Here is a 115,343-nt window from a genome sequence, read left to right as displayed (position 1 = left end):
GCGTTAAAATATGGAGGGGCTTGCGGTATTCCACATCACGAAATCCGGAAGAAACCCGTTTTTCACCTGTTGTTGCTAAACGTCGGTACTCATTAATAAGATTATGTGTGACCTTTGGATGTATGTAAGCACCGCCCTCAGCAACAACCTTTACCGCTTCAACCAATGAATCAGCATCCATCTCTTTTAAGAGATAGCCCGTTGCTCCTGATTTTAGTGAGTGGGTGACATATGTTTCATCATCATGAATAGATAGAATAATAACTTTAACATCTGGATACTGCGAAATGAGTCGGCGAGTGGCTTCAACACCGTTCAGTCCAGGCATATTGATGTCCATTAATATGACATCAGGATTTTTTTCAAGAACCACTTTTTCAACATCATTTCCATCGTCACCCTCAGCAACAATCTCAAATTCATCCTCCATCTCTAAGATCCGGCGGACACCTTCACGAAATAAGCGGTGATCATCAATTAATGCGATCTGCGTTTTTTTCCGGCGCTTATAATTCAATTATTCTTTCCCTCCCTCAGAATGGGAATTTGTATAAACAATGTCGTTCCATTCCCATTGCTAGAACGTAAGGTCATCTCTCCCTCTAAGACATCGACACGTTCCCTCATACCTAGTAATCCAAAAGTATTATCCTTTTGAACTTTGGGATCAAAGCCAGTACCATCATCTTTAATCACTAAAGTAATCTTATCTGATCGAAATTCAATAGCAACATTGACCTTTTGAGGCGATGCATGTTTACAAGCATTTTGGACCGCTTCTTGAACTAAACGAAATAAGGCGGCTTCCATTTTACCAGGTAAACGTTCCTCGGCACCAACCGATTTAAAGAGAATCTCAATCTTTGGATATTGTTCTTTTAGACGTATTAGGTATTTTTCTAACGTTGGTACTAGCCCTAAGTCATCCAGTGACATGGGCCTTAGATCATAGATAATGCGCCTTACATCAATTAAGGCATCCCGTATGGTCTTTCTAAACTTAGCAATTTCCTTTGCAGATTCTTCGGGCCCCTTACTTCGATTCACCCGTTCAACAATTTCTGAACCGATCAGGACATGCGCAAGAAGTTGGGCTGGTCCATCATGAATTTCTCTTGATAGCCGCCGGCGTTCCTCCTCTTGGGCTTCGATGATTTTTAACCCAAACGCTTGTTTTTGTTTGGCATCTTCGACAAGTTCTCCAATTTTTTTCAAATCACCGTTCAAAAAATCAAGAACCACAGAAGTTTGACCCGCAAGTTTCTCTGCCTTTTCTGCTGTGCTTTTGAGCGAACCAATGCGACGTTCAATATCATCTCGACGAGTGCGAAGCTGTTTTTCTTGTTGTTCTACAATTGAGAGTTCAACTTGAATAGCGTTCGCTTTTTCATATGCAGCCCTAATCTCACTTTCCCCGTATTTCTGAAAGTGTTTACTCACCTCGGCAAGTCGCACGCGCGCTAGCTTCGCTTGTTTTTCTAATTTATCGTAATAATCTACTGTGTCACGAGTTTCTTGCTTTATGATGGTGAGCTCACTCACCAATTGCTCGTATTCGCTTCGTGACTGCTCACCTATTTCAAAGATTTGGTCTTTACTTTTATTTACAGTTTCGACCATTTCACTTAATATCATGTCCAACCGCTTACCATCAAGCTTCGTATTGATGTGATCGGATGAGTTGCTTATAGAACGAGATGACATATGAACTCCCCCACTGTTACATTACCTGAAAGGTAAGAAATTGAATAGATTCAAATTAACCAGGACTTTACGTCTACAAATCAACATAAAAATGAAAAAGATTCCAAGTTTTTCTATAGAATCTTTTGATTTGCACATTGCTCTACCCATACTTATGATTATTATATAACATTCGCCGGAGGTTTAAAAATGCCACAAGTCTATTATACCGTAAAGACACAAGCAGAGAACGACATAATCATACAAAAATCAAGATTTATAGCCTCAGTACATAGAATTAAACATGAAGAAGAAGCGCAAAGGATTATAGAAGGAATAAACAAAGCGCATTGGAAGGCCAATCATCATTGTTATGCCTATGTTTGCGGGGAGAATAATCAAGTGCAAAAGGCAAGTGACGATGGAGAACCTAGTGGAACAGCAGGCGTGCCTATCCTTGAAGTCCTGAAGAAAAAAGATCTCCGCGATACATTAGTTGTCGTCACGCGATACTTTGGGGGCATTAAACTTGGAGCTGGAGGATTGATCCGCGCTTATTCTCAAGCGACCAGCGAGGGGATAAAGGCAGCTGGAGTCGTCGAACGCATCCCAGTAAAAATTTTCACAACAACTTTTTCCTATCCATTATTAGGTTCTGTAGAAAATGCCTTAAGACAATCTCCTTACATCATCAGAGACATGGCTTATACCGATACCGTTACAATAGAAGTGGGAGTAAGAGAAACCGATGTGGCCGGTTATTCCGAATGGATCACCAATCTTTGCAATGGACAATGTGACATCAAAGACATTGGCGATACTTTTATTGAGGTTGATGTTGACAGATAAGAAAACAGGCAGTGACGCGGTGGCTTGGTGACCGTTTTGCTTTTATATCTGAAAAACGGGCACCAGACGGGACCCTTGGTGACCGTTTTGCTTTTATATCTGAAAAACGGGCAGCAGACCGGCCCCTTGGTGTCCGTTTTCCTTTTATATCTGAAAAACGGGCACCAGACGGGACCCTTGGTGTCCGTTTTCCTTTTATATCTGAAAAACGGGCACCAGACGGACCCCTTGGTGTCCGTTTTCCTTTTATATCTGAAAAACGGGCAGCAGACGGGGCCCTTGGTGACCGTTTTGCTTTTATATCTGAAAAACGGGCACCAGACGGGCCTCTTGGTGACCGTTTTGCTTTTATATCTGAAAAACGGGCAGCAGACGGGGCCCTTGGTGACCGTTTTGCTTTTATATCTGAAAAACGGGCAGCAGACGGGCCCCTTGGTGACCGTTTTGCTTTTATATCTGAAAAACGGGCAGCAGACGGGACCCTTGGTGACCGTTTGCTTTTATATCTGAAAAACGGGCAGCAGACGGGACCCTTGGTGACCGTTTTGCTTTTATATCTGAAAAACGGGCAGCAGACGGGACCCTTGGTGACCGTTTTGCTTTTATATCTGAAAAACGGGCAGCAGTCACGATTTATGTGCACGCGCCCCTTTTGTGAGCTGGACCCTTGTTTCGTGCGCCAATTGTTAGTAGCAGCTGGCTTTTGTTAGCCCTCTTTAGTGGGGCTGCAGGCTCTTACCTTTTTATGCGCGGGCGCAACGCTCTTTGTAAGTTGCCCCCTTGTTTCGTGCGCCAATTGTTAGTAGCAGCTGGCTTATGTTACCCCTCTTTAGTGGGGCTGTGGGCTCTTACCTTTTTATGCGCGGGCGCAACGCTCTTTGTGAGTTGCACCCTTGTTTCGCGCGCCAATTGTTAGTAGCAGCTGGCTTATGTTACCCCTCTTTAGTGCGTCCCTCGGCCCCTTTTGTGAGTTAACATCTTGATGACAATTTTCAGAACGATAAGAACAAATGGGCATCTAAGCAACTTAGATGTGGTGATACTACTCATCATATCCGTAAAGTTGAAATACTCTTCCTTTTAAAAAGGGCTCGAGTGCCAGAGAAACTTATAAAGAGAAAGATCAATGTTTCTCCCTGTCCCCGAGGTCCCTTCAGATTATAATGCTTTGACTAAGCCACCATCCACAAGAAAGGCCTGCCCAGTTGTGTAGCTGTTGGCGTGTGAGCACAAAAAGACAACAACTTTAGCAAATTCTTCAGGAGTGCCATATCTCCCCAATGGAATCGCCGACTCCGCTTGCGCCTTGACCGTCTCTACAGGGACGCCGTGCTTATCCGCATTAATTTTATCGAGGTGGGCTACCCGGTCCGTAGCAATACGTCCTGGCCCTACTGTATTAATTAAAATGTTATCTCCCGCTAGCTCCTGGGAGAGTGTTTTCGCTAAACCAATAATAGCCGTTCGAAAAGTATTAGAAAGAATTAAGCCCTCAATCGGCTGCTTAAAAGAAGAAGAAGCTAAATTGACGATGCGTCCTTCCCCGGCCTTCTTCATATAAGGAAGGACTTCGCGTATCGTTCTAATAAAGCTGAGGAGATTAAGTTCAAAAGCCTGTTCCCAATCTGCATCAGTAAAATCATGAAATTCTCCAGCTGGTGGGCCACCACTATTATTCACAAGGCCATCAACGCCGCCAAAGAGGGAGACCGTTTTAGCAACCATGGCCTTGATGTCACTAGCCTTGGTCATATCACATACTGCATAATCAATGTTGGAATGACCAGTCTCTTCTTTTAACTCCATAACTCCCTTTTGTAGTAAAGACTCATCACGACTCGCGATCAGCACATTGGCGCCTTCATAAGCCAATTGTCTTGCTACCCCTTTGCCCAATCCCTTGCTCGCTGCAGTCACAATCACCGTTTTCTCCCGCAAACCTAGATCCATCTCTATCACCTCTACTTTTCTTTTTTCTTAATTTAAGGTACCATATTTTTGTACATCACATTTTAATGAAATTTTAAGATGAAACCTTTATAGTCAATGTAACGTCTATTACTATAGAAGATTCGAGTTTACATTGCTAAGAAAAGACATTAAAAGCACCTCAAGTTTCCACCAAATGGATGTTTTTTTAACAGCTATGTACATTTTGCTCGAATAGTATTATGATTGTAAAGAAAATTATTTAGAACAACAGCATAAAATTTCAACAAAAGACGAACCTTATAAAAAAGGCTTGGATTGAATTAAGAAGGTGAATGGATGTCAATTCTAAACGAATACACCTTTGCGTTTGTAATTGCCCTTGCCGTCACTGTAATTACAACGCCACTCGTAAGAAGATTGGCTCTAAAATTTAATATTGTGGATAAGCCTAATGAAAGAAAAGTCCATCAAGTGACAATGCCCTATCTTGGCGGTGTATCCATTGCATTAGGTTTTTTTGCAGGGTATATCTATTTGATTCCTCATTTTGATGCAAGGGTTTCATCTTCACTAACAGCCTTTGTTATTGGTGGGTTAATCATTTTAGTCATTGGGATAATTGATGATAAATATTCATTAGCTCCGAAATATAAACTGCTCGGACAAACCTTTGCAGCTATACTCGTAGTTATTTCAGGGTTTACCGTTCATTTTATTCAGTTTCCTTTAATAGGAAGAATTGAATTTGGATGGCTTGCGATCCCGATTACCATCATTTGGATTGTTGGAATAACTAATGCCATTAACTTTATTGATGGTTTAGACGGTTTAGCAAGTGGGGTCTCCTCCATCGCTCTGTGTAGCATGTTGATCATGAGTATCTTAAATGGTCAATTACTTGTGATTGGCTTTTCAGTCATCCTCCTTGGAGGAACGATTGGATTTCTCTTTTTCAACATACATCCAGCAAAAATTTTCATGGGCGATTCCGGCTCCATGTTTATCGGATATACAATGGCGATTATTTCGATTATGGGTCTCTTTAAAAGTATTACTATTTTCTCTTTGATCTTGCCCATTATTATCCTTGGTGTTCCAATTTTTGATACATCCTTTGCGATTATTCGCCGGATAGCAAAAGATCAAAAAATCTCAACACCCGATAAGCTTCATTTGCACCATCAATTACTAAATATGGGCTTTAGCCATCGGACAACAGTGTTTATCATTTATGTGATCAGCATGTTCTTCGGAGCTGCTGCAGTAGTATTTTCTCGTTCAGTCCTATGGGGCTCCCTTTTCATCCTATTGCTATCGGTTATTCTTATACGCTTTACAGTAGAGATGATGGATAGCTTTAACGAGAAAAGAAAGAAACCATTAATCAACGCGATAAAAAAGCTGGTCTATCAGACCTCAAAAAGTAAAGGTTAATCCCTAAGAAGCCGCTCGATATGAGCAGGCTTCTTTTTTTGGCTCTATTATATATGTTGGGGTTTGTAGACAATTTACAATGCTGTTTTGGTTAAGTGAAAAATAACTCGCTTTCCGCGAGCAATCCTCAAGCCTCCTCGGACTTATCCTTTTTGTGTCCTGCGGGGTCTTGCCTGGCTTGCTGCTCCCGCAGGAGTCTCGCCGTTTTTCACTTTGTATTATTCTTGTCCCTTTTAAAAAACGGCAAAAAAATACACGTAAGCTCCTATATCCTTTACACTTGAATTGACGAGAAACAAGAGAAAGATAGGAGTTGCGTGTATCTGCAATTAAACATGAATTGACCTGGATTAAAAGAAGTAAGGATAACGAAGATGGAGTGCAAAGGAGAGGCGTATCCTATACATATCGAGAGGCCACGAAAAGAGAATTGCTGTCCATCTTATGGTGAACGAACGGATCAAGTGCATGACTACCGTGTACAGAAGGTCAAACACCTTTAATTATTCGAATGCATCACTTATTTATTTTATCGCAAACGTCGTTATAGTTGTCGATGTGGGAAGCGATTTGCGGAAAAGAATTCATTGTGACCATTGAATGGAACCAAGCCCTGGGTTTGCAAATCATTCAAGGTAAAATTTTAAGGATACCGCCGCGCAATTCTACACCTCACAAGCCCCAGCGATACTTGTCAGCTCAAAAGTTAAAGGAAGTCGAGGAATTGTTCCGGCCATCGCCATTGATGAATACAAAGGGGAGCTTCCTCTCACTGATGCGCGTTTTCTTTTCTACTCAAAATAGGCATTATTGCCTCTCGACGGTGCCATTGAAGGTTATTTTTTATTATCAAGCCGTCTCCCCCTTACAACACGTTCTAAGACCTCTTATTGCCATTGAAACGGTCGAGAGTAATACCTGAGAGAAAACAGTCTTCAAAGAACCAAAATAGTGTCCATTAAGAAAATCAGGCAATGAGTGCTTGTACCTTTTCATCGAAAAAGCTTTAACCACGAGGTACAGTGTCAACCGCCCCATTGATTGAAAGACGTGAGATTGCGAGCGCGCCTCCTCAGCTTGCTGGCTCGGTGTCCTTCTTCCTCTTTAAATGCATTCAAAAAAAATACTCCTACAATGAGGAGTATTTTCTAGTCATTTACTTATTGATTAATTGTGGTTGTTGAATCAGTATCTGTGCTTGTGCTTGAGTCTGTATTTGTGGCTGTACCGGTGTCAGAGCCTGTATAGGGTGACAGTCCCAGTTGCTTACGAAGCGCAGCTGTGATTTCTGACACATAGTTTTCATCAGGGGCATAGTAGTAGATACCATTAATCGTATCGTTACTCCCATGTCCTTCAGCCGTATCCAAAGTGAATTTCTGTTTAGCTGGTGTGACATTTGAATATTGTTTTTCTAAACTATAGATTTCAGAGGGTTTGAGATTCGTCTGAATATTTTTGCCGACAATATCAGAAAGGTCGTCCACTTTAAACAACATATCAGCACTCTTCATCTGGCTGATTGCTGCTTCAATCACTTGACGTTGACGATCATTTCTTCCGAAGTCACCACGTGGATCCCGTTTTCTCATTCGTACATAGGCTAATGCCTCTTCACCATTAAGCTGCATCGGTCCTTTTGTAAAGTTAATGTGCTTATTGTGGTCATAAATATTTTTTTCCCAGAAATCGAAGGGCACATCAACCTTAACACCACCAATTTCATCGACCACATCAACAAAGCCTTTAAATCCAACTTTGACATAATAATCAATTGGGATATGCAAGAAGTTCTCAACCGTCTCAATGGTTGATTTCTCAGCCCCATATCCATTGACTGAACCGCTAGAATAGGCCGCGTTGATTTTATCTAATTGATTGTCTTTACTCGCAATTGGAACTCTTGTATCGCGAGGGATACTGATCATCATCATTTTTTTGGTCTGTGGGTTTAATGTCGCCACAATTAACGTATCTGTTCGTCCATCTTTTCCATTCGTTGAATAATCCTCAACACCCATTAATAAGATGGAGATTGGGTTCTTACCAATCGTCACATTCTCATCTCTATACTGTGACTTGTCTCGATCAATTGGCTTATAGGATTCTTCGGCAGCGTGATAAATATTCGAAAAAGCATAGGCTCCGTAGCCACCACCAAGTAAAACAAATAAGAGAATTATAAATATTATGGACTTAAAGATTCTGCTTCTTTTTCTCTTTGTCCCTTTGATTTCACTTCTTGATTTCCCCATGGTTTAACCCCTTTTATAAGATCTGATGTTGGTTTAACCTACAAATTTTAATATACCATAAATTCTAGGACAAAAGGAATTCCAATTGTATTAGTTTTATGTTAAATTTCCCACATTCCGTCGAAATATTAGAGTAAAAACCATCCAAGAAGACTTAAACTGACAAAAAATCAATAAAATTGAGTACGAACGACAAAATTTTCTATTAATGTCCGCATCATATTATGCAAGAAGGAAAGTTCAGATGTATTTAACACATTGAAAAATTCAAACACTCTTTTCAATAAACTGTCCCCTTATTGTTAGACACCAGCTAAAGATTGTATAGGCTTTTCTTATTACAAAAACTCCCCCGAATCTTTTATCGGAATAAAAGATTCGGGGGAGTGACTTTAACAAAATCAGTTGTTTTTTTAGTAAATATCAAACTTTCACGCCACTCTCCATGAGAGTGTTATAATGATGTTCAATTTCTGTCTCAAACTCATTTGAATCAAAATATTTTCGGTTCCTTGAAGCTTTTAAACAAATATAATAAAGTTGCTTAACTTTATCTTCAATATCCTTATCTTGATCTAAGTCTTCCATTGAAGTTCTCAAATGTCTTAGCCCTGGATCAATAAAATCATCCAGCTTTGCTTTCAGCGTTTGTTCATCCTCCGGCCAATCAAGTTCAAAAGTCACTGCTATCTCTTTTAAGCTGTTGTATCCACTATCAAGAAAATCATTGTAATCAAACATCACTCGCTTATTCTTATCTGTTTTGTAAAGAACAACAACGGTACGCATATACCAAAGACGCAAGGATTTCTCTATTTTATCATTATATGCTTCTTTAAAAGAGTTTGCGACATCAATGGGATTACGGATCATAATAAGATAATAAGGGTTCATACGCAATTCCTTTAAAATTTCATCCCAAAGGTCAATACATTCACAATTCCGGGGATCTTTCCATGCCCAAACTCTTTTTCCTGAAAATTGTTCTCGGGTCACTTCCTTTAACTCTTCTTTAAAGGGTTTGATCTTGGCATTATTTTGCCAGCCCTGAGAATAGGGCCGCTTATACTTCATGAGTGCATTAATCTGCTTTTGAATCTCCACAACAGTTTTATGTTCATAGAATCCCTTTGGATTATTTTTATTTGTCTCTATGAACTCATTGCCAATATCGACACCAATAAAGCTAAGCGTTTTTGTAACCATAGAAGTCCCGCATCTTCCTGAACCTAATACATTAATTGCTTTTGTCAATTCCTTCTTACCAAACACCTTGGATAGCGACCTTTTTAATATCCCCTCAGCCAACAATTTCACCTCAAATGATCTTAGTTTTTTTAAATACCTTTTCTACAACCTGCTTACTTGCAGTTCCATTATCAAATTGGCAATATTTAGAACGGAACTTAGCCATTTTTTCTCCATAAAGGTCTCTGTAGTCATCAACATGTTGCACTGCGTGAATTAATGCTTCATTTGTCTTAACCAAGGGCCCTGGAGCTTCGGCTTCAAGATCTATATAGAACCCTCTAAGTTGGTCACGATAATGTTCTAAATCGTAAGTGAAAAATAGAATGGGACGATTTAGATTAGCATAATCAAACATTACAGATGAATAATCAGTGATAAGTAGATCAGAAATTAGATATAATTCTTGAATATCCTCATATGCAGACATATTATAGGCAAAGCCCTTATAAGGTGAGAGATCAATTCCATTAGCTACGAAGTAATGAAGGCGAAGGAGTAAAATGTAATCTTCTCCTAGTTCATTCTGCATTTTTTCAATATCCAATTGAATATTGAACTTATTTTTCACTCGCCATGTTGGTGCATATAGAATGACCTTCTTATCCTTCGGGAGATTTAATTTTGCTTTTAAATTTTCTATTTGCTGTTGATTATTTTGATTGTAAAGAACATCATTTCTCGGAAAACCAACTTCTAATATTTCATTTTCATAAAGATAACATCGTCTTGTAATTTCACTCATATATCGACTTGGTGATAGTAAGTAGTCCCATCTTGCACAGCGCCTTAAGAACCTTTCTCGCTTCTCTTCTGTATCATTTTCCCCTGGAACATCTAGTCCCATTGTTTTCAAAAATGTCCCGTGAAGCGTTTGAATTTCTATAGCCCTCTTTCGCTTTTTATAAAAGTCTGGGAAATTAGCATTGTTTATAAAATACTTTGATGTCGCTAAATAATAATAATATTTCAATGAATTTTTTCTTACTGCAATCCCTTGTGGATTTACAGATTTATTTTCATTATTTAAGGACCAAATATATTTATAATTAAGACCTTGCTTTTCCATATAATCAACAATTGCTCTTGGATTGCAAGTTGCAGATTTCCCCCAATAACTTTCAAGTACAACTGATTTACTATTCATAGGTAGTAACCGGAAGAGGTGATACATAATTCTTCTTGTGAATTCCTGTCTTCTTGGACCTCTTTCAATCCAATTCCAAGCCAAAATAGTTTTCAGACTGAAATTTCCTTTCCCAGTCCTATAGGGAATATGCTTAATTCCCGAAAAACTATGGTTAGGTAAGCTAATTGTGGTGTCCTCCACAAAAACCCTTCTTTTTATAAGTTCTTCGCTACCATTCTCCAAAAGACCTTCAATCTCTAAGTAGACATCCCACTTGCCCACATCAAACATAGCTTTATGATGAGAATCCCTAATTGAACACTCAAAAAGATAGTATTTAAAAGGGTTCCGACTTGTTTCATTCTTACATTCAAAATTAAATGTTTTACCACTTTCAACATGCTGTAATGCTAATTGAGTCATCTTAATATGTGAAAAGCTTGCTAGAGCTGTCTCATGAAATATGAGTTCAATATTAAACGAATCATCCTTCCACACAATATCAAGCAATTTAGGGGTTTGCGGTAAAAAGTCAATAACCAAATTGCCACGCGAACTAGCTTTGAGTCGCACCTCTTGTTCCCCTAAAGGAACATTCCTCAGACTGACATTATTCATTATTGTCAGTGGTAAATACTCATTATTACAGACAACATAACATGTCCAATCACCTGTTTCTGCTGCCTGGGCTAATTCTCTTAAATTTACTAAACTCCGAAATTGATGAACTTGTTCATTGGGAAATTCCAATTCCGTGGCATCATTATTCTGATATACCGAAAGAGGGTAAACTATTTTATTTGCGTAATTATACAGTTCTAAATGAATATCTTCTAATGGGGTAGCGGTCGATCCTCTTATTACTAATGAACGTTCAAATAAATCGATCCTGGTGATTACTGAGTTTAGAGGGACAGATTCGATATAAAAGTCCCATTTTTTATTGTACCTTACACTTAAGTGCTGTCCTAGCAACGTTTTATAGGTTGGCCTTGGCTTCCTTCCTGGTACCGGACCACCTGCACGAAATTCTCTTTGAAGTCCATCTACGTCTAACCTAAACCACAGCTCAAGCTTGCCCGATCCTAGTTTTTTTATTGCCTCATTTTTAAAATCAATCACTAACTCATAGCCCGACCAATGATAGTTATACAGGCGCTTCAAGGGTTTCCTTTGTAATTTAACACCACGCTTATGTGTTACATCCGGACGTTTTACCTTTTCTACAGGAATAGCAACTTGTTTTCCGGTCTCCGGATTTTTTAGTGATGCATCTAGTCTTACTTTTTGTTTACTTTTCATATCAACATTCTTTATATAGTTATAACCCTTTACACAAAGTTTAGTTCCTTGCCAGTTCACACTATTTATTTTCGGGACAACCCGTAATTCCTCATTCATCACAAATAAATGATCAGGAAGTTCCTTTCTAAATGGATAATCTCCAATATATTGTTGCCCTCTTTTTAGAACTTTTGTATGCCTTAAATCTTTCTTCTGAAAAGAAAGTACTTCAAAAAATTTCTCTTGGTCATTTAATTTAACAAGATAATATTTTAAGCGATCAATGGCACTAAGCTGATTTAAAATATGATCAGGCACCTTTTTTAGGTATTTACCCGTTTCCTTAAAGAAAACATTTATATAATCTGAGTCTACCTCATCTAATTGATTTAAATACATCAATAGGTCAACATCCAAGGTCTTATATCTTTGCAAATCGTACAGAGAGTCATCAATCTGATAGTCTTTGAAAAATCGATCCACCATTTTAATTACAGTTAATCGGTCACTAAAATTTCTTAACTCATGTCTTTTCTGTGTAATAGACTGATCATTGCCCTCACGTGCTCGCCAAAAATAAACGACGTCTTCTAAAATATCCGTGGAGGTGGATAAATAATGGGCAGGAATTGTGACTGGAATATCCTCGTAAAGAATACCTTCAGGGAATTTAAAATGATGCTGATCCCAAAAAGCCTTTCTAAAGAGCTTATTCCAGGCTGTTGTATCATAGATTAAATCATTATAACGAGAAATATGAGTTTTCAAAACGGTCTCGCGGAAAATTTTCTTGTGTAATCCAGAGGGATAAACTTTCGTAGAATTAAACCTTTCTACATTTCCTACTACAATATCAGAGCCCGTTGCTAAAGCCGTCTCAACCATCAATTCATAGGCCTGAGGAGCAACATAGTCATCAGAATCCAGAAATACAATATAGTCACCACAGGCCTTCTCAACACCAAAATTCCTTGCCTGCCCCAGTCCCCCATTTTCTTTATGAAAGGACTTAAAATTAGGATAAGAATCGGAGTAGTTTTCCATAATACTCGGACTGCCATCCATTGAGCCATCATTCACCATAATGACTTCTAAATCTTCAGCGTCTAATGTCTGATTAACAAGTGAGTCCAAACATTCTTCAAGGTACTGTTCAACATTATATATGGGTACAATGACACTAACCTTGGGCATCTACACTTCCACTCCCTTAATTAGGTAGCTTCTCTTTTTAATCCCCCTTAAATTAAAATAGTAAACGTAGAGATTAAATGAACAAAAATATTTCAAATTCAAGATGCTACTACAAAATTTAAGCCTAATTCACCCTTTTCATAATCCTTCTATATATTTGGTCTTTTTTAGACCGTATAGATGAGAACTTTTTCAATTAACATAAATTTTTGCAATACCGTAATGTATCTCTTTAGCATTAAATTCTCTTACAAGTATATAAATGAATTCTTAAAAAATGATTAATAATTATTCATTAAAGACTATCAAAAAGATAATAAAACTCCTCCATTGTGTGAAAAACCACACAAAAAAGCCCCATTTATAACAGGGCTTTAAAGTACTTTATTTTTTTGAAATATCTTATCCACCACTCTTTTCGAAGCATAACCATCTTCAAGATAACAAAAACGATCATAGAATTCCTTAAACTGTATAGAACCACTAAATTCATCTGGATCAAGTGCTTTAATGGTGTGAATAACTTCCTCTGTCGTTTTCACAAGTGGACCAGGTGCCTTCTTTTCAAAATCGAAGTAAAAACCACGCAATTTATCACGATAGGTCTCGATATCATAGACATAAAAGATCATCGGTCTTTTAAGAATGCCGTAGTCAAAGAAAACAGAGGAATAATCAGTGATCAGTAAATCAGCAATTAAATACAAATCTCTTATATCTTCATATTTAGAGAAATCATAGGCAAAACCTTTATAAGAGGATAGATCTAGATTTTCAGCCACTAAATAATGCATTCTAAGCATAATAATATAATCTTCCCCTAAGGTATCCCTCATTTTATTTAAATCCAATTCTAAATCAAATTTGTACTTCCCACTTTCATAGAATTGATCATCCCGCCAAGTGGGTGCATATAAGATGACCTTCTTATTCATTGGAAGGCCGCAATTTTTCTTAAGATTACGGATAACCTTATCATCATTAGCATGAAATAAATAATCATTTCTAGGATAACCAGATTCAATAAGTTTTTTATTGAAATTAAAAGCACGTTTAAAGATTTCAGACGAGTAAGCATTTGGAGAAATTAAATAATCCCACTTACTTGATTCCTCATGGAAATCGTCCTTATACTTTTGAGTGGTCATGCCCGCCATATGAACCTCTTCCATATCAGAGGCCAAGCGCTTTAAAGGCGTCCCATGCCATGTCTGAATATAAGTGGTGTGGCTAGGCTTAGGAAGTAACAATGGCAGGCGGCTATTCGTAATCCAATACCTTGCACGTGTCATTGATAATAACCATTGCAGTGAAAAACGTTTAACATAGGGAATATTCTTGTCTTTAAAAAACTGGAGATAGCCAGCATCCACACTCCATACCAACGTATATTCCGGATAATAGGCGCGCATATACTCATAAATAGCCCTTGGATTACAGCTATATTGCTTTCCAAGATAACTTTCAAGCATAATGAGCTTCTTCTTTACAGGGAGTTTTCCCATTAACTTAAAAAGAAAGTAATACAGACGCTGCAATATTGTATTCTTTTTTAGAACAGCAAAAAACCTTTTCGGAATAGTCCTTAAGGATAGAGAAGTTCCTTGTCTACTGTGTTCTTCTTTAAGTCCATCAATGTCTGAGCCAAAGGGAACATTATCCTCTTTTATTAGTTGTTCATTCATAGGCTTTACTATACATCCTTTTAGTCATTTCACTCTACCTTTCATTATATAGTTCATTCCTCAATTCAGCAAAGTGTATTATAGACATATTAATGGAATTTATAATCTATATGGTTCTATATGGTTGTTAATCAAGAATTAATTAAGCTATAATATAATTTAAATTTATTGCTATACATAGTTATTCGTTTTAACAATAAGATTCTTGAGGTGAGTTTTTTGAAAAAAATACGTAAAGCAATCATTCCTGCTGCTGGGCTCGGTACTCGCTTTCTACCCGCCACAAAAGCTATGCCAAAAGAAATGTTGCCGATTGTAGACACACCCGCCATTCAATATATTGTAGAAGAAGCTGTTGCCTCTGGAATTGAAGATATTATTATAGTGACTGGGCGTAATAAACGAGCTATTGAGGACCATTTTGATAATTCTCCAGAGTTGGAGCATACACTAGAAGCAAAGGGTAAAGATACACTGCTTAATGCTGTACAAAAATCATCTCATTTAGCAGAGATTCACTATATTAGACAAAAAGAACCCAAAGGGCTGGGTCACGCTGTCTGGTGTGCGAGAAAATTTATAGGAAATGAACCTTTTGCTGTGCTTCTTGGTGACGATATATTCCGTGGAGAAACCCCTGGTCTTAAGCAACTCATTAACCAATATGAAGCCACCCATTCATCAATTATTGGTGTTCAAGAGGTCCCTAAAGATCAAACCCATCGATATGGCATTATTGATCCAAAAGACATGGCATCAGGCCGATTAGTGTCCGTCAATAAATTTGTTGAGAAACCTGTTCAAGGAACCGCCCCCTCAAATTTAGCGATTATTGGTCGTTATGTTCTCACCCCAAAAATATTTGATTTTCTTGATGAAAAGGAAATTGGTAACGGAGGCGAAATTCAACTCACAGATGCTATTCAAAAGTTAAATACTATTGAAGATGTTTATGCTTATAATTTGGATGGCCAACGTTTTGATACGGGTGAAAAACTTGGTTTTCTACAAACTGTGTGTTCATTCGCCCTAGAAAATCCTGAAATAAGCGACGATGTTCTAACAATGTTAAAAGATTTAGTTCATCATTATGAGCATAACAAAAAAGTCAACTCTTTAAGATGAAAAAAAGGAGCTGTTACGGCAGCTCCTTTTCTTTACTATAATTTCTATAAAAAGTCTATAAAACGATCCCTAAATTTTATATGAACCTTTGAACCGACTAAGAATAAAATAATGACTACCACCCAAAAGTAAATCGTATACCCGAGATGTTCTAACATGTACCATGAAGGGCCACCAAGCAAAGCTGAACGATAGCCCTCAACAAGATAAAAGATTGGATTTAATTTCATAATGTACATAATAAACTCATACTTACCAGTGAAAGCCGGTAGCCAAAGAACTGGCGTTAAATATAAAAGCATTCTCATTAACGCTTGAATGAGCATATGAACATCACGTATCACCGTTGAGAGTGTTGAAGTGATTAATGATAAAGCAACTAAAAAAACAAGTGTTGAAAACATAAAATAGGGTAATTGAATAAGCTGTATTGTAGGTATATGCCCAGTAAACTGCAAAAAAATGAAGGCAACAATCAAAAGCATAAGATGCTGATAAAACTTAGAAAAAATAACATAAGTAGGGATCACACTTATGGGAAAACTCATTTTTGCTACCATTCTAATTCTTGTATAGACAGATTTTGATCCCTGCAAAATGGCTTGATTGACAAAATACCATAAGGCGAATCCAGCAATGAGCCAACTGACAAAATCGGAACCTTCTACTGCCCCTCTATGTCCACCCCGCATTCCAAAACCAAATACAAATGCATAGACTGCAATCTGGATGGCCGGGTTTATAAGTTCCCAAAGAATCCCCAAATAATTATTATTATTCTCACTCTTCATCTCATAAAAGGATAATCTTCTTATTAAATAAAAGCTTTTAATCTGTTCTCTTAGAACTGTAAATAATGAACCCATAAAGTGTTCCTTTCTTCTCTATATCCTAAGTATTAATTACAACTAATTTCCAATCATTGAAAGACTAATTTTATTGATAGACTGACTATTGGCATCAATATATATTTTGATCTCCATTTGATTTATAAAATAAATACTCACGGGATTAGATTGATTTTGTAAAACAGGATTCCCTAATTCTTCATTCCATGCTTTCAAATCATAATCTTGATTGATACTACTCAAGACAATTTCTTTTAATGAATTCTTCTCTCCGACTAAAGATGCTGACTGGAGCTTCAAGGTTTCGACTTGATCACTTTCACTTTGATTGATCACTTGATCTGCATAATCATTTCTAATTTCATCAAAAGGACTATCAAATAGTGTTGATAATTCTTCTAACGTCGTTGGAAGTTTTCTTTCCTGTAATAAGGCATTCAAACCGGATGGCATGGTTTCAACCTCATGGTTGTAACTATTCACTTTCTTGACTACTGATGAACTAATCCAAGCTTTGGAGCCATCAGAAAGTGTTATATTAAACCAAGTCACGTCCTCTTCATTAGCATCAGCTTGTTTCTTCAAGATTGTAAAGGCATCCCCTAACGAAGCACTTCCGACAATATTACTAGTAAGTTGTGGCTTACTACGAAGATTAACTAAACTTTTATTCACGACAACCATTTCAACATTTTTATCTTCAGCCACTTGTATTTCTGCTTGGGTAGGCTGCGCTTTAGTTTCTTGTTTCTTATTATTTGCTTTATTATCACTGCTAAGCCCTTTGCTGGAATCACCTTTACTGCTTTGATTAAATATAGACTTAAGGCTATCGAAGGACCCATTATTCAAATTGAATAATATCCCTCCTATAATAAGGATTAGCAAACATACAATGATAATCAGTAGACTCTTCTTACCACGCTTATTCTTTCTCTTTTTTTGACGTTCTTTTGTTCTTAATGGGATGTTTTCTACATCCTTATCAGTGGAATATTCAGCACCACTTTCAGTAACCTTTCCATTTTCGCTCTCTTGTTGTTTCACATTACTTTTATTTCCTAATCTCCCCTGCTGAAAGGCTTTTTTTTCTTCAGCTGTCATCATTTTATATTCCTTTAGAAACTGCTGATATTTTGGAACAATCTCCTCTATTAATCCAAAATCTCTGACTGTCCCATTTTCAAGCCACAATGCTTTATCACAGAATTGCTTAACTTGTCCAATCGAGTGACTAATAAAAAAAATCGTTTTTCCTTGTTCCTTAAAGCTATTCATTTTATCCAAACACTTTTCTGCAAACGCCTGATCACCGACGGATAAGGCCTCATCTATAACCAAAATATCAGGATCAACTGTTACTGAAATAGCGAAACCAAGGCGTGATTTCATCCCACTTGAATAAGATTTAACCGGTTGATCAATGAACTTCCCTATTTCAGCAAATTCAATGATTTCCGGTTCCAATTCGCGAATTTCCTTCTTGCTAAAGCCTAACATCAAACATTTTAATTCAATGTTTTCTCTTCCTGTTAATTCATTATTCAAACCGGATGCAATCGCTATCAATGCTGTCTTCCCTTTAGATTTCACAGTTCCCTCAGTCGGAGGAATTACTCCAGAAATGATATTAGAAAGTGTCGATTTCCCGGATCCATTTACACCAATAATACCAATTACATCGCCTTTTTCAGCTGTAAAACTCACATCCTTAAGAGCTAGAAATTCTTCACCTTGATTGCCCGTAAAAACATCTATGATCTTTTCAGAATTTTTCCCATACAATTTATAACGTTTTGTTACGTTTTTTACAACGACTGAACTTGTCATTTTTTCACTTCCAAATCGCAATTAATCGACAAAATCCTTTTTAATTATACCATGTGAACGATTGAACTGATATAAGCAAAAAGAATTTCAGTTAGTTTTACAAATTTAAAAAAGTATGCATTTAAAATTATAAACAAATAACCGCTCAACCTATTTTAAAGTTAGAGCGGTCTAACGTCAATTACTTATAATTAATAATTAATTGTGTGCCTCTTGTGCAACAGTAAGAACTTCTTTACCAAACATAGTGTTCACAAGATTTTCACTTGAATTCCCTTTTGAATAAAAATTCCATTTGTTACAGTACTCTTGAATCCTATTGTAGTCAAATTTATTCTGTTTTATTATCCTTGGTATATCAGATGAATCGTAAACAACTGGACCTGGGACTAACTCATGATACGAACCCCAAAGTCCACGATCTCTTGTATATTCTTCCAAATCATAAGGGAAAAATATCATTGGCTTATTTAATAATGAAAATTCATAGGGAATCGAGGAATAGTCCGTAATAAGAACATCGGTAATTAATAACAACTCATTAATATCAGGATAGCCTGAGAAATCATATACAAAACCATCGAATTTATTATCTAATGCTAATGACAATTTTATGGCTGGATGCAATTTCAACAATAGAACATAATCATCCTTTAACTGTTTGTACATATCTTCAATATCTAACTTCAGCTTAAACCCATTGAGTTCCTGATCTCTATAGGTTGGGGCATATAGGATGACTTTTTTATCCGTAAGTTCAGGATGCTTTTTATATAATGCTGTCACCACTTTTTGCTTTGACAAGACATCATAAAAGAAATCCGTTCTTGGCACCCCAGTTCTCAATATTTTATCAGCTGGTAAATGAAAAGCCTCCATAAAAATATGAGCAAGGGCTTCCGAACCGACCACTACTTTATCGAACTTATTATACACCTTCTCAAAACGTTCTCTTGCGCGCTCAGAACGATGTTTGATTGACTTATCTTTAAAACCAAATGTTTTAATAGCTCCCACTGCATGCCATAATTGTACACACTTTACTTCTGGCTTAAATTGAATCGCAGCTAAAAATCCAAAATAATTATCAATCACGACATGTTTCGAAGTGGCCAAATGATAAATGGAACGTAGCATATCTATCACATTCGATGTTTCGAAACAAATTACATTATGACCTGTTTGCTTTTCTAATACGTCGGCACAAGATGTTTTCGATAAAAAAACAGCTTCTACAGGAATGTTATGTTGAGTCATTTCTTTATAAAGAGGCACACTATTCTGTGGGAAAGAAACAACAAAAGTCACTTTGTCCTGCAAACGAAACACCTTTAAGAAATTAAATATACATTTAAACATAAACAAGTAAAGTTCAATCACTAGTTCTCTAAGCATTTTGCATCAAAACCAAATCATATTTTATTTTATTCATAAAAACTTCAAAGCGACGTTTGCAATGAACAAAATGAATAGCCTCTAACGACAACTTCCTATTTTCATAGACGAGATGTGCATTAAGGCTATTCAAAACATTTCTAAATATTTTTTTCAAAATAGATCACTCCTTTTAACTAGTTAGCTAGAAAGATGACCTAATAAAATTCAATGTAATGAAAAGTACAGTATTCATTATACGAGGATTGAACGAAAAGTTCAATCCTCTTTTTTAATAATAACAAAGATTATTTTAACAATATTTATCCAACTCAAAAGAACTTTGGATTTCCTTTTCATCCTACTTTTAATAAGGTGTTTAAGAAAATTTAAAAACCTAATTTCATTTTACATCTTAATAACGGGGATTCAAAGACGTCAATATTGCAATAAATTAAACAACTGTACCAGTTCAAACTTCTATAAGACATGTATCAAATGATAGGTTACCATACGGTGTAGTGAAGTATGGTTTAGCGGAAAAATATTGACCAAAGGACGAAAAGACAACCTTTCCCAAGACATTTTTATAATCACCATTTCTCTGGGAACCTATTCTTTTCTCAACTACATAACCGTTATAATCTGAAAGAATAAATACATCCCAAACTCCAATAGTACTTTCATCGAATACAAATTCCTTATAAAATATGGTAAAATCAAAGCCATAATTAAAAATACTATTATTGACACTAAATATTTGCATCTTATTATTAGTTCTATGCCTTAATAAGAGTGTTATACTTTGACCATGACCTGGTAATAATTTATGAGAAATTTGTCCAGTAATTCTAAAACTGTTTTTCTTAAACTCCAAAGTATCAATAAAATAACTTGTTGAATCTAAATGATTAACTACTATTTTATTTCCTCTTCAAAAGAATTATTTTTATTCTCTTCTGCATACCTTGCTAATATTAGTCCATTTTCAACTCTTACAATATCATTCATAGAAATATTTTTTTCAAAAGAGCTTAATTTAATTAATTTATCCAAGTCATTTTCCCTGAAGCATTTTATTTTGTATTTATATTGATTAAGTATATATTCATCAACTTTACGATCGATACTATTGTTTAAATAATCACTAAAGAGATTCATCCAACTTTTCTTCTGTTCATATGACCAACCCTTCCTCTCATAGAAAAAGCTAGTCCAATCAGATGTTAATATTCTATTAAAATATTCTGCTTTTACTTTATTTCTATAATTTATATTTTGAATTCCCTCCTCTATTACATCAATTACCCTTGCTATTCTCTTTAATTCAATATCAAGTGGCATAATGATAGGTCCTAAATGATTACCATCATGTTTAACGGCATAGTAGTAATCATAGTCTGCCAAAATAGAAATTACACTAGCTAAAGTATATGCCTGCATCATAAATATTTGGTCTTCTTTAACTTTAATATCTGTGGGAAAAAATATATCATTTTTTTCTAAAAATGATCTTTTAAACATTTTTACTGGTCCTAACGTATAGCACAATCTATTTTCTATGATTTCAGCTTGTTCAATATTTCCATTCTTAAACATTGACTTTGCAGCGCCGCGTCCATTAACGCCACGAGTTTTTATCACAAGTACATCAGTGTTATTTCCAGAAGCAAATTTATACATTCGTTCTAACGACTCTTCTCCAATATAATCATCTGAGTCAACAAAAAATATATACTCCCCATTAGCCTCCTTAATAGCATCATTTCTTGGCTCACTAGCCCCTCCAGAGTTATTTTCCCTCACTATGATTCTTAAATTATTATACTTTTCTTTATATTCATTTAATATTTCTAAGCTTTTATCATTGGAACAATCATCAACGCAGATGATTTCATACTCCTCCGAATTCATAGTTTGATTAATAAGTGAATCCAAACAACTTTTTAGTGTAGCCTCTCTATTATAAACAGGAACTGCAATAGTTATTTTCATTTATAAATCCCCACCGTTATTAATATTATTTGACTTAACTTCTTTAATCACTTTCGTTTAATTGAATATTTCCCCATCCAAAGCGTTAAATATTTAAACTCCTTTCAAATTCAATAAGCTAATCTTCATCTGTAATAAATCTGCCCACTTTAAAACTCAAATTATCCCCTTTTTCAGTAAAGTAAGGAGTAATTACTCGATTATTTACTAGAACATCAATCGTGCTAATTTCAGAAACATCTGCTTTAAAATGTCCAACTCTTTTCTTAAAAAAGCTATTTCCCCACTCAAGACACATAGCTACATCCCAAATACCCTGAGAAAGGTCTAAGCTTGGAAAATTAATAGAACCCGAGCTCTCAAAAATATTATTATTTACTTTATTAACATTGGTATTTATAATAACAATCTTATTGTTATTTCTGTTAAAAAGCTGCATATAGAGACGTGGCTCACTTAAATCATTTGTAACCCCTGTAAGAGTCACCCTATTTTTTATAAAGTATTCCTTTTCTTTTCGCCATCCTGAGTCTAACATATAAACTAACATATCTGTTATGTTAGTACGATATTTAAAATTCCTAACTATTTCTTTCATTGCATAATTAAACTTTTCAAAAAAGTTTGTCTCAGTATATTGATATGAGGCATTAATAGCTTCTTCAGACATTCTATCAACCATTTCTGGCTTTAATAATAATTCTACAATTTTATTTCCTAATCCACTTATTGATCCGGATTTAACCAAATAACCATTCATTCCATTTTTAATAATTTCCACAAGTTCACTGCTATTATTATAAGCGACTACGGGACAGCCATTACTAAGGCTTTGAACTACGTCTAGGGTAGAATATTGAGTTTCTGCAAGTGATAAAGAAAATCCAGATAGTTTATAAATATAATTTATATCCTCATCTTCTTCACTAATCAATACTATATTATTATTAAGCTCCAAACTCTTAACTAATTCTTCACTTCTTTCATCTAACATTTCTAGACCATAAATAGTTAGTCTTGCCGATGGGACTTTATCAACTGTTATTCTAAAGGCGCGGATAACTTGTTCTAATTGCATTGAATCTATTTCTCTAAGTCTAATTAATACATGCTTATAATTTCTTGAAACACTAAATTCTGAAACTTTATCTATGTTTGTAAAAAACGGTGGAATAACAAATAAATTATTTCGTTTACCATATTTGTTTATTACATTATCTTTCTTTAATTTTGTTGAAAAAAATACTCCATCATATAATGACAAACAATCTCTATTTATTGAATCTATTGATATTTCATCTTTTATAAAACAAACTTTATATACATATTCATTATAATAGTTCTCTATAAAATCATTCGGCTCATTACTAGCAATAATAGTCATTTTGTTATCAACAAATTCATCCAAAAAAACATAGCGAAGTTCTTTTACATTATTAAATTTATAAGCAATTTTTTCGATTCTATTGAATAAAGTGATTTGCAATTTATTCTTTTTAGATTTGAAATTCTTCATTTTTGTAAGAAAACAATCGCCATTTACATCAAAAAACATTTCTTTCCACACTTTACCCGATCTAAAATGTACACTTCTTTGTAAATAGCCTAGCTCATCAAATTCTTCGATTTTTTTTAGGTTAGTCTCTTCGTCAAAATACTCAATTGACCTCAGGATATTTTCATCGTTAAAAGTTTTCTTTTTATAATCACCATATTGATTTCGTAAATTGTCATAATATAAATAAACGTTACTTTCTCCACTTTGTTCAAAACATGAGAATCCAGGTTCATCAATCTCAGAATAAATAGGCTTTATTTTCAAATTATTCTTTATACCGCTACTTCTATAGAACCGGTACATGTTAACAAATACACTGCTAAAATCTAAATTCCATTTTTCTTCTAAGGATTTTACCTTTTGATCAAAATCTTTATCATAATTTAGAAATAAAACCTTTATAGGTACTCTGTAACTATTATACAGTGAAATTATATTATTTATTTGTGAAGCCTCTAAGTTCTCTATGCTTGTTGCTAAAAACAAATATTGTTCAATAGTTGGGTCACTATTAGTTTTTATTGAATTAATTTCTTCATCATAAATTACGTAAGAAATCTTCCTCAATCCCTTCCATAACTCTCTCATCAATTAATTATGCTTTTATCTCAAATAATAACAACTACTTGCCTATTTAAAGGAATACCATAAAGGTTCCCCTCCACACTTTACTGATCCTTTTTCAAAATAAGCCAATCTATAACTCTATCCGATGCTCCAGCATCAAGAAATTCAAAGTTTTTATTTCTGAAAACCTCAACTTTTTCAAATTCATAATCATTATTTTCTAATGCAGTTAACAATTCATCAAAATTCTTAACAATTTTCCCCGGCACAAAATCCTTAAAATCATCATAAAAATCTCTTGTTGCAATATATTCTTCTAGATCAAATGCATAAAATAACATCGGCTTATTTAATAAAGAATATTCATAAATCGTAGAAGAATAATCTGTTATTAATACATCAGCGATAAAAAGAATATCATTAATTTCTCTATAGTCGGTCGCATTAATTAATACATCAGTATATTCTTCCGGTACCTGTAATTTATTCTTTACCAAGAAATGCAACTTAAAAACGACTATAGCATTATTTTTTCTGCAATAATCTGCTAAAGCATGAAAATCAATTTTTGTCATTGGATAATATGCTGTCTTTGGACCCCCTCCTCTAAAAGTCGGCCCAAATAATATTATCTTTTTATCTGTATTAAGTTGAGGAAAAACATTTAGAACATTATCTATAGCCTTTTTTTTATAAACTTCATTTAAAAACATATCTGTTTTGGGTATACCAGTAGCCACTACTTTACTTTCATCTATTGCAAAAGCTTCTGCATAATAAGGAATAACATGTTTTGAACTTGTAATTGCTTTTGTATAGATTCGATGATTAATTCCATCAATCTGTGGTGAAGCAGGCTTACCCAGGCGACTGTAACCAAACGTTTTGAAAGCGCCATTGGCATGCCATAATTGAATAATCTCAGTATCTTGATCAAAATTCATATTATTTACCATTGGTTGATAATCTTCTATCAAAATATAATCAGATATTCCAAGATAATACGGTAATTTAAACTTATCTATCCATTTACTTCTACCCCATATGTTGGACTTAAACGCCATTTTCAGAGAATATTCTTTGTCTAATCCTCGTTCTACCATACGATTATATACTGCACCTAGGTTTCCCCCCATACTCGCTCGTGAAGCAGATGTAAACAAAACCCTTCTACCATTCTTTTTGACTCTTTTCTTAGCGAATTCAAAAATAAACTGATACAAATTAATTCTGAGGTCAGATATTCTCCTTTTCAGAGATCTCTTTTTAGGCTTTTTCGTCTTAGGAATAGGGAACTTGAAATGTACATCCAAAGAAAAGCTACTACTATTCTTATAAAACATTGGATGCACTTTGTATTCACGTTTCGGACCACTCTTGAAATTTTTATCATAACAGTTATGGAACTCTTTTTCACCTTCAGAAGTTAAGTTTCCTGCAAGTAAAACTTTGGTTACTTCCCCAAACTCATTTTCTATCATTAGATCCCATATACCATCAGGAATACGGTCATCTTTATTTAATGTGGAAACATTTAATACCAAATAAAATGAATGGCCACTAATTTGAATTTTTTTTATTGGAATAGTGAAATCCTCATTCCTCCGTTTTAAATAAAATTTGTAACTTATATCTATGTCTCCAGCAATTAGTCCTTCTAGTTTTAAATTTACTCTCTCCCACTCTATATCATGAATAGTAGCGGAATAAGAGGCACTTGGAATTATTTCTTCTTCATACATTTTATATCCCCCATGCTGTACATAATAAATTTCTTAATCCAGTTTCTTTTCCAAAATAATTTGATCAACAACTCTTGCACTAGACTTCCCATCTAAGTGATCAAAAAAATAATCTATGAAAGATTCTAATTTTTCGTAATCAAAGTCCCTGTCTAAAATCCTCTTAATTACTTCATCTGTGTTCCGTACAATTGGCCCCGGAACGAAAGTTTGATAATCATAGTAAAAGCCACGATTATGAATGTATTCTTCTAAATCAAAAGCAAAGAATAACATGGGTTTGTTTAACAATGCAAATTCGAAACATACCGATGAATAATCAGTTATTAATATATCACTAATAAAGAGTAAATCATTAATATTTTCATAGAATGTAAAATCAAAACAAAAATCCTTATATTTGTTTGGAATAATAATTTTTTCTTTAATAAAAGGATGAAACTTCACTAATAAAATATAATCATCCTTTAATTCATTATATAGACTTTTAATATTTAACATTTCCATCGGATAATATGCGGTACTTTGACCTCTTCCTCTAAATGTTGGTGCAAAAGTTATTACTTTCTTATTTCGAAGATAAGGATACTCGGAATAAAATTTATTAATAACACTTGTCCTGTAATCCTCATCAAAAAAAATGTCTGTTCTTGGAATTCCTGTTCCAAGAACATTCTTAATTTCAATACCGAATCCTTCTGCATAATGTTGAGCTACATTTTCGGAACTAACAATAACCTTAGTATAATTTCTATGATTTTTTGAATTGGGAAGTGGACCTCCCTGGGAGCCAACACGACTGTAACCAAATTTTTTAAAAGCACCCACAGCGTGCCATAATTGAATAAGTTCAGAACGTTTTCGGATTTTTAATGGGTAGATCATAGGATAAAAGTCATCCAATAAAATAAATTTTGAGGTTGCAATTAGATAAGCCAGTACTAATATTTCTTTGTAACTTTTTCTTGTTTCAATACTTTGTTTTAGCAAAAATCTATATTCAAAATTTAGTTTTCTTTTTAACATTTCGTTATAGACAAATTTAAGATTACCGTTTAATTCTGAACAGCTATCGGAAATAAATAAAACTCTATCTTTTTTCAATGGTAAAATTTTGAACATTTTGTATACCGATCTAAAAATCCTACTTCTAAAAAACTTATAAAATATATCTGAAGTTCTTATCATCGAATAACCCTTTGTATATAAAAGTAATAAAACATTTCAAGGAAAACAATCTAGGTAAATTTAATAAATTTTTACAAGAATATTCTTCGTTTCAAACTTCATCTAATAAAAAATCAACAATTCTTTTACTCGATTGACCATCGACAAAATTAAAAAATCTGTTACGAAAATTTATAATAGCGTCAATATCAAATTCAGCCTTTAGAATCCATTGTGCTAGTTTGTCTGTTTCTTTAAAACTAGGACCAGGTATAAAAGTATCATAATCATAGTAAAAATCCCGCTCCAATTTAAATTGCTCTAGGTCATCAGCAAAAAACGCCACTGGCCGCCCCAGTAAACTATAATCAAAAACAACGGACGAATAGTCAGTAATCAACATATCAGATATAATCATTAATTCATGAATATTGTAATCATCTTGGATTTGATAAATGAAGTCTTCCATATAATCACCTAAAAAAGAAACAGAGTTCATAAAAGGATGGAGATGTAAAAGAATAACATACTCGTTTCCTAATAATTGCTTCAACTTAATAAAATCAATTGGGCATTTATATGCTTCTTGATAATGACTTTTACCACGAAACGTCGGAGCATACAATATAACTTTTTTATCTGCAAGTTCAGGAAAGTCAATGTAGAATTTACTAATAATTCCTTTACACTTTTCTTTTTCGAAAAAAATATCGGTCCTTGGAACACCTAAGGGGATAATATTACTTTCTGACATGTTAAAAGCTTCAGCATAGTAAGGAATAACTTCTGATGAGCTAACAATAACCTTTGAATAATTTGAATGGACTTTAACATGTTTCAAATATTGTTGACTGGGTCCAAAGGTATTACTTAATGTACTATACCCAAACTTTTTAAAAGCTCCTGCTGCATGCCATAATTGAATAATTTCGGTTCCTTTTCGAGGGGTAATGACATAAATGGGGAAATAAAAATCGTCTATAAAGAAAAAACGCGAAGTCGCTAAATGATAGCTTGACCTTATAATATGAAAAAAATAGCTGATTTTCCCCAAAAATGTAGAATTTAGTCTTTTAAACAAAAAAGTAAATTTGTAATTTTGTCCACGATTATAAAATTCATGATAGATATTTAGTAAATTACCTCTCAATTCACTAGAACGATACGACGCAAAGGTTACTTTATTATTGTTAACTGGAAAGAGGGCAGACGAAACAAAAAAGACAACTTGTATAAGTCTTTTTACTACAATTGTCATTACCAATTTGCTAAATTTCATACTAGTCCCCCTCTTTCTCAAAGCCTATATTCTCCAAAGCATAATTGTTTTTCCCCAGGAAGAGGTTAAATCTTTTTCAAAAGCATTTATGATGTCCTGAATTGTCTTCACTGGTTGAACTGACTCAATTAGTGTCTCTAAATATTCAATAATGTCCTGATTTTCTTTCAGAAAGTCAACCGTATTGACAAAATCTTGACGCCCACTTCGGCTACTTCCAATCAAAGTTATCCCTTTTTCTAAAATCATACGTGTGTTAACCTCAACAGGATATTCGGACACGCCTAATAAAGAAATTGAGCCTTCAGGTGTAATCGTATCAATAATTTGATTAATAGCTGATTGACTTCCAATCCCCCCAACACATTCAAAGGCATGATCAATTCTCACATTGGATGGTATATTATCAATTTGATAGGACTGATCGACAAATGAAAACCGTTCTAATTTATGAGCGTTTTTTCCAAACACAATAACCTTGCTATTTTTATAGGCTCTTTTCAAAAGTAAGGCGGTAATAAATCCTAAACTACCATCGCCCCAAACGCCAAATACATTTCTTCTTGAATGAGCCTTTTTCTCGAACCGACTAAGGGCGTGCATGCTAATTGTAATTAGTTCAATAAAAGCAGCAACATTGGGATCCATCTCTTTAAACAAGGGGACCACCCTATCTCGATCAAGAAAAACATAGTCCTGCATAAAGCCATCAAATCCACTCGATCTAAACTTACTAGATTCCAAGTAGTTTTCAGCAATAATTTCATCAGACTCAGTAGGTGTATTGGGTACCATAACTACTTTGGTCCCTACTTTAAATTCCTTTTTAGGATCATATACAATCTTACCAATGCCTTCATGAATAAGTGACATTGGTAACTTTTTCGCTAAAGTTTCCTTACCACGTTTTCCTGTATAGTAGCGCTGATCGGCCCTACAAATTGACAAGTGAGTGGGGCGAACTATAATGTGATCATCATTTAATGAAAATTCCTTATAGGCTACTTCATATTGACGAGGAGAAACTAATTGGTAAATTTGATTAATCATGGACAGTTGACTCCTTAAATAGCGCCTGAGCAACTTTTAAATCATAAGGTGTTGTAATCTTAATATTAAAGAGCTCACCTGGTACTATTTTTACGGTTGTTCCATTTAAAGAGCAAATCTTGCAAGCATCAGTTAATATAGATTTTTCTTTCTCTGAAAGTGATTTATAAAGTTTAACTATTTTCTTTATATTAAAACTCTGTGGGGTCTGACCTTGGTACATTGTAGAGCGAACGGGAATATCAGAAATGCTCTCGCCATCCTCTGATTGGATGATTGTATCAATCGCTTCGATGGCTGTATCAACAGCCCCATACTCTAATGCATAATTGATATTTTCTTCAATAATTCTATGAGTTAAAAATGGTCGTACTGAATCATGAGTCACTATAATGTCCTCATCATTAATTCCAAATTCTTCATCAATATAACGGATGCCACTCATGATGGATTCATTACGATCCTTACCACCCTCAGTAACCGCAATACGTTCTTCTTCCCCAATATACTTTTTAATGATATCTTTTGTATGATTTAACCATTCCTTTGGTGAAATCACAATAATCTTTTCGAAACGATCATTTAAAATGAATTTTTCAATAGTATGAATAATGATTGGTCTATCCTTTAATGTCAAAAATTGTTTTGGCATACTTATGTTGCCCATACGAGTCCCTTTACCACCCGCAAGTATTGCAGCATAGATCATCTTACTGCCCCCCAAATTTAATCTGCCTGGTCTCTTATTTAACGGCATAATTCCCAATAAAAAACACCACATAATCAAAAAATATAGAATAGTGATGTGAATATTGTTTTTATAGGTAAATTTGTCGTAAATTCTTTGTAAACTTCACTTTTGAATTATACACATACTGGGATTGATTTTCAAGACCATAAATATAATTTGGAAAAAAAAACAAGTGAAATTTACAGATAAATTCTTTGGTAATCGATATCACTTTATACCCAGTCCTTATTTCCTATAAGTCATCTTGTTTTTAATACTAAAAAAAGGTATCACCACTCAAATTTGAGGATGATACCTTTTATATTGGAGATTCATCATAAAATCCTTACTTTCTATCTCCAGCAAATAAATCCGTTTTTATCTTTGTTGTTGATACGCCAACTGTACGGGGTAAATATACCACTTCACAATAATCTTTAAGAAAGTCAAACTTTCCTTCCCAATCGTCACCCATAACAAAAATATCAACATCATTTTTTATAACATCATCAATCTTTTGCTCCCACTTGTTCTCAGGAATGACTTCATCGACATATCGGATCGCTTCTAAGATTAACTTTCGGTTCTCATAACTATGATAAGCTTCTTTGTGTTTTCCGGCATTAAATTCGTCAGTAGAAAGACCAACAATTAAGTAGTCGCCAAGTTCTCTTGCTCTTTTAAGCAAATTGATGTGGCCATAGTGGAGTAAATCGTATGTTCCATATGTTATAACCTTTTTCATATCGAAACTCCTTTAAGAAATAGTTTAATTCAATTTCTATTTTCTAAATTGTTCTCATATATTATAAAGTTTTTCTTTCAACTCTTTTAAAACCTTGTAAAAATCTCCACATTTATATGTTATACGAACAATTTATCAACAATCCGCTCACTTGCATGACCATCTTCTAAAAGGCAGTACTTATTATAAAAGTCATTGTATTTTTCAAGATAATGTTTTTCAACTTCTTTAACGCCAATTATATTTTCAATTATATCTTCAGTTGTCCTCATGAAAGGTCCAGGAGCTTCTTTTTCAAAATCCAAATAAAATCCTCTGACTTGATCTCTATAAATTTCAAGATCGTATGTGTAGTATAAAATCGGATTTTTTGTATTGGCGAAATCAAACATAACCGATGAATAATCAGTAATCAGTATATCTGTTATAAGTAGCAATTCTTGCATATCCGAATAGCTAGACACATTATAACAGAAGTCATTCAGTTCTTTCTCTATCTTTAGTTTGTTACTTATAGCGACATGCATACGTAGCAAAAGGATATAATCGTCTCCAATTGTTTCCTTCATTTTATGAAGGTCCATGTTGATATCAAATAAAAATTTGTTATTCTTGGATGTTTGATTATCACGAAATGTTGGAGCGTACAAAATAACCTTTTTATCATGAGGAAGATTTAACCTATTCCTAACAAGATGGGCTATTTTACCTTTCTCATTCTCCTTCTTGTAAAAGATATCATTCCTAGGATATCCTGTTTCTAAAATATTCCCCTCATATCTAAAAGCACTTTTAAATGCTCCTGTTGCATATGGGCTCGGAGAAATTAAATAATCCCATGTTTTTGTTGCGTTATAAACCCGCTCCAAATATCCTTCATTTCTTCCTTGGACCTCTTCAATATCAAACAACATTTTTTTAAGAGGAGTGCCATGCCATGTTTGGATGTATGTTGTCTGTGGCCTTTTGATAATGTAAGTGGGAAAATTTTGGTTATTAACCCAAACCCTTGCTCTAGCTAAGTAATAGTAATATTGAGGACTCAGTCGCTTTATCCGCTTGGTATTCGGATCATTAAAGCGAATTTGTTTATTACAAACCCAAATCACTTTATATTTAAGCCTTCTTTTTAAAATCTCCTCATAAATATATCTAGGGCTGTCTGAATACTGCTTTCCTACACCACTTTCAAAAAGTATTAAATTTTTATCGACGGGTAATATTCTTTTGGCAATCGCGTAAAACAATTTCATACTTGGGAAATAATATCTACTCTTTCTAAATCGGTTGTAAAAATCCCTGTATTTTTTACTCTCTAAAGCAGACTTAATGATGCCCTTCTTGCGGACTTTCGTAACTTCATTATAAATTCTTTCCGACGAACGGAGGTCCTTGAACTTCAAGAATTTAGAAGCTCTAATTTCATTTTCCTTCTTCATTTCAAAATCAGATTGTGCATATTCTTCTACTAACTGTAAAATACTTTCTTGATCATAAACAATATCACCTGGTAAATCATTATCCAAATCAAGATGGGAACCCAGTTTTCCAATAAATCTACTTCGATCAAATTGATAGTAGATAATCGGCTTTGTCAAAAAGCTAAAATCAAAGGCCACACTGGAATAATCCGTAATCATCATGGCACTTTCTTTTAATAAGTATTGGACATCTACTTCTCCCTGGCTAATCACTCTTACTGGAGCATTTTTAAAAAGCGAGGTGAACTTCTGCATATTTGGATGTAGACAGAATGTGATCTCAAAATTATATTTTTGCGAGAGTTCATGCAATCTTGGATCATTGACTAGAGTAGTGTACCTTTCAAAATACTCACTCTCGAGAAATTGTTCTTCACTAACCAACCATTCCCGCCATGTCGGAATAATTAACAGTTGCCTTTTAACTTGAACATCACCATTTAGTAAGGTATCAAATCTCGATAATCCAGTAACCTTAACTTCCTCAGGTCTATACTGAAAGTCATTAACAAGAATATCCTTTTCATAATCAGAACTTACAAAAACCATATCAACATCAAAACCTGGCGAGTTTTTCCCATAAAAGTGAACTGAATTCTTTGTCCCCATAACACCATGTTGAAGGAAAACTTTTATTGCTTTTACTTTTTTCTTAAATTCATTTGTCCTAAGTGGATATAAATAATCAGGATGATGAGAGCCCACAATTTTTCTAGCCATCAGCACGTGCCATATATGCTCTTTCGATTTAAAATCTAATATATTGCCATATGGCTCTACATTTCTAAATTCCGGGGAGTCCTTTTCAATAACATAATATACGTTTTTATTAGGATGATTCTTCCTCACATATTTATAAAAAGCCAACCCCGTATCCTGAGCTTTGAAGGGTTGTTCTCCAACGATCCAAATATTTTTTTTTCTATAAAAAGGACGGATCAGCCAATACCAACGCATTAGCTTTCTTAAGTACTCATATGTATCACTTTCAAACTTATCAACTTGTAATGAGAGATTAAATCCTTTTGATGTGTAATAGGGACTAACTCCAAATACTTTATTTCCTCGAATAGCACTGCTACTATTCGAATAATTCCTTGCTTTGATTCTTGGTTTACCCACTCTTATCCTTGTCGGTTCTTTACAATCATGAAATTGCACTTCAAAATGTAAGTCATAGATATCCTCATCAAGCGCTTCGTTTTCAAATAGTTTATTTAAATCAATATCAGCCTGATAATCATATCGATTCAAACCATATTTCCTTCGGGTTGCTTCTTCTAAAAACTTCAACTTTAGAGGAAGGGTGGTTGATACATTTAATTTTCTTCCAAATAATATTAATTTAATGTCATTGATTTTAGAATTTCTTGTATAAAGTTTCCCGCCAACCATCAATCGATGGGGCTCTAACCTTAGATAATCAATTTTTGTTTTGCTGCTTTGCTTTAACTCACGATTAACTACAAAAGAAACATTACCTTTAACCGTTATGTATAATGAACACACCGAACCATCATGTTCAATAAAATTAAGGTTTTCACTAACTGTATCTTCAAATCTCCCTAGTCTAATTGGGTAGCCGAAATAAACTTCACCGTCTTTTTTGATTACCTCTTCAGCATTTGACTCTAGCTTTTCAGCCTTTATTTCACTAAAAATACGCTTTGGCACATTAACATATAAAAATAAATTATATAATTGCTCTTCACCGTTTTGAAATTCTGGGAATTCATAAGGATTCACTTTAAAGTCAAATGTTGATGAAGCCTGATTCGCTTTAATTTTTATTATTCGCTCATTGTCCCGAGATATAAATCTTAGTTCTTTAACTATGTAATTATCATTACTCAATGTACCTCTTATATTAATACTTTCATTATTCTGATCCAAACTCAAAAAATGCTTTAACTTCTTTTGCTTTTTTTTAAATAAACGATTTTTAACTTTTCTCATGAATCGAACAACCATCTGTTGTCACCTCAGTATACTAATTAGGGCAATTCCAATTAAATAAAAACAAGTCACAATTAATATTATATAATATGGCCTGAGGATACAACAATTATTAAAGGGAATTCGACATATAATTGTAATCAAACGTCTTAATAATGAATAAAAACACATGGTATAAAAGCCTTTTTAGAAAGGGTTATTTTTACACCTTATTATATAAAATAAATATTAAGCAACTTGTATGAAAATCTTAGTTCGTAGTTCTTATTTCTCCCATACTTACGCAAAAAATAAAACGCCTATCCTAATAGGCGCTTTATTTTTGCTCTAATTCCATTGGACTGTTTTTTTGTAAATACATAATCTCTTAAGCAGATCTGATTTAATGTATGGAAATAATCCTTGTGATACTTTCTTTCATAGTGCCAAGGAGCTAATCCAAAAGCATAATTACCATCTGCATAATATTCATTTTCTCTTAAATCAATCTTACGAAGTTTATACTTGTCTAAAATATAAGTATAAAGCTCATTATAAAGTTTTGTGTCTGCATCAAGATAATTATAGCGCTCTTGATCAAACATGACCAATTCTCCATTTTCATTCACATAGGAATTAGCATAACGAAAACAATTCAAAATCAATTTTGTTTTTGGTAAATGTTCTTGCACATAATTATAAAGGTCATCAAACGCTTTTTCCCATAATTCTCTGTAGATATTAAGGTTTTTACGAAAACGATAGCTATTGTCAAACTTTTTTTCACGAAAGAATTTGGTTTTCCTAAACCCATTCGGATTATTTGTTAAATAACGATCACCTATTTGAACAACACCATATCTCATATCAGCATAAAAATCAATGATAATATAATCTGGCTGATTTGTTTTTATCTCCTCTAAATATTCTTTAGATAAATCTTCCATTAGTGTATTATGCCTGTGTTTACTAATTTCCTCTGAAAGCTCCAAGTCATCTTTTGAAAGAGTTACTTTAGGAGACATTAAACTTATTATTGAACTCTGCCATGCTGTACTTATACATTCATAAAACTCTTTATATTCCGGAACAAACTTCCGGTTAAAAACATCTCTCGACACGCAAGAACCTATTACTGAAAAGGTAATTTTTGACATTTAGATCATCCTTCATATTTTATCTCATATTAGACCAAATGATTAATTTAAAGAATTCAAGTAAAAATTCGTTGTAGTACTTTGTTTCATAGTGCAAATAGCCTAATTTCCATTTATGCATTTCAGAAGAATGAAATTTACGATCTGTAAGATCGATAAAATATACCTCGTTATCTGTAATCGTACCTTCTAAAGTCCTTAATAACTTATTTTTGCTTTGGACATCATTTCTCTGGAGGCTTTTTAATAGATAAGTCTCTTCATAATAGGAACTTACAAAACTTGCCGCATGAACGACAACTTTCGTAGAGGGACACGATTCTTTTAATTTGCGAGTAAACTCATTAAAAGATTCCGTCCACTTTTGTAAATACTCAGAACGATTTGTTTTTAAAGTAAAGGGAATCCCTGTCTCTGGTATTTCAACATGATCTAATCTTGGTTGATTATTTGTAACGTATTTACTCCCAATTTGTAATGTTCCATAAGCAACATCTGAAGTAAAATCCATCACGACATAATCCGGGTTAATAGCGTTTAATTTATCAAAAATCCCTTTTTCAAAATCATCTCTAATAATTTTTTTAGTAAATGAACTCACGTTATCTTTCAATGAATAACTTTCCATTGGTTCTGACATGATACTGATTAAAGACGACTGATAATTTAAAAGATGGACTTCCAATATGTTATCCAAATCAGATTGGTTACTTAGTTCAAAGCACCCCCTAGTAGCAGCTGATCCAATAACAGCAACTTTAATCTTTCGCAAATTCTATTCCTCCTAGGCTACGATAAAATTGATGTCAAATTTATTTTAGCTTTAATCAAATTTCCCTATTCAGTTTCTATTTTTTGGGACCAAAAACATGTTTCACAATCTGCTCTGAGGCTACTCCCTTCTCCCAACTACAAAATCTTTCAGTAAATGCTTTATATTTCCCTCTGTACTCTTCTTCAATCTTTTCGATATTCTTAATAGCATTAATGACGTCACCTGAGGTCTTTAATAAAGGTCCAGGAACTTCTCTTTCGATATCGATGTAGAACCCTCTCAATGTATCTCGATATTTCTCCAAATCATAAGTAAAGAAAAGGATTGGTCTTCTTAAATTAGCGTAATCAAAAAAGACTGAAGAGTAATCTGTAATGAGTATATCAGAAATCAAGTATAAATCTGCAATATCATCATACTTTGAAAAGTTGAAAGCAAAGCCACTATAATCCCCTATGTCTAGGTTATCAGCAATAAAGTAGTGCATTCTGAGAATAACAACATAGTCTTCTCCTAATTCATTGCGCATTCTTTCTAAATCTAATTTTAAGCTGAATTTGTATTTACCAGCTCCGTAGTATTCATCATCTCTCCATGTTGGTGCATAGAGAATGACTCTTTTACCTGCTGGTATCCCGAGCTTTGCCTTGATAGACTTAGCAATCTGATCACGATTTTCAGCATACATAATATCATTTCTAGGATAGCCATACTCTAACATTGGCTTGGAATACTTAAACGCCCGCCTGAATATATCAGATGAATACTGATTCGCAGAAACAAGATAATCCCAACGCCTTGATTGTTCATAGAAATCCTTCTTGTAATTCGGATTCGCAGAATATACATCTTTCATATCAAAGACAAGTTTTTTTAGTGGAGTCCCGTGCCAAGTTTGTATGTAAATATTTCCTTTACGTTTATTCAAATGCTTTGGTAAACGAGAATTGCTTACCCAGTACTTCGATCTTCCTAAATAGTAATAATACGCGAAACTAAAGCGTTTAACTTGTTTGGGGTTTCCTGGAATCTCTCTTCTTTGGTCGGCATAAATCCATACAAATTTATATTCCGGACAATACTTTTGCATATATTCATAAATATATTTTGGACTATCAGAATAATTTTTTCCTAAAAAGCTTTCAAATACCACATAATTTTCTTTCATAGGCATTTTTGTAAACAAAGATCTATATAATTGAAGGTACATCTTCGTCCGACTTCGATAACCTCTTCTTAACAGCCCCAAGTTTACATGCACCTTTAACAACTTTGAAAATAAGTTTTGCTTACCTTTTATTAATTGCTTTAATTCTGATCGTATCATTAAAGGCATTTTAGCAAGCTGCTTTTTGTCTAGCTTTGAGACTGCAGATCTTAATTGATCAAACTCAACTTGGCTAAACTTCCTAATGCTGGCATAACCTATAATCTCATTTCTATATAAGTTAAGAAACTGTTTATCTAAAAAGGATTGAGCCTCGTCATTTTGTTGATACTTATCTCTTAATTGATTATATATGGTTATAAAATCAATTATTATTTTCCCCATATCAGATTGCATCAATGAAGGATTGGAAATAGGATCATTACGAAACCTTTTAAAATAAATACATCCGAGTAATTGTGGTGCTTTGGTAATATTAATCATCAAAGGGACAACAAATGCCAGATCTGAGTAACATCTAACGTCCTCGTTAAATCTTAATTGATATTTATCAATGAACGCTTTAGAAATGAGTCGGTGCAACACAGACTTATTATTAAATTGCCTTGTTTTGTCCTTATCCACTACAATTTCTGTTTTTGAGTTCCCAACTTCACTGGGTTCCTTATTTATTTCCTCGATCTGCCCAGATATAAGCTCATAATCTCCAATATTCTCCACCAGTTCTTGCAATGTCTCTTTGGAAATATAATCATCACTGTCTAAAAAATATATGTATTGACCCGTTGCTATTTCAAGACCATAATTCCTAGCGCATCCCACACCTTTTCTTCTTGAAAGATGGTGCACTTCGATTCGCTCATCATTTTTTGCTAAACTTATTATCTTTTTTGTGCATTCTTCATCTGAACCATCATTAATTAATAAAATTTCAAGATTTCTATAAGTTTGCTCAGAAACTGATCCAATACAATCATCTAGAAATTCTGTAGTATTATATATAGGGATTATTACAGATATCTTATTCACTCGGAATTCTACTCCTTAAGAAACAAATACAAATCTAATAATAACTTATCAATTATTTTAAGGGAAGTCCAATGAGTAAAGTAATTATCCCCTTAGAAAAGTGAAAATAGCTGTCGAATGAATCGACAGCTATTTTTGTAAGATAATTATTTATAAACTGGGACATCATAAACTAAAGTATAAGAATCAAGTGAGTCATAAAGATTACTTATATTATAAGTCTGTTTAACAGCCCAACCAATATCTGTAGCATATTGATGCCATATATTAGCCGTATCAGGATTCCATCTCATTTTATATAAAGTATCCTGACCAGCATGGATATAATTATCTGAAACAAATTGTGCTCCACCGATAATTGCATCCTCAGGAGTTATCCAGCCTCTATTAAAGGCTTCTCTTGCCCCTCCATGGATAACATCATCATTAACGGCTCCAATTCCGTACATGTTATAGACAATAGCATCATATTTTTTAGCATTTGATGGAAGAACGTCAACTTCTTTCTCACCATTATCAGCAAATACAACGTTGCCCTTTGAATCGAGCCTTATATTAACTTTAATACCATTAGCTAGTTCAGATTTACCATTTCCAGTTTCTAAGAAAGCATGCGAAATAAGATAAATCTCATTAACACTATACTTTTTACCAGCATCAATAAAGGATTGTGCTTTTCCCTCAAAAATACCATTACCCTTTAAAATATTTTCATTGACCTCAGAAACATTTAATCCAGCACTACTCGTGAGGTTTAAAAATTGCAAATACTCTGGTGTTCCTTTTGCAAAATTATTAGGATCAAGAAAATAGGCTACTTCATTCCTATAAGCACTTCTACTAGCTACTACACACTTGATCTCATACCAGTAATAGTTACCTACTTTGATTCTCTTCAAAATTTCAACTCTTGCTCCATTTTGAAGATATCCAAGGACATCAGCATCTGTATTTGTATCACTTCTCACACGCCAATCAGTACCTTTAATGGTTCCTGTAGAACCACTTATACTACCGAAAGCATCCTCACGAAGATAACCAATCATTAGGTCTGTGTCAGGGCTTCTAGTCATTTCTAAGTCAACCATATCATTGAAGGAAACACCGTAATTTGTTGATAACTGTTGCCCGACATCTGTTTTCTTAATATAACCGGTCACCGATTTTCCATTTAAAATAACAGTACATTCATACCATTCTGATGTAAAGGTTTTATACTTCAACGAGGCTCCTCGTTTATAGGACTTTAGTACCTTAGAACTAGTCGAAGCATAAGTATAAACATTCGTTGGACTTTTTATTCCAATGCCATGAAGTGTTTCTTGTTTTGATACACTGTTTTCCACATCATTTTTATTGATATAGCCTGTGGTCTTTTTACCATTGATATAAACGGTGCATTCATACCAACCCGATGTGAACGTTTGGTATTTTAAGACGCTTCCTTGTGGATAGCTCTTTAATGCACTTGAGCTTGTAGAGGCTTTGGAATAGACTTTAGTCGTACTCTTTCCAACACCATGTAACGTTTCTTGCTTGGTTACACTATTTTCCACTGCACTTTTTTGAATATAACCAGTCCGCTTTTTACCATTAATGTAGACGGTACATTCATACCAACCTGATGTGAACGTTTGATATTTTAAGACACTACCTTGTGCATAGCTCTTTAATACACTTGAACTTGTAGAGGCTTTGGAATAGATTTTGGTTGTACCTTTTCCAATTCCGTGCAAAGTCTCCTGCTTGGTTACGATGTTTTCTACATCACTTTTATTGATATAACCCGTAGTAGCTTTACCTTTTATAATAACGGTACATTCATACCAGCCTGATGTGAAGGTTTTATACTTTAGGACACTACCTTGTGCATAGGTTTTAAGTGTCTTAGAACTGGTTGAAGCTTTGGAATAAACCTTAGTAGAACTATCCAAGCCAATACCATGTACGGTTGTTTGTTTGGATACCTCATTTTCAACATCTGTTTTCTTAATATAACCGGTTTGATATTTGCCATTGATCTTAACAACACATTTATACCAATCCGAAGAATAAGTTTCATATTTTAAAACAGACCCTTGATCATAACTCTTCAAAACTTTTGAACCTGTAGTTTTCTCGTAAACATTGGTTTTGTCTTTTAAAGCAATACCATGAAGTGTAGCCTGTTTAACAGACATGGTTCTTGCCATCAATATTCTAGGTTGAACTGTGGTAGTTTTATCCTCAGCAACTGATTTATCTGAATCACTACTATTTTCAACCTTAGAATCCTTTGACTCCTCAGCACTCTTTTGATCGTCTGAAACGGAATCATCTTCTGCTTCCTTTTGATCGTTTTCAGTTGCTGCTTGATCAGAGTTTTTATCACTTTCAGTAGTTGTTTCATCTGATTGTTGACTTTGATCTTTATTTTCAGCTACAGTGTCTTGAGATTGCTGATCCTGAGCCTCATTACTATCTTCAGACTTATCCTGGTCTGTCCCTTGTTGATCACTGTTTTCAACATTTTGGTCATCCCTGCTTATAGAAGGCTCAACAAATGAATCGTTAGTTATGTAACCAACCCATGTTTTTCCTGTCTTCTCGTCAGTATAACTGACCTTGGAATAGTCTGAGTTTGTTTCTTCTATAGAAACTTTAGTTAATGAAGGAACTGAGACTAATATTTCACTTTCCGGTGTCTCTTCCTTCAAAATATCGACAGTGTCACTCCCTTCTTGTCCATAAACTATAGCTGTACCAGCGTCACTTTTACTGACAATCGTGTCATTTGAGTCCGCTTTAGCATAAAAAGGACTGATTGACAGCAATAAAACGATAGCTAAAAATACAGCTCCTAACTTCCCAAATTTCAACACAACCCCTCCTTAAGTTAATGAAAAAAGATGTAACAGGTTCACTAAATATATCGGATTAGTAGATTAAAATATTTAGTAAAACAACAAATTACTAATCAATTTTATCATTTAATAGATTTCATTAAAATAATTAATTAAAGCCGCAGTCAATGCCTTGGCGAAACTATTCCTTACTGAGCTTTCTTCAATACGATTTAATTCAGAGCTATTTGACATAAAACCAATTTCTATCAATGCTGCAGGTGAAGTATTTTTTCTTGTTACATACAAGTTGTCACTAATCACACCACGACTATTTCCCCCAAGAGCTGGCACAATCTCTTTTTGTATAGCCTGAGCTAACAATTTACTTTCCTTTGGATACTTATTAACGCCAGGATATTCAGGGTCATTTTTTGAACTATAATGTGTTTCAATGCCAGTTGTACTACTACTGGTGGACGAATTCGCATGAATTGAAATATAAACGTCTGCTGAATACTTCTTAGATATATCCACACGACATTGAAGTTCTTCGTGTCCCGTTGCTCCTGTCTGACAATTCTCATCCTTATTTCTAGTCATAATGACAGTTGCTCCCTTGGACTCAAGGGCATTTTTCACCGTCTTTGCATATGTAAGATTAATAACCTTTTCTTTTAGCCCATCAACTCCGGTTGTACCAGGATCAATCCCACCATGACCAGGATCCAAAACTATAACTCTATCACTTAAATCTTTCACAGGGTCAACTTTTGCATAGATATAGCCTGTCGTTGGTTTGCCGTTAATATAAACGGTACATTCATACCAATTTGATGTGAAAGTTTTATATTTTAAGACAGCGCCTTTTTGATAAGATTTTAAAACCTTTGAACTTGTAGAAGGTGCAATGTACACGTGTTTGACACTTGTTATCGGACTACCTTTTATAGTTGTTTGCTTTGTTACCGCATTTTCCACTGTGCTCGCTTTAATATAACCCGTGGTCGCTTTACCCTTTATATAAACTGTACATTCGTACCACCCAGATATAAAGGTTTTATATTTTAAAATGGAACCCTTGCTATAACTCTTTAAGCTTTTTGAGCCTGCTGAAGCCTCTGTATACACTTTTGTCGATTTTTCTAGAGCAACGCCTCTTAAATGAGTAGGATTTGCTGTAGGAACAGAGACATCTTTTACATTGATATACCCTGTCGTGGCTTTACCCTTTATGTAGACCGTGCATTCATACCAATTAGAAGTAAAAGTTTTATATTTTAATGTTGAGCCTTGAACATAACTTTTTAAGACCTTCGATCCTGTCGATGCTTTTGAATAGACCTTGGTTGGACTTTTTGTCCCAATCCCTTTTAAGGCCTTTTGATTTGTTGTTGGTGCTTCTACATCATTCTTATTGATATAGCCTGTCGTCGCCTTACCCTTTATGTAGACCGTGCATTCATACCAATCTGAGGTAAATGTCTTGTACTTTAATGTTGAGCCTTGGGCATAACTTTTTAAGACCTTCGATCCTGTCGAGGCTTTTGAGTAAACTTTAGTTGAGCTTTTTGTCCCAATCCCTTTTAGAGTTTTTTGACTTGTTGTTGGAACTTCTACATCATCCTTATTGATAAAGCCTGTCGTTGCCTTGCCATTTATATAGACTGTGCATTCATACCAATCTGAGGTAAACGTTTTGTACTTTAATGTTGAGCCTTGGGCATAACTTTTTAAGGCCTTCGATCCTGTCGAGGCTTTTGAGTAAACTTTGGTTGAGCTTTTCGTCCCAATCCCTTTTAAGGTCTTTTGATTTGCTGTTGGTACTTCTACATCATTTTTATTGATATAGCCTGTTGTCGCTTTACCCTTTATGTAGACTGTGCATTCATACCAATCTGAGGTAAATGTTTTAAATTTTAATAGAATTCCTTGTGCATAACTTTTAATGGTTTTTGAATCAGCAGATGATTCCGAATAAATATTTGTGGGATTCTTCAAGGCCACACCATGGAGAGTTTGAGCTGATAATAGCCCTTTCAACAATTCTTTTTTCGGAGAGGTCACTTGATTCTGAGGTTTGTCACTTATTACAACACTATCACTTTTTTTACTCTTGATTGTTTTTTCAGCAGTGTTTTTATTATCACTCACTGTTTGTTTTTCAGTACTTTTGGATTGTGAATCTGTTGAGGGCTCTTCTACTTCTTTTGCTTCAATATCTGCACTAGCATTACTTGGCTGCTTACTACTCTTCTGGGCTTCTTGTTCATTCTCCTTCGTTGCATCATCCGCCTGTTCTTGTTTCTCATCTTTAAGCAGGCTATTTGCAACGAAACCAACCCATTGTTCTCCTAATTCTTCATTAGAGTAACTGACCTGAGTATAATTAGAGCCTTGTTGTAAAACTAATACCTTTGTCTTAGAAGGAACAGATACTAGTACATCACTTTCTACAGATGCTTCTTTGTGAATATTTACCTTTCCGTTATCTTCAGCTGCTAATATTTTTACATTATTAACTGCATTTCTTGAATCTCCTAAAACATTGGTGCTTGCGCTTGCACTTAATGGAATATAGGAAAAACATAGCAAAAAAATGACACCTACAACTACTAATTTACCAAACTTCACAATTAAACTTCCCTTCGTAAAAAAATAGCAAACAGTTTACTAGTAACCCAAAATTACTAAGACTATTTTACCATAGTTTTACTTTTTTAGAAGCTAAAATTCTACTTTTTTTGATAAATTTCTCCAAATATCGACTAGGCCTGTTGCAGACACACAAAAAAAGAACTACCAAATAGTAGCTCCTTTGTAATTATAGCAAAAGTAATAAGATTATTTAATTTCCTTAAGAGCCTTAGCTAATTTCTAGTCCCGCTCCACCAAAAACCAAGGATTTCTCAAGTTTTCTTTATTATAAGTCAGTACGGCTTTACTGTCGGCCACAGTCACCGTTCCGCCAGCTGCTTCAACAATGGCCTGACCGGCCCCTGTATCCCATTCCATTGTGGGGGCATAACGAGGATAGGCATTGGCCTTTCCTTCAGCAACAAGACAGAGTTTGAGTGAGCTTCCAGCTGATAAGGTGATGACTTCTCCGTATTTTGTTTTGGCTTCAGCTATAAAGGCTGCGGTTGCTTCTGACATATGTGAACGGCTGGCAACAACCGTATAGGTTTCTGTCTTAGAACTTGGAAGCCTAATACCGAGCTCTTCTATTTTAATATCGCTATTCAATACTTCGTGACTATCTTCTATTTTATAGGTACCCCAGTGTTTTTTTCCTATATATAGGGTATCAAGGACAGGAGCATAGATCACCCCAATAACGGGTTCAGCGTTGACAACGAGCGCTATATTGACCGTAAACTCCCCATTCCGCTTTACAAATTCCTTCGTTCCATCAAGGGGATCTACTAACCAAAAGGTGTGCCATTGCTGCCTCTCCGCATAGGCAATATCCTGCCCCTCTTCACTAAGAATCGGAATCTCTGGGTAATGCTTGGTTAACGCATGGACAATTGTATCATGCGATTTTTGATCGGCCAGTGTCAGTGGGGAGTCATCTGATTTATGTGCAACCTGAAAATCTGTTTCATAAACCTTTAAGATTTCTTCTCCTGCTTTTAAGGCTGCTGCGATTAAATGCTGAATATTGATAGCATCAGCTTCCATTAGGAGATATACCCGTTTTTTTGAAGATAGTCAATGACTTGTTGCGCTGATTCTCCGATTGTCTGGCGATCATTTTCGACCACAAGCTCAGGTTTTTCAGGAGCTTCATAAGGAGCATCAATCCCTGTAAAATTCTTGATTTCACCTTTTCTAGCCTTGGCATACAAGCCTTTTGGATCGCGTTTTTCGCATTCCTCCAGATCACACTTCACATAAATCTCAATAAATTCTTTCTCCCCTAAAATATCCCTGACTAAATCTCTATCCTCTTGATAAGGGGAAATAAAAGCAGTGAGTGTGAAAAGTCCAGCATCGACAAATAACTTGGAAACTTCTCCAATCCGTCGAATATTCTCCTTTCGATCTTCTGGAGAAAAGCCCAGATTTTTATTTAAACCGTGCCGAATATTATCACCATCAAGGATATAGGTGCGGATGCCCATTTTGTGAAGCAATTTTTCAACCTCTACCGCAACTGTTGATTTACCTGCACCTGAAAGACCCGTAAACCAAAGGACGGCGCTTTTATGTCCATTAAGTGCTTGACGATCTTGTTTCGAAACTTGACCATCATGCCACACAATATTTGTTGCCTTTGTCATTTTCATCATCCTATCCATACAAATTTAACAATCGTCACTGTCAAAACCATAACCATTAAACTGAGTGGGAGTCCGACTTTTACATAATCCTTAAAATGATAACCCCCTGGTCCATAGACAATGAGATTCGTTTGATACCCTATGGGTGTTATAAAACTGGCTGAGGCAGCTACAGTAATAATGAGCGCAAACGCGATTTCATCAACGTGAACGGCATCGGCGACTGACATGGCTATGGGAAACATCATCACGGCAGCCGCATTATTCGTAATAAATTCTGTAAATAGATTGGTTAAGAAATAAACAATATACAAAAGGGCCAGTGTCCCTAAGGGTTGGCCGACTTTCACAAGCCCCGACGCAATCCATTCCGCCGCACCAGACTGCGTTATTGCTGCGCCGACGCCAAAAGCTGAGGCGATAATAAGAAGAACTTTAAACTGCAAGGCCTTTTGTGCCTCTTCAATAGTGATTGTTCTTGAAAGTAAAAGTAAGATGACTTCAAGGCACATCCCTTTAAACATGGATAAAAATCCACAGGTCACCAGTCCAATCGTGATGACAAGGGTCACCATCGTAAACCAGCCCTTTTTAATATTCGCCTTTGAGATAAAAGGATTGGCAATGGGAGTCACGACATAAAAGTCATTCATATTTTGTCTGATATTAAAATCTGAGCCTGTTAAAACTAATAATGTATCTCCAGGTTTTAAAATGATATTTCCAATCTTTCCTCGAATTCTTTCGTGATGACGATGAACAGCAATAACAGCGCCATCGTATTTCCCTCTAAAATTCACTGTTTTTACTGTTTTCCCAATTAATGAGGATTGGTGAGAGATGACCACCTCAACCACTTGATTCTCCGCATTAATCAGCTGTTCAATTGAAATATCAGAAGCAGGGTCGAGACGGAGTCCCTTTGTGTTTTGCAATTCGGCGATCGTCGAAACTTCCCCGGTAAAAATAAGGCGGTCGCCTTTTCGAATAAGGGTTGATGCCCTTACTGGTGAAATGACTTCAAATTCTCGGATAATTTCGATGAGAAAGAGTCCATTGAGTTGTCTTAAGCCTGCTTGTTCCACTGATTGATTTATAAATGGATAGTTTTCTTCAACGACCAATTCTGCAAGATAATCTTTACTGTTATCGGTACGATCAAATTCCCGTCCTTTTCGGTTAGGCAATAATTTATAACCCACTGTCACGAGATAAAGCAGACCAATAAGAGTGGCCGGAATGCCAATGATCGCGATTTGGAAAAAGGAAAATCCTTCATTATTATTTTTTAAAAGCATTCCATGAACAACAAGAGTTGTGGAGGTCCCCATGATCGTGATCATTCCACCTAATATTGTCGCATACGATAGCGGAATTAAAAATTTGGAGGCAGAGATCCCACGATCCTCACACCATTTCCGAATCACAGGCGTTAGCATGGCGACAATAGGTGTATTATTCAAAAATGCCGAAAGACCTGAAACAGGGACGAGCATCCGTAACAGAGCTAAAGTACCTCGTGACTTTTTACCTAAGACATTTACCATTATCCGATTAAATATGCCACTATTCTGAATGGCACTGGCGATAATAAAGAGAAGTGCCACTGTCAACATACCTTCATTGCTAAACCCCTGCAACCCTTCCTCTGGCGATACGATGCCTGTTAATAAGAAAATGGCAAGGGCAGTAAAAACAATGAGATCGGGTCGAGCCCATTCAAAAATCAGCCCGACCATCATTAACATAATTACACTAAGCACAAGCAGGATCTGCCAAGTCATGGGCGTTCCAACCTTTACTCTTGAACTTGCATACCCTTAATGAGGACTTCCGCAACCTCAGGGCGTGAAAATTCTGCTGGTGGCTTGATGCCTTGACGAAGCATTTCACGCACTTTGGTCCCACTTAAATGGACATGAAATTCTTTATCGTGTGGGCAGGTTTTTGCCGTCCCCATATTGCCGCACTTCTTGCAATAGAAGGCATGCTCAAACTTAAAGATACCAATACCTAATTCCTCTTCATATTGACTGATCAGTTCTTGAGCCTCGTAAGTGCCATAATAGTCACCGACACCGGCGTGATCACGACCCACAATGAAATGCGTGCATCCATAATTTTTACGCACAATGGCATGTAGGATCGCTTCCTTTGGCCCTGCATAACGCATTGCCGCGGGATAAATGACGAGGCGCGTCCGATCTTTTGGATAATAATTTTCTAAGATGACTTTATAGCTTTCCATACGGATTTCGGCTGAAATATCATCGCTCTTCGTTTCACCGACAAGTGGATTGAGCAATAGACCATCAACAGCCTCTAAAGCACATTTTTGAATGTATTCGTGGGCACGGTGAACAGGGTTGCGTGTTTGGAACCCCACAATCGTCTTCCAGCCTAAATCAGCGAACATCGCACGCGTCTCTTTTGGATCCATATACTGGTCGGCAAAGTCTCCATGGTCTGGACGATTGACGAGATGGATCGGCCCTGCGAGATAGACTTCTCCTTTTTCATAGACTTTTTTAACCCCTGGGTGGGCACTGTCTGTTGTTCCATAAACGTTCTGCGCTTCTAAGGCTTTATCGTATTCATACTTTTCTTCAAGATCGAGCACACCATAAGTAATGCCGTCTTCTCCTAGCAACAAAACACGATCCCCAATGTTTAATTGCTCAGCTTCTTCTCGAGTCACTGGTAGTGTAATCGGAATACTCCAAACGAGCCCATTTGCTAGTCGAGTTTTATTAACGACACTCAGATAATCTTCTTTTCCCATAAATCCCGTCAGTGGGCTGAATCCTCCGATACCAATGAGTTCAATATCTGAAACGGTCCATGGTGAAACTGTAATCGCCTGTAAGTCTTCCTTGTCAACATTCTTCCATTCTTCTTCAGAAAGCTCTCGGTTTACAAGTGGTCCTCCATGTGCTTGCAAGTTTGTTTGAGTTATAGATGTCAAAATGAATTCCTCCCTTTAAAACTTATTATAGATTCCCTTTAACTCAAGTCTTAAAACGTTAATAGAAAATACAGAACGTTATATCTATAGTTCAACACTATCAAAAAAAGAGTAATATTTAAAAGTTTATGTAAATCCTTTTACATTTTGATTCTTACTCTTAAACTCTTGTATTTTTATTAATGCTTTAGAGGACATGTTAACAGAGAAGTCTTAACTTATTATTAATTTTCTACATAGTATACCTTAATTCCTACTAATTTAATAGAAAAACTTAGTTTTTAATTATTCGTAAAGCCTTAAACCGCTTTTCATCTGCTAAAAGCGTGCTGACCTGAACACAAAATCATAAGCTACTCTTAGTTAAACTTAAGCACTTTAATGAATAAGATAACCTGCCTTATTTACTCTTCAGTGTATGTTCCTTGAAAACCTCACGTGTCGGCAAATCCACAATCTGGTCCTTTATACACATACGATAATCCTCCTTAACTTATGATAAAAATCTAAGCGTCTGGCTCCATTTCAGGAAAAGAAAATAATTCTTATGGCAAAGCGATTGAGGAACTTAAACATTTGCTAGTCAGTGACGAAGAAAAAATGTTTATTCAAAAACTGACCTTTCCGGAACAAAAAGCGGCCTCCGAAAATGCGGACAGGAACCACCATCTCCTAGTCACCCGAGTCCGAAAGCCGACCCCTTCGGACGGTTTGAACAAGCATCAGCTCAGTTGTGTCTAAAGACAAGCACACTTCGGACTCTCATAACCAACTCTCGCCGATTTGTGTCCGAAGAACAGCACACTTCAGACTCTCATAACCAACTCGCACCGATTTGTGTCCGAAGAACAGCACACTTATTAGAACACGAGCATCATCGAGGCGTCCTGATGACCATTTTTCTATAGAATCTGGAAAACGGGCATCAACAAAGCGCCCTGGTGACCGTTTTTCATTAGAATCTGGAAAACGGGCATCAGCAAGGCGTCCTGGTGACCGCTTTTCAAAAGTATCTGGAGAACGGGCATCAGCAAGGCGTCCTGGTGACTATTTTTCTATAGAATCTGGAAAACGAGCATCAGCGAGGCGCCCTGGTGACCATTTTTCTATAGAATCTGGAAAATGGGCATCAACAAAGCGCCCTGGTGACCGTTTTTCATTAGAATCTGGAAAACGGGCATCAGCAAGGCGTCCTGGTGACTATTTTTCTATAGAATCTGGAACACGGGCATCAGCGAGGCGCCCTGGTGACTAGTTTTCTATAGAATCTGGAAAATGGGCATCAAAAAAGTGGCTTGGTGACCGTTTTTCATTAGAATCTGGAAAACGGGCATCAGCAAGGCGTCCTGGTGACCGCTTTTCAAAAGTATCTGGAAAACGGGCATCAACAAAGCGCCCTGGTGACCGTTTTTCATTAGAATCTGGAAAACGAGCATCAGCGAGGCGCCCTGGTGACTATTTTTCTATAGAATCTGGAAAATGGGCATCAACAAAGTGCCCTGGTGACCGTTTTTCATTAGAATCTGGAAAACGAGCATCAGCGAGGCGCCCTGGTGACTATTTTTCTATAGAATCTGGAAAATGGGCATCAACAAAGTGGCTTTGTGACCGTTTTCAGAACAAGGAGAACAAATGGGGACTCAATAACTTAGATGTGGTGACACTAAGCACCTTGTCCGTAACCAATCACCTCAATTTATCTATGAACATTTCAGAGAACTGTTATCCACAAGTCGATTACTTTATTATCTCCTAAGAAAAAACGGGCAAAGCCCTGGTCCTTATTAAAGCAATGAAAAGAGTTTTTACCAAAAGCCAACATCAGCGCCTAGTTGATTGGAACGGAAGACGCGAGACTCCTGCGGGAACAGCACGCGTCCGAAGATCCACTTGGGAACCCCACTATATTATTCCCAAGTTAGCTGAGGCCGTGCCCGCGGAAAGCGAGCGATCTGGAGTGGAGATCAACGCCCTCTACTTTATCAACACCCCAAAAAATCATTTAATCAACAAAAAAGGACGTCCGTAAATCGTTCAACATATAAATTCTGATACTATAAAAAAACCTCTACATAAAATGCAAAACACACATTTCATGTAGAGGTTTTTGGTTAAGAAAAATCCCTATGCAATTTTAGCAACGGAACAAAATGGTTTTAGAGAAGCCCTTTTTTCTCAAGCACGCGGTAAACAAATACACTAAAGTTAACACGACTCATCGCTTGATTGACGCCAAATGTCGTTCTTGTTACACCGTTAGTAATGCCATTTGCATATAAAGTTTCAATGTAATCTTTGAAACTACTGCTTTTCGCATCGGCAAAAGGTGAACTATAACTACTTTTGTGCTGAAGATGATAAGCTTCACAAAGGACTTTGGCCATTTGTCCTCTGGTCAACGTTTGGTTAGCATTGAAATTCCCTTTATCATCACCACTAAATATCCCGGCCTTCTTCACCGCCGCAATGATATTGGCATTTTCTACGCTTGCTTTGACATCCTTAAAGCCTGTAGATTGTACAGCTGGCGTCGGCAAATTTAAGGCCTCAACAAAAATAAAAGCCGCTTGTAAACGCGTGAGAGCCTCTTTCGGCCCGAAGGTTCCATTGGCATGGCCTTTAATAATTCCTTTTTTTGCTAAGGCTGCCACTTCGTTATACCCTTGATCTCCTGACTTAAAGTCCGTAAAGAAACTGGTCTTTTCATTATTAACCGTCCCTTTATCAGCGCCTGAATCCACTGCCGAGTTATCGCCACTTGTCGATTCCTGCTCAGGGGTAGGGATAGGCGTAGTTACTGAATGATCAATCTGATCACTGAGATAACTTGAAGCGATATAACCTACTGTTCCATCAGCTGTTTTCACTGGGTAAAAAGTGAACTGATTCAAGGGATCATTAGGATTGACCGGTGCGCCTGTCACTGTGACCTGATCTCCACTATTTAGCGTCTTAAGCACCGGTGCCGTCACTTCATGGTCGGATCTTAAATTAACATTGGACGTAGTCACTTGTAGCTGTTGCCCTGTTTTGAATAAATATTTCGTATTAATGACACTATTAATAGTGTAGTTCATTTTATTATTAAAATACATTCTAGAACTTCCGCTCACATAATACACATTAAGATCTGATTTAGCGACTTCTGGAACATCAAGAAGTCCATAATTTTTCATATGAGCGTAAATGAGATCTTGATAAGGCGTGTAAGGCGAAAGATTAGGATCATTTACCTTCGAAAAGCCGTTGTAAGCCATGATCGCAAAATACCAGTTGACAATATTTTTCTTATCATTATCGTTAATGGTCGGCGTGAGATTTGCTTTTCCGCCATATCCCCATTTTTCATCTAGAATGTTTAAACCATAATCAACGTTAGCCTTCCAATCGTACTTCAATTGATTTTCTAATCCTGGCTGACTATCTAAAACAGATTGTGACAGTGTGATTTGCATCATGCCTAAACCACGTCCATCGAAACCAATGACAGGATCACCACTTGTTGTAAATTGGCGCCAGCCACTTTCTTGCCACGCAATAGCTTTCACGATCTCGGGCGGAATATTATGTTCAATCGCCTTCTGGGTTAAATAGTCACTGATCTCATTCCAGGAAGGATTTTGGTAAAAAGCTTTCGCTCGCATAAGCCGTGCAGGTTTTGCTGGATCCACTGCGGACTCTGTCGTAATATAAGAAAGCTTGTCTTGATCGAGCTGATACTCATCCGCTTGAATCGCCGTTGGTTCTGACCTTGGTTGATTATTTCCATAAACAGGATAAGTGACTTTAATTGTATCCCCTTCAACACTTACTGAGGCTTTGGGATAGAGCTTGTCCGAATGAAAAATTTCTTTAATTGACGTATCAGAAATCTGGAAAAGACGAAAATTAAGATAAGCACCTGAACCGTCCTCACGCTCTTCAACTAGAACGTACTCACTATTGCCGGCGGTCCACTCTTGAACGACTTCAACGCGTGCCAGGCTTAAGGTCTCCTCATCAACAGTTTTTCCTGATTGTGAAAATTGATAATTAGCCCCTTGCGACTGATTATTTATATGAAGACTAAAGCTATTTGAAAGATTGATAGTTTGCTCACCATCAGTTATTGTCTTTGTTGATACATCTGTCGTTTCTGCAAATCCTTTTTTGGAAAAGGCTGTGACCCATGTTCCCATGAGTAAGAGTGCACAAATCAAGATGGAAGAAGTCATTCGAAATGGCTTCAAAGCACCAACCTACTTTCTCAATATATATTTTTAAGGCTTAATTTTGGTTTGAAACGGAAAGAAGTGAAGAAGAAATAAATTAAAAACATTTGAAGGGAAAATAAAAAATGAGTTGAAATGGATTGGATACATTCTAGCGCCAGTCAATAGCCACTGAACACTTCATGTTTCTGTATATAAGATTAATAGGGAAGGGCGATATTTGCAATAGATTGTTAGATTTTACCGTACTGTATTTCTTACATAATCAGGGGTAAAATAGATTAGAAGTGATTTTTTTCCAAGATAGCAGAGAGGCATTTATGAGGACTTTAGGGACATCTAACCGATATGTGAGTTCTAAAAGCTGTTAAACGAAATCCTGTTGCGCTTCTGGTCACACCCAAAGCTTTTTACACATTTTTGACCCATATTAAGAGGGTCAGCATAATAAAGCATGCTAACCCTGTGAAATACTCAAAATGAGCATTGACTTAACTCTTAATGTATTGCGCTTCAGAAGGACTATTGGCTTCTTCATAAAGATTTCCAAAGTTGAAAACCTGCATGGTCTTCCAAGGTATCTCGGGAATACAATGACGGGTATCAAACAGGAGCGGGTTCTTCATCTTCATTGCCAGTTGATCATAGTTTAGGGACTTAAACTCATCATGGTCAGTGAGTAAAAGTAACATATGGGCCTCTTCGACGGTTTCCTCTAAAGGTTGTTCTTTATAAAAACCCTTATGCACATGAGGATCATAAATAATGACTTGAGCCCCTTGTCCTTTTAACTTCTCAATAATTTCTAATGCAGGACTTTCCCTGATGTCATCAATATTCGCCTTATACGTGATCCCTAGAACGACAATCTTCGGTCGATCAATCGTATGGAGCAATGCTTTGACCTGATCCACGACATATTCGGGCATAGAAACATTAATGTCGCGAGCCAATTGAATCATTTTAGCCGTTTCTGGTGCCTTGGCGACAATAAAGTACGGGTCAACTGCCAGACAATGCCCACCGACCCCTGGACCTGGTTGATGTACATTGACCCGTGGATGTTTATTAGCCATTTGAATCACGTCATAAACATTTATCCCTAGTTCATGACATAATTTTGCAAGTTCGTTAGCCAAGGCAATATTCACATCACGAAAAGTATTTTCAATCAGCTTGGACATTTCTGCAGTTTTAGCATTTGTCTTGATGATGTCACCTTTGACGAACTTTTTATATAAATACTCCGCTGCCTCCGCACATGCCGGCGTTACGCCGCCAACAATCCGATTATTGTGAACAAGCTCATGTAATATTTGGCCTGGTAATACACGCTCTGGGCAATGGACAAGAAAAATATCTTTACCTATGGTCCATCCCGCCTCCTCAATCAAGGGTTGAATAAAGTCTTCTGTACTTCTTGGAGCTATGGTCGATTCAATAATAATGGTGTTACCGCTTTGTAAATAAGGGAGGAGCTGCCTGGTCGCATGAAGCACAGCTGAAAGATCACAGGACTTGTACTCATCTTCACGATTAGGTGTAGGGACTGAGATAATAAAGGCATCCGCTTGTTCTGGAAATAAGGATGCTCGCAAGCGCCCGTTGCCTACAACCTCTTGAACCAGAGGGGCAAGCCCTGGTTCCTCAATAGGGACCTCCCCATTATTAAGTGTTTCTACGATAGTTGGCATAATATCTACTCCAACAACCTCCAGACCACTTTTCGCAAACATTGCTGCTGTCGGTAATCCAATATACCCTAATCCGATCATACAAATTTTCATAATACTCTCCTCCAAGCATTTGAATTCAGCAACCTTTTTCTTATTGAATCCATCGTAACAGCTGAAGGTAAACGTACTGTAAAAAGCAAGTTGACGGATAGTAAAGTCTCGGTGAAGGTTTGTTGAGCGCGTTAAGCTAAGAAAAATCGGGCAAAGCCCTGGTCCTTATTAAAACAATGAAAAGTTTTTTTACCAAAGGCTGCGTTAGTACCCAGTTGATCGGAACGGAAGGCGCTGGATTCGGAACACTTATACTCAGTGTATTCCTCAGCGTCGCTGACTCACGGATGTTTAAACTAGAGTCCTTCGGGAACGGGGCGAGCGTTACTTCACCAATAGACGCCCGAGTTGTTCCGAGGAAAGCAAGCGTTCTAGTGCGGAGAGCCACACCATCCTGAAGACTAGAATTTTATACTTGCTTCTAAAAAACACACCGCTTTGCCCAGCTCTAACTTTGCGCCACGGTGTATTTATGACTATATTCGATGTGTTCATATATGGATAAAAAATTCAAACGCTCATGTCTCCAATTGTATTTATCTCTTGCTTTAAAACAATTCCTTCGCATCTCTTGGTGTACTTCCTGATTTTTGATGAGATAATTGGCGCCTTCTGCTATCGAATCCGGATCATGGGAATCAACACAAATGCCAATGTTTTCTTTTTCTACAACCTTCTTTATCTCAGGAAAACTGCATGCAATGACCGGGACGCCACTCATCATATATTCGAAAAGCTTATTAGAAGAGGCTGAGTAATGGTTAAAACAGACATTATTAAGGACCTGAAACCCAAGATAGGCGTTTCTTGTATAATCAAGCAATTCATCCAGAGGAACTTTCGGTAGGAAATGAACACGATCCTGTACATTCATCTCATCGACCATCTGGACCAGCGTCTCTTTTATTCTGCCATCGCCTATAAAAACAACCTTCCCTTTTCGAATCTTAGGGATTGCTTGCACAATTTGCTCTAATCCTCTCCCAGTTTGAATCCCTCCTTGATATAACAGGATCGGTTCATCATCATCAATGTTCAACATTTGTTTTAAGTTAATCTTATGATTTTCTTCAGGTTGAGTCGGAATAGGATAGTTATGAACGACAGCCGGATAAAATCCGTAACGCTCCTCGATATACTTTGCTCTCGTGTGATTTTCCATAATCATGACATCAACAAAATAGAGATAAAACTTTTCTAAAATGCCATATATTTTACTGTTATAGCCCGTGCGACTCGTTTGCACTTCATGGGAGTCATAAATTAATGGCTTTCTTCTTAGGCGAAGGAGCTTCGCACAAAGCCAGCCCTGGGGAAGCGTATTGAGATCATTCGAATGATAGATATCATATTTCTTTTTCAAGCCGTATTTCACCATTTGTAGAAAAATCAATAATCTTACCATATATTTGGGGAGTTTCGTTAATGTTAGGTTAGCCATAGCAATGAACAGGGCTAAAGGTACTAGCAAAAAATAAGGAGAGAGTGTGAATAAAACCAAACATATGATCAAGCCACTTAAAAGGGTTAATATAATATGGTTTTTAAATATAGTCTTGCATTTATTGAGGAAGTGACGACTTTTTGTAATCAGAGGAAAGTGATTTTTAACTCGGATAACTGAAAATAACTCATTTCTTTTTTCATAGTGTTGTAGACTTGGGTTCTTTCGATCATGAATGGCAATTAAATCCACTTCATATCCCTCTTCAGCAAGGGCCGTACATTCTCTCAAAACTCTAGCGTCATTTGTAAAGTGATTCCAAACAAACATGCAAACCCTCTTCTTCATTGAAGGCCTCCAAAATAGTCAATAATACTTGTATATTTGTATTCCATCTTAATTTCCTATAAGCATAGCGATAGCCATTATCGCCATACATTTTTCTTAGGTTAGGATTTTCGACAAGCCTCGTGATCGCCTTACACAAGGCCTCAAGATCTCTGTCCTCAGCAACTAGACCACATTTAGCTTCTCGAATGACGAAACTGCTGTAGCCCGCAACATCACCAACGATTGGTTTTCTCATAGCCATATAGTCCATGATTTTTCCAGGTAGCACCGTATTAAATACCTCTTTATCTTGCAAGGTGACATAGGCTATATCTGCACCATGAATGGCCGTTAAGGTTTCTTCACGGGTCTTAGGATGAAGGAGTTCAATATTATCTAATTGGCAAGCTTTAATCGTTTTAGCAATGACTGCTTTCTTATAGCCGTAACCGATAATTTTAAATCGAATGTCCTTGCGATCCGCAAAGTGCTCAGCCATTTTGACAAGTTTTTCGACATCCTGAGCGAGTCCGAGATTTCCAGTATAGATTACAGTTAATGGCCCCTCTTTCTTAACAGGAGTCTCTGCCTTTAAAAGTTCGTCCTCGGTTAATGAGTTGGGCATAAAACTAATCTTCTCTTCCGCTATCCCTTTTGCCAAAATATAAGACTTGAAAGAAGGGCTATTCACGATGATCCTGTCAGCAGATCGATACAATTTCTTTTCAAATAGATAGGCTAATTTTAAAATTGGCTTATGATTCATGATCCCAACCCCCTTTAGAGTCTCCGGCCAAAGATCCCTTACATCTAAAATCAATGGTGTTTTATATTTCCACTTTGCAATTAGCCCTACCACACCTATAAAAATCGGAGGCGAGGTCACCAACACGTAATCAAAGGAGCGTCTCAAATGGAAAATGACCATCGTCAACCTGAGCATAATTTCTAAATAATGAAGTAATCGATTGAGCATATTACTCGTATACTTTCTCATTTTAGGATGGACTCTTATCACTTCTTGCCCGCTTTCGCTTTCTTCATGCGACCAAAAGCTCGAATCTTCTTCGTATAATTGACGATTAGGGTAACACGGCTCAGTGGTCAAAACCGTCACATTCACTTGATTTTTCTTGAGTAAGCGGTGAATATTTTTCATTCTGTTCGCTGCACTACCAATTTCAGGATAGTAATTTTGTGAAATCATTAATAACTCCTTCATCCTCCTGCCATCCCTCCCTTGTGAATTCGTGTTCATCAATAGCATAAAATACATTTATTAATGGGTTATAAAGTAAAAGTAAAGGTATGATTAAGGAATTGACGAACAATGGGGAATCATTACGTGCAATGACACTCTCTTCTAAGAAGTGACCGCCAACGATACTAAAGGAGGGATGAATTGATAAAAAAACTTGACCTCCGCTAAGTCCCATCAGAGAAGACAAATTTTGCTACCGATCTCTTTATTGCTTCGACGGCTTATACTTTCTTTTCTTTTAAAAAAACCCGGCAAGAGCGCCCGGTTCCCGTCTAGATAATGAAAAAGTTTTTTACCAAAAGGCAGCCCGAAGCGTTTTTTCGTTCTCCTTTTGGCAGTGGGAGCATTGATTGAGACGCCAGCCTTTCCTTTTGTTTTGATAGTAGCCAGTTTCTCTTGAGCGGCGCGCCACTCGTTTTGGAAGCTCGAGCGCTTTTTCGTGCGCCACAGCACTCCTTTCGAAAGCTGGCAGATCCCATTTGACGAACACCACTTCTTGAAAGCAGCCACCCCCTTTGTCAGAGCACCAATCGACGCCTTTCCGCATATAAAAAAACCTACCCCATAGTCACTGAGATAGGTTAATTTTCACGTTTTAGACGAGCTTTGATTGCTTTGAGAAGATAAAGTGGGAGGACGGTCATCCGTCGCCAACGCGAGGGCTGCTTAATCAAACGATAGAGCCACTCTAAATTGAGTTTTTGCCATATTTCTGGAGCCCTTTTGACGAGGCCAGCAAGGACATCGAAACTGCCACCAACGCCCATAAACACGCCTTTTTCCATAACGTGGCGATTGTTTTGAATCCACATTTCCTGTTGCGGAAACCCTAATCCGACAAGGACAATATCCGGTGACTTTGATCGTATTTCTTCAATAATAGACGTATCATTAAAATCTATATAACCATGGTGGTAGCCAGCGATTTTTAGCTTTGGGAATTGAATCGCAGCCTGCTTCACGGCTTTGACGATGACTTCTTCCTTGGCTCCCAAAAAATAAACGGAATAGTTCTTTTCTGTAGCCAACTCAAGAAGATGCATCATGAGATCAAATCCCGGCAGACGACTTTCTATGGGCTTCTTAAGGATTTTCGAAGCCATCACGACCCCTATACCATCAGGAATAATATAGTCAGCATGCTTTAGCACTTGGGCATAGTTCGGGTCTTTATAGGTGTACATCATAATTTCAGGATTCGCGGTCACAACGAAGGTTTGCTGGCCGCTTATCAGGCGCCTATTCAATTCTTGAACAAAGGCTTCCATAGGACTACTAATAAACTTGGTCCCCAGTAATTCTACAGTTTTCAAAATATCCATCCTGTCTTGTACTGTGAATGTTTGAGCAACATGTTTGCTTAAAGTTTTAGCTTTATTTCTTCATATTACTCTCTAGTTTATTGAAAATCTAGTAGAATTACTAGTTAAATTTTACCTTACACCAATCCCATGGTAGATAAAGCCATTATTTTTCAATTCAACGGGGTCAAGGGCATTTCGACCATCGATGACTACTGGGGTTCGCATCTTATGTTTCAAAGATTCATAGGGGAGATGGATAAACTCAGGCCATTCCGTCATCAAAACGACAGCGTCGACGTGGTCAAAAACTGAGGTAACCTCCTCCATAATTTCCACTTTATCTGGAAGACGGGCCTTATGTCCAACGACAGGATCATAGACAACAACAGTGGCCGCTTGTTTAACCAACTCATGAATGATAAATAAGGACGGGGACTCTCTAAAGTCATCCGTATTTGGTTTAAAGGCTAAGCCCAAAATACCGATTTTTTTACCTGCCAGTTCATGATCGAAGACATTGTGTAAATGCGAGATCACACGGTACTTTTGTTTAGTATTTACTTGTTGGACTGCCTTGAGGAGGGTCGCATCATAGTCTACTTGGTCGGCCATATTAATGAGTGCTTTAATGTCCTTCGGGAAACAGGACCCCCCATAGCCTAAACCAGCATTTAAAAAGTGAGGACTAATTCTTTTATCCAGCCCCATCGCTGCGGCCACCTCTTTTATGTCTGCCCCATAGGCATCACACAGATTGGCGATTTCATTGATAAAAGAGATCTTAGTGGCTAAGAAACAGTTCGATGCATATTTTATCATTTCTGCACTCCGAATATCTGTTACAAAAAGTTGATTAGAAAATGGACGATGAAGCTCCACTAAACGCTTTTGGGCTTTTTCTGAATCCGTGCCTATGACAATACGGTCTGGATGCAAGGTGTCATGAACCGCTGAACCTTCTTTTAAAAATTCTGGGACTGAGCAGACATCAAAGGCCGCCGTGGGGATATTACGGGCGATCCGTTTCCGAACTTCATAGGCAGTTCCAATGGGGACGGTGGATTTATCGACAATTACTCTATAGCGCGTATCATCTAAAACCTCGCTTAATTCGTCTGCGACATGATAAACATACTCTAAATTAGCCTCTCCATTGGTCATTTCTGGTGTCCCTACGGCAATAAAAATAAAGTCCGCCTCACCTACAGCATCCTTTAGAGAAGTCGTAAATTCTAAGTGTCCATTGGCTGTGTTTCTATCGATCAGTGATTTTAGTCCTTTTTCATATATTGGGATGATGCCATTTTTCAGGTCTTTGATCTTTGACTGGTTATTATCGACACAGTAGACGTGGTGACCTTTATCGGCAAAACAAGAGCCGGAAACAAGACCAACATAGCCCGTTCCGACAATGACAATATTCATATTCACTTCACCCCTTTATAATGAAAGTCCTGACATTCCTCCTTATTATCTTTATGATATAAACCGGCGAATAATTTCCAAGATTTTATCTCGACCCGCAACAAACGGTTCGGGGGTAAAGCGATAAGCTTCTTCAATCACGCTCGCTAAAGGGGCTTCCTCTCGCCATTCTAATAAATAATTGGCTTTCACAAATTCACTAATAATTTCTTTCTGATGATCATCATTATGCTCACCATACTTTTTCAAACGAGCTGCCGCAATCATTTTTTTACCCTTTTTTAATCCAGATACAATGGATCCTGTACCTCCATGGGTTATGATGATATCTGCTTGGTCATAAAACTCGTCCATTTTATCGTAGCTCAAAAAATCATATTGGGTCATATAATCGGATTGGAAGGATGTATGCCCACATTGGACAATGACTTCATCCTTAATATCACCCTTCCTTAGGCTCGTTTCGACTGCTTCCAATAACCGCGTAAAGGGCAGCTCGTGCGTACCTAAAACAACAAGAATCAATAGATAGACCCCCCATAAATAGCATCAGGATAAAATTCGAGCATGCTCTCCCACTGCACTATAAATAGATCAGCAATCGGATAAACAATTTTACCTGAAAGTGTCTGACTTTTGGATTTTGCAAAGCTTTCAATAAAAACGACTTTCCGCTTAAAAAGCTTGGCAATATAACACATCGGCACAGAGGTGTGCGCCCCTGTTGTGACAATGACTTCTGGCTTTATTTTCAGAAATAAGGCTAAGGACTTTAAGATATTGTACGTAAATTTATAAAGATATCTTAGCGGGTAATTCCGCGCCCCATAAACCAAATAGGACATATTATATTGGTCTTTCATTTTCAAGGTAATTTCGGATTTTTCTGTTACAATATGATAGTCATATTCCTCAAATAACGGACTCAGCTGCAACAATTGGGTGAGATGCCCCCCAATTGAAGAGATAAACATCACCTTTTTTCTCTCAGTCGTCATGATTCATCGTCTCGCTTCTTGTTTGTTTATAAAGGTTAATTAAGGAATCAATCAATTTATGTTCCGAGTAACATTCTGCGAGCTTAAGGCCGTTTTTTACCAGGTTGGTATAAACCTCACTGTCATTCAATACATGAGCCATCGCTTCGGCTAAAGCTTCACTATTCTTCGGAGGAACTAAAAGGCCGTTTTCCTCACCGATAAGATATTTTAATCCACCAACGGCCGTAGCCACGACCGGTGTGCCACAGCTCATCGCTTCAAGAGCGACTAAACCAAAGCCCTCCATATAAGAGGGGAGGACAAACAGATCACAGGCTGACATCCAGCAGGCTAGCTGCGCTTGTGATTGAACAGGGTAAAAGTGAATACGATCAGATCCCATTTGGCTAGCTTGTACCGCCAACTCTTCATAAAATACCGGCTCTTTATGATGGCCGATTAAATGAAGCTCTAGTTCACGATCAGAGGCCGATAGGATTTGGAAGGCCGAAAAAAGCTCGCGAAGTCCTTTATCCTTGATGATATTCCCTACAAACAGTATGTGCTTTTTACTCGGATTTAAACCTAACCGACGCACGGCGAGTTTCTGATCGATGGGATAAAATAATTCTCGGTTGACGCCCATATTTAAGACGGAAACCTTGCACGGCTCTATTGAAAAGTCTCGAACAATGTCCTCCTTTAATTGCTCACCAACAGCGATAATGTGATCGGCATGTTCAAGGACTTTTCGTGTATAGGTAAAAAGGCGTTGACTTTTCCGTGCCATACGATCAATATCTCCCCCATGGGCGGTCACAATGAGCTTTGCCTTGAACAGTTTTTTATACCATAAACCCACCATACCTGTAGGAAAAATATAGTGGGCATGAATGATGTGATATGAGGTCCCAGCCTTTAGCATGCGCATGATGTTTTTTAATAACCATTTGCTGTATTTTGGTAAAGCGAAGCGTAGTCCCATGCGCGCATCGTCAATGGCGATCACATCAACATCAAGGTTTCTCTTCTTCAAGGCTTCGACTTGATTTTTGACAAAAATACCAAAGCTTAAAGCTTTTACACTTGGATACATATTGCTTAATACAAGGATCTTCACACGCATCAAAACACTTTCTTTAATGGATTCATTCATGACTCCGTTCGTCAGCTTGATCTTTTAATGGCAGAACGACCGCAAGAAAGGGAAAATAGAATAAACCAACAACGTTATTCTCCCAGACATTGTAATAACACCCTGTGACATAGAGTCCAATCAAAAAAACACCTAAAGGTAATGCTAAATTCGAGGTCTTCCGTCGATCCCATATCGCCTTTAACATTCCGAGCAAAAAGACAGCAATAATAAGAACACCTACTACACCCGTTTGTGCCATGACTTGAATATACTGATTGTCCGAGTAAATATGGGTATCCTTTGCAATACCATAGTCCGTGTAGATAGGCGAAGGATAACTTAATGTTGCCGAATCGCCAAAGGTATCAAATCCTGTTCCTAAAATCGGGTGATCTCGAAAGATTTCTAGCCCCTTTTTGACATAAAAAATCCGTCCTGTCCGAGAATCCTGCTCGATATTATCCTTGCCAAAGGTCCCCGATAATCGCTTCGTTGCTGTCGTGCCTTCTTGGTCATATTTCTCCATGATTCTATGCTGGGTCTCTCCTAGATACGTATCGTCTAAAACCCCTGAGAGTAAAATAATGGGCAAGGCGACAATAAGGATACCAAGAGCAAGGTACAGTGCTGTTTGCGCTATATGGCGCCAATGTCTTGACAAAACCAAATACAGTAAGGAACAAAACACAAGACCAATAAAAACACCTCTTGAGAAAGTAAGAATCATCGTCCCTAAGAGGATGACTGAACCGATATGCAAAGTAACCTTAAGCGCTCCTTTATAAAAGCCTCTAAGGTAGAAAGAAAAGAAATAGCTTAAGACTAGAAAAAGAGCTAATGTATTCGGATTATCAATTAACCCATAGATGCGGATGCGATTGGTTGGTGATAGTGGTCGCATGACCCAATCTAGCGGCAATAGCCAAGACCTTATCGACAATTTTTCCACCCAACCATGAAGGGATAATAGGATGGCCACCCAAAAGACAATCCAAATCAAACGTTTAATATCTTCCTGTGTGATGTCAAGGCGCCTGATGATATAAAATAATAAGAAGAAAAGAAGAAGTGCACGTGATTCAAAGATCACGGCGGTTAGCGGAACACCTGTGAGAAGTCCGGAAAGTGATCCAATAATACAATAGAGCCAGAAGGCCCATTCAAACCACTTCAGGCGGAAAATACTGCTCAGATTATGGCGGGCATCGTAAAGGACCCTAAGAAGTGCAAACAAAATAATGCCATCAGCAACAGCTTTTAAAGTGCCTTCTATTTCAATTAAAAAAGGTCTTATGGGAACATAAATCGCAAGCACCATCAAACCCTTTTTAGGACGAAAAAAGCTATAAATTGCGATAATGATCGTTAGACCATAACAAATCAAAGCATTATGCGTTAATCCCCCAAGTATTATTAATAAAAGGGCAATGAGGAGCTCACCGTACTCCGAGCCGAACTGCTTCATATCGACACCAACTTTTCTCACCAACATCATTTCTCTCCCATGTTGTATATCCAATTTCTATTGACTTACTAGATATGTAGCCTCATCCAAGCACAGATACTCTGATGACTCTCACCAACAGATGAAGGCTCTAAGATTTATTCATTTCCTTTTACAGCGGATCTTACACCTTGATTTTCACTTTTTTACAAAGTATCTTTTTACTCTATCCATTTCTGGTAGCTTAAAAAGGAGAGCTAACATTAGGCCTACAACAAGGAAATAAAGGCATTCTAACGTTATATTCAAATAAGGAGAACCTTGAAGAAGCAAAAACCGCCGATAGCCGAGTAAAAGAATGCCAAAGAATACGAGAAAACCACACTCCTTTAAACCTATAAAGGCAAAGGGTGTCACCTCAAGGGTGGGACGAATGCGCCAAATAAGCAAAATGAAATTCACAAGCGTACTGATCATTGTTCCCAAGGCGATCCCATAAACACCTAACCAATGCATCGTCACCTCTGTCACCCCGACATTAATGACAAAAATGGACAAAAGATTAAATATTACCGGGGAAATAGAGTGCTCATAAGCATAATAAAATCGCGTGATGTATACATTTGCCGCGTTAAAAAGCATCGATAAGGCAATGATTTGCAAAACAGTTGCTGTCAAATGTGTCGAAGACTGACTAAACATCCCATGTTGAAAAACCACTCGGATCAAATCCTCTGCAAAGATAAGAACAAAAAATGACACAGGAACAATCCCGAGCGTCAGCCATCTTAATCCTCTAATGTAATATTCCTGCATCTTCATCTGGTCGTTTTTAGCCACGACTTCGACGAGTTTAGGGAACACAACGGTGGTGACCGCCCCCATAACGACTCCTTGCGGAAGCTGGACCAGCTTCATGGCATAATTTAAGGATGATATTGAGCCTTCGGGTAAACCTGACGCAAAAATCCTTTGAATAAGGGTATAAAATTGTAAGGTAGCGCCTCCTAGAAGAATTGGGACAAAGACCTTAAAAAAGCTTTTCATATGCGTGTGTGTTCCTGTCCCCCATCCAATGCCTAATAGCCCTTTCCTTTTTAGCTGGATGCTAACGATTATAAACATCGCCGCTCCACCAACCACCACAGCCACACTATGCGCCTCTGCTCCCCAAAGATGAGCAAAAAGCAGACCAACAATGACCAAAAAGGCATTCATAACCATGGTTGCAAAGGCCGTTAATTTATAATAGCCATGAACATTTAAAATACCCGACAGGACCATCGAGAAGACCATAAAAAATACCGATGGAGCCATAAGGGCTAACAAATGAGCAATCACAAGGTTTTCCTGATCTGACATACCATGGAACACCATCGCAGTCACTGGTTTCGAGGCGCTCGCAAAGATTAAACTGACAATAATAGTAAGCAAACCTGTTCCTAATAAGATTTGTTGCCTGAAGCTCTTTTGAACAAGAGGGTCCTCTATTTTATTGTAAATAGAGATAAAGGCTGTCGTTAGGGCGCCCCCGAGCACAACATATAAAAAGTAAGGCAGCGAGTAAGCGGCAAATATGGCATCTGCTAACGCATGTGTCCCAAACTGGTAGCCTATCACCATATCACGAACAAAGCCCAACAATCGAGAAAGTAAATTAAGGACAGCGACTCCCCCGATAATCGTGATCAGTTTACTTGTTTTGGAAGACATCGCATCCCTCCTCATTCATTAATGGCTTTGCCGATCAAGTTCATAAATCCTTGACTTGCTTCTTCATGTAATTGATTGGAAAGGTGCTGAAACACCACTTGTTCCTGATGCCAATTCTGCTGGATATCCTCATATATATCCGCCATCAGGTGATCACTTTCGTGTAAAGAGGTCACAGGTATAACCCTATGCTTGAGATTCTGAGCGCTCATAAAATCATTCACTTTATGATGATAGGCAACACCTAATACAGGGGTCTCTGTCACAATCGACAAAATAATCGAGTGGAGACGCGTCCCGATCACCAAATCCTGCTGCGCAGAAAGCCCCAGTAATTCTTCTGGTGTTAAACGCGCGTCAATGACCTTTGCCTTGTCCTGATGCTTCATTTTCATTCTAATTTGCTTTGACGCTTCAACATCTTCAGGAAATTTCGTCGAAAAAAAGGTGAGCTCTAATGGCTGACCCTCAACAAGCCTATCTAGATTACGGGCCATGCCTTCAATATATTGACGATAACGGTCTTTATCCTCTGTCGGCCAATAACTCCCATTAAAATAAGGCACAGCCGTAACGCCAATTCTTGTCACCTTTTCACTTGGCTTCCGCCTTTGCTCGGCTTTTAAGGCAAAGGCCGGATCTATCGTTAAGTGGATCTCCTTTCCTGTTTGCAACGAATGGAGCAAGGCTTGAGATTTTTCATCTCGCACTGCGATATGTGAGGCTATTTTTAATAAGCGGCGAATGAAAAACTTTCCTAGCCGGGTATTTAGTGGACCGGCTCCCACTCCATAAACAATAATTTTACATTTTGCCTTTTTTCCGATATAGGCTAACGTACTATATAAAGGAGCGTCTCTTTTATATAAATCCATGAGCAGCCCGCCGCCCCCTATAATAAGAAGATCGATCGCTCTCATGGTTTGATAACTTTTGAGAATGGTTAAAGGAATGGATAACTTCCCTTTCCTATAAATTAAAGGCGCAACCTGCACTCTATGTCTTTCAAGCGTATTCTCTGGATGGTTACTAAAAACAGTAATATCTGATAGATCAATGGCTAATCTCCGCGTTAATTGTGTAACAATCCCAGAGAGAATCGCTTCATCGCCATTATTTTCATTGCCGTAATTTCCTATTATGCCAACTTTCATCTCTCATCATTGTCCTTTACTCATAGTCTTTGCTGATGTTTCGTCACCATTCGTGAACGTTTCGAAACCTATCGTTAACATTCTGAACAAACTTAGAGAAAATTAACCTTATAAGGTTATCGGCCTTAGTTAAAGTGAGGGGGGATTAGGCAGTGGATTACAGTGAATGTTCCGAAACCTATCGTTTTTTTCTGAACAAACTCTGAGAAAAATTAACCTTATAAGGTTATCGATCTTAGCCAAAATAGGAGGGGATTGCGTAGTCAAGGACAGAGATCATAGGGGGGCAGGAGCCATGACTTAAAGGGGATTAACACATAAGAAAAAATCCTTTCTGGGAACCTTAAGTAGGACGTGTCACCTTACTCTTGTTACCAAAAAGGATCTTCATTAATTTGCTTTAAATTTATCGATGATAATTTCCACAATACGTTTGGAGGCTTGTCCATCACCATAAGGATTGGCAGCCCGCCTCATTTTTTCATATTCTTCAGGGTGCTCTAACAAGTCTTTAGCACTTTGATAGACCTTTTGTTCATCGGTCCCGACTAGCTTTAACGTGCCTGCCTTTACTCCCTCTGGACGTTCCGTCGTATCACGAAGCACGAGAACGGGCACTCCAAAGGTTGGTGCTTCTTCTTGAACCCCTCCGGAATCCGTCATGATCAGGTGGGCTCTAGATTGGAAGTTATGAAAATCAATCACACCCAAAGGTTCAATTAATCGTATCCGCGGATGCTTAAGCTCTTTGTCGGCCAGCTCTCTTACAGCCGGATTGAGGTGCACGGGATAAACTACAAAAACATCCTCGTGTTCTTCAACAGTTTTTCGAATGGCCCTAAACATCCCTTGCATTTTGTCCCCAAGGTTTTCACGGCGATGAGCGGTCATCAAGATCATTTTGCGATCGCCGACTTCCTCTAGAACGGGATGGCTGTACGTCTCTCTGACAGTCGTTTTTAGGGAATCAATCACTGTATTTCCTGTCACAAAAATAGTCTCTTTACGTTTATTTTCCTTCATAAGATGCTCAGCTGCTTGTGTAGTTGGCGCAAAATGTAAATCAGCGATGACACCTGTCAATTGCCGATTCATCTCTTCAGGATAGGGTGAATATTTATTGAATGTCCGAAGGCCAGCTTCCACATGTCCCACCGCAATTTGGTTGTAAAAGGCGGCCAAGCTTGCAACAAATGTGGTCGTCGTATCTCCATGAACGAGCACAATATCGGGTTTTGTTTCTTTTAGTAGCTTATCCAAACCTGTCAAGGCCCTTACCGTTATATCCGATAATGTCTGGCGATCTTTCATAATATGTAAATCAAAATCTGGTGTAATCTCAAATACTTCTAAAACCTGGTCTAACATTTCCCGATGTTGAGCTGTGACTGTGACAATCGGTTCAATGCTTTCAGGATATTTTTTTAATTCAAGAACAAGTGGTGCCATTTTTACCGCTTCGGGTCTTGTCCCAAACACTGTCATTACCTTTACCTTCCCCATAAACGGCTCCTTTCCAGATAATTTTACACACATTATACTATATCTGATATAGATTCAGAAGGATATTAGAAAACTTGGCTTACACTTCACCACTTCGCTAAGTACAGCCTGTTGTTCAAGCATACACCTCACATATTAAGTTTGTCGCCAAGTCTTAATGGTGAAAGCCAAAGTTGCCCTTATAAGGTCTTCCACAAAACTATAAATTCTGACGTTACAAGAAAAAATGGCTACCACCAAGTCCTCATCAAGGAAGATCAATCTTTCTCCCCATCCTCTTTCTTGTCTCCGCATCGGAAATCGAAAGAGGGCGCTGACTAACAAAAGCCAACCTCCACTCACAAATCGCGCACGTATCAAAGGGGAAACTCACATAAGAGCATTGCACATACACACACAATGGAGTTTGATTAATTTTTTCTAGCCCTATGTAAAAATAAGGTATTCGTATTGCTAAAATTTGTTATAATTAGCTTGGTTGATGTTGGGTAAAAGGGTGTGTTTTTTTGGCTAAAAGGTTCCTTGTAAAGTTTCGAGATGGTAAACGTATTAGAATTGATGATGTCATTAGTTTTGAAGCTAGACAAATTAGTGAAATTCAAAACATAGCATCAAATCATACTAAAGAAGAACTTAAAAGTGAACCAGAAGGTAAGGATCTTTCTTATTTGACTAAGCAACAGAAACAAACTGTTATAAATTTCAAAAATAGACTTGTAGCCGGTAAAACATCTGAGGAGTTAAGGAAACAAAAAATTGTATCTGTTACACTGCATTTCACTGAAAGAACCTTAGAACGAGAAGGTTCTAACCAATTACCTATTATCATAGGTTTAATTGATAAGATCGTTGCAGTTGATAGCGTTTTAAAAGCACAATTTAAAGGTTATTCTACGCTCTCTTACACAACTGCTATTCAAAATGACCCTGATCATTATAAATTACCCATCACATTTAAATTGTACAGAGACAGAAGGCAAGTGAGAATGATTACGATAGCATTCCGAGGAGCCCCTCCAAAGAATTTGACACAAAATATTATTCAAGATAGTGCAATGAACGAACGAATGGTTGAATTTAAGCGAAAACTATTAGAACAGAGTCGTAAAAACAATCAATAACCACACGAACACCACTTGAATATGCTAAAATAAAGGTATAGAATACAGTTCAAAGGCAAAGCTAAAGCGTAAAGGGGCTGAAGACTAGATGATTACAAAAAATAGGGAGGTTCATACTGTGAACAACCCAGGAGTAGTAAAAAAAGATATCGTCTGGAATATTAATTCAACCGAATACGTTGTTCAAAATGTCCCTTATGTTGTCACTGATGAAGAGGATGTTTTAGACTTTAACGTTTCTATTACGATAACAGCCTTACGCGATCTCATGTATGAAGACCAAATACCTCACATTGTTGACTATGAGGATTATGCACACATCGAATTCTAATTCACTTATATATTGTACCAGCAACAGCCTCTAATTATTCATATTAGAGGTTTTTTATTTTTAACATATGACCGTTTTACATTACCAATAAAGGATTCCTTCAGAATGGTATCCTAGTCATTATGTTATGCTTTAACTATCTCTAAATAATTCAAACTTTAATTCCTCTTTTTCTTTAAGTTCTTTTGCCTCTCCAACCAATCCTTCAGTTTTCATTAATAATATATGCTTTTGTAATCTTTTCATCGGCTGCCAAGAAAATTGCTATTTTTCTGCGACTAGATCAACCTCATAAATACTTTTCGTTCTATCTCACCCCCAATTAGTCCACCTCTTTTTTTTGAAATGTTTGTTTGGCCCCCATATAGTGGAGCAATACAAAAAAGCAAAGAAGCGAAAAGCTCCTCTGCTCATTTTTACATTCCTCTTTTATGATGCTCGGTCATCGTCATTAGAGGGTTGCTCGACGCCTAAAATTAAGTAATCCATTTGCGCTTTTGGAATGCGTCTATATTCTTTACCTTTAACAGCATAGAACAGTGCGCCTAGGAGAATCCAGATGCCTAAAGCAATCCATGCTGGCGTATCCAGAAAAGCCGGTGACCCAGGAATGAGAAGTAACCCTAAGAAGACCAGACTCAGTATGGCACCTAATAATGAAAATGCCTTTTTTACTGGAGCCACAAGAGCGGTCCCTTTGCCATTTTCCGACCATCTAAAAAACTTGTACGCATCGAAACAACAATAGAAATAGGCGATAGTAACCCCCGTAGAAGACATGTTCACAATCCAGTTCAAAGCATTGCGACCGAACCAAGGGGCAATCAAGCACATCGCGCAAGTAAAGATAATGCCAATGTAAGGTGTGTGATATTTCGGATGAAGCTTAGCAAAGGCCTTCGGTAATATCTGTGCTCTTCCCATCGCAAATAACAATCGACTGGTGGAGACGATAAACCCATTGAGACCTGTGAATATCCCCATACAAAGGGCTACTGCCAAAATAAGTAAACCTACATTCCCTAAAACACTCCTTACTCCGTCACCAGTTCCCCAAATCGTATTGGCGCCAGATAAGGATTGCCAAGGCGCGGCTACTGCTGTTGCAAAGATCATCAAAGAATAGACAAGACCTGCTGCAATTAAAGCCATGATAATCAGCTTCAGTGCCTTACCCGGTGCAAAATTAAATTCTTCAGCAACCTGAGGGATGCTATCAAAGCCGACAAAAGCCCATGGCGCAATGGCCACCATCGCGATAATCCCCGATAAAGCCGTCGTCCCTGGTTTAAAAACTGGTGTAAGGTTATGAAAGGACGTTTCGGGACTGACGATAAGGCTGATCCCCAACAATAAAACTCCTATAACTAAAATGATACAAAAAATAAATTGCGAGAGTCCCGAAAGACCACCGCCTCGGATATTCAACCATCCAAACACAATTAGGGCTGCGCTAGCAATGAGGATTTCAATAAAGTAGACATGCCAACCGGCAACATTATATAAGAAAAGGTGTTGGACAACTCCGGGGAAAATGTACTTTACCATTAATGCCAATGCACTCGCATTAAGGGCAACAATCGACAAATAACCGAGGGCTAAAAACCAACCACAAATGTAGGCATGAGTGCGACCGAGGCTGGCATAAGCATAGGCAAATTCTCCTCCAGAAACAGGGAAATGCTTCACCAGTGTTCCGTAACTTAGGCCAATCACAATCATGAATAGTGCACCAATACTAAGACCAATAATCGCACCAAGCGGACCTGCTGTTCCCATCCAGGAACCCGGCTGAACAAAACACCCCCATCCTATCGCAGATCCAAAGGCCACCGCCCAAACCCAATGTGGCTTTAGAGTCTTCTGTAGCTTCGCTCTCTCCTCCATTTTAACCTCCTCAATAAGAGCCTAAAGACACATAAAAAAGTCTTAAGCCTCTCATTGTTTATGATGTGAATTTGAGCTGAGCTATTATCGAAAACACGATACCGAAAGCCTTTTCAGTGAAATAAGCGAATCATTTTTCCCAATTAAAAGAGCCCGAGAGCTTGGGCCATCAAGTGAACTTATCAGGATAGCCCCAAACCGCTTCACTCTTTTTTCACATATCACACTCAAAATGCTTAACATCTGCTCGACTCCAATATAGTTTAACATAGTAAGAACTATCTTCAAAAAAATCTGATTAGTTTTGCCAATAGTTTGACAGGTCTCCTTCTATTAATCAGTCCTTCAAGATAAATTGTGTTATAATGGGGCCAGAACCCAAATAAAAGTGAGGGAGATTATGGCTATGGATACTCAATTTTTCGAACGCAACCGTGAGCGTTTTGCTAAAACGCTTGAGGATCAGTCGATTGCGGTTTTCTTTGCAGGCGAAGCACCTCAGTCTTCAGCTGATCAGCTTCATCCTTTTGTACCTAATCGAAATTTCTACTACTTGACAGGGATTGATGAGCCTAAAATCATTCTCGTCCTTACCAAGTATAATGGTAAACTCTCAGAGCAGCTTTTTGTAGAAAAGCCCGATCCCATCATGGCTAAATGGATTGGCGAAAGTATGACTGCTGACCAAGCAACTGATGCTTCTGGTATTGAAGAGGTGGAATATCTCGAGGACTTCCAATCCTTTATACAAAATCAATTACTGGCACGCCCTTATAAAAATCTTTATCTTGATCTCGAAAAACGTGCTTGGGATGCCCCACAAACACCTGCTCAAGCCTTTGCAACGGAAGTGACTCAGCGTTATCCTTCACTCCAACTACATAATGCCTACCATACGCTTTGTGACATGCGTCTCATCAAATCGGAAGAAGAGATTGCAGAAATTAAGGAGGCCGGTCGCATTACCATTGAGGGGATTAAGCATTTAATGAGACATGCTAAACCTGGGATGAAGGAATATGAACTCGAGGCTTATTTTGATTTTGTCCTAAAATCAAACGGTGTGAAGCATCATGCCTTCCATACGATTGCTGCTGGTGGCCAAAATGCTACAGTCTTACATTATGAAGACAACAATGCAATTGTTAATGATGGAGAGCTGCTTCTTCTTGATCTTGGTGCCCAGTGGAATTATTATAATGGTGATATTTCCTACACCTTCCCGATTAACGGGAAATTTACGGAACGCCAAAAAACGATTTACAATATTGTTTTAAAGGCCTTGCATGAAATCAGCGATATGATTAAGCCGGGTGTGCCTTTTGCGGCCCTTCAAGAGCAAACTCGCAAGCTCCTTGCTGAGGAATGTATGAAGATTGGCTTAATTGAAGAGCCTGAAGACATCTCAAAATACTACTTCCATGGTGTGAGCCATTCTCTCGGCCTCGATACTCATGATGTCGGTTCGATTCGACAAAGAGATCTAGAACCTGGCATGGTCATCACGGTTGAACCCGGTCTCTATATTCCTGAAGAGGGAATTGGGGTAAGAATTGAGGATGATGTCCTCGTCACAGATACTGGACACGAAAATCTAACACCTGATTTACCACGGACGGTAGAGGACATTGAAGCCTTTTTAGCTGAAAATAAAATCATAGACTAACAAGCTCATGGGAAATCCTTTAATAGGGTTTCCTTTTTTAATTATAAGCCGTCGAAGCAATAAAGGGATCGATGAAAAAATTTGTCTTCTTTGATCAAGACTGGGCGGAAGCCAAATTTTCTACTCCAACTATTTTTTCAGCTAACGAGATGAAATAGCGGCTACTCCAACGAGAGCCCACTATTTCATGCTGGCACTTAAGCAAGGACAAAATGTCTATTATGTCGCCCTCTCTTTTTTCATCTTCATGGCGTTATGTCACCACCGGTAAAGACATCGGTAAGATAGTCACTCCAAAGCTCATTCCCTTTATCATTAGGATATTTCCCCTCACGATCTAAGACCGCTGGTAAATCTTCCTGCTTCGGCCAACGAGTGCTGTTATCAAGGTAAGTGAAGTCACTCTGTTGCACTTCCGATTTAAAAATGCCGATACGATCATTAATGACCTTAAAATAAGTAACAGGGTTATTCGGCTCAATCATAAAACTCAGATCGGTATTTTTCTCTTGCATGTCATTCCCTATTTCTATAAGAAAATGAGCAGCATCATTTGTGCCTACCTTGCGATTATCGTTAAAAAGTAAAGCAGTAAAGACAACGGCATCAGGATGTTGCTCATTCATTTCATCGTACAACCCATTTTCATAAACTTCTTTGGACGTATGGCCTTGAAAATCGATAGGTACAATATCAAAAACGTTTTGACCATAGGCCTGGTCCAATTTCTTTTGTAACAGCGGACTCAATTTTTCAACTTCCTGATCCCCCGCCATGAGAACTTTGACTTTTGTTTTGGCTTGATAGGCTTGAATAACCTTCTGTTGCAAGTGATCTGGTAGATTCACAGTAAGCTTCTTTAGATCAACGTTGCTTGCACTTTTTTCCTGTTTAGAGTCTTGATTGGTTGTAGAAACTGTTTGACCAGCCAATTGTGCTTTGGCTTTTTGTGCGGTCGCTCTTATCTCATCTTTCCAATGCAAACGGCTTAAAAATACAATAGCAAGACAGATAATTACTGAAACCACTATGGCCCATCGTTTCACTCAGCGGTCCCTCCTCTTAAATAGAATAAAAACGAAATATGTATAAATTTGTCTAAAAGTCCCTTTTGAGTATACCATAAAATCTCTTCCCCCATAGGTCCAATAGCCTATTTCGAACTAATTTTCTAAAAACACTTCAAATCAAGGGACCTAGAAAACAAAGCATTCCTTTGCTATCGCCAATTCATAATATAGAAAAGTGAATTTTTCATCAGAGTCTAGTTACCTCCTCGCGTTCTTCATTCTTTTGCTGTCTTGGTGACCGTTTTTCAAAGAGTTCAGGAGAACGGTCACCACACCGCTGGCTTGATGACCGTTTTTCAAAGAGTTCGGAAAAACGGGCGCCACACCGCTGGCTTGATGACCGTTTTTCAAAGAGTTCGGAAAAACGGGCGCCACACCGCTGGCTTGATGCCCGTTTTTCAAAGAGTTCGGAAAAACGGGCGCCACACCGCTGTCTTGGTGACCGTTTTTCAAAGGGTTCGGAAAAATGGGCACCACACCTCTGGCTTGATGACCGTTTTTCAAAGAGTTCGGAAAAACGGGCACCACACCTCTGGCTTGATGACCGTTTTTCAAAGAGTTCGGAAAAACGGGCACCACACCTCTGGCTTGATGACCGTTTTTCAAAGAGTTCGGAAAAACGGGCACCACACCGCTGGCTTGGTGACCGTTTTTCAAAGAGTTCGGAAAAATGGGCACCACACCTCTGGCTTGATGACCGTTTTTCAAATGGATCGGGAAAACGGGTATCACCGCGCTGGCTTGATGACCGTTTCTAGAACAAGGAGAACAAATGGGCATCTAAGTCGCTTAGATGTGTTGACACTAGTCCGCTTGTGCATAACTTTTCTCCTCAATTTACTTCAATAGCTATCCACAAGTCGCGAACTTTATAATTTCCTAAACAATAAAAAACTGTGAAGAGCCTTTAAGGTTCTCCACAGTTTTAAGTCACTGATTATTTTTAATTTAGTTGTAAGAACGTGCACCTAAGTAGCGTGGCTTCCAATAGGAGTTGTTCATATCGCTTATCGTCACGCCATGGGAGGAACTTGCATTAATGAATTGATTATTACCAAGATAAATGCCCACATGAGAAGGTCCGTTGTTTACAGTAGCAAAGAAAACAAGATCACCCTTAGATGGGGAATTCACTTTTGTCCCGCCATTCCATTGCGCCGCTGCTGTCCTTGGAAGAGAAATGCCATTTTCTGCGAATACATATTGTGTAAATCCACTGCAATCAAAACCCTTCGTCGTTGTTCCTCCATACACATAAGGTACGCCAATAAGAGCTTTCGCATCAGCAATGATTGCATTCACATTACTATTCGTCTTTTTAGGGGTAGATGTTGTTTTTGGTGCAGCAAGTGCAGCACGTGTGTTGGGCCCTACAATGCCATCGGATTGCAAGCCTTGAGCCTTTTGAAAGCTTTTGACTGCATTTAATGTTGTTGAACCAAAAATACCATCAACTGTTCCTGCATGATAGCCTAAATTATTTAATGTAGATTGCAAATCTTTCACAGCTTGTCCACGATCACCGTATTTTAAATTTGTTGTGAGTGTAACGTCATTACTTACCTTTTGTGTACTCACTTTGGCACTAAATAACTTACCCAATGTATTTGGACCGGCAATCCCATCGACGGCGAGATTATTATCACCTTGAAAGGATCGTACCGCGGATCGTGTCTGGTTTCCATAAATACCATCGATGGTGCTTTTATAGTAGTTTAAGTCCTGCAACTTATCCTGGAGGGCTTTGACTGAACTATCAGATTCACCATAATGAAGGACCTGATTGGTATTGATAGCGGCTGCTTTAGCACTTGAATGATGACCTCCGATTTGCGGAAGAACAACAAATGATGCAGCGACAATGGATGAAATAACGAGTTTCTTAGCGGGTAGTTTCATAGTTTGTGACTGGCTCCTTAGATTCAATATATAATGCTCTTGTGAGAACTATATTATTTAAGAAATATTACAGGAATGTTAAACAGATGTTGCGGTAGCGTTAATAGACAGAAAACTCTTGATTATTATTTCCCTCTAGTGGTTGACTATGGCGAGAGCGGTTTGTTTTACCATTTAAAAGGAGAATGCCACATATAGAGGAAAATTTTTCTCTATTTATCAGCAAAGTAAGCATTTTACATGTTTTGTAAAAACAAAAAAGAGCTTCGCGATCCTCCAAGCCCTGGGGCTTTGTCTTCGGACTCTAATCTGCTGCTTGCTCTTGTTTCTGTCCGAAGCTGCCCTGTCTTCGGACTCTGGTCGGCTGCTCGCTCTCGTTTTTGTCCGAAGTAGCCTCATCAAAGAAAGTCTATTTTGCCAAAACACCTTTCTTCTTTCATTAATGTATGTTTTTTGAAAAATTTGGCTCACACCAAGTCCTTATCCATGAAAAAGGTTTTTCTACCGATCTTCTTTTACTACCATGGGATGGGTTATTCTTTCTTAATCTTTTATAAAAAAAACATCCGCTATCTCATTTATTGAGAGGCGGATGTTTCTCTTAGAATAACGATATTCACGCGGCGATTCATGGCCTGATGTTCCGCTGTGTCGTTCTTCTCTACAGGCTGGTACTGACCATAACTCGTAAACCTCATTCGACTTGATTTTATATCATCATTATTTATGAGGAACAGCATGACGTTTTCAGCACGCTTAGAAGCCAATTCCCAGTTTGAATGGAATTCAGAGGAATTGATAATAGGATTGTTATCTGTGTGTCCCTCTACCGCAATAGGGTTGGAGACGGAATTTAATATTCCTCCCATGGATTGCAGAATCGTTTCGGCCTGCTTTTTAATGTCTGCCTTGCCCAAATCAAAAAGGATTTTTTCCTTAAAGGTAATTTGGACCCCACGAGGAATATTCTCTAATTCTATTGATGAGTCTAAGTGGTTCTTATTGATATAGTCTTGGAGCTTCACATACAACTTGTCCAATTGATCCTTATCACTCTTCTCGTCTTCACCATCATCTGCCTTACTCTGGTCCTTAGCAGCCTTAGGTATATCCTCTGTAATCGATGTGGGCGGATTATCCGATGTATTCATGACGGCATCTCCACTAAATGTCGTACGAAGTGATTGAACAAGTGCATTGAACTTATCATTTTGAACTTCACTCATCGAATACAGCACAATAAAGAAGACTAACAAAAGTGTAATTAAATCGGAATAAGTGATTAACCACCGGTCATTATTCTCATGTTCTTCGTGTCTTTTCCGTCGCTTCCGCATGGCCCCTCTTCACTTCCTATCATTCACTTTCTATTACATCTTTGTCTGTCAATTCCTCATATTCCTGCTCATCTAAAAAAGCCATCAGTTTGCTTTTTAAAATCGTCGAATTCTCTCCATACTGTATCGATAAGAGGCCTTCAGCTTGTAATTCCATCATCATGATCTCTTCATTCAAACGGGCTTTCACCTTATTATATAAAGGAAGATAGATCATATTGGCACTTGCCACACCATATAAAGTGGCAATAAAAGCCACCGCGATTGATGGACCTAAGGATTGAGGGTCATCGAGTTGTCCTAAAATATGGACGAGTCCCATCACCGTTCCGATAATCCCCATCGTCGGTGCAAAACCACCAGCAGCCTCAAACACTTTGGCAATCGATAGGATTCTTTCTTCACGCTTTTCAATTTTACGACTAATAATATCCTGAATCATCTCGGCATCGCCACCGTCGATGATCATCTGGATACCGTCTTTCAAGAATTCATTATCCGAATCATGTAAGGCACCCTCTAATGCTAGTAGCCCTTCTCGTCGGGAGATATTTGATAGGTCAATGAGTTGATCTATGGTTTCCTTGGGGCTTGCTTTCCCATCTACGAAAGCATATTTAATAATAAAAGGCACTTTTTTAAGTTTTTTAAACGGTGTCCCTATTATGACCGCTCCAATCGTTCCCCCAAAAACAATAATGATCGCTGTCAATTGAATGAGGGCCCCTATCTTTCCTCCCTCCAGAACAAAACCTAAAATCAGGGAAACGATACCGATGATAATACCCAGGAGTGTTGTTATATCCATGTAACTTCCACCTTCCAATATGAAAAGCACAAGTGCCTTAATGTTCATTTCTCAAATCCTGTATCTGCGACACCAAATAAACGCTCGGTGAGAATTAATGCGCCGACACTTTAGACATTCCCCTACGATTTCTATAAGGAAGCCTTCATTAGTCTCGAAGAACATACTGTAGTATATCCCAGAAGGATTAGGCACGGGGCTAAATCAAACTTTAAGCCTCATAAAATTTATCGACAGGTTTCCCCCATTTATTTAGTGTAAAAACAAATAAAAAACACGTGCTTGATCATAAAAAAGAGGATGCCCTTTATAGGAACATCCTTAGAATGGTTTTGAAGCAGCGGTATTGATTAAACATTAATTTGGGTATCAAGATAAGCTTCCCAATGTTTATGAGTCGTTAATGCCTTTGCCAATTCTTTACTTGACTGACGGTGACGTTTCCGATCTTCTGCACGACGTTCAGCCATTTCAAACAGTTTTTTCTCTTCATCACTTTCTGGAATAACACCTGGGACTTCTACAGGTTTATTGTTTTCATCTAAAGCAACAAAGGTTAAGAATGACGTCGCTGCAATGCGACGGTCACCTGTTTTTAAATTCTCCGCAACGACCTTTACAAAAACTTCCATCGAGGTTCTACCCGTGGACACAACAAAGGACTCTAGACACACTGAATCTCTAGGGGTAATTGGGCTAAGAAAATCAACATGGTCAGTTGAGGCCGTCACGCAATCGCGTCGTGAATGACGTTCTGCAGTGATGGATGCCACATCATCGATATAACTCATCAACATCCCACCGAACAAAGAATCAAGATTATTTGTATGTGTAGGGAAAACGCGGCTTGTTTTGACAACGCGTGAATCCTTGCAATATTTCTTTTCCATCGTCTATCCTTCCTCACCTCAGTTATTACTGATTCATTTTAACATAAATTTCAAGCCCACTGATAAATGAAATGCTTATGAAAACCCCTTCAAATCAACATTTTTATGACATCGTGCCGAGAGACACACTGGATCACTTGGTCTGTTACGAAATTCGCTGGTCTCTACCACCCTAAGTAAATTTTTCCATTAACCCTTTTACTTTCCACGTCAGTTTTTACTTTTCTATAGTGTTAATAAAAGGCAAGCTTAAATAACGCTAGAGCCTTAAGAAAAGATTCAAAAGGTTTTTTAGTACAAAATGCACGGTTCTTTCGTTGAAGCAGGAATCATTGTCTCTAACGGCTTGAACCTTACACCTTTTTCTGCCAAAAAAAGAAACCTCTATCTATATAGAAGTTTCTGCAGAATAACGTGTAATTATTTATCTGAGGTGAGATATTGACTAAGTTCGTCGACCATCTTATTCGCCGCAATGACACCGCCAGCCGTATTCCAAATGGCGTCGTCAACTTTATAGACATGCCCAGATTTTACTGCGTTAAGATTTTTCCATATCTTATTATTGGTAAACTGATTTTCAAGTTTGGCGGCTTGACCATTATCCCCGCTCGGTTCGTAAGTGAAATAGAATAAATAATCACCATCCATATCCGGGATCATTTCTTTAGAGACATTTTGGGCTGCAAAGTCATCTTTATCTTGTGAGGCAGGACGCTTCAATCCAATTTCATCAAGAATGACGCCTGCAAAAGTATCTTTATGATAGATCCTTGTATCTCCGGCCATAAATCTTACAAGAGAGATCTTAGCATTAATTTTGTCACCCAATTTATCATGAAGGTTTTTGACTTTATCATTAAAGGCATCCAGCACTTCTTTTCCTTTTTCTTCTTTATTGAGCGCTTTAGCATACAATTTAAAATTGATTTGCCAATCGCCTCGGAGCTCATCGGAAAATACCGTTGGTGCTATCGCTTTTAGCTTATCGTACTGTTTTTCCTGACGCATTTTATTCCCTATGATTAAATCTGGATGTAAGCTGGCTATGGCTTCAAGGTTAATTTCACTCTCAGTCCCAACAACCTTTACACCATCCATTTGATCCTTAATATGGTCATACCATGGATCACCTGTCCATGATTGGACGGCTCCGACAGGTTTGACTCCCATCGAAAGCAACGCTTCCGTGCCTTCGTTCGTTAAAACAACAACTCGTTTTGGAGTGCCTTTAATAGTGGTTGTCCCCATCGCATGTTTTACAGTATAAGAAGAGGCAGACCCTTTTTCATTAGACGAGGTATCTCCTGAAGCACTTGAGGCTTTATTTGAAGCCCCACATCCGGAAAGCACCAAAAGCAGCACTATAATAGCTGAAAGTATGAGGTATCTTTTTTTCATCATTTGTTGACCCACTCCCCCAATTGAAAATGATTATCACTTTTATGCAATAGCATACAGTGCAGTGAAAGGGTTGTCAATACAAATTGAGAATAATTATCAATTTCATTGACAGGCTTCTCTATTTAAAATAGACTTACTATTGTAGAAAATACTGTCTCAAATAGAATAGAGAATAAACTCTCAGATTATGGGTGGATAATGCGGGAGGAAGACAATAGTGGTCGGTGTGTTAAAAACTAAACTTTCTAAAGCTGTCGGTTTGGTGATTACGGGAGCGCTTTTACTCCTCTGTGGTCTCTTCAGTCTTGTTCTAGGGTATGCAAATATAGACTTTCATACTGTTTATACAGCGCTTTTTCATTTCACAGAAACCAATAATCAAATTATTGTTCGTGAGGAACGTATTCCGAGAATGTTTATCGCGGCCGCAGTAGGCGCGAGCTTAGCAATATCCGGTGCAATCATGCAAGGCTTGACACGCAATCCTTTAGCGGCCCCCAATATATTGGGAGTCAATTCAGGCGCTAGTTTTTTTATTGTCGTTGCTGTTGGTTTTTTTGGCGTTCAATCATTAACGGCTTTTACATGGCTCGCCTTCGCCGGTGCCGCCGTTGCTGGAGTGATTGTTTATTTTCTTGGCTCTTTAGGTCCTGATGGTCTTTCACCCGTCAAATTAATACTCGCAGGTGCCGCAATGGCAGCCCTGTTCGCCTCACTGACTCAAGGGGTTTTGACTATGAGTGAACCGACCCTGCAAAGTGTTTTGTATTGGCTCGTCGGCTCCATTCAAGGTCGAGATCTTTCCGTTCTCCAAAACGTTTTACCTTATTTTGGCATAGGATGGGTGATCGCACTTCTCATTAGTCCAAAAATGAATACACTAGCCTTAGGAGAAACCATTGCCAAAGGTGTAGGTCAAAACACGTTTATCGTAAAACTATTTGCCGGACTGGTGGTTATTTTACTTGCCGGAGGGGCAGTGGCTGTTGCTGGACCGATCGGGTTTATCGGCATTATAATTCCTCATATTACCAAATGGCTCGTCGGTCAGGATTATCGTTGGTTGATTCCCTATTGCGCTTTACTAGGCGCCATATTATTATTACTTGCAGATGTATCTTCTCGTCTGATTTTGCATTCAGGTGAAGTTCCGGTCGGCATTATGACCGCCATTGTTGGGACACCCTTTTTCATCTTCATTGCCCGAAGAGGGGTGTTTAGCTCATGAAAAACCAAAAGTATTGGAGCCTTCGCGCTCGCAACGCTTCTTTTTTAATTGATAAAAGAGCCTTCGGTATCACCCTGATTTTATTCATACTTTTTTTAGTCATGATCGTCTTAAGTCTTGGTCTTGGCGACTTATTTATCTCACCGTTAAGTGTTGTAAAAGCCATCTTTGGTCAGTCTACGGAAATGAATAATCTCGTTGTTCAATCCTTCCGTTTTCCAAGAATATTAGTAGCGGGACTTGCCGGAATGGGACTCGCCGTTGCCGGTGCTATCCTCCAAGGCTTAGTTCGCAATCCTTTAGCATCTCCCGATATCATTGGTGTGACAACAGGAGCTTCATTAACGACGGTTATCTTCCTTACGTTTTTTAGCGCTGGCAGTGAAACATCCATGAACATTAGCATTCAATGGTTGCCCATCTTTTCTTTTATTGGCGCATTAGCTATGGGATTACTGGTTTACTTCCTCTCGAAGCGAGGGGTTTCAGCGACTAGACTTGTGCTTATTGGCATTGGCCTTTCGGCTGGCGCAAAAGCCTTCACAGATCTAATGCTTGTTCTTGGGCCCTCATACCTTGCCTCACAGGCTTCTATTTGGATGACGGGTTCTGTTAATGGCGCCTCTTGGACTTCGGTTCTCATCCTTTTTATTTGGATTTTCGTGTTTTTGGTATTATCATTAAGCTTATCACGAAGACTCAATGCCCAGACTTTTGGTGAAAAGATCGCTGTGGGGATCGGCAATAATCTTCGTCGAGATCGTGTTCTTTTATTAATCATAAGTACTGCCTTAGCTGGCGGCTCAGTGGCTTACGCTGGAACAATAAGCTTTATTGGATTGATGGCTCCTCATATGGCGAGAAGACTTGTAGGTTCGAGTTACGGAAGCCTGATTCCGGTTTCTGGCCTACTTGGGGGACTTGTCGTGATGCTCTCGGACCTTATTGGTCGAACCGTCTTCCTTCCTTTAGAGGTTCCTGCCGGCGTGTTTACTGCCGCTATCGGTGCGCCGTATTTTATATACTTGCTTTATAAAACGAGAAAATGGGGGTAAATTGAATGGGTTTGGAAGCACAGTCCATTACAGTGGGGTATGGTGATGATCCAATATTAGAGACCCTTAATCTACAGATTCCAAAAGGAAAAGTGACCGTTTTTATAGGTAAAAATGGTTGCGGAAAGTCAACGTTGTTGTCAACATTTGCCCGATTGATTAAACCTTCAGATGGTTCTATTGTTTTAAATGGAAGAGATATCGCCAAAACAGCGACAAAAAAGGTGGCACGAGATCTGGCCTTACTGCCACAGGGACCGATTGCTCCAGAAGGATTAACCATTCTACAGCTTGTGCGTCAAGGACGTTATCCTTATCAAAATTGGTTAAATCAATGGTCAGCTGATGATGAAGCCATCGTCCAGCACGCCTTAAACGTCACCAATTTAGTTGAGCTTGCTGATCGACCAGTGGATTCACTTTCTGGCGGTCAACGCCAAAGGGCTTGGATCGCCATGGTTCTTGCTCAAGACACTGATATTTTATTATTAGATGAACCTACAACTTACTTGGATTTGGCCCATCAGGTCGATATTCTTGATCTCTTATTTGCACTCAACCGGACGGAAAAACGCACCATCGCGATGGTGCTCCATGATATTAATTTGGCTTGTCGCTATGCAGATCATATCGTTGCTGTTAATGATAAAAAAATCTATGCCCAAGGAGCACCTGAAGATATTGTGGATACGCAATTAATGAAAGACGTCTTCCAAATGGACGCAGAAATTGTCTTAGATCCCATTTTCGGAACCCCAATGTGTATCCCTTATGGTCGTGGTCGGAACTTGCTTAAGCAAAAACAGCAGGAAGAATATCAAAGCACCAATCAGCTGCCTGAAGCAGAAATTGAGCATATTCAGATCCCCAATCCACATGCAACTGAACATGCGTAATAGATAATAGATGAAAGTGACCGAGCCGCGTTGGCTCGGTCTTTTTACAGTATCAGAATTTATAAGTTTAACGCTTATAGTGTTGATCGCCACTCCAGGTCGCTCGCTTTCCTCATGCCCACACGATGTGGGTAGGGTCGGCGTTGTCACAGGACGTGACGTTTTTAGCCGATCGTCCTTAGTGGCCTCAGCTAATTTTGGAATAGACTCTTTGTGTTCCAAAATGGATCTTCGGACACGTGCTGTTCCCGAAGGAGTCTCGCGCCTTCCGTTCCGATCAACTGAGTTGCTGACGATGCCTTTTGGGATTAAAATCTTATTCCGTGTTTTAATAAGGAGCGGGCATGCTTTGCCCGGTTTTTCTTAGTGAGGTAATGTGGCCTGTGCCGGGCGAAGCCGCTTTCGTTAGGCGGCACCTTTTTTTTATGTGCGCGCAGCACGCTTTTGCGAGTTCCAACCTTGTTTCGGGCGCCTTTTGTGAGGTGTTGCTGGCTTTAGTGCGGGCCGCTTCCTCTTTTGTTTGTCCTCTCCTTTTTATGCGCGCGCTCAGCATGCTTTTGTGAGCCAATTCTATTAGTGCTGACATTGTGGACAATAATAGACCTTTCTTGATGCCATGGTTTCCATCTCGATTGTTCCTCCGCAGCGTGGGCAAATAGCACCTTCTTTTCCATGGACTTTAAAATGAGGCAGATAACGTCCTGTTTGGTTATCCCCTTTAAATAGAGGCTGATCCATATAGCCCCCGGCTGCAACAGCCTCTGTTAGGACCATTTTTATCGCTTGAAAAAGTGCTTGAACTTCAGTCTCCGCTAAATCAATCGTTTTCCTTTTAGGTAGAATTTTCGCCTCGAAACAAATTTCATCCGAATAGCGATTGCCGATACCTGCAATTATATCTTGATCGAGGAGTACGTTTTTTATATTCGTTCGTTTGTGAGTCAGACTTTCTTTAAAAACGTCTAATGTGAAGGATGAATCAAGTGGTTCTGGACCTAGATGCCCTAACTGTTCTTCGATATCAGCAGGGGTTAAGATATGCAAATACCCTAAGCGCAACCCAATAAAAAACAAGCGATCCTCACCAAAAGTCATAATAATTTGTTTTGTTCGGTCTGGACTGTCTTCCTCTTTCCCAAAGAAAAGTTTCCCACCCAACATTAAGTGTAAAAGCAGCACGTGACCTGAATCTAAATGAAATAAAAGATATTTTGCTCGCCTGTCAATCGCTATGATTTCCTTTCCGGTTATATTTTTCATAAAAATATTTTCAGGCTCATTAACAGATTTCGAGCGGTTAATAACAACAGCATCTACCGTTTTATTCCTAAGCATTGGATGCAATAATCTTTTATAATTCTCCATCTCGGGTAACTCTGGCATAACAAACATCCTCACCTTTGTGGGTTTGTTACTAATTTTCCTAAAAAGTGAAGATGGCATACCAAAATAAATCGTATGCTCAGTCATTTATGCTTTATAATGGACTTTGAAGATAACGCAATGAAGGGGGAGGCGCCATTATGTTCATCACAACAACAGAAAATGTACCTGGAAAAGAAATTGTCGACGTTAAAGGCTTAGTGCAAGGCAGTACCGTACAATCCAAGCATGTTGGACGCGATATTGGGGCAGGACTTAAAACACTTGTTGGTGGCGAAATTAAAGGATATTCGGAAATGATGAACGAAGCACGTGAAATTGCAACACAGCGAATGATTCAGGAGGCCGAATCCATGGGAGCCAATGGGATTATCGGCATGCGTTACCAGTCTTCACAGATCATGAATTCTGCTGCAGAAGTGATTGCCTATGGGACCGCTGTGGTTTTTAAAGATTAATCCTGTTAAAGATCTGTTCGTACACTGTTAGGGGCTGAGAGCATCTTACGGTTGCAGACTCGACCCACAAGATCGTTCGGACTGTCATCTAGGTTCGCAGGGTTTTTCTGTGTCCGAACTTAGGGTATCTTCAGACTCTCATACGAGATCGCAGCGGTTTTCTGTCCGAACTTAGGGCATCTTCAGACTCTCATACGAGATAGCAGCCGTTTTCTGTCCGAACTTAGGGCAACTTTAGACTCTTATACGAGATAGCAGCGGTTTTCTGTCCAAACTTAGGGCAATTTCAGACTCTCATACGAGATAGCTGCGGTTTTCTGTCCGAACTTAGGGCAATTTCAGACTCTCATACGAGATAGCTGCGGTTTTCTGTCCGAACTTAGGGCATCTTCAGACTCTCATACGGGATCGCAGCCGTCTTCTGTCCGAACTTAGGGCAACTTTAGACTCTTATACGAGATAGCTGCGGTTTTCTGTCCGAACTTAGGGCATCTTCAGACTCTCATACGGGATCGCAGCCGTCTTCTGTCCGAACTTAGGGCATCTTTAGACTCTTATACGAGATAGCAGCGGTTTTCTGTCCGAATTTAGGGCAACTTTAGACTCTTATACGAGATAGCAGCGGTTTTCTGTCCGAACTTAGGGCATCTTCAGACTCTCATACGAGATCGCAGCGGTTTTCTGTCCGAACTTAGGGCAACTTCAGACTGTCATGCGTGTTTGCTGCGCTTTTCTGTCCGAACAGAATCTAGTGCAAACTCTAAAATAAATATTGGTTTACCTTCCAAAGTGTTTAAAAAGCGGCTCAACGCATAGGCTAAGCCGCTTTTTTGTCTTATGTCATTCTAGACCACGATCAGGGATGTGAGACGACGCACTCTATGTGACCGAGAAGTTCGATTTCCTTTACTGTTGCCGGAATGATGAAATGGTCTCCTTTTTTGATAGGGTTTTGTTGCCCCTCTGTTTGGATAGTCCCTTCACCCTTGATAACGCTAACAAGGAGAAAAGGTTGGTCCATTTTCAATGTGTACTGGCCACGGACATCCCAATGATGCACTGTGAAATATTCAGCTTTGACGAGCTCCGTGACTTTTGCCTCACGATATTGCTCCACTTTATAGGTTAATTCAGGGGATTGATGAGGGTACTGAGAAACCTCTATGGACGGTTCAATATGAAGTTCTCTCTTATTCCCCTCTGCATCTGTTCGGTCATAATCATAGACACGATAGGTGATATCAGAGCTTTGCTGGCTTTCGAGTATCATAATGCCTCCACCAATCGCGTGAATCGTTCCACTGGGAACATAAAAGAAGTCGCCTGGCTTCACTTTAACTCGACGGAGAAGTTGATCCCATTGTCCTTCTTCAACTAATGATCGAAATTCCTCAGGAGACTTGGCATGATGACCGTAGACAATTTCTGATCCTTCTTCACAATCGATAATATACCAACATTCCGTTTTTCCATAGGGCTCATTTTCAACTTCTCTGGCATAGGTATCATTAGGATGAACTTGCACAGAAAGGTCAGTTTTAGCATCTAATATTTTTGTAAGTAACGGGAATTGCTCTGAAGAGAAGTGGCCAAAGAGCTCTCGATGCTCGTCCCAAGCCTCTATAAGCGTTTTTCCTTTAAGCTCCCCATTCTTAATCGTCGATGGGCCATGTGGGTGTGCTGAAATCCCCCAGCATTCTCCAGTTGTCTCCGAAGGAATCTGGTAGCCAAATTCAGTCCGTAATCGCTCTCCACCCCAAATTCTTTCCTTCAATTCTGGTTCTAAAAATAATGGTTCCTTATACATGACGAGACTCCTTTATTATGTTCTTTGTTTTCATAGTAGAACGGTTTCATAGTTTGCATGATTTCATTTACCCGTCGCTTGAATTTTAACACATATTATCGTGTAAATCTTCTTATTATAAGGAATTCACATGATATAGTGTTTCACGTAATGTGATAGAATAAGGATACGTGAAGAGGAGGAGAATTCTATGGAGAATTTCAACACATTATTAAAAAATTATGCGGAGCTTGCGGTTAAAATTGGCGTTAATTTACAAAAGGGACAAACCCTTGTGATCCGTACTCCGATTATTGCTCAAGACTTTGTTCGACTCGCCGCTAAAAAGGCGTATGAAGCTGGGGCTAAAAACGTCATTGTCGATTGGTCTGATGAAGTCATTGGACGCCTCAAGTTTGATATGGCACCTGATGAAGCTTTTGAAGAATTCCCAGTTTGGAAAGCCAAAGGATTCGAACAGCTTGCTGAAGAGGGCGCCGCTTTCATGAGTGTTTCTGCGAGTAATCCAGATCTCTTAAAAGGGGTTGACCCTAAGAAAATCTCAACTGCGAATAAAGCAGCCAGTGCAGCAATGAAAACCTTTATGCAGTATCAAATGTCATCCAAGGTAAGCTGGACGATTGTCTCTGTGCCAACACCAGAATGGGCAACAAAAGTGTTCCCAGACTTAGGCAAAGAAGAAGCTGTTGAAGCGCTTTGGGAAAAGATTTTTCAAGCAACACGCGTGTCCCATGGGAATCCAGTTGAGAACTGGAAACAACACTTAGCAACACTGACTGAAAAAATCAATTATTTAAATGAAAAAGAGATTAAAAGTCTTCATTATCAAGCGCCTGGTACTGATCTCACCATTGAGCTTGCCGACCAACATAAGTGGATGGGCGGAGGAAGCCCAAATAGTAAAGGTACATATTTTGTTCCTAACATGCCTACTGAGGAAGTTTTCGGTATGCCTAAAAAAACCGGTGTGAATGGTTATGTAACCAGCACTAAGCCGTTGAATTACGGGGGAACGCTTATCGACCAATTTACTTTAACCTTTGAAAAGGGTCGCATTGTCGATTATAAAGCAGAGAACGGTGAAGATACGCTTAAGCATCTTATTGAAACCGATGAGGGATCTCATTATTTAGGCGAAGTCGCCCTTGTTCCTCATCATTCTCCTATTTCGGATACCGGTATTATTTTCTTTAACACCTTATTCGACGAAAATGCCTCCTGTCATTTAGCCATTGGTAAAGCTTATCCTTTCAATATTAAGGGCGGATCAGATATGACTCAAGAAGAGCTTGCGAAACTGGGTGCCAATGACAGCTTAACCCACGTCGATTTTATGATGGGATCAGCAGAAATGTCGATCGATGCGACCACTGCATCAGGAGAAGTCATTCCGCTCTTCCGTAACGGGAATTGGGCTGTATAAAGACCAGCTTAAATAAAAAAAGAGATCAGAAGCTATGACAATACAAAATAATGAATACACATACCGAACAATATACTTTCAGAGGCATAGCAGGAAATGGAGAGCGTAGTCAAAATACGAAGACGCAGGCGGGAATAGCAACCAGCGGTACTTCTCGAATAAACGTCGAGTTGTTCCGAGAAAGCTGGCGACGAAGCGGTACGAGTAGACGCAGGAACAGGGGATTTTTATTCATAAATACTTGGGAAACCAAATGATCCATTCCCAAGTGAGCTGAGGCCAACTAAGGACGATCGACTAAAACCGTCACATCCGTGTGACAACGTCGAAGCTAGCACCTCAACCACCCCAAAAAGTAAAGAACACTTTTCGGGGACCCCGATGACCACCCCAAAAAGTAAAGAGCACTTTTCGAGGACCCCGATGACCACCCCAAAAAGTAAAGAGCACTTTTCGGGGACCCCGATGGTGCGTCGAACGTCGACCCTACCCACATCAAAAAATCGTAAAAACACGATTTTTCTGCGAGGATTATTCTCTAAGTAGCTTTCCTTAGTCGTGTGGGCATGAGGAAAGCGAAGTATTTTGACAGAGCGCTTCGCCTCATGCTAAGAATAAAGAAAAATCCGTTCATTCAAAAAAGAATGTTCGGATTTTTCTTTGAGTGAAATACCTCTGTCTCACCCTCTTATATTGCATCTCATTTTTTTTGGGTCAATTCCTTTTGATAGATAAAATTCAACAGAAACTCTAAATCCTCAGGAAAAGAAAGCTCAGAGCTTCTTGATTTCATCTGCCGATTTCCAAGCGATATCATAAATTAGTTCATCAGGATCGTGAATACACCTCGTCCCTCCGACGATGTGCACCTCAAAATATTGAACGGTGACATCATGACCAAAAGTCACTCTTTCTTTAAGATGAAGCGAGCGAACAATCTCAACGTGATAACCTGTCTCTTCATAACATTCACGAATACAGCAAGCTACAAGCGATTCATTTTCTTCGCTTCCACCCGAAGGCACTGTCCATGTCTTGTTTTCTTCTGGTTGACCTTGCTTGACCATCAGGAATTAGCTTTTATCATTAACACACACGCCAGCCGCTCCCGACCATTTTTTCAATAGGCTTCCTTCTATGCTTTTCTATTTTAAATAATGGCTTACTACTCAACCGGCGCGTTAGATCACTTCTAAGTCATTTTTACCTGGAAGTGCTTTGAAGCTTGTATGAGGCTCGGCCTGATACCAGAAAGCGACAGAAGCAATGTCATCTTGTAAGGGTAAATAGCGTCCTCCCGATCTCCAGCCCAGCGCCTGAATGGTGACTTTTAAATCCTCTTCAAAACGAATCGGATCCATGACATGCCAGCGATACATCCCAAACCGTTGCTGCGCTCGGTAAAGACCATCGGGTTTAATCAATTGATGCATGCCAAGGAACGGTGTGGAATATGTACTATACTGTCCTGCTGGCTGCTCCCAATTCCATGCCCCACCAAAATAATCTTCTGTTCCGGTCCCACAAATCGTCGGATAGTCCTGGTCCCCATCGAGGTAGAACTTTAACTCGCCTTCTCCCCACCAATTATTGCTATTGACTTGCCAAGCAATATAAGTCCCTACGTAATGACCTTGACCCTTAATCCCTTCAACAATCGTATGAACATCCTTATACTGAACCGGATTGCTGCGTTGCCATTGCGCATGGAAATAAGCAACATCCTCTGGGACTTCTGTTAACGTGTAATTCACTGAATAATACAGCGTCATTTTTTCCTCAGCTAAATTTTCTACTGTAATTCTGGCCTGTTTCCTAAACGGCAATTCCCAATAACAATTCATCCCACCGGCTGGATTAACCACAACGGGAAAGGAGTTTACGTTACTTCGCTCACACCAACCATTGCAGAAAAAATCACCTAAAGGCACTTCTACAGAGGGCGCCTCTTCGTTGTCCCAATACATGCGAATTACTGACGTTCGCCAATGATTGGGATGACACGTCAACCAAATGTGTTGAATCGCCCCTGGCCCAGAAATGTCTGCTACTGTGAATGTGGTCTCTCCTTTAATATCGACGGAAGGAGAGATCTTCCAGCCCTTTCCGAGCTCCCTAGCTGGTTGGGCTCCTGTCCCCTCAACTGCCATTGCACCTTTCCCTTTTTCCCCCGTGAAATTTTCCGGGCTAATGGAACGCGTTTTTGCATGCGAAAGTCTAGAGAGATTGCCTAGCCCCATGCCTAATCCATTAAACATCCTTTGCCATCCTCTCCTCAATTTTTAAATGCAACCGATTACAAAATTTCGAAAACGTTTATATGAAATATATCTCATTCTAGTAAGAATTCAAGCTCTTTATGCATAAATCCTGCTCAACATTCACATTGATGGAAGTCCCATCTTCTATATAAAGTGAAACTTCAATTAGGGTGTCAGCGTCCGTTATCTCGCACTTAAACGTCTTTGTACTATTCATGTTTTAAAGTACGAATCTTACGGACGGCTACACCGAGATAAAATGCGTTATTTTTTTCAGCGCTTGATACAGTAGCTTTATTTAATTAATGGTAAAAATATCTCATCCACAATTTCTGCAATGGTATCCTGTGACACCGGTTCATAGGTAATTAACACCTCATGTCTGACCAAATCAACAGGCAGCCTTGTAATGCGTGCCGTCACTTTTTCATGACGAATTTCTCCCCGCTCCACTGCACGATTTAAAATGGTTGACATCGCATTGGTTCTTCGAAAATTGATCAATTCAGATAAGGGTATACCTGTTAGAACAGACATTAATCCATGAATCGTTTCTGGCCCAATCTTACGGAGTATGTCATTCAATTGATTCAATATGATAATGACATCGCTCCGAAGCTCCCCAGTATTAGGAACTTCATCCGGTGGTGCCGGTAAAATTTTATGAATAGCTGCCAAGACAAGCTCCTCGCGATTCGGCCAACGGCGATAAATGACGGGCTTACTTGTTTGAGCTCGAGCAGCAACCCCTTCTATTGTAAAGTTTGGAAACCCTACCTCCATCAATTCATCCCAGGCTGCTTGCATAATGGCAGCTTCTAATTCTGCACCTCTTCGTCTTGTCGGAAATTCTCCTTCATTTTTCTTATTCACATGAAAACCTCCCATAAAGTGAAACTCCAATCGGTGGGGGTTTTTGATTTTCCCCTACTGATGTTAGTTGAACTCGTCGTGGTGTTAGCGTCCCTTACCCCCACTTAAACAGCTTTGCATCCCCATTTTTGAAGTGGGAGTCTTACAGACGGTCGAGACTGAAATAAAATACGTTGCGTTTCTTATTGTTTTATTATATCATAAGTTTAAATAAGAAACTTTGAGTATCTTATAGCAAAAAAAGGAGTGTAACATACATGGATAAACCTATTGAACAAACAGCCAATAAAAAAATAGATCCAGCCGTTATGAAAATGGCATGGATTTTGTTAATTGGACTTCTTGCCCCATTATTCGATACCACGATCATGAATGTCGCCATCGATACCCTTGGAAATGCTTTACACACATCGGTTTCCACGATTCAATGGGTGATGACAAGTTATTTAATCGCCCTTGGTATTGTTATTCCTATTTCAGGATGGGCACTTAATCGTTTTGGGGGTAAAAATATATGGATATTCGCTTTAAGTTTATTTTTAATAGGTTCTGTTTTATCAAGTTTATCATGGAATGTAGGAAGTCTCATTGCCTTTAGAGTGATTCAAGGCATGGGTGGTGGTTTGATGATGCCCATCATGCAAACCATGGTTGTGCGGGCAACTGGCGGAGAGAAATTAGGTAAACTAATGGCCATTGTTGGTTTACCGGTACTCATCGGTCCTATTCTCGGCCCCGTATTAGGTGGAGTTATTATTCATTATCTTAACTGGCATTGGATCTTTTATGTTAATATTCCTATTTGTTTGATCGCCTTAATCCTTGCCGTATGGGGACTACCAAAGGATGAAGCCACAAATCAATCTCAAAAACTCGATTTCATTGGATTATCCTTGTTATCTCCTAGTATTGTGTTAATGATTTATGGGCTCACCAAGGTCAGCGCGCGTCTTGGCTTTTTTCATAGTTCAGTCATCATCCCCATTGTCATTGGCCTTATATTTATGATGGTCTTCTGCCTTTATGTCTTAAGAAAATCTCACAACCCAGTCATTGATATCCGTATATTTAAAAGCATGCCATTTACCGCCTCTTCTTGTCTTTTGTTTTTATCAGGTCTATCCTCTTATGGCGGGATGTTATTACTCCCACTCTATTATCAACAAGTCCGTGGAGAGAGCGTGCTCGTTTCAGGAATACTATTGATTCCTCAAGGTGTCGGGATGTTATTGACGCGATCATTAGCGGGAAAACTGACAGATGCCATCGGCTCTCGATGGGTCGTACTCTGTGGTACCCTTTTAACACTCATTGGTACTATTCCCTTTGCCTTTTGCGGTGCCCATACGAGTGAATTTTTGCTGGCCATCGCTCTCGTTGTCCGTGGTGGAGGACTTGGAGGCGTTATGCTTCCCATTATGGCAACCGCTTATGACGGATTAAGCAAGGAACAGATCCCACATGCCAGTAGCGCCACTCGAATTTTACAGCAAATTGGTGGCGCTTTTGGTGCTTCAGTGCTTGCTGTTATCTTACAAAATCAAATGACTTCTCAATCAGCTCTCACTATTGCCGCCCGGAACACTGCTTTTAATCATACCTTTATGTGGACCGTCGGCTTCACCTTAATGTCACTCATTTTTATCGTGTTCTTACCTCATAAAAAAGCCAATAGAACTTAAGCCGCTCGCAAATACCTACTTATATGATCCTCTTTCGGTAGATGATCGTGCTTCCGTTAGTTTGTGAGCTAACATTATGGCTAAATCGTTATTACTTTTATTGTCATTTAACACTTGAAATCGTTCGCTAATTTTGGCGGACGATTTTTATAAATGGAAAATTTATGTTAACCTAATAATATAATATTTTAAAAATTATGTCCTCATTATTTGACGGGATATTCATAAGAAAAAGTATTCATAAGAAAGGGGTTGTTATCGCTATGGGAGGCCTAGCGCAGCTCGCCTTCAGTAATTTTTTAATATTTGCTTTGATGGCTATTTTAATCATATACATCATATACTTGTTCATAAAAAGAGCCGTTGAAAAAAACGATGGCGATTTTATTTTAGAGGCAAAGGCATGGAACAAAGAGACTTTCTGGAGGGAATTTATCTTTGCCTTTTTAAATTTAGTCATCCCTTTTTGTTTTGTTTATTTAATGGCTATCGGCGATAGAGGAAACATTATATTTCTTTTCGGTGTCCTCTTCATCCTTGAACTCATACAACCGAAAAGACCACAGAAATCAAAGGTCAGCAAAGCAAAGACCGTTAAAAGTTTTCGTTATATTGTTTATTTGGTTGCATTCCTTTTATTTGTATTTTTAACAGCACTCTCAACCGCTAGTGTTATGAGTAAAATCGTTGCCTGGTTGATTTTATCTCTAATATATCCTCTCGAAAAAATTGAAAAGAAGTATTTTATTTCAGGTAGCACGAGCAGTCACGATGTATAAACTCATTGTGGTAACTGGGCTTTAGGTGAAGAAGGACTCTGTTTAGAAAACTTGGCTTACACTTCACTAAGCACAGCCTGATGTTCGTGCCTTCACACTCACACACTATCGCCAAGCCTTAATGACGAAGGCTAAAGTTGCTCTTATAAGGCTTTCCATTACATGATACGCCGACATTACAGGCAAACGGGGCATCAAAACGGTATCTTGGTGACCGTTTTTCATAAGTATCTAGAAAACGGGCATCAGAACCACGTCTTGGTGACCGTTTTTCGTAAAAATCTAGAAAACGGGCATCAGAACGGCATCTTGGTGACCGTTTTTCATAAGTATCTAGAAAACGGGCATCAGAACCGCGCCTTGGTGACCGTTTTTCGTAAAAATCTAGAAAACGGGCATCAGAACCGCGTCTTGGTGACCGTTTTTCATAAGTATCTAGAAAACGGGCATCAGAACCGCGTCTTGGTGACCGTTTTTCAAAGAAATCTAGAAAATCAGCATCAGCCGGCTAAAGGCAAGCAGCATTAGCAACTCAGTTGATTGAAACTGAAGACGCGAGATTCGGAACACTTATACTAAGTGTGTTCCTCAGCGCCACTGCTCACTAATGCCTAAACTAGAGTCATGCTGGAACAGCAAGGATCGCTCTGGAGTGGAGATCCACACCGTTCACTCTGGCTATATCCAAAATTTTATATTTTCTTCCCTGTTAAAAAAACGCTCAAATCTGAGCGTTTTTGCTTGTCATTTATTTTGTTCATGGCGACATTGTGAGTCGCCTTTTTCTCTTCTATTTACTCATTTTCTTTTTTTAATTCAAAATCAACTTCGATGTCACCGATATTATCCTTACGCATATTCTTCACTGTTGGGATACGATATTTTTGATAGAGTGCGGTTGCTTTCAGCTCATCAGAAACAAACCCAAGGTCTTCTAAGATCTTTAAGGTAATGGCACTGAGTGCACGAGGATTACCATCTTCACATTTTATGATGAATCCAAGGCCTTCTTCCACTAACCCAAAGCACTGAACACCTTCAGCTCCGCCTTTGGAAACGACTTTTCCAGGGAACATTTTCATAAAATCAGTATCAAAGCAGTCTGTCCCGGCCACCATTTCTGGATAGGCCATCATCGCGTCTCGAATCATTTGCAAGGTCTGACTTCTCTCGGGTTCAGTTGTCGACTGTCCAGCAGCCAATTGAGCATAACCGTAAGCGGTCTGTTTTAAAGGCAGGCGATGAACCGGCACACCACATCCATCAACACCTAAATCAATCGCTTCAATAGGGGTATTGCATACTTCAGATATGGCTCGGATGATTCTTTGCTGAACAGGATGATCAATGTCTCGATAGGTTTTATAGTCCTCATGCATATGAACAGCTGTCGCTAGCATGCCCGAATGCTTTCCTGAGCAATTAGAGTAAAGCGGCGTCAAGTCACCACCTGAACGAAGCAAAGCCTTATAGTCTTCATCATTTTTCGGCGGATGCATCCCACATTGTAAGTCATTAACTTTTAAATCAATGCGATCTAACACATCCTGGACCGTTTCCCGATGGAAGTCTTCACCACTATGGGAAGCACAGCTAATCGCAATCTCACGAGCACCATAATTATAATGTTCAGCAGCACCCGTTTCAATTAAAGGAATAGCCTGAAATGGCTTCATCGAAGACCGGGCAAATGTATTTCTTTCAGGATTACCATAGCTATATAGTAAACGGCCCTCTTTATCAACAACAGCCGCATGAAAATCGTGCGTACTTTCTAAATACTGACCACGATACACTTTAATAGGATTCATTTTTACCATAAAAGGCCACCTCTCTTATCTGTCCACAATTTCACTATTATTCTACACTAAGTTGAGACAGAGGGACAGGTTTACTGTCCCAGACTTGGATAAGAGGAATGGCCAGCTCACAAGTTCATTGCCAGGACCCACGAGATATGACCTTTAGCACTATGTCTTATCATTATTTACCCTTTTACAGCACCTTCAGTCATTCCTTTAGTAATTTGTCGTTGGAAGATAGCGTAGACAATGATGATCGGGATAATCGCTATGGAGAGACCGGCAAAGAGTGCTCCCCAGGCATTGGTATATTGTGCTTGTTGATTCATCAAATCCATGGCCACTCCTAAAGTATGGTGCTCATCGGTTTGCAGGAAGATCATCGCCATGAAATATTCATTCCAGAAATTCACTGCGTTCATGATGGAAACCGTAATTATCCCCGTCATCATCAAAGGGGTCACGATACGAAAGAGAATCCCATAGGGTGAGAGACCATCGATTGCTGCCGACTCTTCTAATTGTTTCGGAATTGTCCCCAAAAAACTCGTTAAAATAAACACACTAAAAGGAATCTGTGTCACCGCATAAATCAGGGACAAGGCCCACAAATTATCAATCATATGAAATTTTAAAAGGAGAAAAAAGAGCGGAATCCAGCCCAATACCATAGGAATCATCATCGCCGACAAATAGAGATTAAATAGCACCTTACTGCCACGAAATTGTAGACGTTCAATCGCATAAGAAGTCGGCAATGCAAAACATAAACTCAAGATTGTCCCTAAGACGGTGACAAAAATACTATTTAGAAAACTCGTTCCGATATTAAAATCTGTCCAGGCAGAAACAAAATTATGAAAGTTAAACACCTTGGGCAAAGACCATGGTGAGGCAAAGATCTCCCCGTTGGACTTAAAGGCGCCTAGAAACATCCAAATGATAGGATAGAGAACAGCCAAGGCCCAAATAATCAAGGGAACACGTATCACTGTTTTCATAAGAATCCTTCCAAGCTTCATCAGCTCACCTCCCCTTTAATACTCTACTTTTTCCCTTTTTAATAAGAATTGTAGGACTAATACTGTTGCCAAGGATAAAATTAAGATCATGACGCCAATGGTGGCTCCGTAACCAAAATGGAATTCTTGAAAGGCTTTCTGATATAAATAAGAGCCCATCACTTGGGTGGCATTATTTGGACCCCCTTGTGTCATGATTTGAACGATGACAAAAGAGCCGTTAAGCGTGGTAATCACAATATATAAAATGGAAGTTTTAATCTGTGGCCACACGAGTGGAACGGTCAGACGCCAAAACTGTTGCCACTGATTCGCCCCATCAATCTCCGCTGCTTCATAAAGACTTTTCGAGACATTCATAATCCCACCCATGAGCATCAGCATAAATAAACCAATACCTGCCCAAACAGAGGGCAACACCAAGCTTGGTAAAGACCACTCCATACTTCCTAACCAGGGGCGTGTCCAACTGCCAAGCCCTATTGCTTTTAGTCCTGTATTAAAAATACCTAAATCCGGATTGTAGATAAACTGCCACAAGATCCCGATAATCACAACAGACATGATATTAGGAAAGAAGAAAATTACTCGGTATAGCGGGGCCTCTTTGACCTTCAATTGCGTCAGAGCGACAGCAAAGAACGTCGCAATAATCATAATTCCGATGACTTTAGTGACCACGAGGAAATAATCATGCCAAATCGTTTTAGGGATAATCGGATCATGGAGCAATTCCTTATAATTCCCTAGTCCGATAAAGGTTTTGACACTGCCCGTCCCTGACCAATCAAAAAAGGATAAATATAAGCCATTAAATAAAGGATAAATTGTAAAAATAACAAACACGACTAAAGTCGGAAGTAAACAAAATAATAAGAAGAGATACTTTTGCCTTTTGGACTGAACCATGCCCTCGCCCCTTCCTTTTCTAAATTGCGTAACACTTTGACGCGTTTTGAAAAAAGGTGAATTGTAAAGACCCCTTTAGAGCCTTTACATTTCACCGTCATCTTTATTTTTTAGCATTGTATTTTTGGGCAGCTGCTTCTGCCTTTTGACAAAATGCTTTGGCATCCATTTTTCCAAGCATTAAAGAAACCAAAGCATCGCTTAGTGGATCTTCAAAATCCTGACTCATAGGGTGGTCTTTCTGAACCACTTGAACATCGCCGGAGTTAATCATTTTATTGGCATCCTTCAAGTAAGAAGGAACCTTAGCGTCACTATCCAAGTCGACACCTTTCATGTTCATCATCGCCCCTGTTTTCTCTGCAAACGTCTGAGCATATTTTTTTTGGAAGGCGAATTCAACAAACGCTTTGGCTGCCTCGGGATTTTTAGCCTTTTTGGCAATGGCTAAAGGCCGTAAATCAGGAACGATCGACGCTTTATCACTTTTTTCATGCATTTGTGACGGGATAAACCCAAATTTAAAATCCTTAGGAACATCTTTAGCCATTTCATTCGGCAACCAGAAGCCTACTGGAATATAGGCATTTTTATTTAAAAGGAAGTTCATTTGTGATTGCGTATGACTTAGAGCTGCAAATCCCTTATCGATATAACCCGCTTCTTGCATTTTTTGAACGTCTCCCATGATTTTTTCAACTCGAGGATCGGTCCAAGCCCCTTTATCCCCATCAATTAAGGCATTGAGAAGATCCTCGCCACCAACGGATGCAAAGGCTGGGAACAATACCCCTCTTAAAAAGTAATAAGGATACTTACCCGTTGTCGTAAATGGGGCAATCCCTTCATCTTCTTTGATTTTTTTCATTGACGCCATCCAACTCTCAAAGTCTGTTGGAACGTCATAGCCTTTTTTCTCAAAGAGCGCTTTGTTATACCAAGTGCCCCAAGTATCGAACACTAAGGGAAGACTATAAATCTTGCCATCATAATTGCTAGGCGGTACGATAAAACTATCCATCAACGGCGTACCATCGTCTAGCTTAATTGACTTCACCCAGTCCGTCAGATCCATCAGCTGACTATCTTCAATCATTTGCGTCTCACTCGCACCGGCACCATCAATATAGACAACATCCGGAGGATTATTGGATATCCAACGTGTTTTCATTTGCGTATTCACATTGGGTCCAGCATCTTGCTTAATCGTGAGATCAGGATGCTTAGCCTGAAAATCCTTAATCACATCTTTCCACCAGGCGTCACCATATCCACCGACAAAATATTGAATTTCTAGGGTGCCTGACAACCCATCGCTAGACTTTCCTGATTTCGATCCAGAACTCGAACTGCTTGAGCTTGAAGAAGAGCAACCAACTAATAGACACATGGCCAAGAGAACAGCAACAACAGAGAATAACATCCCTTTCTTTCTAGCCTTCATGACTTTCCACCCCTTATGATAAAAGTTATATAAAGAAACAGAGGGTCAGGATCTTGTATACCGATTTGAGTTCGGATGGGACAAGGAACCTGTCCCTATGTCCCGTTGATCGCTAATCTGACATTACCTTTATGCTGATGAAGAGCAGCGATGGCCTGTTCATGGGAGACACTAGCCATGATCATGACTAGCGCGGGTTTGACTTTGTGTCCTGTCTTCTCTAGGACTTCCCCAGCTTGTTCTATAGATACTCCAGTAATTTCCATGACAATCCTTTTGGCTCGCTCTCGCAATTTGAAATTACTTGCATGGACATCGACCATAAGATTTTCATAGATTTTTCCTAATTTCACCATGACCGTTGTTGAAATCATATTTAATACCATTTTGTGAGCTGTTCCCGATTTCATTCGAGTAGAGCCCGTTAAGACTTCCGGTCCCACAATGACTTCAATCTTACAATCTGCCCATTCACTGATCGCTGAGTTGGGATTACAGGTTAATGAAATCGTCTTGCAACCTATTTGTTGGGCATATTTTAAAGCCCCAATCGGGTAGGGTGTTCTACCACTGGCTGTGATGCCGATGACAACGTCTTCCTTTGTGAGTTGTCTCTCCTTTAAATCACTAGCTCCACAGGACTCACTATCTTCTGATCCTTCTAAGGCCTCTGTAACTGCTCGGATCCCCCCTGCCATAACAGCCTGAACTTGTTGAGGCGGTACCATAAACGTTGGTGGACATTCAGAAGCATCAAGAATCGCTAACCTTCCGCTCGACCCCGCTCCCACATAAAAAAGCCTTCCGCCATTTAAGAGACTTGAGTAGACAAAATCGACTGCTTCTTTAATCTTTGGTAAGACTTTTTCAACTGCCACCGCAACCTTCTGATCTTCTTGATTAATAATCTTTAAAACTTCCAATGTTGATAGCTCATCGATATGAATACTGTTTGTATTTCTTTGTTCCGTTATTAAGGAGGATAATTCCAATGATGGTTTTGGCGACATAGACTTCAAGCACTCCTTTGTACATTATTTCGCAAAAAAATAGACCATAATTTTTACAACGTACAAAAATGATAGGTCAGGAAGAAACACAATGCCTGTCCAGTCCGGCCAATGGTATAAACCATAATGCCTACAAGGTTTTGTTTTCTTTCATAAAAGACAAAACATTACACAGACGCCTTCCTAAACCTGCTATCTGATATAAATTTATTCCACGATTTTATAAAATATGCGGAATTTTATTTCAATAGAGCAATGATCCCTCTCAAATCCCCGACACGAAAATTAGAAAACTTGACTTGTCGCCAAGCTTTAATGGTGACAAGCCTATGTCAGATTTAAAAGTTTCTTCCACTAATTTATCTATTTGCCATAAAAGAAAACCCGTCCGTTGACGGGTTTTCGTGTCATGCTTATTTTTATTTTTAAAGGATGCAAACATTATATCCATTCATATACTCATCCACAACTACCGTTCGACATCAGTGGCTGTCATCGTCATAGCTCGGAGAATCTCCTTTTCCGTTGCAGTGGGCGTATCGCCGACAACCGTGTGGGCCAGCATACTTGAGGTTGCCGCAAACGTCACAGTCTTTTCTAAAGAGAATCCTTGGATGATGCCATGCAAAATCCCACTTGTAAAAGCATCTCCTGCCCCGATTCTATCCAATACCGAAAACGTTAACATTTTAGAGAATTGAAAGCTGCCCTGCTGAAAAATGTAGCCACGCAATGAGTGAGAATGATTAGGATAAATCGAACGATGAGTCCCAGCAATCGTAGAAATCGAGTATTTCTTAGCAACTCTAGGGATGAGGTCTAAAAGCTGTTCTTCTTGGGATTCCTTTTCTGTCTCCATCCCGAGAATCCACCGAGCATCCTTTTCATTCATCATCACCATGTCAGCTAAATAAAGCATCCTTTCATAATGGGGTTTAGCTTTTTCATAGCCCTCTTTTCCCCATAGTGAGGGGCGATAGTTACAATCAAAGACAACCATTCCCCCCGCCATTTTAGTTGCTTCGGCCAATTGCTTCATATTTTCTCGGACGCGATCATTCATCGCAAGAGCAATCCCACAAAAATGAACCATATCCATGGTCACTGCGATCTCCTCAAACGGATAAAGGTCAATAGGGGCAGTATTAAAACTACTCAGCTGTCGATTGGTATAAGTGACTCGACTCTGCCGGGGACCATAGCCATTTTCTAAAAAATACAAACCTAGCTGCTCCCCACCACACTTGATGAACTCAGGGGATATTCCCAGCTTTTGAATATAGGAAAAGGCAGCATCACCAAGCGCATTTTCCGGTAGTCTTGTGATTAAATAACCGTGATGTCCTAATCGTGCCAACGCCGAAGTGACGTTAACACCGGTACCAGAAAACGTATAGTTTAATGTACTTGCTTGTGATAAGGATTCATAACCTGGGACTTGTAGGCGCATCATGACTTCTCCAAAAGCGGCGATCTTCTTAGACATCCAGATCCACCGATTTCTTTCCTCTGTACGCCTCGTTCATGGCCAGATGAGCATCTAAAATCCTTATTATGCATGGCATCAGCACTCACCACCGACTAAAGCTTGTATTCTCTCTTTAATAATGCTAATGTCTCCTTCAGCAAGTGGCCGTGGATCAATATCGAAATAACCTTGTTTTACGCCATAATCTCTTGTGTAGATCGCTATCTCTCCGTCTCGCAAGCCAGTAACGACCTCAGCTGCTGTCACCTTTGTTTTGAGCGGATTAATGCTAATCCTCGCCCGATAAATCGCTCGCCCAGCTTCATCCTGAACAATAGTAACCTGAACACCCACGCAATCATTGAGGTGCAGAAGTTCTTGTAAGGCTTCCTTTTCTTGCTCACTCTTATTTTCTTTATTCCCATATTCATCAAGGGCTTGAAGAAGGCCGAAGATCGTTTCTTTCCCCACTTTCATACTTCTCCCAATCGCCTGTAGTTGCACCTTTAACCAGTCAATGTATTTGCGCTTACCCGCAACAATCCCAGAAGTGGGGCCTTCAATGGCTTTGGATCCACTGTAAATCGCGAGGTCGGAATAGTGAACGTACTTCTGAATCTCTTCCTCAGCCGCCGCATCAACAATTAAAGGGATGTCATAGTTTTGAGCGACTTGCCACGCTTCTTCAATAGAAATCATATTTTTTTGAACAGCATGATGTGATTTGACATATAAAATCCCCGCCGTATTTTCATTAATGGCCGCTTGAATATGCTCTGCTCGTCCTTCATTAGCATAGCCCACCTCCACAAGCTTACCGCCTCCGAGGTAAATCATCGTTTCAATCGGCGCACCATATTGCACATTATGGCCTTTCAGCAAGATAATTTCATTTTTTGCGATGACTTCTTGATGAAGACGTTCACTTTTTCGCTGGTTACCCTTAGTGACTAAAGCGGCCACTGATAAAGCAATACCACTTGATGCCGAATTGACCACAATGGCTGCTTCCGATCCCAGGATACTGGCGATGTAATCTCCAGATTTATCGACGAGGTCGGCCATTTCGACATACTGTTGGCCCCCTATTTTCATGGCCTCCATAACCGTATCGGTAGGAGCTGAAACACCGAGAATACTCATCCGCCCGCTTGCATTAATCACTCGTTTCAAACCATATTTAGCATTCAATGAGTCTACCATTCACAACCACTCCTCTAGCGTCTAGTCTTTGCTTGGCCACGCGAACCTCACCCTCTGAATCGGTAAGCTCTGTCGGTTCATCCTTCACTATAAATAACGTGAGATTGGCTGAGTCTCCCACCTTTATGCGCCCAAGCTCCGGTCGATTCAACCAACCAGCGGCATGGAGCGTCACTGCATCAATGATTTCTTGTAGCGGATACCCCAAATAAAGAAATTTTGTAAGAACATGAGCCATGCCATAAACGGGACCATTCAATCGATTGCCACGGTAAATATCGGTACTAATAGTATCTAGTCCAATACCATGCCGTCGAGCCGCTTCAGCCACTTTAAACGAAAAGCTTGCAGTGCCATGGCCGACATCTAAATGAACGCCGCGCTTGATGGCCTCTCGTAACACTTCACGAGGTTTGCCACTTTTAAGAAAGAGATTATTAGATTTGCCATTAAGATAATGGGTGACGACATCTCGGGCTTGCAATAACGGCATAATGTCCTCAATATCTGGCGGGGCTGAGCCAATATGAACCATTAAAGGAAGGGAAGTCGCTTCTGAAAGTTCTCTCGCGATATGCAAGGGCTTAATGCCCTTGTCCTGCACAACACTATGACTGATTCGCGCCTTCAGGCCTACTATTTTCTGCGAGTAGTTTTGGACAGCCTCAAGGACCTTATGCTTATCGATCCATGTTAAGTTGGAAAGCTCATCTACCCTTTGTAATCCTATCCTGGAAATATTTAAGAAGGCCAAGAGATTGGTTTGACTTTCCTCAGCACTTAAAAACAAGTCCCGAATGCGGTCTGCCCCACAACTTCCAGCATCAACGACAGTTGTGACCCCTTGTCTTATCCCAATCTCATCAAGTTCATCTCCATACGGCTCAAACTCAGAAAAAGCATGAACATGCAAATCAATCCAACCACTCGACACATAACATCCTGAGTAATTTAAGACTTGCTCACCCTGACCACATCCAGCTTTTGTGACTTTTGCAATACGACCGTCCTCAATCACAATATCTATCGCTTCTTCGTTTACGGTCTTTAGATGACTTAATACATATCGGTCGGTTATGATAATTTCTCCTTTCTAAGAGCAAAGTAACAAAAATAATAGTCCCTTTTGAAATGCTAAAGAGGACCTCTATGTACGTCTCTTTGCCTATCTTTTTAATCTTCTCACTCAGTTTTTTTCTTAAGATGATGATATGAATATGTTCTGAAGGATATACATTAGTCGCCTCATGAGGAAGTTAATTCAGATAATTTTAATAGTTTAATAGTAACAAAAGGAGGTCAATAACACTAGACCTCCTTTAGATTCTATCAATTCATTCTCCATGATTTATTTTTGATCAATATAAGGTGTCCAATTTCCAAGGACAATAGATTTTTCCGCCCCTGTAGCCATCGGTACATTTGCGGAGTGTTTACTAAAAAATTCATTTGCCAAGATCGCAAAAGCTACCGCCTCTTTAGCATCCGAAGCTACCCCATAATCCCCTGCTGTCTTGATTGATAGTTGAGGAAGTAAAATATCTAACCATGTCATTAAGGCTTGATTATAACTGCCCCCACCACTTACGATTATTTCTTCAATTTTATGCTTTGATAGAATAAAATTTTCATAGTTTTGTGCAATCGACTTAGCTGTAAAATATGTAGCCGTCGCAATTAAATCATTGGGAGACAACCTCCTCCAACTTTCTAATAATCGATCAACATAGGCCTTACCATAGGATTCCCGCCCAGTTGTTTTAGGTGGAAATTGTTTAATGTAAGGATCCTCCATCATTTCATTTAAAAGTGGTTGAGAGATTTCTCCCTGTTTTGCATATTTACCATTAGGATCATAATTAATGCCATAAAATCGTCGAACAAGCTCGTCAATAATCATATTTCCAGGCCCAGTGTCAAAGGCATACACATCTTCCAACGAACAATTCTCTGGAAGAACTGTCACATTAGAAATACCACCAATATTCTGCAATGCCACTGCTTTATGTTGATTCTTAAATAATAGGTAATCTATATATGGAACAAGTGGTGCTCCTTGACCCCCTGCCGCCATATCCATGACTCGAAAGTTTGATATTACTGAGGTTTTTGTCTGATAAGCGATGACTGCAGGCTCTCCTATTTGTAGTGTTGAGGGGATATATGTACTTTCAGATTGAGGGATATGATAGATAGTTTGACCATGAGAACCAACGGCATTGAGCCTTTTTAACTCAAACTGAACATCACGGCAGACCTTCTTTACTGCATCGGCAAAACAATACCCAAGTTCAAAATTTAAACTGCAAATTAAAGGTGTCGATGAACGCTCAGGATCCATTGCCTGAAAAATTTTCCCTCTCATTTCCTTAGAATAGTCCAATGTTATAAAATTAAGCACTTCAACTTTTGTATTATTTCCCGAACCTATAATACGAGTCAACGCTGCGTCTATACCATCAACAGAGGTCCCGGACATTAGCCCAACGATAAATTTTTCTTCCATGTTCACGTTCCACACCCTTAGAAAAAAGGTCCCTTAGATTCAAGGACCTAAAAATTTTATATGCTTTTTTTAACGACATAAAAAGTACGTGTAATTTCAAAGCCCGTTTTTTTATAGAGGTGACCTGCTGTACTTTTTTCACCTGTCCACAAGAACCAGGCACCATGTAAGCCTTCAGATTTCATAGAGTATAAACAAAGATTAAGAAGAATTTTTCCTATTTTTTTTCCTTGTTCTTCAGGGTCCACTCCAAAGGGACCAAAACGATCCGGAACACCTTCATACCCACCGTGGATACAGAAACCAACGAGCTTCCTGTCATTATATGCAACCCAGATCCTTTCCATTGGTAATCCCTGTGGTATTCCCTCACGTATTGCACGCCCCCAATCGGGGTTGAAAATTTCGTTGGCAAATTGGACTACGTTATATAAATCACCATCATTCGCCTGCCGAAACGAATACCCCTCATTTTCCCTTTCCTTTACAAGTGATTTGATCTCATCAGAAAGTTTAAAACTGACTAGGTTTCGGTCCATAGCAACACAAGGATAAACTGTTTTAAAGCCTTTACTCTCTAAGAATGAAGCTGCCTTTGGATAATTTTCCTTATCAATACCTGGAACAATATAATTTGGTGCATAAGAAGCAAAAAAAATAGTGGTTTGTCCATGCTCCTTAAAAAATTGAACCGCATTTTCTAAAAGCTGATTTCCAACACCTTGAAGCCGGTATTCCGGTGAAACAAAGAAAAAAGTAATCCAACCGTTCTCAGCCTCTAAATCTAAACCATACATTGGTAATTTTCGATGTAAGCCATAAAGAGCACCAATTAATTTATCATCATCAAATGCAAGTTGTAATCCAGTTGGATCAAAATTTGCATCCAATAAAATTAAATTTCGAAAACGCTTAGGATTCGTAGGATCCATTTCTAGAGTCTCATTCCAAAGTGCAACAATTTGTTTTTCATCACCAGGTTCATAGGTTCTATACGTAATCATCTTGAAAATCCTCCTATTTACTTCATAGAAATATGATTATTCTTTTTATCAATAGCCTGTCTCACAAAGCCATTTGATACGTTTAATAATTCCAACGCTGTCTCATAGCTCATGTTTCGTTCTAACATAACAATTGCCGTTTTCACATTATAGTGAGCGTTTGCTAAGGCATCATTAATTTCTTTCTCATCTGCATTCGTCACCATTTTTATAATATTAATTGCACGTTCCTTCAACTTTTGGTTACTAACTTTTAAATCTACCATTAAATTTTGATAGACTTTACCTAATTTAATCATTACTGAAGTGGTAATCATATTAAGAACAATCTTTTGTGCAGTTCCAGCCTTCATACGGGTTGAACCACTAATGACCTCTGGACCAGGAACCACCTCAATTTTTCTATCCGTTAATTGCCCCAATACTGATTCTTTATTACACGTTAAAGCTATTGTTTTTGCTCCTTGCTGTTTTGCACATTTAACAGCACCTATAACATATGGTGTTCGACCACTGGCTGCAATACCGATAACAGCATCTTTATGCGTTAATCCTCTTTTTTCTAGATCCTTTTGCCCTCTGAACTCATCATCCTCTGCGCTTTCCACTGCTTTAAAAATCGCTTGTTCCCCGCCAGCAATAACAGCTTGAATAAGTTGATCGCTTATTCCAAATGTTGGTGGACACTCTGCAGCTTCAAGCACCCCTAATCGCCCACTCGTTCCAGCACCTACTAGAAAAACACGACCACCACTCTTAAGGGATTCATAAATGATCTCTACCGCTGCTTCAATATTAGGAAGTACCTGTTGTATCGCATCTGCTATTTTTCTATCTTCATTATTTATACATGTTAATATTTCTATCGTTGTCATTTGATCTATATACGTCGTATTTGGATTTAAACTCTCAGTCGTTAGAGAATGGTTATCCACATTTCCACCCACTTTTTATTCATTTTTATACAGCAAATAAGGAGAAACCCTTTTTGTAAAACCTTCTAATTCTTCTTGGGTTTCTTCAAGAAAATAATCAACTTCCTGTCGCATAATTTTGTCCTTTAACTTATCCGTTCCTGCCAAAAGATTAATAAACGAACGTTTCTTTTGGGCGTCTCGGAATTCAAATTGTTCAGGGTACATTTTAGCAACCGTCTCTAGGAGGTAGAGACCAGTCTTAAAACTGTGAACTTTCTTTTTATCCGTTACATGTATTTGTATACCTGAACATAATTTATCCTTGTACTTTTGATAGGTTGGTATAAAAGAAGTTGGTCTTGCAATAACGCCTTCTAGTTTTCTTTCATTAAAAAACTTAGCTAATTTATAACCCTCTATGAATGGTGCTCCAATTATTTCAAATGGACGTGTTGTCCCTCTTCCTTCTGAAAGTGTTGTCCCCTCAATGAGACATGTCCCTGGATACAAAATACTCATCACTTGCCCAGTCGAATTAGGAGAGGCGGGTACCCAAATAAGTCCAGTATCATCAAAATACATTTCCCGTGACCATCCTGACATGGGCACCACAGTCAGCTTGCAGTCTAATCCAAATTCATGCTTATACAGTAACGCTATTTCACCAATAGTTAATCCGTGTCGAACAGGTAATGGATATTGCCCAATAAATGATCTAAATTCCTCTTTGACGAGATTTCCCTCTCTTTGTACACCATTAATTGGGTTCGGGCGATCAAGAACGACAACTTCCTTATCAAATTCTTTACATGCTTCCATAACATTCGCAACTGTATAGATAAAGGTATAGAATCTTGTCCCAATATCCTGAAGATCAATGACCACTACATCTACGTTGTCTAGCATTTCCTTGGTGGGTTTACGTGTTTCACCATATAGACTATAAACCGGTAACCCAGTATAAGGATCCTGACTAGAAGTTATTTTCTCACCTTCTTTAGCGTCCCCACGGATTCCGTGTTCTGGTCCAAATAATACTGTCAATTGAATATCAGGATGCTCATAAAACAGATCAATAGTGGGTTGAAGCTTGTGATTGACACCCGTCATATTAGTTAAAAGTCCAATACGTTTATTTTTATACTGCCTTGCTTCCTGATTCAAAAAATGATCTACACCTAATTGCACAAACATGCCCCCTTCTATTCTTTAACACCAGACATTTGCATACCCTTTACATAATACTTTTGCAAGATAATGAATAAAATCATAACAGGTATAACACTAATAGTTATAGCTGCACTTACTAATGCTTTAGTCAAGTCGGGATCTAAAGCCGATTGCAACATCTGAATACCAACAGGCAGCGTAGCCAAATTATTATTTACTGTAAAAATAAGAAGGCCCCATATTAATTCATTCCATTGACCGATAAAAGTAAAGATAGCTAAAGTCGCCATTGCTGGTAATGTCATCGGTATAACCAATTGCCAAAACACACGAAACTCTGATGCACCATCAATTCGCGCTGCTTCTATTACAGCATCTGGAATGGTCATAACAAATTGGCGCATTAAGAAAATCCCAAACCCACTAACTGAAAAAGGGAGAATCAAAGCCAAGACTGATGTAGCAAGTCCACCATTCCCTCCCTCACCGAATAAATCATTTCCTCCAACTAAAGGAAAATGAACAGTAATATAGAAGTTGGGGATCAAAAATAAAAATGCCGGGAACATCATTGTGGCTAAAATAAATTTAAAAAGTGTTTGCTGACCTTTAAATCTAATTTTTGTCAAGGCATAGCCTGCTAGTGTACTCGTTAGCAACACCAGTACCGTAACACCTAAAGTCGCTAAAATACTATTGGTAAATAACCGTCCCATATTTAATTCTTGAAAAGCAGTTATAAAATGATCAAAATGATAATGCTCTGGAAGCAATGAAAATTTAAGACTATTAAGTTCCTTTTGGTTTTTAAATGAGGTGAATACCATGTCCAAAAAAGGAACAATCATCGAGATACCGCCAATAATAACAACCAGGTATGAAAACCAAGGGAATTTTCTTTTCATTAGTAGTTTTCAACTCCTCCGCTACGGAAAACGCGTAGTTGAATTAATGTAATAATTAACACGATGACAAAAAGAATAAAAGCCATCGCACTCGCCATTCCCCATTGCCCATATTTGAAGGCTTGATTATACATCTCAAGCCCTAACACGTTGGTTGAATTTCCTGGGCCGCCATCACCTGTCATAACTAAAATTAAGTTAAAAGATTGGAGACCTCCTATAAATCCCGTTATAAGAACAAATAAAATTGAAGGTTTCAAAAGGGGAACTGTAACATTCCAAAATAATCTAAAGGAACCTGCCCCATCAATCGTTGCTGCCTCATAATAAGAATCTGGGATATTTTTTAATCCTGCACTTAAAATTAAAATAGCACTTCCAATACCAGACCAAACGGCAACAATTATAACTGAATACAATGCGATATGAGGGTTGTCCATAAATTTAACTGTTGGTAACCCTAATGTGTTTAAAAAACTATTAATTAAGCCATTTGTAGGGTCATACATAAAATCCCATACATTTCCAACCGCAACGACATTAGTAACCATAGGTAAGAAATATAGTGTTCTCCAGAAACCTTCAAGTCTAAGACGTGTGATCATGTATGAAATCACCAAAGCAATAAAAAAGCTAACAAGAACTGAGCCAAAGGCAAAAATTAATGTATTTGTTAAAACAGGATATAAAAATCCGTGTCCACCAAAGAAAAAATCTTTATAGTTCTTAAACCCCACCCATTTTATTAAGGAAAAATCAAAACCGCCCCACTCTGTAAAGCTTAAAAACAAGGAAAACACAAGGGGGATTAATAGAAAAATGAAATAAAAGACCAGGGATGGGAGCATAAAAATATACCCCATAACACCTTGTTGTGTTATCATTTTTTTTCTTCCTTGTTTAACCTGTGGTGCGATTTGTTTATTAAGTTCATAACCCATTTTAGATTCACACCCTTTTTGAGAAAGTACCGTTATTTATCATATCCATGATAAATAAAACTCATATTCCCTCTTATCTTTCTATCCTAAAACTCAAATCTACCCTAGATTCTATTAAACTTGAAACAAAGAAGGGCTTAATGCCCCCTTTGTTATTTCAATTCTTGATTAATGACTTTATTAGCATTATTCAACCCATTTTTAACAGATGTTTGTTTACTCCAAACTTGTTCAATTTGTTTCTGTAAATCCGTCTTAATCTTTTGTCCAGCAAAAATATTAGGTTCTGGTTTTGCAAAGTCTAAGGCATTGATGAATGGTTTATAATTTGGATCACTTAATTCTTTGCTGAGGGCTTTAATATCACTATTTCTAGTTGGAATGATTCCTTGTGAAACTAAAAATTGACTTTCCCCTGTTGCACCATTATCAAGTTCTTTAGAATTTAACCATTTTAAGAACTTCCATGCTTCTTCTTTGTGCTTAGATTGGTTATTAACACCATAAAAATAACCATACGATATGCTTCCTTGTCCATTACCGTCTGGTGAGGGAATTGGAGCTACTGCAACATCTTTAAATTTATCTTTCATAGTTGTTTTTAAAGAACCTAGCCACCACCCTGCGTTAATGGTCATGGCAACATCTTCATTTGCAAACCCTTTTTGAGCGTCGAAGCTTCGATCTGTAATCCCACTATTAATAAATTTCATCTCATAATCAAACGTTTGTTGTGCCTCTGGAGAATTCAATTCCGCTTGTTTATGATTGCTGCTTAAGAAATTTCCACCATTGGTGTATAGCAAGGAAAGGTAAGGATGGACGACAGCTGAATCCCAACCGCTTAATAGCCCAAAACCTTCTTGTTTTATCTTCCCTTTAGAGTCCTTTTTCGTAAGTTTCTCTGACATTTCATACATCTCATCCCATGTCTTCGGTGGACTATCATACCCAGCCTCTTTTAATAATTTTTTATTGTAGAAAAGGGCATAAGTTTCAATTTCCGATGGATAGCCTAATAGGTTCCCATTAACGCTTGAACTCTTAATTGCTGCATCAGGATAATTTGACTTAATATCATCTGTTACATCCTTAGGTGGGGTTGCCAACACATGGCTTTGATTGAGTTGCCCTCCCCACAACGAATAAACGTGGACAATATCAGAAGATTGCCCTGATGTCTGCTGGGCCATAACAGTAGATAATAGATTATCAAAATTAACCGACTTATGTTTAACTTGGATATTCGGATTTTCTTTGTTCCACATTTTTATATACTTCATGAGCTCGTCCTCTTGCTGTGCTGAATAATGCGTTAAAAGAGTTAAAGTTACTTTTCCATCTTTCCCTCCACTATCCTTTGAAGATCCACATGCCGATAAAGCAAATATCAAAATAATCATCACCGTTATCGAAATCAACTTTTTCTTCATAGAAAGGTCTCCTTAAAAAATTTTTTAAACGCTAATTGGTACTAAACCTGTTGCTTGGTTTTTTCCATACACAACATCCAAGGCTGAACAAATTGCAGACACGTTATCGTCGTACACACAAATAGCATTATCTATACTACCTAATTGTTTTAACGAAAAGGGTCCTCTTAGGGAAATAACAGTCGAATTTGGTTGACTAACTAGTGGCTTAATCATATTTAAGTACCTATCATCTGGTTGTAAATATGCCATAAAAATAATTATGTCATCATAATCTTTACTTTTATCTTCCAAATAAGAATCAATGTTATCCATTGTAGAGAAATCAACTTCATACCCATCAATATTAGCTGGATATTTCCTTAGGGAACTCGTGATAGTTGATAAGGATTCTCTATCTTCAACTTGCGAGTGGCCTTTTTGTTTTTGGTAAATTGCTAATACCTTTGAATCTCTATCTAAAATCTTCAATTTAGTCGTTTGAATCATATTACTAACACTTCTTTTATATGTTCGATCAGCTAATTCTTGATGTTCCAAGCTACCAATATATTTAAATTTTCCTTTCATCTCCTTTCCTTTTTCTGAATAAGTATATTTATGTTTTAGTTTAAAAACCCGCCTAACTGATTGCTCTAAATGCTCAATTGAAATCTTTTCTTCTTTTATAGCATTTAATAGTCCTTTAATTGCTTCAACCTGATATTGATAGGTGTGAGAAATCATCGCAATATCAGCTCCAGCTTGTATTGCTTCAACAGCCCCACTTGCTACTCCGAATTTACTCTTAATTGCATTCATTTCAAGACAATCTGTTGTAATTACTCCTTCAAAACCTAACGTTTCTCGTAATAACCCCGTTAAAATATTATTTGATAAAGTAGCCGGTCGGCCAACTCTTTTTTCGAGCGATGAAAAGTAGATATGAGCACTCATGATACAATCGACATTATTCCTAATTCCTTCAATGAACGGTACCAATTCAACCTTTTTTAGTCTACTGAACGAATGATCTATTCTAGGAAGATCTAAATGTGAATCAACATTTGTATCGCCATGCCCAGGAAAATGCTTCATCGTTGTTGCGACTCCTGCCATTTGAATCCCCTTCATCCATGAGCTACCCAATTCAGCTACTTGACCGGGGTCTTCTCCAAAAGACCTTACATTGATGACTGGATTATTTGGGTTATTATTAACATCAACGTCTGGCGCTAAATTCCAATTCACCCCTAATTCTTTTAGTTCCAGCCCAGTGGCATATCCAATTTGTTTGGCAGTGGATGAATCATGGATAGCACCTAAACTCATGGCCCCTGGGAAAGCCGTAGCTGGATATTTAAGGCGACTTACAATACCATTTTCTTGATCAATAGAAATTAATAAGGGAGCAAAATGCCCTGCCTTCTCTGCCTCCAATTGTAAAGAGGCGGTAAGTTCTTGAACTTCATCAGGTGTGCCAATATTTCGACTGAAGAGAATAAAATTTCCTACTCTATAGTCATGAATGAGTTTTTTCACATCATCCGAAAGGATCTTTCCTGGAAATCCAACAACTAACATCTGGCCAATCTTTGACACCAATTCCTGTTTATCCATCTACTTCACTTCTTCCATAGGATTTCACAATGGAAAACCTGGGATCTCTTTTCCTCTTCTTACGTTTCCACCTACAGGGAACTTAAGCGTCTGTGCAAATGTTGATCGATTTTGGCATCCTCTTACAGTCCCAAGTGCTTTATAGTAATCAAAATATCTAAAGTCTTTTGAATTCATAACAAACCAAAATTTAGATAATGCCTCTAAATAAACATCAAATACATCTGAAACATCTACAAAAATATCTGGTTCATACCCTTCCATGTCCTCCCAATTCTCACTGTGCAAGAAACTATAATAATGAGCAGGATAACCCTCTAAATCGAATCCAGGCAGACCGGCTTTAAGTTGAGCTGCCTCAACAATCTTAGGCACATTAGAATGATCTGAATGAATACTGTTCACCCAATGAGTTAGCACAAGATTTGGCTTATGCTGTCTTAATAAAGTAGCAATCCGAGTAATTGTTTCTTCGTCAACCTTAACTTCAGCATCTTTATATTCAAGTGTGATACATTCAGCGCCCAATATTGCACATGCCTCTTCTGACTCACGTATTTTTTGCTTTCGATAATCTTCCACAGATACATTTGGTGGATTGCCCTTCTCACCGGCTGTCAGATGAAGGAATGTTACCTTATGCCCTGCTTTTGCATATTTTGCTGCAATAGCTCCCACTTGTAACTCACCATCACCACAATGTGCATCAACAATCATTAAATGTTTTTTGTCTGTCATTAGAAATCCCTCCGTAGAAATTAATTTCATCAAGTTATATTTATAGTGAAAATTTATTTCATAACAACCAAAAAAAATTAATAAAATGCTGCACTCACAATATTGTGAAATACTCTTCTCATGCGATTCATATTAATTTCTCGGCTGATGTGAACTCTGTTTGCAAGTAAGATCAAGCCTATATTCTTCTCTGGGTCTATCCATAGGGATGTTCCCGTAAAGCCCGTATGACCATAGCTATTCTTTGATAGAAAATAGCCAGCAGGTGAGTACGTATCATCTCCTAATTGCCAGCCCAATCCACGATTGAGATTAAGACTTTGCGTATAATTACGCTGACTGACTTTTAATGTCCTAGGAGATAGAAACGGCTTTCCGTCTCCGTAAGTTCCAGATCTTATTAACATTTGAACATATATTTTGAGATCATGCAGATTTGAAAACAGTCCAGCATGACCTGCCACACCTTTTAGATGATAGGCATTTTCATCATGCACTTCTCCCCATTGATAGTTGCTTTTTTCTGGTCGCCATTCTGTTGGTGCAATTGTCGTTAAATCTGTTTGTGGATTAAAGGTTGTATGAACCATACCAAGTGGCTGATAAATATTCTTTTGTGTAAATACATCGAGTGATTGTTCAGTTATCTTTTCAATTAAAAAACCTAAAAGAATAAAATTCAAATCACTGTAGACTACTTTTTGATCTGGGATGGGCTGTTCTGAGAGGATGTAATCTAATATTTGATTCTTTGTCCAACCATATTTATAAAAAGGGACTGTTGCTGTGAATCCTGAAGTGTGTGTAAGAAGGTGTCTGACTGTCACATGACTTTGCCCCTCAGGAAAATACCTTTGAATAGGGTCATCGATTTCAATGAATCCCTGTTCGATCAATAACAATAGACTAGGTAATGTCGCACAAATCTTAGTTAGAGACGCTAGATCGAATAATGTTTCTAAAGTCATGGGGATTTTCTCTTTTAAATGCGAATAACCA

At 38.3% G+C, this 115,343-nt stretch carries 88 protein-coding genes and 2 pseudogenes (2 of these 90 cut by a window edge); 17 read left to right on the top strand and 73 right to left on the bottom strand.

The window, feature by feature from the left end:
- On the bottom strand, positions 1-517 hold the 5' portion of the coding sequence (locus tag IEV91_RS03670) for a response regulator (protein WP_188496046.1). 188 nt of this gene lie to the left of the window's left edge; 517 of the gene's 705 nt are visible here — the first part of the coding sequence; the start codon lies at positions 515-517; its stop codon lies off the left edge, out of view.
- A complete protein-coding gene (locus IEV91_RS03665; protein WP_239541467.1) occupies positions 514-1,704 on the bottom strand; it encodes a sensor histidine kinase in 1,191 nt (396 codons plus the stop codon). The genes IEV91_RS03670 and IEV91_RS03665 overlap by 4 nt, the downstream gene beginning before the upstream one ends.
- A 189-nt stretch (positions 1,705-1,893) precedes the next feature.
- On the opposite strand from IEV91_RS03665, the gene IEV91_RS03660 reads away from it, so the two are divergent.
- On the top strand, positions 1,894-2,532 hold the full coding sequence (locus IEV91_RS03660) for a YigZ family protein (protein WP_188496045.1): 639 nt from the start codon (positions 1,894-1,896) through the stop codon (positions 2,530-2,532).
- A gap of 11 nt (positions 2,533-2,543) precedes the next feature.
- A complete protein-coding gene (locus IEV91_RS03655) occupies positions 2,544-3,242 on the top strand; it encodes a hypothetical protein (protein ID WP_188496044.1) in 699 nt (232 codons plus the stop codon).
- Positions 3,243-3,690: 448 nt separating this feature from the next.
- Here IEV91_RS03655 and IEV91_RS03650 read toward each other — a convergent pair whose 3' ends face one another.
- The gene (locus tag IEV91_RS03650; protein WP_188496043.1) at positions 3,691-4,482 is read right to left on the bottom strand and encodes an SDR family oxidoreductase; all 792 of its coding nucleotides are present in this window, start codon (positions 4,480-4,482) and stop codon (positions 3,691-3,693) included.
- 318 nt (positions 4,483-4,800) lie between these two features.
- On the opposite strand from IEV91_RS03650, the gene IEV91_RS03645 reads away from it, so the two are divergent.
- Complete coding sequence (locus tag IEV91_RS03645; RefSeq protein WP_188496042.1) at positions 4,801-5,898, top strand: glycosyltransferase family 4 protein; 1,098 nt, start codon at positions 4,801-4,803, stop codon at positions 5,896-5,898.
- A 589-nt stretch (positions 5,899-6,487) separates the two neighbouring features.
- Entirely contained in the window at positions 6,488-6,820 is a 333-nt protein-coding gene (locus IEV91_RS03640) for a hypothetical protein (protein ID WP_188496041.1), read from the top strand.
- Between the two features lie 238 nt (positions 6,821-7,058).
- Here IEV91_RS03640 and IEV91_RS03635 read toward each other — a convergent pair whose 3' ends face one another.
- The 4 genes and pseudogenes from IEV91_RS03635 to IEV91_RS03620 all read right to left on the bottom strand — a co-directional run.
- A complete protein-coding gene (locus IEV91_RS03635; protein WP_188496040.1) occupies positions 7,059-8,153 on the bottom strand; it encodes an LCP family protein in 1,095 nt (364 codons plus the stop codon).
- Between the two features lie 423 nt (positions 8,154-8,576).
- Positions 8,577-9,461, bottom strand: a complete 885-nt coding sequence (locus tag IEV91_RS03630; RefSeq protein ID WP_188496039.1) for a sulfotransferase family protein — start codon at positions 9,459-9,461, stop codon at positions 8,577-8,579.
- Between the two features lie 10 nt (positions 9,462-9,471).
- Positions 9,472-13,008 carry a bifunctional glycosyltransferase/CDP-glycerol:glycerophosphate glycerophosphotransferase gene (locus IEV91_RS03625; RefSeq protein WP_188496038.1) on the bottom strand — a complete coding sequence of 1,179 codons (3,537 nt, stop codon included), beginning with the start codon at positions 13,006-13,008 and terminating at the stop codon, positions 9,472-9,474.
- Between the two features lie 374 nt (positions 13,009-13,382).
- Positions 13,383-14,582: pseudogene (locus IEV91_RS03620) on the bottom strand (CDP-glycerol glycerophosphotransferase family protein); the annotation flags it as partial.
- A 330-nt stretch (positions 14,583-14,912) separates the two neighbouring features.
- Here IEV91_RS03620 and galU point away from each other — a divergent pair.
- Positions 14,913-15,818 carry a UTP--glucose-1-phosphate uridylyltransferase GalU gene (galU, locus tag IEV91_RS03615; RefSeq protein WP_188496036.1) on the top strand — a complete coding sequence of 302 codons (906 nt, stop codon included), beginning with the start codon at positions 14,913-14,915 and terminating at the stop codon, positions 15,816-15,818.
- A gap of 44 nt (positions 15,819-15,862) precedes the next feature.
- Here galU and IEV91_RS03610 read toward each other — a convergent pair whose 3' ends face one another.
- The 22 genes from IEV91_RS03610 to sat all read right to left on the bottom strand — a co-directional run bounded on the left by IEV91_RS03610 (position 15,863) and on the right by sat (position 48,321).
- On the bottom strand, positions 15,863-16,684 hold the full coding sequence (locus tag IEV91_RS03610) for an ABC transporter permease (protein WP_188496035.1): 822 nt from the start codon (positions 16,682-16,684) through the stop codon (positions 15,863-15,865).
- Positions 16,685-16,726: 42 nt separating this feature from the next.
- Positions 16,727-18,496 carry a teichoic acids export ABC transporter ATP-binding subunit TagH gene (gene tagH / locus IEV91_RS03605; RefSeq protein ID WP_188496034.1) on the bottom strand — a complete coding sequence of 590 codons (1,770 nt, stop codon included), beginning with the start codon at positions 18,494-18,496 and terminating at the stop codon, positions 16,727-16,729.
- A gap of 198 nt (positions 18,497-18,694) precedes the next feature.
- Positions 18,695-19,825 carry a CDP-glycerol glycerophosphotransferase family protein gene (locus IEV91_RS03600; RefSeq protein ID WP_229745386.1) on the bottom strand — a complete coding sequence of 377 codons (1,131 nt, stop codon included), beginning with the start codon at positions 19,823-19,825 and terminating at the stop codon, positions 18,695-18,697.
- 517 nt (positions 19,826-20,342) lie between these two features.
- On the bottom strand, positions 20,343-20,756 hold the full coding sequence (locus IEV91_RS22045; RefSeq protein WP_505891281.1) for a hypothetical protein: 414 nt from the start codon (positions 20,754-20,756) through the stop codon (positions 20,343-20,345).
- A gap of 32 nt (positions 20,757-20,788) precedes the next feature.
- Positions 20,789-21,865 carry a glycosyltransferase family 2 protein gene (locus IEV91_RS03590; protein ID WP_188496031.1) on the bottom strand — a complete coding sequence of 359 codons (1,077 nt, stop codon included), beginning with the start codon at positions 21,863-21,865 and terminating at the stop codon, positions 20,789-20,791.
- 118 nt (positions 21,866-21,983) lie between these two features.
- Entirely contained in the window at positions 21,984-24,011 is a 2,028-nt protein-coding gene (locus IEV91_RS03585; RefSeq protein WP_204871339.1) for a glycosyltransferase, read from the bottom strand.
- 80 nt (positions 24,012-24,091) lie between these two features.
- On the bottom strand, positions 24,092-25,732 hold the full coding sequence (locus tag IEV91_RS03580; protein WP_188496029.1) for a CDP-glycerol glycerophosphotransferase family protein: 1,641 nt from the start codon (positions 25,730-25,732) through the stop codon (positions 24,092-24,094).
- A gap of 33 nt (positions 25,733-25,765) precedes the next feature.
- Entirely contained in the window at positions 25,766-26,920 is a 1,155-nt protein-coding gene (locus IEV91_RS03575) for a CDP-glycerol glycerophosphotransferase family protein (protein WP_188496028.1), read from the bottom strand.
- A gap of 91 nt (positions 26,921-27,011) precedes the next feature.
- Entirely contained in the window at positions 27,012-28,178 is a 1,167-nt protein-coding gene (locus IEV91_RS03570) for a CDP-glycerol glycerophosphotransferase family protein (RefSeq protein ID WP_188496027.1), read from the bottom strand.
- A gap of 24 nt (positions 28,179-28,202) precedes the next feature.
- A complete protein-coding gene (locus IEV91_RS03565; protein ID WP_188496026.1) occupies positions 28,203-29,228 on the bottom strand; it encodes a ribitol-5-phosphate dehydrogenase in 1,026 nt (341 codons plus the stop codon).
- Positions 29,221-29,937, bottom strand: a complete 717-nt coding sequence (locus tag IEV91_RS03560) for an IspD/TarI family cytidylyltransferase (protein ID WP_188496025.1) — start codon at positions 29,935-29,937, stop codon at positions 29,221-29,223. The genes IEV91_RS03565 and IEV91_RS03560 overlap by 8 nt, the downstream gene beginning before the upstream one ends.
- Before the next feature lie 367 nt (positions 29,938-30,304).
- A complete protein-coding gene (tagD, locus tag IEV91_RS03555) occupies positions 30,305-30,703 on the bottom strand; it encodes a glycerol-3-phosphate cytidylyltransferase (protein WP_188496024.1) in 399 nt (132 codons plus the stop codon).
- A gap of 119 nt (positions 30,704-30,822) precedes the next feature.
- Positions 30,823-34,140, bottom strand: coding sequence for a CDP-glycerol glycerophosphotransferase family protein (locus tag IEV91_RS03550; protein ID WP_188496023.1), 3,318 nt, complete (start codon positions 34,138-34,140; stop codon positions 30,823-30,825).
- Between the two features lie 299 nt (positions 34,141-34,439).
- Positions 34,440-35,276, bottom strand: a complete 837-nt coding sequence (locus tag IEV91_RS03545) for a DUF6270 domain-containing protein (RefSeq protein WP_188496022.1) — start codon at positions 35,274-35,276, stop codon at positions 34,440-34,442.
- Between the two features lie 19 nt (positions 35,277-35,295).
- Positions 35,296-36,048, bottom strand: coding sequence for a DUF6270 domain-containing protein (locus tag IEV91_RS03540; protein ID WP_188496021.1), 753 nt, complete (start codon positions 36,046-36,048; stop codon positions 35,296-35,298).
- A gap of 76 nt (positions 36,049-36,124) precedes the next feature.
- Positions 36,125-38,248, bottom strand: a complete 2,124-nt coding sequence (locus IEV91_RS03535; protein WP_188496020.1) for a bifunctional glycosyltransferase/CDP-glycerol:glycerophosphate glycerophosphotransferase — start codon at positions 38,246-38,248, stop codon at positions 36,125-36,127.
- A 146-nt stretch (positions 38,249-38,394) separates the two neighbouring features.
- Positions 38,395-41,106, bottom strand: coding sequence for a glucosaminidase domain-containing protein (locus IEV91_RS03530; protein WP_188496019.1), 2,712 nt, complete (start codon positions 41,104-41,106; stop codon positions 38,395-38,397).
- Positions 41,107-41,217: 111 nt separating this feature from the next.
- Positions 41,218-43,704 (bottom strand): N-acetylmuramoyl-L-alanine amidase, encoded by a 2,487-nt coding sequence (locus tag IEV91_RS03525; protein ID WP_188496018.1) that lies wholly within the window; start codon positions 43,702-43,704, stop codon positions 41,218-41,220.
- Between the two features lie 243 nt (positions 43,705-43,947).
- Positions 43,948-44,754 (bottom strand): 3'(2'),5'-bisphosphate nucleotidase CysQ, encoded by an 807-nt coding sequence (gene cysQ / locus IEV91_RS03520; protein WP_188496017.1) that lies wholly within the window; start codon positions 44,752-44,754, stop codon positions 43,948-43,950.
- Positions 44,754-45,356 (bottom strand): adenylyl-sulfate kinase, encoded by a 603-nt coding sequence (gene cysC / locus IEV91_RS03515; protein ID WP_188496016.1) that lies wholly within the window; start codon positions 45,354-45,356, stop codon positions 44,754-44,756. The genes cysQ and cysC overlap by 1 nt, the downstream gene beginning before the upstream one ends.
- A 5-nt stretch (positions 45,357-45,361) precedes the next feature.
- Complete coding sequence (locus IEV91_RS03510; RefSeq protein ID WP_188496015.1) at positions 45,362-47,140, bottom strand: SLC13 family permease; 1,779 nt, start codon at positions 47,138-47,140, stop codon at positions 45,362-45,364.
- A gap of 14 nt (positions 47,141-47,154) precedes the next feature.
- A complete protein-coding gene (gene sat, locus IEV91_RS03505) occupies positions 47,155-48,321 on the bottom strand; it encodes a sulfate adenylyltransferase (RefSeq protein ID WP_188496014.1) in 1,167 nt (388 codons plus the stop codon).
- An 835-nt stretch (positions 48,322-49,156) separates the two neighbouring features.
- On the opposite strand from sat, the gene IEV91_RS03500 reads away from it, so the two are divergent.
- The gene (locus IEV91_RS03500; RefSeq protein ID WP_188496013.1) at positions 49,157-49,576 is read left to right on the top strand and encodes a hypothetical protein; all 420 of its coding nucleotides are present in this window, start codon (positions 49,157-49,159) and stop codon (positions 49,574-49,576) included.
- Between the two features lie 901 nt (positions 49,577-50,477).
- On the opposite strand, the gene IEV91_RS03495 is transcribed toward IEV91_RS03500, so the two are convergent.
- The 13 genes from IEV91_RS03495 to wecB all read right to left on the bottom strand — a co-directional run bounded on the left by IEV91_RS03495 (position 50,478) and on the right by wecB (position 68,015).
- On the bottom strand, positions 50,478-52,550 hold the full coding sequence (locus IEV91_RS03495; RefSeq protein WP_188496012.1) for an S-layer homology domain-containing protein: 2,073 nt from the start codon (positions 52,548-52,550) through the stop codon (positions 50,478-50,480).
- Between the two features lie 473 nt (positions 52,551-53,023).
- The gene (locus IEV91_RS03490; protein ID WP_188496011.1) at positions 53,024-54,319 is read right to left on the bottom strand and encodes a nucleotide sugar dehydrogenase; all 1,296 of its coding nucleotides are present in this window, start codon (positions 54,317-54,319) and stop codon (positions 53,024-53,026) included.
- 448 nt (positions 54,320-54,767) lie between these two features.
- Positions 54,768-56,111 carry a glycosyltransferase gene (locus IEV91_RS03485; protein WP_229745383.1) on the bottom strand — a complete coding sequence of 448 codons (1,344 nt, stop codon included), beginning with the start codon at positions 56,109-56,111 and terminating at the stop codon, positions 54,768-54,770.
- Positions 56,065-57,315: a glycosyltransferase family 4 protein gene (locus tag IEV91_RS03480; RefSeq protein ID WP_188496010.1), complete on the bottom strand. Its 1,251-nt coding sequence runs from the start codon at positions 57,313-57,315 to the stop codon at positions 56,065-56,067. Before IEV91_RS03480 ends, IEV91_RS03485 begins: the two co-directional genes overlap by 47 nt.
- Before the next feature lie 620 nt (positions 57,316-57,935).
- Positions 57,936-58,676, bottom strand: coding sequence for a WecB/TagA/CpsF family glycosyltransferase (locus tag IEV91_RS03475; RefSeq protein WP_188496009.1), 741 nt, complete (start codon positions 58,674-58,676; stop codon positions 57,936-57,938).
- Between the two features lie 111 nt (positions 58,677-58,787).
- On the bottom strand, positions 58,788-60,083 hold the full coding sequence (locus IEV91_RS03470; protein ID WP_188496008.1) for a UDP-glucose dehydrogenase family protein: 1,296 nt from the start codon (positions 60,081-60,083) through the stop codon (positions 58,788-58,790).
- Positions 60,084-60,134: 51 nt separating this feature from the next.
- Complete coding sequence (pssE, locus tag IEV91_RS03465) at positions 60,135-60,608, bottom strand: PssE/Cps14G family polysaccharide biosynthesis glycosyltransferase (protein WP_188496007.1); 474 nt, start codon at positions 60,606-60,608, stop codon at positions 60,135-60,137.
- Positions 60,605-61,081 carry a PssD/Cps14F family polysaccharide biosynthesis glycosyltransferase gene (gene pssD, locus IEV91_RS03460; protein WP_188496006.1) on the bottom strand — a complete coding sequence of 159 codons (477 nt, stop codon included), beginning with the start codon at positions 61,079-61,081 and terminating at the stop codon, positions 60,605-60,607. Before pssD ends, pssE begins: the two co-directional genes overlap by 4 nt.
- A complete protein-coding gene (locus tag IEV91_RS03455; RefSeq protein ID WP_229745382.1) occupies positions 61,071-62,189 on the bottom strand; it encodes a glycosyltransferase in 1,119 nt (372 codons plus the stop codon). Before IEV91_RS03455 ends, pssD begins: the two co-directional genes overlap by 11 nt.
- Before the next feature lie 22 nt (positions 62,190-62,211).
- The gene (locus IEV91_RS03450) at positions 62,212-63,693 is read right to left on the bottom strand and encodes an O-antigen ligase family protein (RefSeq protein WP_188496005.1); all 1,482 of its coding nucleotides are present in this window, start codon (positions 63,691-63,693) and stop codon (positions 62,212-62,214) included.
- A 150-nt stretch (positions 63,694-63,843) separates the two neighbouring features.
- Positions 63,844-65,358: a murein biosynthesis integral membrane protein MurJ gene (gene murJ, locus IEV91_RS03445; RefSeq protein WP_188496004.1), complete on the bottom strand. Its 1,515-nt coding sequence runs from the start codon at positions 65,356-65,358 to the stop codon at positions 63,844-63,846.
- Between the two features lie 11 nt (positions 65,359-65,369).
- On the bottom strand, positions 65,370-66,512 hold the full coding sequence (locus IEV91_RS03440; protein ID WP_188496003.1) for a polysaccharide pyruvyl transferase family protein: 1,143 nt from the start codon (positions 66,510-66,512) through the stop codon (positions 65,370-65,372).
- Positions 66,513-66,902: 390 nt separating this feature from the next.
- Positions 66,903-68,015: a non-hydrolyzing UDP-N-acetylglucosamine 2-epimerase gene (gene wecB / locus IEV91_RS03435; RefSeq protein ID WP_188496002.1), complete on the bottom strand. Its 1,113-nt coding sequence runs from the start codon at positions 68,013-68,015 to the stop codon at positions 66,903-66,905.
- Positions 68,016-68,521: 506 nt separating this feature from the next.
- On the opposite strand from wecB, the gene IEV91_RS03430 reads away from it, so the two are divergent.
- On the top strand, positions 68,522-69,136 hold the full coding sequence (locus IEV91_RS03430; RefSeq protein WP_188496001.1) for a hypothetical protein: 615 nt from the start codon (positions 68,522-68,524) through the stop codon (positions 69,134-69,136).
- Positions 69,137-69,254: 118 nt separating this feature from the next.
- The gene (locus IEV91_RS03425; protein WP_188496000.1) at positions 69,255-69,467 is read left to right on the top strand and encodes a hypothetical protein; all 213 of its coding nucleotides are present in this window, start codon (positions 69,255-69,257) and stop codon (positions 69,465-69,467) included.
- Positions 69,468-69,896: 429 nt separating this feature from the next.
- Here IEV91_RS03425 and IEV91_RS03420 read toward each other — a convergent pair whose 3' ends face one another.
- Positions 69,897-71,354, bottom strand: coding sequence for an APC family permease (locus IEV91_RS03420; RefSeq protein WP_188495999.1), 1,458 nt, complete (start codon positions 71,352-71,354; stop codon positions 69,897-69,899).
- 406 nt (positions 71,355-71,760) lie between these two features.
- Between IEV91_RS03420 and IEV91_RS03415 the strand changes: the two genes are divergently transcribed.
- Entirely contained in the window at positions 71,761-73,020 is a 1,260-nt protein-coding gene (locus tag IEV91_RS03415) for an aminopeptidase P family protein (protein ID WP_188495998.1), read from the top strand.
- Positions 73,021-73,265: 245 nt separating this feature from the next.
- Here the strand turns inward: IEV91_RS03415 and IEV91_RS03410 are convergent, their stop codons facing one another.
- The 7 genes from IEV91_RS03410 to IEV91_RS03380 form a co-directional block, all read right to left on the bottom strand.
- Positions 73,266-74,066 (bottom strand): SGNH/GDSL hydrolase family protein, encoded by an 801-nt coding sequence (locus IEV91_RS03410; protein WP_188495997.1) that lies wholly within the window; start codon positions 74,064-74,066, stop codon positions 73,266-73,268.
- Between the two features lie 222 nt (positions 74,067-74,288).
- Positions 74,289-74,870 carry a hypothetical protein gene (locus IEV91_RS03405; RefSeq protein WP_188495996.1) on the bottom strand — a complete coding sequence of 194 codons (582 nt, stop codon included), beginning with the start codon at positions 74,868-74,870 and terminating at the stop codon, positions 74,289-74,291.
- 168 nt (positions 74,871-75,038) lie between these two features.
- Positions 75,039-75,989 carry a C40 family peptidase gene (locus IEV91_RS03400; RefSeq protein ID WP_188495995.1) on the bottom strand — a complete coding sequence of 317 codons (951 nt, stop codon included), beginning with the start codon at positions 75,987-75,989 and terminating at the stop codon, positions 75,039-75,041.
- A 578-nt stretch (positions 75,990-76,567) separates the two neighbouring features.
- Entirely contained in the window at positions 76,568-77,326 is a 759-nt protein-coding gene (locus IEV91_RS03395; RefSeq protein WP_229745381.1) for a flagellar motor protein MotB, read from the bottom strand.
- Between the two features lie 19 nt (positions 77,327-77,345).
- Complete coding sequence (locus IEV91_RS03390; RefSeq protein ID WP_188495994.1) at positions 77,346-78,134, bottom strand: flagellar motor protein; 789 nt, start codon at positions 78,132-78,134, stop codon at positions 77,346-77,348.
- A 350-nt stretch (positions 78,135-78,484) separates the two neighbouring features.
- On the bottom strand, positions 78,485-79,024 hold the full coding sequence (locus IEV91_RS03385; protein WP_188495993.1) for an acyl-CoA thioesterase: 540 nt from the start codon (positions 79,022-79,024) through the stop codon (positions 78,485-78,487).
- 420 nt (positions 79,025-79,444) lie between these two features.
- Positions 79,445-80,428, bottom strand: coding sequence for an ABC transporter substrate-binding protein (locus tag IEV91_RS03380; RefSeq protein ID WP_229745380.1), 984 nt, complete (start codon positions 80,426-80,428; stop codon positions 79,445-79,447).
- Between the two features lie 226 nt (positions 80,429-80,654).
- Here IEV91_RS03380 and IEV91_RS03375 point away from each other — a divergent pair, with 226 nt between their 5' ends.
- From IEV91_RS03375 to IEV91_RS03365, 3 genes are read left to right on the top strand one after another with little or no spacing between them, the layout of a single operon-like run.
- Positions 80,655-81,656: a FecCD family ABC transporter permease gene (locus IEV91_RS03375; protein WP_188496077.1), complete on the top strand. Its 1,002-nt coding sequence runs from the start codon at positions 80,655-80,657 to the stop codon at positions 81,654-81,656.
- Complete coding sequence (locus IEV91_RS03370; RefSeq protein ID WP_188495992.1) at positions 81,653-82,711, top strand: FecCD family ABC transporter permease; 1,059 nt, start codon at positions 81,653-81,655, stop codon at positions 82,709-82,711. Before IEV91_RS03375 ends, IEV91_RS03370 begins: the two co-directional genes overlap by 4 nt.
- Positions 82,712-82,716: 5 nt before the next feature.
- Complete coding sequence (locus IEV91_RS03365) at positions 82,717-83,607, top strand: ABC transporter ATP-binding protein (protein WP_188495991.1); 891 nt, start codon at positions 82,717-82,719, stop codon at positions 83,605-83,607.
- A 573-nt stretch (positions 83,608-84,180) separates the two neighbouring features.
- Here IEV91_RS03365 and mutM read toward each other — a convergent pair.
- Positions 84,181-84,990, bottom strand: a complete 810-nt coding sequence (mutM, locus tag IEV91_RS03360) for a bifunctional DNA-formamidopyrimidine glycosylase/DNA-(apurinic or apyrimidinic site) lyase (RefSeq protein ID WP_188495990.1) — start codon at positions 84,988-84,990, stop codon at positions 84,181-84,183.
- 140 nt (positions 84,991-85,130) lie between these two features.
- On the opposite strand from mutM, the gene IEV91_RS03355 reads away from it, so the two are divergent.
- Positions 85,131-85,448 (top strand): YbjQ family protein, encoded by a 318-nt coding sequence (locus IEV91_RS03355; protein WP_188495989.1) that lies wholly within the window; start codon positions 85,131-85,133, stop codon positions 85,446-85,448.
- Between the two features lie 856 nt (positions 85,449-86,304).
- Here the strand turns inward: IEV91_RS03355 and manA are convergent.
- The gene (gene manA / locus IEV91_RS03350; RefSeq protein WP_188495988.1) at positions 86,305-87,255 is read right to left on the bottom strand and encodes a mannose-6-phosphate isomerase, class I; all 951 of its coding nucleotides are present in this window, start codon (positions 87,253-87,255) and stop codon (positions 86,305-86,307) included.
- A gap of 190 nt (positions 87,256-87,445) precedes the next feature.
- Between manA and IEV91_RS03345 the strand changes: the two genes are divergently transcribed.
- Complete coding sequence (locus IEV91_RS03345; RefSeq protein WP_188495987.1) at positions 87,446-88,678, top strand: aminopeptidase; 1,233 nt, start codon at positions 87,446-87,448, stop codon at positions 88,676-88,678.
- Positions 88,679-89,378: 700 nt separating this feature from the next.
- On the opposite strand, the pseudogene IEV91_RS03340 reads toward IEV91_RS03345, so the two are convergent.
- From IEV91_RS03340 to IEV91_RS03330, 3 genes and pseudogenes are all read right to left on the bottom strand, one after another.
- A pseudogene (locus tag IEV91_RS03340) lies at positions 89,379-89,745 on the bottom strand (NUDIX hydrolase).
- Positions 89,746-89,859: 114 nt separating this feature from the next.
- The gene (locus IEV91_RS03335; RefSeq protein ID WP_188495986.1) at positions 89,860-90,936 is read right to left on the bottom strand and encodes a glycoside hydrolase family 172 protein; all 1,077 of its coding nucleotides are present in this window, start codon (positions 90,934-90,936) and stop codon (positions 89,860-89,862) included.
- A 297-nt stretch (positions 90,937-91,233) separates the two neighbouring features.
- On the bottom strand, positions 91,234-91,812 hold the full coding sequence (locus IEV91_RS03330) for a TetR/AcrR family transcriptional regulator (protein WP_204871281.1): 579 nt from the start codon (positions 91,810-91,812) through the stop codon (positions 91,234-91,236).
- A 257-nt stretch (positions 91,813-92,069) separates the two neighbouring features.
- On the opposite strand from IEV91_RS03330, the gene IEV91_RS03325 reads away from it, so the two are divergent.
- From IEV91_RS03325 to IEV91_RS03315, 3 genes are all read left to right on the top strand, one after another.
- Positions 92,070-93,494 (top strand): MDR family MFS transporter, encoded by a 1,425-nt coding sequence (locus IEV91_RS03325; RefSeq protein ID WP_188495984.1) that lies wholly within the window; start codon positions 92,070-92,072, stop codon positions 93,492-93,494.
- A 263-nt stretch (positions 93,495-93,757) separates the two neighbouring features.
- Positions 93,758-94,273: a hypothetical protein gene (locus IEV91_RS03320; protein ID WP_188495983.1), complete on the top strand. Its 516-nt coding sequence runs from the start codon at positions 93,758-93,760 to the stop codon at positions 94,271-94,273.
- Between the two features lie 162 nt (positions 94,274-94,435).
- The gene (locus IEV91_RS03315) at positions 94,436-94,801 is read left to right on the top strand and encodes a hypothetical protein (RefSeq protein WP_188495982.1); all 366 of its coding nucleotides are present in this window, start codon (positions 94,436-94,438) and stop codon (positions 94,799-94,801) included.
- A gap of 266 nt (positions 94,802-95,067) precedes the next feature.
- On the opposite strand, the gene IEV91_RS03310 is transcribed toward IEV91_RS03315, so the two are convergent.
- The 18 genes from IEV91_RS03310 to IEV91_RS03225 all read right to left on the bottom strand — a co-directional run.
- Complete coding sequence (locus tag IEV91_RS03310; protein ID WP_229745378.1) at positions 95,068-96,093, bottom strand: asparaginase; 1,026 nt, start codon at positions 96,091-96,093, stop codon at positions 95,068-95,070.
- 167 nt (positions 96,094-96,260) lie between these two features.
- The gene (locus IEV91_RS03305; RefSeq protein WP_188495981.1) at positions 96,261-97,097 is read right to left on the bottom strand and encodes a carbohydrate ABC transporter permease; all 837 of its coding nucleotides are present in this window, start codon (positions 97,095-97,097) and stop codon (positions 96,261-96,263) included.
- 15 nt (positions 97,098-97,112) lie between these two features.
- A complete protein-coding gene (locus IEV91_RS03300) occupies positions 97,113-98,006 on the bottom strand; it encodes a carbohydrate ABC transporter permease (protein ID WP_188495980.1) in 894 nt (297 codons plus the stop codon).
- Positions 98,007-98,109: 103 nt separating this feature from the next.
- Positions 98,110-99,450 carry an ABC transporter substrate-binding protein gene (locus IEV91_RS03295; RefSeq protein WP_229745377.1) on the bottom strand — a complete coding sequence of 447 codons (1,341 nt, stop codon included), beginning with the start codon at positions 99,448-99,450 and terminating at the stop codon, positions 98,110-98,112.
- 95 nt (positions 99,451-99,545) lie between these two features.
- Positions 99,546-100,460 carry an N-acetylmuramic acid 6-phosphate etherase gene (gene murQ, locus IEV91_RS03290; protein WP_188495979.1) on the bottom strand — a complete coding sequence of 305 codons (915 nt, stop codon included), beginning with the start codon at positions 100,458-100,460 and terminating at the stop codon, positions 99,546-99,548.
- 469 nt (positions 100,461-100,929) lie between these two features.
- Positions 100,930-101,946, bottom strand: coding sequence for a sugar kinase (locus IEV91_RS03285; protein WP_188495978.1), 1,017 nt, complete (start codon positions 101,944-101,946; stop codon positions 100,930-100,932).
- Positions 101,947-102,024: 78 nt separating this feature from the next.
- Positions 102,025-103,131, bottom strand: a complete 1,107-nt coding sequence (locus IEV91_RS03280) for a DgaE family pyridoxal phosphate-dependent ammonia lyase (RefSeq protein WP_188495977.1) — start codon at positions 103,129-103,131, stop codon at positions 102,025-102,027.
- A complete protein-coding gene (locus IEV91_RS03275) occupies positions 103,109-104,209 on the bottom strand; it encodes an amidohydrolase/deacetylase family metallohydrolase (protein ID WP_188496074.1) in 1,101 nt (366 codons plus the stop codon). The genes IEV91_RS03280 and IEV91_RS03275 overlap by 23 nt, the downstream gene beginning before the upstream one ends.
- Before the next feature lie 270 nt (positions 104,210-104,479).
- The gene (gene anmK, locus IEV91_RS03270; protein ID WP_188496073.1) at positions 104,480-105,637 is read right to left on the bottom strand and encodes an anhydro-N-acetylmuramic acid kinase AnmK; all 1,158 of its coding nucleotides are present in this window, start codon (positions 105,635-105,637) and stop codon (positions 104,480-104,482) included.
- Between the two features lie 56 nt (positions 105,638-105,693).
- On the bottom strand, positions 105,694-106,641 hold the full coding sequence (locus IEV91_RS03265) for a GNAT family N-acetyltransferase (RefSeq protein ID WP_188495976.1): 948 nt from the start codon (positions 106,639-106,641) through the stop codon (positions 105,694-105,696).
- Between the two features lie 17 nt (positions 106,642-106,658).
- A complete protein-coding gene (gene murQ / locus IEV91_RS03260; protein ID WP_188495975.1) occupies positions 106,659-107,576 on the bottom strand; it encodes an N-acetylmuramic acid 6-phosphate etherase in 918 nt (305 codons plus the stop codon).
- Between the two features lie 15 nt (positions 107,577-107,591).
- Positions 107,592-108,746: an exo-beta-N-acetylmuramidase NamZ family protein gene (locus IEV91_RS03255; protein WP_188495974.1), complete on the bottom strand. Its 1,155-nt coding sequence runs from the start codon at positions 108,744-108,746 to the stop codon at positions 107,592-107,594.
- A 14-nt stretch (positions 108,747-108,760) separates the two neighbouring features.
- The gene (locus IEV91_RS03250) at positions 108,761-109,633 is read right to left on the bottom strand and encodes a carbohydrate ABC transporter permease (protein ID WP_188495973.1); all 873 of its coding nucleotides are present in this window, start codon (positions 109,631-109,633) and stop codon (positions 108,761-108,763) included.
- Positions 109,633-110,574 (bottom strand): carbohydrate ABC transporter permease, encoded by a 942-nt coding sequence (locus IEV91_RS03245; RefSeq protein ID WP_204871277.1) that lies wholly within the window; start codon positions 110,572-110,574, stop codon positions 109,633-109,635. The genes IEV91_RS03250 and IEV91_RS03245 overlap by 1 nt, the downstream gene beginning before the upstream one ends.
- Positions 110,575-110,726: 152 nt before the next feature.
- Positions 110,727-112,007, bottom strand: a complete 1,281-nt coding sequence (locus tag IEV91_RS03240) for an ABC transporter substrate-binding protein (protein WP_188495972.1) — start codon at positions 112,005-112,007, stop codon at positions 110,727-110,729.
- Between the two features lie 24 nt (positions 112,008-112,031).
- Positions 112,032-113,606: a glycoside hydrolase family 3 protein gene (locus IEV91_RS03235; RefSeq protein WP_188495971.1), complete on the bottom strand. Its 1,575-nt coding sequence runs from the start codon at positions 113,604-113,606 to the stop codon at positions 112,032-112,034.
- Between the two features lie 24 nt (positions 113,607-113,630).
- Entirely contained in the window at positions 113,631-114,344 is a 714-nt protein-coding gene (locus tag IEV91_RS03230; RefSeq protein ID WP_188495970.1) for a PIG-L deacetylase family protein, read from the bottom strand.
- Positions 114,345-114,421: 77 nt separating this feature from the next.
- Positions 114,422-115,343, bottom strand: the 3' portion of a protein-coding gene (locus IEV91_RS03225; protein ID WP_188495969.1) for a serine hydrolase domain-containing protein. Its footprint extends 125 nt past the window's final position; 922 of the gene's 1,047 nt are visible here — the last part of the coding sequence; its start codon lies beyond the right edge, outside the window — the gene reads right to left on this strand; its stop codon occupies positions 114,422-114,424.

Origin of the sequence: Pullulanibacillus pueri, assembly GCF_014639255.1 — a bacterium.
Lineage (GTDB): Bacteria > Bacillota > Bacilli > Bacillales > Sporolactobacillaceae > Pullulanibacillus > Pullulanibacillus pueri.
Note: the sequence above shows the minus strand (reverse complement) of the source record. Positions and strands in the feature narration are given on the sequence as shown.

Coding starts and splice junctions, on each gene's coding strand:
- IEV91_RS03665 (WP_239541467.1), bottom strand. CDS start 1,704: ATGTCATCTCGTTCTATAAGCAACTCATCCGATCACATCAATACGAAG.
- IEV91_RS03660 (WP_188496045.1), top strand. CDS start 1,894: ATGCCACAAGTCTATTATACCGTAAAGACACAAGCAGAGAACGACATA.
- IEV91_RS03650 (WP_188496043.1), bottom strand. CDS start 4,482: ATGGATCTAGGTTTGCGGGAGAAAACGGTGATTGTGACTGCAGCGAGC.
- IEV91_RS03645 (WP_188496042.1), top strand. CDS start 4,801: ATGTCAATTCTAAACGAATACACCTTTGCGTTTGTAATTGCCCTTGCC.
- IEV91_RS03635 (WP_188496040.1), bottom strand. CDS start 8,153: ATGGGGAAATCAAGAAGTGAAATCAAAGGGACAAAGAGAAAAAGAAGC.
- IEV91_RS03625 (WP_188496038.1), bottom strand. CDS start 13,008: ATGCCCAAGGTTAGTGTCATTGTACCCATATATAATGTTGAACAGTAC.
- IEV91_RS03610 (WP_188496035.1), bottom strand. CDS start 16,684: ATGGGTTCATTATTTACAGTTCTAAGAGAACAGATTAAAAGCTTTTAT.
- tagH (WP_188496034.1), bottom strand. CDS start 18,496: ATGACAAGTTCAGTCGTTGTAAAAAACGTAACAAAACGTTATAAATTG.
- IEV91_RS03590 (WP_188496031.1), bottom strand. CDS start 21,865: ATGAAAATAACTATTGCAGTTCCTGTTTATAATAGAGAGGCTACACTA.
- IEV91_RS03585 (WP_204871339.1), bottom strand. CDS start 24,011: ATGAGAGAGTTATGGAAGGGATTGAGGAAGATTTCTTACGTAATTTAT.
- IEV91_RS03580 (WP_188496029.1), bottom strand. CDS start 25,732: ATGTATGAAGAAGAAATAATTCCAAGTGCCTCTTATTCCGCTACTATT.
- IEV91_RS03575 (WP_188496028.1), bottom strand. CDS start 26,920: ATGATAAGAACTTCAGATATATTTTATAAGTTTTTTAGAAGTAGGATT.
- IEV91_RS03570 (WP_188496027.1), bottom strand. CDS start 28,178: ATGAAATTTAGCAAATTGGTAATGACAATTGTAGTAAAAAGACTTATA.
- IEV91_RS03565 (WP_188496026.1), bottom strand. CDS start 29,228: ATGATTAATCAAATTTACCAATTAGTTTCTCCTCGTCAATATGAAGTA.
- IEV91_RS03560 (WP_188496025.1), bottom strand. CDS start 29,937: ATGATCTATGCTGCAATACTTGCGGGTGGTAAAGGGACTCGTATGGGC.
- tagD (WP_188496024.1), bottom strand. CDS start 30,703: ATGAAAAAGGTTATAACATATGGAACATACGATTTACTCCACTATGGC.
- IEV91_RS03550 (WP_188496023.1), bottom strand. CDS start 34,140: ATGAGAAAAGTTAAAAATCGTTTATTTAAAAAAAAGCAAAAGAAGTTA.
- IEV91_RS03545 (WP_188496022.1), bottom strand. CDS start 35,276: ATGTCAAAAATTACCTTTTCAGTAATAGGTTCTTGCGTGTCGAGAGAT.
- cysQ (WP_188496017.1), bottom strand. CDS start 44,754: ATGGAAGCTGATGCTATCAATATTCAGCATTTAATCGCAGCAGCCTTA.
- cysC (WP_188496016.1), bottom strand. CDS start 45,356: ATGACAAAGGCAACAAATATTGTGTGGCATGATGGTCAAGTTTCGAAA.
- IEV91_RS03510 (WP_188496015.1), bottom strand. CDS start 47,140: ATGACTTGGCAGATCCTGCTTGTGCTTAGTGTAATTATGTTAATGATG.
- IEV91_RS03490 (WP_188496011.1), bottom strand. CDS start 54,319: ATGAAAATTTGTATGATCGGATTAGGGTATATTGGATTACCGACAGCA.
- IEV91_RS03485 (WP_229745383.1), bottom strand. CDS start 56,111: ATGAAGAAGAGGGTTTGCATGTTTGTTTGGAATCACTTTACAAATGAC.
- IEV91_RS03480 (WP_188496010.1), bottom strand. CDS start 57,315: ATGAAGGAGTTATTAATGATTTCACAAAATTACTATCCTGAAATTGGT.
- IEV91_RS03475 (WP_188496009.1), bottom strand. CDS start 58,676: ATGGATATTTTGAAAACTGTAGAATTACTGGGGACCAAGTTTATTAGT.
- IEV91_RS03470 (WP_188496008.1), bottom strand. CDS start 60,083: ATGAATATTGTCATTGTCGGAACGGGCTATGTTGGTCTTGTTTCCGGC.
- pssD (WP_188496006.1), bottom strand. CDS start 61,081: ATGACGACTGAGAGAAAAAAGGTGATGTTTATCTCTTCAATTGGGGGG.
- IEV91_RS03455 (WP_229745382.1), bottom strand. CDS start 62,189: ATGCGTGTGAAGATCCTTGTATTAAGCAATATGTATCCAAGTGTAAAA.
- IEV91_RS03450 (WP_188496005.1), bottom strand. CDS start 63,693: ATGTTGGTGAGAAAAGTTGGTGTCGATATGAAGCAGTTCGGCTCGGAG.
- murJ (WP_188496004.1), bottom strand. CDS start 65,358: ATGTCTTCCAAAACAAGTAAACTGATCACGATTATCGGGGGAGTCGCT.
- IEV91_RS03440 (WP_188496003.1), bottom strand. CDS start 66,512: ATGAAAGTTGGCATAATAGGAAATTACGGCAATGAAAATAATGGCGAT.
- wecB (WP_188496002.1), bottom strand. CDS start 68,015: ATGGGGAAGGTAAAGGTAATGACAGTGTTTGGGACAAGACCCGAAGCG.
- IEV91_RS03420 (WP_188495999.1), bottom strand. CDS start 71,354: ATGGAGGAGAGAGCGAAGCTACAGAAGACTCTAAAGCCACATTGGGTT.
- IEV91_RS03415 (WP_188495998.1), top strand. CDS start 71,761: ATGGATACTCAATTTTTCGAACGCAACCGTGAGCGTTTTGCTAAAACG.
- IEV91_RS03405 (WP_188495996.1), bottom strand. CDS start 74,870: ATGCCCATTTGTTCTCCTTGTTCTAGAAACGGTCATCAAGCCAGCGCG.
- IEV91_RS03400 (WP_188495995.1), bottom strand. CDS start 75,989: ATGAAACTACCCGCTAAGAAACTCGTTATTTCATCCATTGTCGCTGCA.
- IEV91_RS03395 (WP_229745381.1), bottom strand. CDS start 77,326: ATGCGGAAGCGACGGAAAAGACACGAAGAACATGAGAATAATGACCGG.
- IEV91_RS03390 (WP_188495994.1), bottom strand. CDS start 78,134: ATGGATATAACAACACTCCTGGGTATTATCATCGGTATCGTTTCCCTG.
- IEV91_RS03385 (WP_188495993.1), bottom strand. CDS start 79,024: ATGGAAAAGAAATATTGCAAGGATTCACGCGTTGTCAAAACAAGCCGC.
- IEV91_RS03380 (WP_229745380.1), bottom strand. CDS start 80,428: ATGATGAAAAAAAGATACCTCATACTTTCAGCTATTATAGTGCTGCTT.
- IEV91_RS03370 (WP_188495992.1), top strand. CDS start 81,653: ATGAAAAACCAAAAGTATTGGAGCCTTCGCGCTCGCAACGCTTCTTTT.
- IEV91_RS03365 (WP_188495991.1), top strand. CDS start 82,717: ATGGGTTTGGAAGCACAGTCCATTACAGTGGGGTATGGTGATGATCCA.
- mutM (WP_188495990.1), bottom strand. CDS start 84,990: ATGCCAGAGTTACCCGAGATGGAGAATTATAAAAGATTATTGCATCCA.
- IEV91_RS03355 (WP_188495989.1), top strand. CDS start 85,131: ATGTTCATCACAACAACAGAAAATGTACCTGGAAAAGAAATTGTCGAC.
- manA (WP_188495988.1), bottom strand. CDS start 87,255: ATGTATAAGGAACCATTATTTTTAGAACCAGAATTGAAGGAAAGAATT.
- IEV91_RS03345 (WP_188495987.1), top strand. CDS start 87,446: ATGGAGAATTTCAACACATTATTAAAAAATTATGCGGAGCTTGCGGTT.
- IEV91_RS03335 (WP_188495986.1), bottom strand. CDS start 90,936: ATGTTTAATGGATTAGGCATGGGGCTAGGCAATCTCTCTAGACTTTCG.
- IEV91_RS03325 (WP_188495984.1), top strand. CDS start 92,070: ATGGATAAACCTATTGAACAAACAGCCAATAAAAAAATAGATCCAGCC.
- IEV91_RS03320 (WP_188495983.1), top strand. CDS start 93,758: ATGGGAGGCCTAGCGCAGCTCGCCTTCAGTAATTTTTTAATATTTGCT.
- IEV91_RS03315 (WP_188495982.1), top strand. CDS start 94,436: ATGATACGCCGACATTACAGGCAAACGGGGCATCAAAACGGTATCTTG.
- IEV91_RS03310 (WP_229745378.1), bottom strand. CDS start 96,093: ATGGTAAAAATGAATCCTATTAAAGTGTATCGTGGTCAGTATTTAGAA.
- IEV91_RS03305 (WP_188495981.1), bottom strand. CDS start 97,097: ATGAAGCTTGGAAGGATTCTTATGAAAACAGTGATACGTGTTCCCTTG.
- IEV91_RS03300 (WP_188495980.1), bottom strand. CDS start 98,006: ATGGTTCAGTCCAAAAGGCAAAAGTATCTCTTCTTATTATTTTGTTTA.
- IEV91_RS03295 (WP_229745377.1), bottom strand. CDS start 99,450: ATGAAGGCTAGAAAGAAAGGGATGTTATTCTCTGTTGTTGCTGTTCTC.
- murQ (WP_188495979.1), bottom strand. CDS start 100,460: ATGTCGCCAAAACCATCATTGGAATTATCCTCCTTAATAACGGAACAA.
- IEV91_RS03285 (WP_188495978.1), bottom strand. CDS start 101,946: ATGTCTAAGAAGATCGCCGCTTTTGGAGAAGTCATGATGCGCCTACAA.
- IEV91_RS03280 (WP_188495977.1), bottom strand. CDS start 103,131: ATGGTAGACTCATTGAATGCTAAATATGGTTTGAAACGAGTGATTAAT.
- anmK (WP_188496073.1), bottom strand. CDS start 105,637: ATGGAAGAAAAATTTATCGTTGGGCTAATGTCCGGGACCTCTGTTGAT.
- IEV91_RS03265 (WP_188495976.1), bottom strand. CDS start 106,641: ATGATTACGTATAGAACCTATGAACCTGGTGATGAAAAACAAATTGTT.
- IEV91_RS03250 (WP_188495973.1), bottom strand. CDS start 109,633: ATGAAAAGAAAATTCCCTTGGTTTTCATACCTGGTTGTTATTATTGGC.
- IEV91_RS03245 (WP_204871277.1), bottom strand. CDS start 110,574: ATGGGTTATGAACTTAATAAACAAATCGCACCACAGGTTAAACAAGGA.
- IEV91_RS03240 (WP_188495972.1), bottom strand. CDS start 112,007: ATGAAGAAAAAGTTGATTTCGATAACGGTGATGATTATTTTGATATTT.
- IEV91_RS03235 (WP_188495971.1), bottom strand. CDS start 113,606: ATGGATAAACAGGAATTGGTGTCAAAGATTGGCCAGATGTTAGTTGTT.
- IEV91_RS03230 (WP_188495970.1), bottom strand. CDS start 114,344: ATGACAGACAAAAAACATTTAATGATTGTTGATGCACATTGTGGTGAT.